The following is a 109,167-nucleotide window of genomic DNA, read 5'->3' on the forward strand; positions in this document are numbered from 1 at the left end:
GAAAGATCACGGATGGAAACGCTATTGGCCATGGGCTCAACCCTTCACTGCGCCGGCGGCGATGCCGCGGACGAATAGTCTGCCGGAGATGAAGTATACGATCAGCGGTACGGCCCCGGTCAGAAGCGTGGCAGCCATGTTGACGTTGTATTCCTTCACGCCCTGGACGGAATTGACGATGTTGTTGAGCTGCACGGTCATCGGATAGGTGTCGGGCCGCGTGAACACGACGCCGAACAGAAAGTCGTTCCAGATGCCCGTCACCTGCAGGATCATCGCGACGACGAAGATCGGCAGCGCCATCGGCAGCATGATGCGGAAGTAGATCTGCCAGAAGCCGGCGCCATCGATGCGGGCTGCCTTGAACAGTTCTTCCGGCAGCGAGGTAAAATAGTTGCGGAACAGCAGCGTCAGGATCGGCATGCCGAAGATGGTGTGGACGATGACGAGGCCGGTCAGCGTGCCGTAGATGCCGAGTTCGCGCAGCAGGATGACGATCGGGTAGATCATCACTTGATAGGGAATGAAGGCGCCGACGATGAGGATCGAGAAGAACACGTCCGATCCGCGGAAGCGCCAGTTGGCAAGCGCATAGCCGCTGACCGAGGCGACGGCGATCGAGACGACCACCGACGGCAGCAGGATGCGCACCGAATTCCAGAAGCCGCGCGACAGGCCGTCGCAGTTGAGGCCGGTGCAGGCGCTGGCCCAGGCCTTGGCCCAGGGTTCGAAGGTGATCTCGACCGGCGGCGAGAAGATGTTGCCGAGCCGGATTTCCGGCATGCCCTTCATCGAGGTGATGACCATCACGTAGAGCGGCAGCAGGTAATAGAGGGCGGCGACGATCAGCAGCCCGTAGAGAACGATATTGCGCCTCGACAGCATCTTGCGCGGCCGACGGCCGTAGGGGCCGTTTGGCCCGGAGCCGACCTTGTCTGACACGGCATCGAAGCCGGCGGCGGTGGAATTGAGGGCGCTGATGTTAGCCACGCTTCTTTCCTCCGAATTCGAGATAGGCCCAGGGGACGACGATGATGGCGACGGTGATCAGCATCATGGTCGAGGCGGCAAAGCCCTGCCCGAGGTTCTGCGCCTGGAACATGTAGTCGTAGACGTATTTTGCCGGCACTTCCGAAGCGATGCCGGGACCGCCGCTGGTCTGCGCCACCACCAGGTCGTAGACCTTGACGATGCCGCTGGCGATCAGCACCAGCGTGGTGATGAACACAGGCCGCATCATCGGGATGACGATGAAGATGTAGGTCCGCCACATGGGAATGCCGTCGACGCGGGCCGCCTTCCAGATGTCTTCGTCGATGCCGCGCAGACCCGCCAGCATCAGGCACATGACAAGCCCGGTGCCCTGCCACAGGCCGGCGATCAGGATGCCGTAGATGACGATGTCGGCGTCGTAGAGGGGATCGAACTGGAACGACGTCCAGCCCAGGCTGCGGACGATCGACTGGATGCCGAATTCCGGATTGAGGATCCACTGCCAGACAAGCCCGGTGACGATGAACGACAGGGCGAAGGGATAGAGGAAGATCGTCCGGAAGGTGTTTTCGAAGCGGATCTTCTGGTCCATCAGCGCGGCGAGCAGAAAGCCGATCAGCAGGCTGAAGATCAGCGACAGGATGCCGTAAATGGCCAGGTTCTGGATCGAGATGATCCAGCGGGGCGCCGCCCACAGCCGCTCGTACTGGTCGAGCCCGACGAAGGACAGGCGCGGCAGCAGACCCGAGCGGGTGAAGGAATAGACGATCGTCCAGACCGTGCCGCCGAGGAAGACCACCAGGGCGACGAGGATCATCGGCAGGCAGGCGATCTTGGAATTGAGGTTGCGAAAGAGCTGGTTCGGACGGCCGGCGGCGGCTTGAGGCGCCATGGGACAGATCCTCCTCGGTTATGCCAGGGTTTGCGACGTCGCACGCGACAAGGCGAGATCCGTCATCGCGGCCGGGACCGGCCGCTCGATCGTGCCTTGCCGCGGCCGGCGGCTAAGGCGGCCGGCTGCATCCGGGATGCAGCCGGCGACCGATCAGTTGGCGCTGCCGATGATGTCGGCAAATCGCTTCTGCGCCGCTTCCGGTGTCGTCGAAGCATTGGCGAAGAATTCCGTCATCAGGTCCTCCTTCTGCTTCTGGGTGTCGGCGGAAAGCAGCTGGTCGGTGCTCGTCAGGGCATTGCCCTTGGCGACGATATCGAGCCCCTTCTTCATGCATTCGTTGGCGGATGCCAGATCGACGTCCCCGCGCACCGGCAGCGACCCCTTTTTCAGATTGAAGGCAACCTGGGTCTTCGGATCGAGGATCGTCTGCGCCAGGACTTCCTGGGCCTTGGACTTCTCCTCATCCTCAAGCAGCGGGAAGTAGAAGGCATCACCGCCCGTGGTGATGTACTGGCTGAGACCGAGACCCGGCAGGCAGCTGTAATCGGTGCCGGCCACCTGGCCCGCCATCTGGAACTCGCCCTGCGCCCAGTCGCCCATGACCTGGCCGCCGGCCTTGCCGGTCAGCACCAGGTTGGTCGCCTGGTTCCAGTCCTGAACATTGCTGCCGGCCGCCATCTGCCGCGCCTGGGCGGCAGCGGCGAAGATCTTTGCCATTTCCGGACCGGCCGCAGCCTCGGCGTCCTTCTCCTGGTAGATCTTTTCGTAGAGATCCTTGCCGCCGATCGACAGAAGAAGCGTGTCGAACAGGCCGTTCGCCTGCCAGGACTGACCGCCAAGCGCCAGCGGCTGGATACCGGCCTCCTTCAGCTTCGGCGCCGCAGCGACGAATTCGTTCCAGTTCTTCGGCACCTCGACGCCGGCCTTCTTGAAAGCGGCGTTCGACAGCCACAGCCACTGCCAGGAATGAATGTTCACCGGCACGCAGTAGATCTTGCCGTCGAGCGTGCAGCTCTTCAGCAGGCTGGCGGGCTTGATGACGTCCAGCCATTTGCCGGCCTCGGCGACATCGGAAAGGTCGCGCATCAGCCCGGACTCGACGAGTTCCTGAGCCTGGCGGCCGTGGTTGAACTGGGTGGCACCCATCGGGTCGCCGCCGGTGATGCGGCTGATCATGATCGGTCGGGCCGTGCTGCCGGAACCGGCGATCGCACCATCTACCCATTTGTTGCCGGTCGCGTCGAAGGCCGTTGCCAGCTCCTTCACCGCTGCCGCCTCTCCGCCCGAGGTCCACCAGTGGGTGACCTCGAGATCCGTCGCACCCGCATGAGCTGCCGGCAGCATGACGCCGGCCACGAGCATGGCTTTCAAAGAACGCATATTCATGAGTCTCCTCCCTCACTGAAACGTTTCCGTAAAAAAGCTATGCCAAGACTTCCGCCATGGCAACAGGTTGTAGACGATTTTTAGTTTCCGAGCTTATTTTCTCTCTCTGGTTGTGTCTGGCGGTTCGGCAAGAAAGATAATGCTTGATGGTGTAAACTCGGATTAACCGGACTATTTTCTGTTTTTCCGGCACCCTTCGGCAGACGGTTGGTTCGCATCTGCAAAATGATTTGTGCGTCTGCGTTGTACAGCCTCTGAGGGAAATTCTCGACAATCGGCTATAAAAACCTCTCGACATTCCTACTGCAACGTTACAGTTTTGGTGGCGGGAAGAGATGCAACGTGGGAGGAGCATCCGTATCCAGGGGCCTTGAAGACGATTATAGTCCGATGCCTCGAGTCGGATGGGAAAGCATGGACGACAGCAATATCTCCAAGCCGCTGCGGCCTCAGGGCAGCAGCGCACGCCCGACCCTGAAGACGATCGCCTACATGACCGGGCTTGGCATCACCACCGTTTCGCGGGCGCTGAAGGATGCGCCCGATATCGGCTCCGACACCAAGGAGCGGGTCCGCCTGGTCGCGGCGCAGCTCGGCTACCAGCCCAATCGGGCAGGCGTTCGCCTGCGCACCGGCAAGACCAATGTCATCGCGCTGGTGCTGAGCATCGAGGAAGAGCTGATGGGCTTCACAAGCCAGATGATGTTCGGCATTTCCGAAGTGCTGGCCGGCACACAGTATCACCTGGTGCTAACCCCGCATGCGCATCAGAAGGATCCGATGGTGCCGATCCGCTACATCCTCGACACCGGATCGGCCGACGGCATGATCATTTCGCGCACCTCGCCGGACGATGCGCGCGTGGCGCTGATGACGGAGCGCAATTTCCCCTTTGCCACCCATGGCCGGACCGACATGGGCATTGGCCATCCGTTCCATGATTTCGACAACGAGACCTACGCTTATCAGGCGGTCGAGCAGCTGGCTGCCAAGGGCCGGCGCCGGATTGCGCTGCTCGCCCCGCCGGCGAGGCTGTCCTACTATCTGCACACGCGAATCGGTTTCGAGCGCGGGCTGGCGGCATTCGGCGCGACGGAAGTCGCCATGGGACGGCTTACCAGCGAGGCGCCGCTCGATACCATCCGCAGCCATACGGAGGCGTTGATGCGCTCGGCGGATCCGCCGGACGGCATCATCTCGATCAGCGGCAGCTCGACGATCGCGCTGGTGGCCGGGCTTGAGGCGGCCGGCAAGCGGCTCGGCAATGAGCTCGATCTTGTGTCGAAGCAGTCGGCGGAATTCCTCAACTGGATCCGCCCGGAAATCCATACGGCCAACGAGGATGTCAGGCAGGCCGGACGGGAGCTTGCCAAGGCGGTCATCGCGCGCATCGACGGAGTGGCACCCGAATTGCTGCAAAGCGTCAGCCTGCCGGTCTGGTCCAAGATGCCGCGCGACCGCAGCTGATCCTTAATCAGGCACGGATCGCCAGCCTCAGCCCACCCCAATGGCGGCCGTTGACGGCGATCGGCGCGGAAATATCCTTCATCAGCACGAACTGTCCGCCGCCCATGTCGCGACGGTAGGTCTGCAGCAGGAAGGGCGCGACGCTGCGACCGGCCGCCAGCCCGACGCGGTCGTTGAAGATCCGGCGGTTGCGGCAGTTGGCGGTGTTCCAGGTGGGATCATCGCGCCGCTGCGGCTGCGCGAACTTCCTGTTGTGCGTGGGGAGATAGCCGTTGTCATCAACCGCTGCGCAGAAGGCGATCCGCTCGTCGCTCTCCGCCAGTTGCTGCTGGAGGTCGAACAGAACCGCGTCGGTGAATTCGGTAAAACGCGTGAGATACTGGACCGGGTCGGTCTCGGCGATCGGCCTATACTGGCGGTCGAACAGGCCACCGAGGTCGATGCGGCCGGTCTCTACCGCCCGCTCGAAGAGCCGGGACACGGTGGACGCGGCACCCTGCACCTGGCGGATGTAAGGTGTATCCGGCGTTTCCACCCCGGCGCTTGCCGTGGCCTGGATCATCCGCTCGGAAATCGTCACCACCTCGGCTACCCGTTTCGAGGTCTCCTGCAGCTTCTCGTTAGACCCCAGAATGCCGTTGGCAGTGACGGCGATGCTGACGGCGAATTCGCTGCAGGTTCGCTCGACGCTGTCGGTGGTGCTGGCCAGAGCTGAGGCGCCGTCGAGAATGCGCGACATGACCGTCTCGACCTCGCGAAACGAGCCCTGGACCTGCATCGCCGTCTGCTTCACGCCTTCGGCCGATGTTCGCGAGCCTTCGCCGGCGGAGATCAGTCGCTCGATCCGTTGGCCAAGCTGAACCAGTGTCTGCTGGATGGAGGAGGTTGTCTGCGAGGTCTGCAGCGACAGGCCACGGACTTCGGCCGCCACGACCGCAAACCCCTTGCCCGCCTCGCCGGCCCGCGCCGCCTCGATCGCGGCGTTCAGCGCCAGCAGGTTGGTCTGCCGGGCGATTGTTCCGATATCGTCGGCGAGCTGGCCGACTGCCGCAAGCGCAGTCGAGAAGGAACGGATTTCGGCGCCGATCTCGTGCGAGGCGGTGACCATATGATCGATCGCAGTAATGGAGCCGTGCATCTGCTGCGCCTGCTCGCCGAGCACGCGGCGGGCGGATGTCGCAAGTTTATCGGTCTCGCCAAGTGCCGCGGCGATCCGGGCATTGCCGTCAGCGATCGTCTGAGCGGAAACGGTGATGCGGGTGAGCAAAGCCGCCTGCTCCGACGACTGCGCCGCGGTGTCCTGGATGGCGCCGGCGATATCGACGAGGTGAAGCCCGAGTGCCGAGGCTTCCTCGGCAAGGCGACCCACGGCCTGATGCAGCGCTGAACCGCCAAGCTCGCCGTCGATGCCATGCGCAGTCGCCAATGCGTTCACGATCGTGTCTCCCACCTTGGAGGATCGTGCACGGACATGGTTAATTTTTGATTTAGGGATGCATGTGCGGTTCTTATGCAACCGCTACGTCCGGACCTTATGTCCGGCATCCGACCCGCAAGATGACGGGTCGGGGATCGGGAGCCAGAGGCTCCAATCAGATCGTGTCGAAAGCCTTCGGATCGATGCCCAGCGTCACGAGATCACGCGCCATGGGCTTACGGCCACCTTCTACGGCTGCGGAAGCAGCGGCGGCAGCACCGAAAACAGCGATGGCACGACCCAGAAAGCCACCGCGCACCCTGTTGTTATTCGTCGACATGTTCATCTCCTTTTTGATGTCCCGAATATGGACGCGTGCAGCCCTCTCGACAACGGACAAGCTTGGATGGGAGCCATGCGGCACCCGCATGCCGCGTGCCCAGACTTTCGCCAGTCGTCATTATCCGGCAAGCTGGGCGGCGATTCTCGCGGCAGCCAGGAGAGGCATGTGGTTACGATCTACGGGATAAAGAACTGCGACACGATGAAGAAGGCGCGCACCTGGCTCGACGACCACGGCATCGCCTACCGCTTCCACGACTACAAGTCGGACGGGATCGACCGTCCGCATCTGGAGGCCTGGACGGATGCAAAGGGGTGGGAGACCATCCTTAACCGCGCCGGCACGACATTCCGCAAGCTCGACGAGGCGGAGCGTGCCGACCTCGACCGCGACAAGGCGATCAGCCTGATGCTGGAACAGCCGTCGCTGATCAAGCGCCCGGTCTTGGAAACAGAGGACGGCGTCACGGTCGGCTTCAAGCCCGAGGTCTACGCAGAGCTGTTCTCCAGCCGCTGAACTCGCATTTTTCGGCAGCCTTCAGAACCACCGAGCCAGCAGGCGGCATCCATGTCCCGAACGACGCGCGCCACCCAGGCGCTGACCAAAGCCAGCATTCCATTCACCGTGCTTGTCTACGATTACGATCCGAATGCCGAGCGCATCGGGCTTCAGGCAGCCGAGGCGATCGGCGCCCATCCGTCACTGGTGTTGAAGACGCTGATGGCGGAGGTCGACCGCAAGCCGGTCTGCATCGTCGTTCCCTCGGATCGCGAAGTATCGATGAAGAAACTGGCCGCGGCCTTCGGAGGCAAGGCGGCGGTGATGATGAAGCCGGCAACGGCGGAGAAGTTCACCGGCTACGTGGTCGGTGGTATAAGCCCCTTCGGCCAGAAGAAGGCCGTGCCGACGGTGTTCGAAGCGACGGCGATGACGGAGCCGCTGGTCTACATCAACGGCGGCCAGCGCGGCCTTCAGGTACAGGTCTCGCCCAGGGACGCGTCCAGGCTGACGTCGGCGATTGTCGCTGCGGTCGTTGCCGACCGCTGATCGAGGGACTATGTCTCTGCCATACTCTTCAACAGGCAGGCATAGCGATGAACATCCATTCCCAGATCAAAACCTCCGTTGACCCGGTGAAACTCGACAAGCTTGGGGAAGTGGCCGTCAAGGTTGGCCTGCGATTGCAGAGAGACCAGGATCTGGTGATCACGGCGCCCATCGCCGCCCTGTCGCTCGTCCGGTCGATCACCCGTCACGCCTATCTGGCAGGGGCCGGGATCGTCACGACCTTCTATTCGGACGAAGAGACCACCCTTGCCCGCTATGCCCATGCGCCTGATGCAAGCTTCGACAAGGCGTCCGGCTGGCTGTACGAAGGCATGGCCAAAGCGTTCGAGCAGGGGGCTGCACGGCTGGCGATCGCCGGCGATAACCCGATGATGCTGGCCAATCAGGCCCCTCAGAAAGTCTCGCGGGCCAACAAGGCCAATTCAATGGCCTACAAGCCGGCGCTCGACAAGATCGCCAACTTCGACATCAACTGGAACATCTGCTCCTATCCGCACCCGGCCTGGGCGCGGCAGGTGTTTCCCGACCTGCCGGAGGACGAGGCCGTTGAAAAGCTTGCCGAGGCAATCTTTGCGGCCTCGCGCATCAACACGCCGGACCCGATCGCCGCTTGGGCGGAGCACAACGCCAACCTCAAGACGCGCTCCAGCTGGCTGAACTCGGAACGCTTCGATGCGCTGCGCTTCACCGGCCCCGGCACCGACCTCACGGTCGGATTGGCCGACGGCCACGAGTGGCACGGTGGCGCCTCGATGGCGAAGAACGGCGTGATCTGCAATCCCAACATTCCGACAGAGGAAGTGTTCACCACGCCGCATGCGCTGAAGGTGGAAGGAACGGTCTCCTCCACCAAGCCGCTTTCCCACCAGGGCACGCTGATTGACGACATCCAGGTGCGCTTCGAGGCGGGCCGGATTGTCGAGGCAAAGGCTGCGCGGGGTGAGGAGGTGCTGAACAAGGTGCTCGATACCGACGAGGGCGCACGACGGCTCGGTGAGGTGGCGCTGGTGCCGCATTCCTCGCCGATCTCGGCGTCGGGCGTGCTGTTCTACAACACTCTGTTCGACGAGAATGCCTCCTGCCACATCGCGCTCGGCCAGTGCTATTCGAAGTGCTTCCTAGACGGCGCGTCGCTGACGCCGGAGCAGATCAAGGCGCAGGGCGGCAATGCCTCGCTCGTCCACATCGACTGGATGATCGGCTCCGACAAGATCGACGTCGACGGAGTGCGCGCCGACGGCTCGACCGCCCCGGTGATGCGCAAGGGTGAGTGGGCCTGAGGCTCGGCTCACCAAACAGCCATTCAACGACGTAACGCAGAGGCCGTGGCAGGCGATCGCCACGACCTCCTCGCAAGCATGCAGAAAAGGATGACCCATGGCCAACCGCAAGCGCAGCCTCTTCGACTTTATCTACGAGGCGAACATGATCAGTGGCACCCTGCGCGCGGTCCTCTTCGTCGCGGCATTCTCCGTTATCGGCGGCACCGTCGCCTATCTGCTAAAGCAGATGTAGACGGGCGGTTCACCCGGTCGCGGAGCGCTCAGCAACGCACCGTCCTTGCCTCGTCCCGCAAGTGCGAAACGCCGTCAAATCCGGCGTCAGAGCTTGAGCTTGGTCTTAAGCGCGTCGATACGCTTGGACGCCTCGGCCTTGCTAAGATCGTCGGCGAACGCCTCCGGCTCGTGGGCCTGTTCGGACAGCGTCTTGAGATAGGAGCCCTGGGCGCCGGTCATTGGTTCGTCGCCCGTAACCCAGTCCTCGGGGTCCTTTTCGGTGTTGGAATTCGGCTCCGGATTGGTCTTCGGGTTGTGCATATCGGCCATCGTTGCTTCCTCTGTTTCGACAAGACAACCCGCTTCACCGGCCTGTCGTTCCGTCTTCAGAAGTTGATCCTGTAGCGAAGATGGCCGTCAGAGGGGACGTAGCGATCATAGAGCCGGCGCGCATTCGCGTTGCCTTCCGCCGTATGCCAGTAGAGGCGCGACCAGCCATTGCGCTTCGACCGCGCCACGAGGTCGTCCATCAGGGCCCGTCCGGCACCCCTGCCCCGCGCCGCGGCCTCGACGAACAGGTCTTCGAGGTAGCAGTCCCTGCCGAGGATCCAGGTGCCTTCATGGGTCAGGCAGAGCGCAAAGCCCACCAGCCGGCCGTCCGCCTCCGCCACCCGCATGAAGATCGCCGAAGCCGGATCGAGCACTTTGCTCCAGGTGGATGCGGTGATCTCGTCAGAGACCGCGACCTGGTAGAAGGCCAGATAGTCCGCCCAGAGTTTCCTCCAGGCGGCTTCGTCACGCGGTTCGGCATCGCGGACAAGGATGTCCGCCGCCATCAGGCGCCGGCCTCGTTCAGCCGCTGCATCTGGTCGTCGGACAGTTCTAGCGAGCCGGCAGCGATCATCGCGTCCAGCTGGCGCAGGCTGGTGGCAGAGGCGATGGGCGCGGTGATGCCGGGGCGGGCGGCAACCCAGGCGATGGCGATCGTTGCCGGCGAGGCGTTGGTCTCGACGGCAATTTCATCGAGCGCTGCGAGGATCCGATAGCCCTTGTCGTTCAGGTAGTCGCCGACCCGGTAGGCGCGTGCAGAGCCCTCGGTATCCTCCTTGCGGCGGTACTTGCCGGTGAGAAAGCCGGCGGCCAGCGCGTAGTAGCTGATGACGCCGATGTCTTCGGCGGCGCAGAGTTCGGCCAGCGGCCCCTCGAACCTTTCTCGGGTGTAGAGATTGTATTCCGGCTGCAGCACATCGAAGCGCGGCAGGCCGTTCTTCGTCGATGCATCGAGCGCTTCGCGCAACTGATCGGCCTCGTAGTTGGAGCAGCCGATGGCGCGCACCTTGCCCTGATCCTTCAGCCGGCCGAAGGCTTCAAGGGTCTCCTCGATCGGCGTATCGGCGTCGGGCTTATGCGCCAGATAGAGGTCGATGTAGTCGGTGCCGAGACGCTTCAGCGACGCCTCGACGGCTTCCGCGATCCAGTGGCCGGACAGGCCTGTCTTGTTGCCGCGGTTGTCGAAGCCGACCTTGGTGACGATGACCGCCTTGTCGCGCGCCACCGTGCCGCGCTTCAGCCATTTGCCTATGACCAATTCGCTCTCGCCGCCCTGATGGCCGTCGACCCAGGCGGAATAGACGTCGGCCGTGTCGATGGTGTTGAAGCCGGCTTCGAAGAACCGGTCGAGCAGGTCGAAGGAGGTGTTTTCATCGGCGGTCCAGCCGAAGACGTTGCCGCCGAAGACGACAGGCGCGGTGGTGAGGCCGGAGCGGCCGAGCGGACGCGATTGCATCTCAAATTCCTCCTGGATGGCGCGTGGATGTTCGTCCCTCAGGGACAGTCAGTGGCATATGGGCCAAGCCTAGCCATCCGGAAACCCACGCACCATTCAATTGCGTTGATGCATCGATCAGGTCCTTGCGCGGAGAGGCATGACCATCCCCTTGCCTTCACAGCCAAGCCAACTCGGCGATTGAAACCGCCGGACCTCCTGCCTAAGGTGCAGCCGCAATCACTCTGGGAGGACTTCATGTTGCGTTTCGGCATTCTCTCCACCGCCAAGATTGGCCGCCAGGCCGTGGTTCCCGCCATCCAGGACGCGGAAAACTGCGTCGTGACGGCGGTGGCCAGCCGCGACCTGTCGCGCGCCCGCGAGATGGCGGACCGGTTCTCGGTGCCGCATGCCTTCGGCTCCTACGAGGAGATGCTGGCCTCCGACATGATCGATGCTGTCTACATTCCCCTGCCGACCAGCCAGCACGTCGAATGGACGATCAAGGCGGCGGCCGCCGGCAAGCACGTGCTGTGCGAAAAGCCGATCTCGCTGAAGGCCGAAGAGGTCGAGCAGCTGATAGCGGCGCGCGACCGGCATGGCGTGCTGATCTGCGAAGCCTTCATGATCACCTACGCGCCGGTCTGGCTGAAGGTGCGCGAACTGCTTGCCGCAGGCGCCATCGGCCCGCTTCGCCACGTGCAGGGATCGTTCACCTACTTCAACCGCGAGCCGGACAACATGCGCAACATTCCGGAGCTTGGCGGCGGCGGACTGCCGGACATCGGCGTCTATCCGACGATGGCGACGCGCTTCACCACGGGCCGGGAGCCGCTGAGGGTGCAGGCGACCACCACGCGCGATCCGCAGTTCGGCACGGACATCTATTCGAGCGTCAAGGCCGATTTCGGCGACTTCGAGATGACCTTCTACATAGCAACCCAGCTGGCGGCGCGCCAATTGATGACCTTCCACGGACCGGACGGCTTCATCGAGGTGAAGTCGCCGTTCAACGCCGATCGCTACGGTGCCGAAGAGGTGGAACTGACGGACCAGAAGCACGGACGCTCGGAGATCTTCCGCTTCCCGGACAGCCGCCAATACAAGCGCCAGGCGGAAGCCTTCGCCCGCGCCGCCAAAGGCGAAGAGGCGGAAGTGGTGACGCTCGAAAGCTCGCTTGCCAACCAGCGCTTCATTGATGCCATCTACCGCGCCAGCGACAAGGACGGCTGGGAGAGCGTCTGAGCCTGCCGCCGGCCTGCGTCAGCTCTTCTCCTCCGCCGGTTCCAGCCGGCGGTGGCGGAAGACGAAGCGGGAATAGCCGAAGAACGAATAGACGGTGGCGGCGAGCGACGACAGGATGACCGCCGCCAGCGGCTGCAGCATCGGAAACCGGTGGATCAGCAGCGAATAGATCCCGTAGTTGAGAAGCGCCGAGGTGACGCCGACCGTCCAGTAGCGCAGGCCCTCCTTGGCCAGCGAATGCGGTGAGCGGCCGAAGGTGAAGGTGCGGTTGTAGATCCAGGTGAAGCTCATCGCCGCCAGGATCGCCGGTATGCGGGCGGCGAACGGACTGGCGCCCGCATCGACGATCAGCAGGTGCGTGAGGCCCGCATCGATGATGAAGCCGAAGCCGCCTCCGACGAGAAAGGAGATGATCCGTCTCACGCGGCGCGGTGCTCCTGCTCATCGCCCGATGGTGCGGTTCTGGAGCGCTCCGGGATCCGCTCCAGCCGGTGCGACTGGTTGAGATAGTTCAGCCGCAGCATCTCGTTTCGGCCGCGCGCGACGGAATCGAGAATGATGCCAGCTGTCAGCGCCACAAAGGACAGGCAGGTGAGCGCCAGCGCCAGCATCCAGGTCGGCATGCGCGGCACGAGGCCGGTCTCGAAATACTCGATCAGCACCGGCACCGACAGCAGGCCGGCAGCGGCAAACAGCAGGCCGGCGACGATGCCGAAGAAGGCGAAGGGCCGGGTTTCCTTCATCAGCATCACGAACATCGACAGGATCCGCCCGCCGTCGCGGACGGTCGAGAGCTTGGAGACCGAGCCCTCCGGACGACGACCGTAATCGAGCTCCAGTTCTGCGACAGGCAGCTTCAGCCGCGAGGCATGCACCGACATCTCGGTCTCGATCTCGAAGCCGCCGGAGACCGCCGGAAAGCTTTTCACATAGCGCCGTGTGAACGCTCGGTAGCCGGAGAAGATGTCGGTAAAGTCGGTGCCGAACATCTGCCGGTAGAGAAGGTTGAACAGCCGGTTGCCGGCGGCGTGGCCCTGCCGTCCGGCATCGGCCTGAACGCCGCGGCGGGTGCCGACGACCATGTCGACCCGCTCGCTCATCAGGATGCGGATCAACTCCTCGCCGTCGGCCGGCGCATAGGTGCCGTCGCCATCGGCCATCAGGTAGATGTCGGCGTCGATGTCGGCGAACATCCGGCGCACCACATGGCCCTTGCCCTGGCGCCGCTCGCGTCGAACCTGAGCACCTGCCAGCATCGCGGCAAGCGCCGTACCGTCGGTGGAATTGTTGTCGTAGACGTAGATTGACGCGTCCGGCAGCAGCTCTCTGAACCCGCGGACGACGGAGGTGATCGTCGCCGCCTCGTTGTAACAGGGCAGAAGGATGGCGATCGAAGGTCTGGGCGCCGAAAGCTCGGCCTGTGCGGCGCTGTCCATGATTTCCACTCGGTACACGGGAACGCGAGCCGCTATCCTCGCCCGCCGCTTTACTATTTCTTGAGAAGGTTAAAGCTAGGTTTCCACGTCACGGGCATGGCTGCCGCGCCCGGCCACGAGGACACCGCCCATGACCAAAGCCTTGACGACATCGATGACCGTGCGTGGGTCCGTCGGCGACGGGCGCCGGCATTCGAAGACCGTCTGGGCACGCTTCCTGCCGTCGCTGTTCGCCTACGCAACCGTCGTCCTGGCAACTCTTCTGGCCCTGCATCTGCCGAACGCCACCGACTATGTCGGGCCGGACAATGACGACGTGACGCGTCTCGTGGAAATTCGCGACTGGCTTTCCGGCCAGGGCTGGTTCGACACAATGCAATACCGGCTCGGGCTCGACGGCGGCACGCTGATGCACTGGTCGCGGCTCGTCGATCTGCCGATCGGTGTGCTGATCCGCCTGTTGTCGCTGGTCGCGGCCTCGCCGGAACAGGCCGAGGCGCTGGCGCTGACTGTCTGGCCGCTGTTCCTCGGCGTGCTGTTCATCGCCGCGGCAGGACTTGGCGGGCGTCGGCTCGGCGGCGTCTCGACCATGCATATCGCCTTCGGCCTTGCCTCGCTGTTCGTCTTCACATCGATCCGCTTCTATCCCGGTGCGATCGACCACCACAATGTCCAGCAGGTGGTGATGATGTTCGTCGCCGCCATGCTGATCGATCGCCGGCGCGGCCAGCAGAGCCACGCCCTGGCCGGCATCGCTGCCGCCCTGGCGATTGCCATCGGTGCCGAGACCGTACCGCTGGTGGCGGTCGTCTGCGCCTGCGTTGCCGTGCAGTGGGCCTGGCACGGCGAGGCCTTCGGCAGCGCGGCGCGGGCCTTCGGCCTGTCGCTGTCGGTGGCCGTTTCGGTGTTCTTCCTCGCGACGGTTCCGCCGGCACACTATGCCCTGGTCACCTGCGACAACCTTTCGCTCGGCTTTTACGCACCGACGGCGATCGGCGGCGCGGGCCTGTTCCTCGTCGCCCGGCTTGTCCGCACCGGCAACCGCACAATCCGCTGGCTGGCGCTTGCCGCACTCGGCATCACCGTACTCTCCTCAGCCGCCCTCATCGCGCCCGCCTGCCTTGGAAGTCCGCTCGGCAATCTCGATCCTATGCTTGCCGACCTGTGGCTTTCCCGCGTGACCGAAGCCCAGTCTGTGTTGTCTCAGATCCGCCACATGCCCGATACCGTTGGCGGCTTTTATGCAGTCGGCCTGTTCGCCATCGCCATCTGCATCTTCCGCATTCTTGATGGCAACCGCGCCGAGATCCACCTGGTTCTCCTGTCGTTGATCGCTGTCGCCTGGGCGATCTCGCTGGTGCAGGTGCGCGGCGCCTATCTCGCCAACGCGCTGTCGATCCTGCCGCTGGCGCTCGTCATCGATGACCTGCGCCGCCAGTCGCATGCGGAACCGGAGAACATGAATGCCGGGCTTGCCTATATCGTGACGGTGCTGTGCGCCGTGCCGGTGGTTTGGGTGTTTGCCGGCGCCGTCGCCACCAAGGGGCTGAGCGACGCGCTGACGATCCCGGCATTGACGCGGGCGGGATCGCCACTGATACAGGCGCAAGCCTGCACCGGTCTCGCCGACATGCGGGCACTCGCCGCCCTGCCGGCCGGCGTCGTGGCTGCACCCTCGGAAAGCGGCGCGTCGATCCTGCGCTACACGCCGCATCGGGTGCTGAGCGCGCCCTACCACCGTAACCAGGCGGGCATGCTGACCGAACTGCATATCGGGCTTGCACAGCCGGGCGAGGCGGAAGCATTCATCAAGGGCGCCGGCGTCACGGTTCTCGCCTTCTGCGCCAGCGATCCGCAGACACGCGAGCTCATCCGGATGAAGCCGGACGGGCTCTATGCGCAGCTGTCGCGCGGCATGGTCCCGGCCTACCTGCAGCCGCTGCCGGTTACCGAACCGGATGGGTTCAGACTGTTTGCGGTGCGAGGCGGCCGAGGCTAACGATCAGCGCGGCAAGGGGCGTGGCTGCTGGATTGCCGCGATCGCGAAGGCTGCCAGTACCGCCGTCATCGCGCCGGCATTGACGCCGAGAAGGGCAAGTCCGAGATCGGCGAACGAGACGTTGCCGGCCGTGACGACCGCGGCAGCCGCGAAGCTTGCCGGAATGAGGAACGCGACGGCGACGAAGGCGCCTACGGAGCGAAGCGAGGCTGCGGCGAGCCCAAGCGTGACGGCGGTCAGAAACAGCATGGCTGCATCCCTGAAGGTGAGCGGTACTTCCTCCTTAGCCCTCTCCTCCTAACAGACCACGTGTACGCCGATGCCGACGCTGAAAAGATGAGCGACAGGTTTAAGGCCTGGTAAATGCCCGACCATTTTCGCCGGTTGCGCACCATTTTGTCGTCGGGCGAGGGTGAAAGCTGCGCCGTAATCGGCTAGAACGGGAGGCATGAACAGGCCGCTCTTCACCCAGTCCCCCACCAATCTCGCCGAACTTTCCGTGTCGGAACTGTCGGGGTCGATCAAGCGGACCGTCGAGACCGCCTTCGACCATGTCCGGGTGCGTGGCGAGATCTCCGGCTATCGCGGACCGCATTCTTCCGGTCATGCCTATTTCTCGCTGAAGGACGACCGGGCGCGCATCGACGCGGTGATCTGGAAGGGCTCGTTCTCGAAGCTGCGCTTCCGCCCCGAGGAGGGGATGGAGGTGATCGCCACCGGCAAAGTCACGACCTTCCCCGGCTCGTCGAAATACCAGATCGTCATCGAAACGCTGGAGCCGGCGGGCGCCGGGGCGCTGATGGCGCTGATCGAGGAACGCAAGCGCAAGCTTGGCGCCGAGGGACTGTTCGATCCCGCAGCCAAGCAGCTTCTGCCGTTCATGCCGAAGGTTATCGGCGTCGTTACCTCTCCGACCGGCGCGGTCATCCGCGACATCCTGCACCGCATTACCGATCGCTTCCCCGTGCATGTCATCGTCTGGCCGGTGAAGGTGCAGGGCGAAGGCTCGGGCGACGAGGTGGCGAATGCCATCCGCGGCTTCAATGCTCTCGGTCCGTCCGGCCCGGTGCAGCGGCCGGACGTGCTGATCGTCGCACGCGGCGGCGGCTCGCTGGAGGATCTCTGGAGCTTCAACGACGAGGCGGTGGTGCGAGCCGCGGCCGAAAGCGACATCCCGCTGATATCGGCCGTCGGTCACGAGACGGACTGGACGCTGATCGACTACGCGGCCGACGTGCGCGCACCGACGCCGACCGGTGCCGCCGAGATGGCGGTACCGGTGAAGGCCGAGCTGGAGGCGCAGCTGGCTGGTCTCGGCGCCCGCCTGAGCGGCTGCGCCTCCCGACAGATGGACAATCGCCGCCAGGGCCTGCGGGCGTTGATGCGGGCGCTACCATCGCTCGACCAGTTGCTGGCGCTCCCGCGGCGCCGCTTCGACGAGGCATCGACCGGCCTCGGGCGTGGCCTCGAGCGCACGGCGATCGTCAAGCGTCGCAGCCTGGAGCGGGCGACCGCCGGACTGAGGCTCGATCTGCTGACCGCACGGCTGGCGGATAGACGACGCCATATCGGCGAGCAGCTGTTGCGCAAGGACCGCTGCCTGGAGCGCCACATGCTGCGCGAGCGCGGCCGTATCGCCAAGGCCGAGGCCTCGTTGGCGACCCTTCCCTCGCGCCTCGCCAACCAGATCCGCCAGGAGCGGATGCATCTGACATCGCTGATGCGGCACGCTGACAGTTCCGTCGGCAACGCCATGGGCCGCCGGCTGGCGGCCGTAGCGGCGCAGGACCGGGTTCTGCAGTCGCTCTCCTACAAGAACGTCCTCAAGCGAGGCTATGCGGTTATTCGAGACGACGGCGACCAGCCTCTGACCCGCGCGGAGGCGGTGGCACAGGGAAGCGCCATCTCGATCGAGTTTGCCGACGGCCGGGTGGCGGCAGTCGCCGGAGAGACGAGCGACGCGCCGGTTGCGCCAGGTTCCGCACCGCCGTCTTCCGTCGTGCCGAAGAAGCGGCAAGCCAAGCCACAGGAAGGGCCGGAAGCGCCGAAGCAGGGCACGCTGTTCTGAGCAACGAGCCCAAGACGTTCATCCTCCTTCCGGCGGATCGCGGCATTTTCACGAAGCAAAGATCTGCAGCCGGACGTTGCGGTCTCTCGGCTGAGAAAACTAAAACTTGACAATTCCTGCCGGCGACCCTAAGTTTGGCTCATCGATATTTGCTTGTTTAGCTTTGGTTGTCGCGCATCGACTTTATGCGCCCTGAACGAACCTTCCTTTCAAAAATCGCTTCCTCATCCGCAGCACGCATGTGCTTCGGTCGCTCAATTGCTATGAAAGGGTTCATCATGACCACTGGCACCGTAAAATGGTTCAACGCCACCAAGGGCTTCGGCTTCATTCAGCCGGATAACGGCGGCCCGGACGCCTTCGTTCACATCTCCGCCGTCGAACGTGCTGGCATGCGCGAAATCGTTGAAGGCCAGAAGCTTGGCTACGATCTCGAGCGCGACAACAAGTCCGGCAAGATGTCCGCCTGCAACCTGCAGGCCGCATAAGTCGAACGGGGTCTGTTTTCCTTTGACCACGGATGTACTGGCACTGTTGAGAACATGATCCCACCCAAGGTCAGGCAGATTGCCTGGCCTTTTTTTTGCCGCTCGCGGCAGATAGCCGCAACGATGGAGGACCCGCATGACCGAGAGCTACAGCAAATCTCGCCAACAGGCGGAGATCGCATTCGGCAAGACCCAGTCGCAGCATCTGGCGCGCGCCCGCGTGGTGGATGAGGTGGATGCGATTGCCGCCGCCCGCGATGAGAAGACCACGCGGCTCAGAGAGGCGCGTCTGGCCAAGGAACAACAGGACGTACCGGCGCCGGCAACGGCCCCCGGAACGAAGCGGACCAAAAAGTCCTGACGCCCTGGAACGAACACACTCAACTGGACTAGAAACTTGAAAAATACACGACAGACTGATCTGAAAGACCGCCGCAGCACTGCGCAGGAAGCAAAGGCAGCGCTTCTCGAAGCCTACAAGGCAGCCAAGCAGGCAGCCAAGCCGAATGAAGAGGCCCGCCAGGCCGAACTCGTGGCGGTTGCCGCAGCTCGCGAGGAACGCCGCGCCGAGCGCGAGCGCCTGAAGAACGAGGAACGCGAACGTCTGGCGGCTGAACAGGCCGCACGCGACGCGGAAATCGAAAAGGCCGCACGTGCCGATGCGGATGCTCGCGAAGAAGCCGAGCGTAGCCGTGTTTCGCGCGTGGTGAACGACGAGGCAGCCCGCAAGGCCGAGCGCGATCGCCGCTACGCCAATCGCAAGGCGCGTCAGCGCTGATCTGCCCTCTACCCGGATCACGTTGCCGAATGGATCAGGCCATCCGCGCGCTCGCAGGAGCGTCCGGCTGGCGGGTCCGTCGGCACTTGCCGGCTCAGCTGCGCCAGCGGAAGAAGTCTACAAAAGCGCGCAACGACGGACGCATCTGTCGTCGCGACGGATAGTAGATGTAGAAGCCGTCGAATGGCGGGCACCAGTCTTCCAGCACCCGCACCAGCCGTCCCTCCCGAATATCCTCCTCCACCCGTCGATCGAAGACGAAGGCCAGTCCCAACCCGTCAAGGGCTGCCTGGCGCATCAGCTGCTGGCTGGACAGGATCAGCGGCCCGCCGACATCGACGATGATCGATTTTCCGTCCTTCTCCAGCTCCCAACGATAGATCGCCCCGCTTGAAAAGCGCCGGCGGATGCAGGAATGACCAATCAATTCGCGCGGATGCTGCGGCGCCGGCCTCTCCGCCAGATAGGCGGGCGACCCGACGATCGCCCCCTGCCACGGGCCGCTCGCCCGCACCGCCACCATGTCCGCCTCCAGGTGTTCACCGAGCCGCAAGCCGGCATCGAAGCCCTTCTCGACAATGTCCTCAAACCGGTCGTCGGTGCGCAGGTCGAGCTCGATCTGCGGAAAGAGCCTGAGGAACTCGGCAAGCCGCGGCATGATGACCTGCTCGGCGGCCAGCATCGGCATGGTCAGCCGCAGCGGTCCCGCCGGCCGATCGCTGTGTTCGGCAAGCGCCTCCAGCGTCGCGGCGATCTCCGCGAGCGCCGGCGATAGGCGCTCGATCAGCATCCGCCCCTCTTCGGTGGGCGATACGCTGCGCGTCGTTCTCTGCAGCAGCCGCCGGCCGAGACTTTCCTCCAGAGCCGCCACCGCGTGACTGACGGCCGAAGGCGCGATCTTCAGTTCAGCTGCCGCCTTGCGGAAGCTTCGATGCTCGGCGACGGCGGCAAGCACTGCCAGTTGGGAAAGCTGCGTCCGGTTCATTGTTCGAACAGATAGAACAGCCCGATGCGGAATGCACCTGTTTTCCTGTCGGCGATCCGGCTCTAGATTACCCGGATCGGCACAAATCTTCGTCTGTCGGCGGAGCAAGGAGAGCAGCATGCAACATCGCAAACTCGGAAGCCTCGACGTCTCGGCACTCGGTCTCGGCTGCATGGGCATGACCCATGCCTACAGTCCGGCCGCAGATGAAAGCGGGTCGCTGGCGACACTGGCGCGCGCCGTCGAGCTTGGCGTAACATTGTTCGATACAGCGGAGGTCTATGGGCCCCACACCAACGAGGTGCTGGTCGGCAAGGGGCTTAAGCCCTGGCGGGACCAGATCCTGATCGCCACCAAGTTCGGCTTCACCATCGGCGACGCGGCAAAAGCCGCCCGCCCCTCCGGCACCGACAGCCGCCCGGAAAACGTCCGCGCCGCAGCCGAGGCCTCGCTGAAGCGTCTCGGCGTCGAGGTCATCGACCTCTTCTACCAGCACCGCGTCGATCCCGACGTGCCGATCGAGGACACTGTCGGGGCCATGGCCGATCTGGTCCAGCAGGGCAAGGTTCGAGCGCTTGGCCTGTCGGAGGCAAGTGCGGCAACGCTGCGGCGCGCCCATGCCGTCCACCCGATCGCCGCTATCCAAAGCGAATATTCGCTGTGGACACGGGATCCGGAAACCAATGGCGTCCTCGATACCTGCCGCGAACTGGGCATTGGCTTCGTGCCGTTCTCACCGCTCGGGCGCGGTGCGCTGACGGGTGCGTTGAAAAACCTCGACGGACTGGCAGAGAACGATTTCCGCCGCGGCCTTCCGCGCTTCCAGGCGGAAAACTTCGATGCCAACCTGGCGCTGGTGTCGGCACTCGAACGGATGGCGGCCGACAAGGGCGTGACCGCCGGCCAGCTGGCGCTGGCCTGGGTGCTGGCGCAGGGGGATTTCATCGTGCCCATCCCCGGCACGACAAAGATCGCCAACCTGGAGAAGAACGTCGCCGCGGCCGACATCGTCCTGTCCGCGGGCGAGGTCAAGGAACTCGGCGACCTGCTGTCACCCGACAAGGTGAAGGGCGAGCGTTATCCCGAATCGATGGCGAAGATGGCCAACAAGTAAGGGCGGCGGCAGGGGCATCGTCTTGCGACGCCCCTGCCCTGACCGCAGTCCTCGCCCTTCAAACGTGGTGGGAGCATGATTGTCGAGATCTGGCGCCCTCAAAGATCCAGTGCGCGCCACCTTGCGAGATGCTCCGTCGCCCGGTTCGGTCCACCAGCAGCGTTGCACGATGTGAATATTTTGCCGCCGAGCTAGTTGCATATGCAATTACCTGCTGCTATGGTCATGTGATGTTCGATCACTGTCTCTACTTCAACACCACCTCCCTTGCCCGCCAGCTGGAACGGATCTGGACCGAGGCCTTCAAGCCGTTCGGACTGACGCCGCCGCAGGCTTTTACGCTGCGTGCGGTGCTGGCGAAGCCCGGTATGCTTCACAGCGAGCTGGCGGACACCTTGAAGATCGCTCGCGCCACCGCGACCCGGTCGGTGGACGGTCTGGTGGCGCGCGGACTTCTGGAACGGCGCGCGACGGAACAGGACGGGCGGGAATCGGAACTGCACCCGACACTTTCGGCGATCGAGATCGGAGATGGCCTCAATGCAGCAAGCGGCGAGGTGACACAACGATTGCAGGCAGAACTCAGCGCCAGTGTCTTTTCAGGCTTCGTCCAGCAGGCGCGCTCCATCAGCAGCCACCTGACCTGAAGCATTCCTACATAGTTGCATAGCTAACCAATGGAGAGAAGCATGCCCATCCTCAATGTGAAAGTCAGCGGCACGCGGTCGGACGCAACGACCCATGCGATATCCGACATGCTGATCGACCTGACGCACCGCATCCTCGGCAAGGATCCCGCGGTCACGGCCATTGCCATCGACTATGTCGATCCGCGGGACTGGACTGCCGGCGGGAAGACGCTGGCTGAGCAGGGCAGATCGAGCATCTACCTCGACATCAAGATCACCGACGAGACCAACACCAAAAGCGAAAAGTCCGCCTTCATCGAGGCGACCTTCCAAGGCTTCGCAGCCCTTCTCGGCAATCTGCACGAGGAGAGCTACATCTATGTCCAGGATGTCCGTGCCGCGGCCTATGGCTACGGAGGGAAAACCCAGGAGTGGCGCTACCAGCGAGCCGGCTAGGCCCGCAGCACGCCGCCGGTGGCCTTTTCGACATTGCCGACGATCTTCTTGGTCAGCGCCTCGAAATCCTCGTCGGTCAGCGTCTTGTCGGTCGGCTGGATCAGCACCTCGATGGCGACCGACTTTCTGCCTTCGCCGACCGATGCGCCCTCGAACACGTCGAACACGTTGACACCGGTGATCAGCTTACGGTCGGCGCTCGTGGCCGCCTTGATCAGCGCGCCGGCCTCGACCGTCTTGTCGACGACGAAGGCAAAATCGCGCTTCACCATCTGGAAGGGTGACAGGTCCAGCGCCGGCTTGGTGCGCGTCGCCTTCTTCTTCGGCTCCGGCATGGCATCGAGATAGACCTCGAAGCCGGCCAGTGCGCCGGAGACATCGAGCGACGCCAAAGTGTTCGGATGGAATTCGCCGAAATGGCCGAGGACGACCTTCGGACCCATCTTGATGGTGCCTGAACGGCCCGGGTGATACCAGGACGGGCCGCCCTGCTCCACCTGGACGTTGCTCATCGGCAGGCCGCAGGCCTCGATCACCGCCAGCGCATCGGCCTTTGCGTCATAGACGTCGACCGGCTTTCCACCACCCTTCTGGGCATTAGACCAGAGACGACCGGCGCCGGCCAGCGAGGCCGTGCCGCGACGAACGCCACCGGCGACGCGCCGCTGCTCGGAAGGCGTATCGCCTTCATAAGTGCCGGAGACCTCGAAGATCGCCACGTCGGCAAGCCCCTTGTCCGCATTGCGCTGCGCGGCCGTCAGCAGGCCGGGCAGCAGCGACGGACGCATGTCGGACATGTCGGCGGCAATCGGATTGGCGAGCTTCAGCTGCGGCTTGCCGCCGCCGAACAGCTTTGCCTGGTCTTCCGGAATGAACGACCAGGTGACGGCCTCGAGCATGCCGCGGGACGCAAGCGCACGCTTGGCGGTGCGCGTGCGCACCTGCAGCGTGGTCAGGATACGGCCGTTGACCGCACCAAGATTTTCGATCGGTTCGGGACGGATCTGGTCGACGCCATGGATGCGCATAACCTCTTCCACCAGATCGGCCTTGCCGTCGACGTCCGGACGCCAGGAAGGCACGGCAACCGTGGAACGCGCGTCGTTGCCGGAGACGATCTCGAAGCCGAGGCTGGTCAGGATCCTGCGGCTTTCCTCGATCGAGACATTGAGCCCGGTGAGGCGCTTAACCTCGGAGAACGGAAAATCCACATGCTTCTTCGTGTGGCCGGAAAAGCCTTCGACCTTCGCCTCTGCAGCGGTGCCGCCGCAGAGATCGAGCACCAGCTGGGTGGTGCGATCGAGACCGGGCATCATGTAATCCGGGTCGACGCCGCGCTCGAAGCGATAGCGGGCATCGGTGATGATGCCGAGCGCGCGGCCGGACTTGGCGATGTTGATCGGGTCCCACAGCGCCGACTCGATGAGCACGTCGGTAGTGTTCTCGTCGCAGCCGGAGTGCTCGCCGCCCATGATGCCGCCGATCGACTCGACGCCATTGTCGTCGGCGATGACGACGGTGTTCGGCGTCAGCCTGTAGGTACGCGCGTCGAGCGCCAGGATTTCCTCACCCTCGACCGCACGGCGCACCGTGAGATTGCCGGCAACCTTGGCCGCGTCGAAGACGTGCATCGGTCGACCCTGGTCGAAGGTCATGTAGTTGGTGATATCGACGAGCGCGTTGATCGGCCGCAGACCGATCGCCTTCAGCCGCGTCTGCATCCAGACGGGGCTTGGGCCGTTCCTGACGCCGCGCACGAGGCGAAGCGCAAAGCCGGGGCAGAGCCTCTGGTCATCCAGGTCGATCGTCACCGAAACCAGCGTCTCGCCGTCGATCTTGAAGTCGGCCGGTTTCGGCTGCTTCAACGTGCCTAGGCCTGAGGCGGCGAGATCGCGGGCGATGCCGAAGACGCTCGTGCAGTCTGGGCGGTTCGGCGTCAGGTTGATCTCGATCATCGGATCGTCGAGGCCGGCATAGGTGGCGAACGGCGTGCCGACAGGTGCATCTTCGGGCAGATCGATGATGCCGTCATGGCTGTCGGAAATGTTGAGCTCCTTTTCCGAGCACATCATCCCGTGGCTTTCGACGCCGCGAATATTGCCAACCGCCAGCGTCACGTCGAGGCCAGGCACGTAGGTGCCAGGGCGAGCCAGGGCACCGATCAGGCCGGCCCGGGCGTTCGGCGCACCGCAGACGACCTGCACCGGCGGAGAACCATTGCCGGTATCGACCATCAGCACCTTCAGCCGGTCGGCGGAAGGGTGCTTTTCGGCCGACAGGACCTTGGCGATGACGAACGGCTTGTAGGCCGCCTTGTCGTCGACATCCTCGACCTCAAGGCCGATCGCCGTCAGCCGCTCGCAGATCTGGTCCAGGGTGGCGTCGGTATCCAGATGATCCTTCAGCCAGGAGAGCGTGAATTTCATGGTGTCTGTTCTCCTATCAGCTGCTCAAGCCGCCAAACAGCGTCGGCATGTCGAGCGGCCGGAACCCGTAATGGCTCATCCAGCGGACATCGGCGTTGAAGAAGTCGCGCAGGTCGGGCATCCCGTATTTCAGCATGGCGATACGGTCGAGGCCCATGCCCCAGGCAAACCCCTGGTACTCATCGGGATCAAGGCCGCCGGCACGCAGGACGTTCGGATGCACCATGCCGCAGCCGAGAATTTCCATCCAGTCGGTGCCTTCGCCGAACTTGACGATCGGGCCCGACGAGCGGTCGCACTGGATGTCGACCTCGAAGCTCGGCTCGGTGAACGGGAAGAACGACGGACGGAAGCGCATCACGACATTGTCGACTTCGAAGAAGCTCTTGCAGAACTCTTCGAGGATCCAGCGCATGTTGCCGACATGGCTTTTCCTGTCGACCACCAGGCCTTCGACCTGGTGGAACATCGGCGAATGGGTTGCGTCGGAATCCTGCCGATACGTCTTGCCCGGAATGACGATGCGGATCGGCGGCTTCTGCGCTTCCATGGTGCGCACCTGCACCGGCGACGTGTGGGTGCGCAGAACCTTGCGCTCGCCCTTCTCGTCGGGCTGGAAGAAGAAGGTGTCGTGCATTTCGCGGGCCGGATGACCTTCCGGGAAATTCAGGGCCGTGAAATTATAGTAGTCGGTCTCGATATCCGGACCTTCGGCGATCGAGAACCCCATGTCGGCGAAGATCGCCGTGATCTCGTCGGTGATCTGGCTGATCGGGTGGATGCGCCCCCGCTCGGCCGGCGAAGAGCGGACCGGCAGCGAGACGTCGACCGTCTCGGCCTTCAGGCGCGCCTCGATCGCGGCATCACGCAGCACCGTCTTGCGGGCAGCGAGCGCGTCGGTCACCTCGGTCTTCAGGGCATTGATCGCCGCGCCGCGGCTCTGGCGCTCCTCCGGGCTCATGCCGCCGAGCGTCTTCAGGAGCTCGGAGACCGAACCCTTCTTGCCGAGCGCCGACAGGCGGACCGCTTCCAGCCCCGCCTCGTCACCAGCCTCGGCGATTTCCGCCAGGAGCGAGATCTTCAGATTTTCCAGATCGGACATGATGTCTTCCGTGTGATGGACGGCAAAATCAGAAGCCGGCCCGGCACTCTCCGAGACGGCCAAAGAAAAACCCGCGCCAGCCGAGACCAGCGCGGGTTTCCCAATTCAACAAAGCACGAAGCCGGGAAGCGCTGGTTAGCGAACCGCGCTTTCAAACTCGTTCGTCGTGCCGGCGTCCTTGAGGTACTCAAGCGCCTTCTTGGCAGCCGATACCAGTGCGCCGAATGCTTCCGGCTCATGGATCGCCATGTCGGAGAGAACCTTGCGGTCGACTTCGATGCCAGCCTTGTTAAGGCCATCGATGAAGCGGCCGTAGGTCAGGCCGGATTCGCGGACGGCAGCATTGATACGCTGGATCCACAGAGCGCGGAAGTTGCGCTTCTTGACGCGACGGTCGCGCGTGGCGAACTGACGCGAACGGTCCACAGCGGCCTTAGCGGCGCGGATGGTGTTCTTGCGGCGGCCGTAGAAGCCCTTGGCTGCCTTGAGGGTCTTGGTGTGCTTGGCGCGGGAAGTTACGCCACGTTTTACGCGTGCCATGTCATGATCTCCTTATCTGATCCAAAAGTGACGAGGGTCTCAGAGACCGTTCGGCAGGTAGTTCTTGATAACCTTCTTGCCATCGGGTTCGGCAAGGACCATCGTTCCGCGTGCATCGCGGATGAACTTGTTGGACCGCTTGATCATGCCGTGGCGCTTGCCGGCGGCAGCCGCAACGACCTTGCCGGAGGCAGTGATCTTGAAGCGCTTCTTGGCGGACGATTTCGTCTTCATCTTGGGCATTTTGCTACTCCGTAGTCTTGTATCGAAGCCTGCAGACGATGCAGACTTCAAGCATTAAGAACGGCCACGGCATGCCCTGCCGGACCGTTCGGACGGGCGCTTATACCGACCAGGCGGTAAAAGCGCAATGGGGAAAGCGCAGGCTCTGCGCCGCCCGTCGCAAATAGCGGGGCGTCGCACCGGGCCTTCGAAGTGCCGGCCTTATCTCGGGGCCAGCACCATCATCATCTGGCGGCCTTCGAGCTTCGGCTCGGCTTCCACCTTGGCGATCGTCGCGGTGTCGTCCTTCACCTGAAGCAGGAGCTTCATGCCAAGTTCCTGGTGCGCCATTTCGCGGCCGCGGAAGCGGAGCGTCACGCGAACCTTGTCGCCATCCTCGAAGAACCTGATGATCGACTTCATCTTCACCTCATAGTCATGGGTGTCGATGTTCGGACGCATCTTGATTTCTTTGATTTCGACGATCTTCTGCTTCTTGCGCGCCTCAGCCGCCTTCTTCTGGTTGGCGTATTTCAGCTTGCCGAGATCGAGGATCTTGCACACCGGCGGATCGTTGTTCGGCGAAATCTCGACGAGATCGAGACCCGCCTCCTCCGCCATCTTGAGCGCCTGGTCCGTCGGCACGGGGCCGAGGTTTTCGCCCTCTGCGTTGATCAGCTGAACGCGAGGGACGCGGATTTCGCGGTTGGAGCGCGGCCCGTCCTTGACAGGAGCGTCGGCTTTGAAGGGTCTGCGAATGGTCGTATTCTCCTTGAATTATTCCGGATCGCAACGGCAATCATCTGCGCACGGCGCAATAGCCGGGCAATGTCGTCAACGCTGCGGCGAAGTCAATAGCACATCCCGGCAGAGAAATCACCTGCTGCCGGCATAACGCGAATCTGTTTTATAGGGCCCCGATCAAGAAGGATGCAGATGATGACAACTTCGGCCAGCGGACCCGGGCTTAGCACGATATCGGTAGGAGAAGGCGACGAAACAAGGGCGATCGCCATCCTTCATCGTCCAGCCACCGGAACCAGGGCGCCGCAGATCGTCTGGCTCGGCGGTTATCGTTCGGACATGACCGGCACCAAGGCGATCGAAATGGATCATCTTGCCGAGGAGCTGGGTTGCGCAGCACTGCGCTTCGATTACTCCGGCCACGGACAGTCCGGCGGCGAATTTCGCCTCGGCACCATCTCGCGCTGGCTGGAAGAGACGCTGGCGGTGATCGACGCCTATGCCGCCGAGGAGGTGGTGCTCGTCGGGTCGTCCATGGGAGGCTGGATCGCCCTGCGGCTGGTTCAGGAACTTCGCCGCCGGGCGGCTGGCCCCCGCGTTCGTGGCATGCTGCTGATCGCACCGGCGCCGGACTTCACCAGCGACCTCATCGAGCCTGCCCTGACGGAGGCGGAACATCGCTCGCTGGAAGAGCGCGGCTATTTCGAGGAAGCATCGGAGTACAGCCCGGAGCCGAACATCTTCACCCGCGCGCTGATTGAGGACGGCCGGAACAACCGCGTGCTGCAGGGCGTGATCGATACCGGATGCCCGGTGCACATCCTGCAGGGCATGCGCGACGAGGATGTTCCCTATCGCCATGCGCTCAAGCTGGTCGAATTCCTTCCGGCGGACGATGTGGTGCTCACCCTGGTGCGGGACGGGGATCACCGGCTGTCTCGGCCGCAGGATATCGAGCGCATGCGAAAAGCCATCCTGGCCCTCATCGGGATGGAACTGCCTCATTAATAGGCTGCGACCAAAAAGCCGCACTATTAACCATAAGACTCGACGGAAGCTGTTAATGCTTTGTTCATAATTGACACCCCGGCCCTTCGCCTCTTAACCTTTCGTTAGGATTTCAAGGGACGGGTCCATGATGAATGCCTCCAAGACACGGTCGGTTGCCGTGAGCTTCTTTGCCTTGTTCGCCACCGCTGCTGCGGCACTTCCGGCGTCTCAGGCAAACGTACACATGGTCACCGGCAACGTGACCTCGCAGCCCATCGGTCACTACGAATTCTGCCAGCGCTATGCGGACGAGTGCAACATTCGCCTCCCGTCATCGCTGCCGGCCAAGGTCACCGAGTTCGGCTGGGACATGATCCATCAGGTTAACGCCTCGGTGAACGGCCGCATCAAGGCAAAGACCGACGCGGAACTCTATGGCCGCGAAGAGTTCTGGGCCTACCCGGTCGATGCCGGCGACTGCGAGGATTATGCGCTGGAGAAGCGCAAGGAGCTCTCAGACAAGGGCTTCTCGCTCGCCGACCTGCTGATCACCGTGGTCCGCAAGCCGGACGGCGAAGGTCACGCCGTTTTGACAGTGCGCACCTCCGACGGTGACTTCGTCCTCGACAACCTCAACAACGACGTGAAGCTGTGGACCGAAACGTCCTACACCTTCCTCAAGCGCCAGGCTTCGTTCAGCACCGGGCGCTGGGTCACCATCGAGGATGGCCGCGAAGTGGTGGTCGGCGCCCTGCGCTGATCCGGCACGCATCCCCCCTGCTTTGAAATGGCCGGCGCATCGCCGGCCATTTTCGTTCGGGCGCCAGGCGTGGCCCGCGCTTACCCGTGACCAATGAGGATCCCGGCGGCCAGCACCAGCGAGCCGCCGAAGACAACCTGGAAGACAGCCCGGAGGAAGGGCGTCTCCATGTACTTGTTCTGGATGAAGGCGATCGCCCACAACTCGAAGAACACGACCACGGCGGCAACGCCGGTCGCCGTCCAGAAATGCGGGATGAGATAGGGAAGCGCGTGTCCCAGGCCACCGACGGCCGTCATGATGCCTGAGGCGAGCCCGCGCTTCAGCGGCGATCCGCGGCCGGAAAGCTTGCCGTCATCGTGCGCCGCCTCAGTGAAGCCCATCGAGATGCCCGCGCCGACGGACGCCGACAGGCCGATCAGGAAGGTCTGCCAGGTATCCTGCGTCGCAAATGCGGCGGCAAAGATCGGTGCCAGTGTGGAAACGGAGCCATCCATCAACCCGGCAAGGCCCGGCTGGACATAGGTGAGGATGAACTGCCGCCGCTCGCTGCGACCTTCTTCTTCGATCACGTCCTCTGGCGTGTGCTTTTCGCCGAGCATGCTGGCAATCTCGCCATGCCCCTGCTCCGCCAGTGCCAGATCGCCCAGCAGTTGCCGGGTAGAGGCGTCAGTCACGCGCCCTGCCGCCTGCGTGTAGAAGCGGAAGGCCTGCGCTTCCATCTGCTCCGCCTGGGCGCGAATGGTATCCAGCGACAGGTTCTTCACCAGCCAGTCCGGACGCCGCTGGTAGAAGCCACGCACATGCTCACGGCGGATCAGCGGGATGGTTTCGCCGAAGCGCTGCCGGAACTGGCCGATCAACATGTTGCGGTGGGATTGCTCGACCTCCGCCATGTCCCGAAAGACCTTGGCGCTATCCGGCGCCCGCTCGGCCAAGGAAGCGGCGTAGGCCTGGTAGATGCGGGCATCTTCCTCCTCTGAGGAGATTGCCAGGGCGAGCATTTCATCTTCGGCCAGCGTATCGAAGGAACGACGGCCGGATCCACGGAACATTGATAACATCACGACACCTTTTAGAATTATTCTAATTCTAATGTGGCGAGGCGGATTTGCAAGAGGCAGACAAGCGGAGCTAGCGGCAATGCGCACTCGAGCCGACCCGCAATGTTCATGCAGTCTCAGCATGTTGCGGCGCAATAATTGATCTTTCTGACTTGCAGCGCTCGCAACAAAATGCTTTTACGCCTCGGTTGTGGGCGCTTGCCCACCGTCAGGCATCATCCAGAGGCATCAGTTCATGAACCGCAGATCCTTCTTCCGCCAGGCGGGTACCGCCGGCATTGGCGCAGCCGCCGCCACGGCACTTGCTTCTCCCGCCCTCGCTCAGGAAAATCCACAGATCACCTGGCGGATGACCTCGTCTTTCCCGAAGAGCCTCGACGTGCTCTTCAACAGCGCAGTCGAGATCGCCAAGAGCGTCAGCGAAGCGACGGACGGCAAGTTCCAGATCCAGACCTATGCTGCGGGCGAGATCGTTCCGCCGCTGCAGGCAGCCGATGCGGTCGCTGCCGGTACGGTCGAGATGGCACACACCTGCGCCTACTATTATGTCGGCAAGGACCCGACCTTCGCTCTCGGCACGGCGGTTCCCTTCGGCCTCAACGCGCGGCTGACGAACTCATGGTTCTCGGTTGGCGGCGGTAACGAGCTGATCAACGAGTTCCTGGCCGGCCACAACCTCTATGCCATGCCGGCCGGCAATACCGGTGCGCAGATGGGCGGCTGGTTCCGCAAGGAGATCAAGACTGTCGAGGACCTCAAGGGTCTGAAGATGCGCATCGCCGGTCTTGCCGGACAGGTGATGAGCAAGGTGGGCGTCACCCCGCAGCAGATCGCCGGCGGCGACGTCTATGCGGCCCTGGAAAAGGGCACGATTGATGCAACCGAATTCGTCGGCCCCTACGACGACCACAAGCTCGGCTTCTACAAGGTCGCCAAGTACTACTACTACCCGGCATGGTGGGAAGGCGGCCCGACGGTCCACGCCTTCTTCAATCTCGACAAGTTCAACAGCCTGCCGAAGGCCTACCAGCGCGTGCTGACCGATGCCTGCGCCCGCGTCAACGCGCTGATGCTGGAGAAGTACGACGCGCTGAACGCCAAGGCACTGCGCGAACTGGTGGCCCAGGGCGCTGTGCTGCGGCCATTCAGCCAGGACATCCTCGAGGTCTGCTACAAGGCAGCCCAGGAGACCTACAGCGAGATCTCGGCGCAGAACGCCAACTTCAAGAAGATCTACGAAAGCCAGCAGGCCTTCAAGAAGGACGGCTATCTGTGGCTGCAGATCGCCGACTACAGCTTTGACACCTTCATGATGATCCAGCAGCGCAACGGCAATCTCTGACATCCGACTTCGGGCGAGCCATCCTGTCGACTGGCTCGCCCGGCACAACGCGATATCACCCTTCACAAGGGCACCAGCATCCGGTGTCCTTTCCTCAAATCCCTGGTATTTCCGTCAGTTGCCGCTACTGTATGGCGAACGCGTTCCTCGCCGAGAGCAGGAGACGGCAGACGGCGAAGGCAATGACGATAGCGATTGCAAGCAGACTGAGGTTGCTGGTCATCGGGCCCCCATCGTTTGTCGACGAGGGGACGCGGACATTCTGGGATCGTTCAGGCGTCGATTTCACAGGTCCACATCCGGCTGACGTCATCGAGGAACTGGATCTCGACTGTACGATAGACGGTGCGGTGATCGACGTAGGCTACGACGCAGACACGCTGCTGCGATGCATTGAATTCCTGGACGAGAAGCTTATTCCGGCGGTGTTCGCGACTCCGGCGTCCCGCAGCATCCAGCTGCGTGGCGGCTTCGTGCTGTCAGGCAACCACGAAGACCGGGATGCAATCCTTGGTCAGTTGATGGGCCAGAAAAATACAACTCTGCACTGAGACGGGCTTGCGCCTCGATCCGGCGTGCCTATGCTGGAGATGGGGAGGACGTCGGCCATGCATCATGTCGATACACATTTTTATCCCAGCATTCTCGCACCCGGCGATCTGACGGCAATGGAAACTGCCATCCGTTCGGTTATCTCGTCTTGCAACTCAGAAGGGTGCAGCCCGGATGCTCATCAGGTGGCGCGCTTCGTCTTGCGCCTCTACCGGATGGGGTTGACAGACGTGGAGAAGCTGTCGACGCTCGGTGCCCAGATGATGCGCAAGCCAGGCAGTATCGGCCAGTCGTGAGACGATTGCCGGTCCTTCGCTTGCCGGAGACATCAAAGAAAAGGGGTCGCGACGCCGACCCCCTTTGCCATAGGCGAGACTATCGCCCTCAGTTGCTGCTGTCGTTCGGGCGAGCCTTCGAGCCAACCCGCTCGACATTATCGACCGTCTTGGCGTCGGCAGCCTGACCGAATTTGGTGCCACCAAGGTGACCACCTGCATTGGTTTGGGCAACCTGCGCCTCGGCGCGCTGCTGCTGTTCTTTGACATCCGTCTTGGACATGTGTGCCTCCTTCGTCTGCTGGTGTCGTGACCGAACCAACGGGTGGCGACGGATGTTCCCTGCCCGTTAGAGAAGGCAGCGACGATCAGGCGATCCGCTTGTAGAACAGGGTTGTCCCGCAGAAGCCGCCCTGCGGCCAGAGGGCATAGTCCGGAATGACACCGACCCGCTGCCAGCCGAACCGCGGATAGATGGCCTCCGCCTCACTTCCCGTTGCAGTGTCGAGGACGAGGAGGCTGCGACCGCGACGGGCGCTCTCCGCCTCCACCGCTTGTAGCAACAATCGCGAAAGACCTCGCCCGCGCACCGAACGGTGGACGATCAGCTTCATGAGGTCTCCGCGATGTGGCTGATTTGGGCGCGAGGCAAACGCGACCTGTACGGTTCCGACCACTCTGCCATCGATTTCGCTCACCACCAGAACAGTCTGGCCGGCCGCGACGCTATCAACGACGCCTTGCCAGTAGTTCCGGGCATCCGCCGGCGAGAACGGCAGCATGAAGCCGAGCGACGCGCCGCCGTTGACACCATCCGACAGCACCTCGCAGAGATCGTCGATGACACGGGCTGCCTCCTCGGCAGTGAGAATGCGAATGACGGGGGAAGCGGTCGCGCTCATGTTTCCAGCTTTTCTCTCGGTTCAGCGGCCGCGGTCGAGGATAACCGCATAGCGGGCGGGTTGGTCTGTCGGGTTGTGGAATTCGAAGGCGTCGCCGATATCCATGAACAGGCAGTCCCCCGGCTGCAGCCGGTATGTCTGCGCGGGCATGACCATCTCCAGGGCGCCTTCGAACAACCAGATGTGCTGCGTCATCGAGCGGCTGCCCTCTCGGGGCGGGAAGGCCACGCGGGCACCCGCGGGAAACTCGACCTCGACGATGTCCACCCGCGACGATACGCCCGGCGGCGATACCGAGCGGCGCAGGTATCCGGTGATCGGATCGCGCCACAGATGCTGGGCGGAGCGGCGGACCAGCGGCGAGCGGTCCGGTTCATCGGGCGCGAAAAAGGCGGAGAGCGACAGGCCCAGCGCCTCGCAAAGCCTCGCCAGCAGCGCTGCAGTCGGACTGGCCTCGCCGCGCTCGATCCGTGAAATCATGGCGCGGCTGACAGCGGACGCCATCGCAAGCTGGTCGAGCGTGTAGTTCTGCCGGATCCGCAGAGACTTTAGCCGTTCGCCCACCATGCCTTCAAAAGCCTGACCGATATCGTCCATGGCTGGATCATGGCGTTCTCTTATAGTGGAGTCAACAGATCATATGCTGGAACCCCTAGGACGGCGCCGGTGAGAATGCGCTCTCGAACGGCGCGATTTCCGCCTCTGCCACCCCCGAAAATCAACGTCCTGCTCGGGAATTCTGGCATTTGAATCGAATTTACCGCTAGTCGGGAAATCGGCTCGCTGCTATACGCGCAAGCCATGAGCACCGATCGCACGCCCCTCGACCACATCCGCAATTTCTCCATCGTCGCGCATATCGACCACGGCAAGTCGACGCTGGCTGACCGTCTGATCCAGACGACCGGAGGGCTGGCCGAGCGCGACATGTCCGAGCAGGTGCTGGATTCGATGGATATCGAGCGCGAGCGCGGCATCACCATCAAGGCCCAGACAGTGCGCCTGCACTACAAGGCCAACAATGGCGAAACCTATATCCTCAACCTGATCGACACGCCCGGCCACGTCGACTTCGCCTATGAGGTGTCGCGTTCGCTGTCGGCCTGCGAGGGTTCGCTGCTGGTCGTCGACGCCTCGCAAGGGGTCGAAGCGCAGACACTCGCCAACGTCTACCAGGCGATCGACAACAATCACGAGATCGTCACGGTTCTCAACAAGGTCGACCTTCCGGCCGCCGAGCCGGAGCGCATCAAGGAACAGATCGAAGAGGTCATCGGCATCGATGCCTCCGAGGCGGTCCTGATCTCGGCCAAGACCGGTCTCGGCATTCCCGACGTGCTGGAAGCGATCGTCCACAAGCTGCCGCCGCCGAAGAGCGAGGCCGGCGAGAAAGGCCCGCTGAAGGCGCTGCTGGTCGACAGCTGGTACGACACCTATCTCGGCGTCATGGTTCTGGTGCGCGTGCTCGACGGCGTGCTGACGAAGGGCCAGGTCATCCGCATGATGGGCACCGACGCTAAATACAACGTCGAGCGCGTCGGCGTTCTGACGCCGAAAATGCTCGCCGTCGACAGCCTCGGCCCAGGCGAAATCGGATTCTTCACCGGTTCGATCAAGGAAGTTGCTGATACCCGCGTCGGTGACACCATCACCGAGGACAAGCGCCCGACCGCCAACATGCTGCCGGGCTTCAAGCCGGCGCAGCCCGTGGTGTTCTGCGGCCTCTTCCCTGTTGACGCTGCGGATTTCGAAGATCTGCGCTCGGCGATGGGCAAGTTGCGCCTCAACGACGCGTCCTTCTCTTTCGAAATGGAAAGCTCCGCGGCACTCGGCTTCGGCTTCCGCTGCGGCTTCCTCGGCCTGCTGCATCTCGAAATCATCCAGGAGCGCCTGGAACGCGAGTTCGACCTCGATCTGATCGCCACCGCACCATCCGTCGTCTACAAGCTGTCGATGACCGACGGCACCGAGCGCGAGCTGCACAACCCGGCCGACATGCCTGACGTCGTGCGCATTTCGGCAATCCAGGAGCCGTGGATCAAGGCGACGATCCTGACGCCGGACGACTATCTCGGAGGCATCCTCAAGCTTTGCCAGGACCGCCGCGGCGTGCAGACGGAGCTCACCTACGTGGGCAAGCGCGCCATGCTGACCTACGAACTGCCGCTCAACGAAGTGGTGTTCGATTTCTACGATCGGCTGAAGTCGATCTCCAAGGGTTACGCTTCGTTCGACTATCACCTTGACGCCTACCGCGAAGGCAATCTGGTGAAGATGTCGATCATGGTGAACGGCGAGCCCGTCGACGCGCTGTCGATGCTGGTCCACCGGTCGGCCGCCGAAAAGCGTGGCCGCGACATGTGCGAAAAGCTTAAGGATCTCATTCCGCGGCACATGTTCAAGATCCCGATCCAGGCGGCGATCGGCGGCAACGTGATCGCCCGCGAAACGATCTCCGCGATGCGCAAGGACGTGACCGCCAAGTGCTACGGCGGCGACGCCAGCCGCAAGCGCAAGCTGCTCGACAAGCAGAAGGCCGGCAAGAAGCGCATGCGCCAGTTCGGCAAGGTGGAAATCCCGCAGGAAGCCTTCATTGCCGCGCTGAAGATGAGCGACGAGTAAGGGCTGGGCTAGCGCTTGCCGCTCGCCCTCAGATATCGGCGAGCGTCCCGGCAGCCGCGGCTATTGGCTGACGTACACTCGATGGCGTCGGCAACCCTCACCTCCGGCTGAAGTGCGGACTGCGGAGGCGCTTGGCGATACGCCGGCTGGCATCCACCTGCGGCTGTGCTATCATCCTGCTCCAGCCGGAGTTCATCGATGTCGGTCAATGCCATCAAATCAGTCGAGCTTCCACTCAGCGAGGCGCTTCTGGCGGAAGCCCGCGACCTGAAGCTCGATGTCGCAGGGGCCGCCGAGGACGGCATCATGCGAGCGGTCAAAGCAGAGAAGGAACGCCTCTGGCGGCTGGAAAATGCCGAGGCCATTCAGGCTGCAAACGACTATGTGGAGAAGTATGGGCTGCCGCTCGCCAAGTTTCGTCTCTTCTGATGGCGCGTTTCACAGTCTATAGGTTGCCGCACAACGATAGCCTTGCCATAGACCTCCAGAGCAAGCTGTTCGACGGCTGCATACGCGCGTTATGGCGCCGATTGTGCCTATTAATGATATTGCCCAGCTCGTCCCCCGCCTCAACCCGCGCATGAGGATCAACGACATTGTCTATGTCATGCTGACGGAGTTCATCGGCACCGTTCCAGTAGTAGACATTGGAATGCCGATTGCCGACCTTTCCGCCCGCGCCGACGACATCACCGCCGCCACCGATTTCCTCTTCCAGGGCTTCTGACGCAAACGCCCCACAGGTCAGCCTGCGGGGCGTTGCGGATCGAACTTGTGGAACAAGCGATCAGCGTGCCGGCGTCATGCCTTCGAAGGCCGGCGCCTGCTGCAACTGCTCGCGCGTCACGTTGAGGACGATCTGGCCAGGCAGGCCGTCGTCGCCGATGCGGGCCGCACTGTTGGCATCGCGGTTTGCCGCAGTCTCGGTGCCGGCTGCACCCGTCGTGCCGGTAGCGTTCGGCGTTGCCGTGCCCATGCCGGTCGCGGCCGTGGTGTCGCCTGCGGTACCGCCGGCCGGTGGCGTGGTTGCCGTGTTGCCGCTGGTGGAAGCCGTGGTTTCGCCCGAAACGGCTGCCGACGAGGCTGCTGCCTGGTCGGCCTCCTGCTGCGTCATGCCCGGGCCGAGCTGCAGCGCGCTCATGTCGACGGCCACATCCTTCTGGCCGATGCCGAGAAAGCCGCCGACTCCAATGATCACGGCGTTGACGCTGCCATCCTGGCTGATCAGCACGTCGCTGATGTCACCGATGCTTTCACCGTCGGTTCCGTAGACGGCCTTGCCCTGCAGGTCGCTGACACGCCAGGCGCCCTGGCCTGGCACGGTGACGAACGGGCCGGCGGTCGTGCTTTCAGCGGTTCTCGGGCTGTCGGCCATGCCGCCCTGGGCATTGTTCTGGTTGGTCATCTGGCCGGTATCCGGCGAGACCGGAGCGGTCGTGGTCTGGGCTACGGCGGCGAAAGGCAGTGCGGTGGAAAGCGCCAGTACGGCGATCAGTTTGCGGATCATGGATGGTCCTCCTGTTCGATTGGAACTGGATCTAGAACACATGCCCCGGAGCCTTGTTCCGGACGGCCATCCAACGTTCCCGTGAGTCACTGGCCACAAACACACACAAAATTGTCAGGCGGCAAGACGGACCTGAGCCGGAGCGCGGATGCCGCCAGGGATCCCTCGGGCACCATATCCCGCGCCACCGGTCGGAGATCCGCACCTTGATCGCCGCAGCCCGCGCCTGTAGCCTCCCGACAGAACCGCCGCATGGAGAGTTGCGGCGCACAATCCCCATGATAGCAGGAGTGTCTAAGGCGATGCACAGGGAGCGGATCGGCGTCGTTGGCCTTGGCCGGATGGGAAGCGCTATCGCCGAACGGCTGGCATCCCAAGGATATCAGGTGACCGGCTGGAGCCGCCGCGGTTTGACAATGGCCGAAGGCACCGCACTGGGCATCGCCGTGGCGGCTGATCTCGGTTATCTGGCTGCGGAAGCCGACATCCTCATCCTGTCGCTGATGGACGAAGAGGCGGTCGCTGCCGTTCTGACGGCGCTCGCCGGCCACGACCTTGCCAACCGTCTGATCGTCGAGACCAGCACGGTCGGCCCGGACATCATCCGACACCATGCGCCGGGCCTTGCCGCGGCAGGTGGCAGCGCCATTGACGCGCCCATCTCCGGCGGCCCCGATCTGCTTCGCCTCGGCCGCGCCGGCTTCTATATCGGCGGCAGCGAGACCGACGTGGCGCGGTTCCGGCCGGTGGCGGAGGCGCTGTCCGACCGCATCCATCACGTCGGTCCGCTCGGCGACGGCGCAACGGCGAAGCTCGTCAACAACATGATGCTGCTCGGCATCTGGCAGACGCTGAAGGAAGCCCTGCAGCTGGGCCAGGCAGCCGGCCTGACGCGCGAGACCATGCTCGCCTTCCTCGAGGGAAGCCCCGCCGCCAGCCCGGCGATGAGATCGCGCCTGCCGGTCATTCTCGGGCAAAGCGACACGGTCGGCTTTTCGCTGTCCGGCGTCGTCAAGGATGCTCGGGTTGTAGAGGCACTTGCAGAAGCTCTGCAGCTTGACTTGCCAGCCACGCAGGCCGCCCGGCAGAGCTTCGAAGCCGTTGAGGCGAAAGGTTACGGAGAAGCGGATCTCGCCATGATGGTGCGGATCGCGACGCAAGGGAAGGACAACGCATGACCGACAGCAAGCCCCGCATCACAATCGAGTACTGCACCCAGTGCAACTGGCTGCTGCGATCCGCATGGATGGCGCAGGAGCTCCTGCAGACCTTTTCCGACAGCCTCGGAGAGGTGTCGCTCATCCCCGGGACGGGCGGGATCTTTCAAATCCGCGCCGATGGCGAGCTTGTCTGGGAACGGGTTCGGGATGCAGGGTTTCCGGGGCCGAAGGAGCTGAAGCAGCGGATCCGTGATCGAATCGATCCGCAGCGGGACCTCGGCCACCTCGACCGATCTTCAAGCGAAATCAAAGACAAATCTGAAAGCGCCGGTTGAGCAACGGGCGCCTTGCGAGCAATCGGCCCACTCTTGCGGGCATAATTCGACACTGACCCAGAAACTTCAAAAACTCCGTTGACAGGCGAAGCGGGGACCAGTACATGGCTCCTCGTCGCCCAGATGGCGGAATTGGTAGACGCGCCAGCTTCAGGTGCTGGTACTCGAAAGGGTGTGGAGGTTCGAGTCCTCTTCTGGGCACCATTTCCATTGTACTAAAACAAAAAAAGACCGGCTCTGCCGGTCTTTTTTTGTTTGGCGCAGGTCTCTCTCTGCCTGCAGGCCGATGCTCAGTCCCGCGGCAGAGAATGCGGATTGAGGCCGGGGACCCACGGACGGTCCGGCAGCTGCGTGCCGGTATAGACGGCTCCGTTCTGCTCGCACCGATACACCTGCACCGGAAAGTCCGGGAACGCCGATCCGCGGCGCCAGCGGCGATACTCGACCTCCGTCGTGCAGTCTGGCTCGGCGGCCTGCGCCTGCCTCAGCCGTTGCTGTTCCGACTGGACGCCCGGGAGATCCTTGAAGGCGGGCGCGGGGTCGCTCCAGCCGGGCTGGCGAGGACGATCAGAAGCAAGGCCGGGCGCGTTCACGGCAAGTGCCAGAAGCATGGCGCCCATGATCGTCGTCCCTGTCTTCATCCCTTGCCTCATCTCGCTTGCTCCTGTGGCGGCCGATGCCTGTCCATAAATGTGGATGTGGGTACGGTGCGAGCCATGATCCATACCGCAGGCAAACGATCGCGTGATCCAGCACGGCGCAACGTTCGACATCCCAGTGGGAGTCGTCAGAATGGCCTGCGGAAGCCGGTCGGCTGGTCGTAGAGCCAGCCGATGCGGGTGATCGCTGCCTTGAGATCCTCGCGCGCCACCGTCATCGTATGGCCGTTGGCGTGCAGCATCGTCTTCTCGTCCTGCATGATGCCGACATGGCCCTTCCAGAAAACCATGTCGCCGCGCCGAAGGTCCTGTCGCCCGATCTCTGACCCGAACCTCGCCTGCATGTCGGAATCGCGAGGCGCCTTGTGGCCGGCCATCATCATCGCCAGCTGCGTCAGCCCGGAGCAGTCGATGCCAAAGCCCGATCGGCCTCCCCAGAGATAGGGTGTCTCGATGAAGCGCTCGGCGATCGACACGTAGTCTTCATCAGGCTTCTCGCCAAGCGCCAGGCAATGGCCGGCGATCACCGCACCACCGTCCTCAAGCAGGAAATAGCGGGTGCCACGGGTTTCCGCCTCACCGATCACGACGATCCGGCTTCCCATCGACAGGGCCCTCAAGGGGACGGAGCGCAGTTCGGCCTGCGGATAAACGAAAGTGCGCGGCACGACGACCCAGTGTGTCACTTCGACGGGAGGCGAAAGATCCGTCTCCGGGAGATAACCGACATAGCCATCCTCGTCGGCCTGTACCCAGGCCCAACCATCGCGGCGATCGAAGACGCGGACGCGCTCGCCGAACAGAAGCTGGGTATCGATCCCACGCTTCAGATCCGGGTAAGGCCGCAGCTGCGCGACGGCGACCGAAATTGCCGCCGGTGCGCCGGGTGCGAAGCGATCGGCGGAAACCTTGCCCGACAGTCTCTCGTCGGCGAGGTCCGCGCGGAAAGCGTTGAGGCGGCGGTCGAGGTGTTCGGTCATGGAAGCCCTCCCTGTGGGGCAGATCGGCGAGCCTCCGAACGGATGAGGTCTCCGAGGTTTTCAAGATAGAGTGCACCGGCGACCGTCCGCTTGATGACGACGTTGCGGCGGTCCTTCTCGTCCCGCGCCCGGTCCACCAGTTGCAGGGCGCCCATGCTGTCCAGCGCCCGGGTGATCACCGGCTTCGTCACCCCCAGCGTCGCCGCCAGGCCGCGCACCGTGTGCGGCGGCGGCACGAGATAGATCTGCAGCAGGATCGCCAGCTGCCGGAGGCTGAGATCCGGTCTTTCCTGACGCACCTGCCCCACCGAGACACGGTGCCAGAGGCCGAGCGCCTCGGTAGCCGTCAAATCAGCAGGCATGAGAACTCCAGAAACTTCCGCCGGACCATTGTCCGACGGAAAGCGGCGGTCGGCAAGCCTCGTCAGGCAAGCGAGGCGATGTGACGGAAGAGCGCGCGGATTGCCTGCGCCTCGCCGCCGACCGGGGTCTGCGGCTTGTCGGTGGCCGACCACGCAAAGATGTCGAAATGGACCCAGCTCCCGGCGCCACCGGCAAACCGCTTGAGGAACAGCGCGGCAGTGATCGACCCGGCCATGCCGCCGCCCGGGGCATTGGTGATGTCGGCTGCCCGCGACCGGATGTCTTTCTCGTAGCCCTTGAACAGCGGCAGGCGCCAGATCGGATCATCTTCCGCCTGGCTAGCCCTCGACAGGGCCAGCGCCAGATCCTCGTCGTCGGTAAAGAAGGGCGGCACCTCCGGCCCCAGCGCGACGCGCGCCGCACCGGTCAGTGTTGCCATGTCGATCATCAGGTCGGGCGTCTCTTCCGCGGCATAGGCCAACGCATCGGCGAGCACCAGGCGGCCTTCGGCATCGGTGTTGTCGATCTGCACGCTGATGCCCTTGCGACTGCGGTAGATATCGCCCGGGCGGAAGGCATCGGCGGAAATCGAATTCTCGACCGCCGGCACCAGTACCCGCAACTCCACATCGAGGCCGGCATCCATGATCATCAGCGCCAGGCCCAGGACATTGGCGGCACCGCCCATGTCCTTCTTCATCAGCAGCATCGAGGGCGCCGGCTTGATGTCGAGCCCGCCAGTGTCGAAGCAGACCCCCTTGCCGACCAGCGTCACCTTGCGGGCGCCCTTGCGCCCCCAGCGCATGTCGAGAAGACGCGGCGCCTGGGCGCTGGCGCGACCGACCGTGTGGATCAGCGGAAAGTTCTGCGCCAGCAGATCCTCGCCAACGATCGACGTTGCTTCGGCGCCGTAATGGGCGGCGAGCGCCCGGAAGACTTCTTCCAGCCGCTGCGGCCCCATGTCATTGGTCGGCGTATTGATGAGGTCCCTGGCAAGGAAGACGGCCGCCAGCCCGCGCTCGAAGGCAGCGGCGTCGGCTCCGTCCGGCAGCGCCAGAGAGGCCTCCAGCGGCTTCGCCGTCTTGTAGGTGTCGAAACTGTAGCCTCCGAGGCCAAAGCCGAGCACCAGGCGCTCCGGCGGCAGCGCGTCGCCCGACAGCATCCAGGTTCCGGCGGGCAGAGACCGGGCGAGCTTGCCGGCGATGAACGGCTGGTCCTGCGGCTCCGCACCAAGACCGAACAGCGCGCCCGAAAGCTTGCCATCCGACCCCTGCAGCAGCAGAAGCGACCCGGCATCGGCCTTGAAGCCGGCCGACCTTGCCCATTCGCACACCTCCGGCGAAGGTTTCTGCGCCTCGAGATCCGCCGGTGTCAGGCAGTGAACGAGGAGCTTTCCATCGGCGGATGGACGGAAGGGGGACGGTCTTTCGATGAACTGGTAGGGGGTCATGGATCAGCTTTCAAAGGGCATGCTTAACGAACTGTTAGGGTTAACAGATTATTGCTTGGACCTGGATAGCGCCACCCCCAGGATCGACCGGCGGACAGCGCGCGAAGCACCGCGAGTAGCCACGATGACTGCATTACAATCCACATCCGCGAAGCGTCGGCAATGGCAAATCGCCGCCTGCATCGCGCTTGCCTGCGCAACGCTTCCCTCCTGCGCCACCCAGAAGGCTGACAGACTGACCACCGGCTCCATTCCGAGCGCCTCGCTGTCGAAACCCGTCGATTTGATGACGGCAGTCGAGCTCGCCGGTGCCGAGAAGTCCATGGGCCTCGCCTACGACCGCAACCCGAAGGACAGGACGGCCGGGCTGAACTACGCCAACATTCTGCGGATGAACGGCAAGAACACGCAGGCGCTGGCGGTCATGCAGCAGGTGGCGATCGCCAATCCGACCGACCGCGACGTGCTGGCAGCCTACGGCAAGGCACAGGCCGCGGCCGGACAGCTGGAGCAGGCGCTGGCGACGATCGGCCGAGCACAGACACCAGATCGCCCCGACTGGCGGCTCTATTCCGCGGAAGGCGCCGTGCTCGACCAGCTGGGCCGCTCCGACGAGGCACGTCAGAAATACCGGCTGGCACTCGACACCCAGCCGAAGGAGCCGAGCGTCATGTCCAATCTCGGCATGTCCTACGTGCTGTCGGGAGACCTGAAGACCGCCGAAACCTACCTGCGCTCGGCATCGGAGCAATCAACTGCCGACAGTCGCGTGCGCCAGAACCTGGCACTGGTCGTCGGCCTGCAGGGCCGGTTTGCCGAGGCGGAGCAGATCGCCCGGCGCGAACTGACGGAAAGCCAGTCGGAAGCCAACGTCACCTACCTGCGCTCGATGCTGTCGCAACAGAATGCCTGGGCCAAGCTGTCCGACAAGGACCGCAAGCCGAGCCAGGCTACCAACTGATCCGGACGGGCGGCACTGTCCGCCAGCTGATCCGCTTTCAGAAGCGATCGGCAACCTGAAGGCCGGCCGGGCCGAGGATCACCGCGATCAGCACCGGCAGGAAAAACAGGATCATCGGCACCGTGAGCTTCGGCGGCAGCGCCGAAGCCTTCTTCTCCGCTTCATTCATCCGTTCGTCGCGACCTTCCTGGGCGAGTACGCGCAGCGCCTGGGACACCGGCGTACCATAGCGCTCCGCCTGGATGAGCGCCGTCGTCACCGCCTTGACGATGTCGAGCTGGGTGCGGATTGCAAGGTTTTCGAGCGCCACGCGACGGTCCGGCAGGAAGGAAAGCTCGGCCGTGGTCAGCACCATCTCTTCTGCCAGCGCCGGCGACTGCGGGGCCATTTCTTCTGCCACCCGCCGCATCGCAGCCTCCAGCGAAACACCAGATTCGACACAGATCAGCATCAGGTCGAGCGCGTCCGGCCAGTTGCGCTTGATCGATGCCTGACGCTTGCCGACACGGTTGCTGATGTAGATGTTCGGCGCATAGAAGCCGATATAGGCGGCAACGATCGTCGCCAGCAGCCGGATCGGCATCGGCCGCGAGGCGAGGTTTCCGAGCCCGAAGATCCAGATGGCGGCAGCCGCCAGAAACAGGAATGGCAGCAGGAAGCGGCAGACGAGGAAGACGTTGAGGGCGTTCTGGGTGCGCAGGCCGGCCGCCTTCAAGCGGTTGACCGTATTGTCGTCGACAAGCGCCTTGCGCAGGTTGAAGCGCTCGACGATCTGGCGAACCGGCTGGTTGTTCTGCGACCGGAGAGAGCCGCGGCTGGCCTCGGCGTTCATCCGGGCCCGCTCGCGGTTGCGCATCTGCTCGCGCTCCGTCGAGACGGCCCGCATGCGCTTGTCGAGGTCCCTCCCCTCGAACATCGGCACGACCAGCGAATACAAGGTGGCGAACACCGCCACCGCCACCAGCAGCGCGAGCAGTGTTGCCGGGTCGGTCAGGCGCGAGGCGAGTTCCGATGACATCGATTGATCCTCAGACGTCGAAGTTGATCATGTTGCGCATGACGAAGATGCCGATCGACATCCAGACGCCGGAGAACAGCAGGATGATGTGGCCGCGCGGATCGGAGAACAGCACTCCGATGTACTGCGGAGAGGTGAGGTAGACGAGCAGCGAGACAACGAACGGCAGAGAGCCGATGATCGCAGCCGAGGCCTTGGCTTCCATCGACAGGGCACTGACCTTGGCCTTCATCTTGCGCCTTTCGCGCAGCACCTTCGACAGGTTGCTGAGCGCCTCGGAAAGGTTGCCGCCCGCCTGGCTCTGAACGGCGATGACGATGGCGAAGAAATTCACCTCCGGCAGCGGCATGGTCATCATCATGCGGGCGCAGGCGTCCGGGATGCTGATGCCGACCTGCTGCGAATCCACGACCCGCCGGAACTCGCTTTTCACCGGCTCCTGTCCGTCACTGGCGATCAGCCGCATTGCGTCGCTGAGCGGAAGTCCGGAGCGGATCGAGCGGACCATGACGTCGAGAGCATTCGGCATTTCGTCGAGAAACTTGTTCTGCCGGCGCTTGATGAGGAAGCCGAGGAACCAGCGCGGCAGGCCGATCGCGCCAACGAAGGCGACGCCGACTGCGCCCAGCAACGGCAGCCCCGCCATCAGACAGAAGAGAAAGGCGAAGATGCCGAAGACGACGCTGAACACGTGGAAGCGAGCAGGCGTCAGCGGCAGGCCGGATCGGACAAGCTTCGCCTTGATGCTCCGGTCGCCGAGCTTCTTGTTGTTCTCCTGCTGCTTGCGCTCCAGGTCCTTCAGCGAGTCCTGCACGGACTTGCGGCGCTTGGACATTTCCTGAACCCGATCGCGGGCTGCCTTGACCTTGACGCGGTCGGTCTCGGCTGAGCTGACGCGGTTCATGCGGCTGGCGGTCTTCTTTTCCACCTCGATCCGCGAGAACAGCAGACCGTAGGCCAGCGACGCCGCGGCGATCGCGACGAGGACGGCAAGCGCCACGACGGTCATGTCCATTCCCTGATCCTCCGACCGCTAGTTGGTCTTGACTTCCATCTGATCGAAAGCGGCGGCGAGCCGTCGTTCCTCGTTATAGTAACGTGCGCGATCCCAGAAATGCGGCTTGACGATGCCGGTCGAGACATGGCGGCCGACCAGCCTACCGGCTGCGTCTTCGCCTTCGATCTCATAGCGCAGCAGGTCCTGGGTGATGATCACGTCACCCTCCATGCCGATGACTTCCGTCACATGGGTGATCCGGCGCGTCCCGTCGCGAAGACGGGCGGCCTGGACGATGACGTCGACCGAACCCGAAATGATCTCCCGCACGGTCTTTGCCGGGAGCGTGAAGCCGCCCATGGCGATCATCGATTCCATACGGCTCAGGCATTCGCGCGGCGTGTTGGCGTGGATGGTGCCCATCGAGCCGTCGTGGCCGGTGTTCATCGCCTGCAGCAGGTCGAAGACCTCCGGTCCGCGCACTTCGCCGACGATGATCCGCTCCGGACGCATGCGCAGGCAGTTCTTGACGAGGTCGCGCATGGTGATCTCGCCCTCGCCCTCGATGTTCGGCGGGCGGGTTTCAAGGCGCACCACATGTGGCTGCTGCAGTTGCAGTTCCGCCGTGTCCTCGCAGGTGATGATGCGTTCGTTCGCGTCGATGTAGCGGGTCAGGCAGTTGAGAAGCGTGGTCTTGCCCGAGCCGGTGCCGCCGGAGATGACAACATTGCAACGGACGCGGCCGATGATCTGCAGCAGGACCGCGCCTTCCGGCGTGATCGAGCCGAACCTGACCAACTGGTCGAGGGTCAGCTTGTCCTTCTTGAACTTGCGGATCGTCAAGGCCGGGCCATCGAGCGACAGCGGCGGCGCGATGACGTTGACGCGCGAGCCGTCCGGCAGGCGGGCGTCGCAGATCGGGCTCGACTCGTCGACGCGGCGGCCGACCTGGCTGACGATGCGCTGGCAGATCGACAGGAGCTGCTGGTTGTCGCGGAAGCGGATCTCCGACTCGATGGTCTTGCCGCCGACTTCGATGAATGTCTGGCCGGCGCCGTTGACCATGATGTCGGCGATGTCGTCGCGCGCCAGCAACGGCTCCAGCGGACCGTAACCCAATACGTCGTTGCAGATGTCCTCGAGCAGTTCCTCCTGCTCGGCGATCGACATCGCAAAATTCTTGATCGTGATGATATCGTTGACGATGTCGCGGATTTCTTCACGCGCGCTGTCGGTATCGAGCTTGGAGAGCTGCGACAGGTCGATCGTGTCGATCAGCGCCGCGAAGACCTGGCTCTTGGTATCGTAGTAGCCCTCGTTGCGCGGCGAGCGGCGACGTGCCGGAGCCGGCTGAGGAGCCAGTGGTGGCGCCGGGACTGCCTGGCGGGGGGCGGTCGCATTCGGCTCCTGGAGGATCTCGGGACCTGTCGACGCGGCAACGGCGGCCACCGCTGCGGCCGGCGGAGGCGCGATCCCCGCGCCTGCCTTTCCAAACCCCTCGTTACCCCGTTTTCCGAACATTCTGCGATCCAGTTCCTGCGAAGCAGCGATTACTTGCGTGACAGGAGGCCGAGCACCTTGCCGAGGCCGCCCTTCCTGTTTTTCTTGATGGACGTGCGTCCGGTAACGATGTGGGCAATTTGCGAGAAGGTCTCGGCCGTCGGCGACTTGGCGTCCATCTCGGTAATCATCCGCCCGCTGTTTGCAGCGCTGCCGAACAGCGGCGCATCGAAGGGAATGATGGCGATCGGCTCGATCTCCAGCGGCTCGACGAAGTCAGAAACGGCGATCTCCGGTCGCTTCGGCAGTCCGACCTGGTTGAGGATCAGGTGCGGGGAGCGGTCGTTGGGGCGAAGTTTCCGCAGCGCATCGAGCATGTTCTTGGCATTACGCAAGTTGGCCAGGTCAGGAACCGCGGTGATTACCACTTCGTCGACTTCGGAAAGCACGCTGCGGGTCCATTCCGACCAGGCATGCGGCACGTCCAGAACGGCAATTGGTGCGCTGCGCTGCAGGACGTCGATGACCGGCTGGAAAGCGCCCTTCTCGAAATCATAGGCGCGATCGAGCAGCGAAGGCGCGGCCAGCAGCGACAGGTGTTCCGAGCATTTGGTGAGCAGGCGGTCGAGGAACACCTCGTCCAGCCGGTCGGGCGCATAGACGGCTTCCGCCATGCCCTGCGCCGGATCCTGGTCGAAATCGATGTTGGCGGTGCCGTAGGCAAGATCGAGATCGGCAAGGATGGTCTCGGTCGAGAACAGCGAGGAAATGCCGAAGGCGCAGTTGTGAGCGATCGTCGAGGACCCGACGCCGCCCTTGGCGCCGATGAAGGCGATGGAACGACCGAGCGGCTCGGCTTCCGGATCGACGAAAATCGTTGCTATGGCGCCGAGCAGGTCCGGCATCTTCACCGGAGCGACAAGATATTCGGAAATGCCGTTGCGGATCAGTTCGCGGTAGAGCGTGATGTCGTTGTGCCGGCCGATCAGGATGACCCGCGTCGAGGCATCGCAGACGGCGGCCAGGGGTGCCAGATCCTGCAGAAGATCGCCGGGAGCCGCATCCGTCTCGAGGATGATGAGGTTGGGGGTGGGGGCCGTTGCGAACATGTTGGCGGCCGCAGCACTGCCGCCGCTCGTCACGCGCAGGTTCACCTTCGACATGCGGCGGTCCTGGCCAAGACGCTCCATCACCCGGTGCAGTGCATCGCTTTCGCAGAACGCGTGCACCGAAATGCGCGGCAGCGGCCGCAGGCTCTCCATGTCGCTCGGCCGTGACGGCTCGGGCGGAGCAAGGTCGTCCTGCATGCGGATTTCGTATTCGACAGCACTCATGGTGTCTGCGCCTCCGCTAGTTGTCGCTGTTGTTGGCTGCGCGATAGTCGCTGATGACGTTGGAGCGCTGCGCTGCATCGATCGGAGTCATGCCGCGCGGTGCGACGAGGTCGGTCGGATTGGCCACCTGTGCTGCAAGGTTGTTCTGCGAGGCGCAGCCGAAATTGTACCAGTTGCGGTTGGCGATGGTGTCGTCGGTCAGATCTTCCGGCCACTCTCCGCAGGCGGAGGTGACAGCCTTGGTTGCGACGTAGGACAGGCGGATGGGCGCCGCATCGCCGCTCGCATCGGCGGCATAGCTGGTCATCACGATCCGCTGCGCACGGATGCCGGCCGTCACCAGCGTGGCGCGGATGTCGCGCGACAGGTGCTGTGCTGCCGGACCGTTGGGCGAACCGTTCGGCACCTGGATCTGTACATGGCCGGCCGAGGAGGAGGCGAATTTCTGCGCAAACCCCTTGATCGTGTCCCGCATGCCGATGGTGAGGCGGGAATCGTTGGGGCTGACCGGAAGGTCGAGATTGCTCTGCGCTTCCGTCAGCACGATCGGGTGACGCTCGCGGTAATCGAGCGGGATGGATCCGGTGGTCAGGTCACGATTGGCGCAACTCGCCAGCAGAGCCGTGGAGAGCACCAGAAGCGCCGCCTGCAGCGGTTTCGTCGTCATTGTCCTTGTGCCTCTCACTTGTAGATGAAGCCGACCGCGCCGTGATATGGACCGGCAGTGGCCTGTTCCTTGCGCCCGTACAGCTTGTTGACCCGGTTGAGGAAATACATCGCGCCGTCGTTCTCCGGATTGAAGTTGTCGTCCGGACGCGCGATCTCGCTGCGCGCCACCGGGCGCACCAGATACGGTGTTGCGATGATGACCATCTCGGTCTCGTTGCGGATGAAGTCCTTGCTGCGGAACAGCGTGCCGAGGATCGGCACCTTCGAGATGCCCGGAAGGCCCGACATCGCCTGGCGGACATTGTCCTGCACCAGACCGGCGATGACGATCGAACCGCCGGAGGGCAGTTCGACGGTGGTCGATGCCTCGCGCTTGCGGATCGACAGGTAGGTCGAGCCGGGAATGGACGGGGAGGTGCCGTTACCGGTGGCGATCGAGCCCTCATAGGTGGGCTCGGAGACGTTGGTCTCGATGTTGAGACTGATGCGGCCGGCCGATAGGACCACCGGCTTGAAGTTCAGCTCGACGCCGTAATCGACGGTATCCACCGTGCGGGAGACGGTCGTCTTGTTCGAATTGTCGACTGCAACCTCCTGCTGGCCGGCCAGCCGGTACTGGCCGCCGACGTAGAACTTTGCCTGCTGGCCGGAAATGGCCGTCAGGCTGGGCTCGGCGAGCGTGCGCATGACGCCGGCCTGTTCCATGGCGTTGACATAGGTGGCAAGGCTGGTGGTGCCGATCGTTCCGCCGGCCCGACCGAGACCGCCGACGGCGATTGCGTTGCCGAGATTGGCAGGATTGGCAAACGAGATGCCGCCGCTGGCAGCGCTGCCGATCGTCGAGATCGTGCCGTTGAAACCAAGCTGCTTCAGGACCTGCCGGCTGACTTCCGCGACGGTGACCTTGAGCGTCACCTGATCCTCGCCTTCGATCGTCAGGAGGTTGACGATCTGCGACTGCTGCCGGTCTTCCGCATAGATGGCAACGGCGCCGTCACCGCTGCTGTTGCTGGTGGCGGTCTGGTTACGGGTCGTCGCCTCGCCGCCCTTCAGGAAGGCGCGTGCCAGCTTCTCGGCCTGTGCGGCATCCTGCGGCGTGCGCACCGAACCGGTCAGCACGATGTTGTCGGAAATGATCTCAACCTTGATGTCGGATTCCGGCAGGAACCGGCGCAGATTGCTCTGCAGGCCGACGATATCGCGCTCGACTTCGAGATCGAGGCTGACGATTTCCTCGCCGCCGGGGCCGAAGATGAAGATGTTCGTCTGGCCGACCGACTTGCCGAACAGATAGATTCGACGCGACGTGCGGGTGATGGCGTCGGCAACGCTCGGATCGGCGACCAGGATGTCGTGGGCGTCGGCAGGAAGATCCACGACCAGCGCCTTGTTCAGGCCAAGCTGCAGGCGCTTACGCACGCCGCGGCCGGCATCGGCGATGCGGATCAGGCTCGGCTGCTCGGCATGGGCCGCGGACGTCCAGAGACCGCCGGTGGCAAGCGGCATGCCGGTAAAGGCGACGCAGAAGCAGAGGCTGGCCGTTGCCGAGGCGCGAAGTTTGTCGATCCAGTGGGTCACGTTGCCTGTCCGTCCTTAATTCTGCGCCGGCTTGGCACTGTTGCCGGTGACGATGGCGCCGGATTTGATCACCTGCACCTCCGCCTTGCCGTCGCCGCCTGCAAGCAGGTAGTCGGCCGCCTTGTTGTCCGGCTCCTGGGCATCGGAGATCGACCGGAGCGACAGCGTCAGCCTGTCGGCCATCTGTTGCGCCACGGCCATCACCTTGGCCTGGTCGGGCGTCAGCTCAAGCGTTGCCGTCGTTCCGACGACGGCCTTGGAGCCATCGTCCTTCTCCTCGATATGCTGGTCGATCGCCAGGACGCGGATGTTGTTGAGGACGGTCTCGGTAAGGTAGCGACCTTCAGCTTCCTTGCGCACCATGATCACGTCGACCCGATCGTTGGGCAGGACGAAGCCGCCGGCGCCGGTGGCAACCGAGATCTCGGTGGCAACGGCCCGTTTGCCGGACGGCAGCAGCGACGACATGATACGATTGGAAGAGTCCGCTACCTTCTCCGCCCTCACCGGCTCGCCGGCGAACATCGGCAGACGGACGACCGCGCCCGTCAGTTCAGCGATCGCCGCCGGTCGCGCCTTTTCGGTAATGAAGCCTTCCGTCACGCCGCCTTCCGGCCACGCGGTCCAGCGGATGGAACTGTCCGTGAGACGACTTCCGACGGGAAGGCTTTCCGCCGAGACGAGGACGTTGACGGTTGGCTCGGGGCGGATGATTTCCTTGGCCTGCTGCACCACCGTCTGCCCGCCGCTGAGGCGCATGGCCAGCACGCCGGCAAGCCCCGCCGCGACGACGGCGACAGCAAGTATGATAACGCGAGCGGGTTTCATGACCATTCCTCGGGGGAGTCTCAATTTCCCGCGCAGAATGGTCTGCAAATGGTGTAGTTATGGTTAATGCAACGCTTAGCCGTATGGTTAATCGCCGGGTAAGCCTTCGTCTTAGCAGCTGCCTGCCGCGTCAGTGGGCGAGCGACGCCAGTCGAAGCAGCGGCGCCTGCGGCCAGCTGAGGATGCCGCCGGCGGCAATGGCGATGGCATAGGGGATCTTCTTGGCCGACACGAGAGAGTGCGGCAGGCGCAGGCCGATGGCCATCACCGTCGTGGCGTTGGCGCGCAGCACCAGGATGGCCAGCGTCAGGATCCCGCCGGCGAAGGCGACGGTGACCATGAACGAAATGAGCGAGATGTTGTAGCCGAACCAGAGCGCCGCAGCACTCAGCAGCTTGGCATCGCCGCCACCCATGACGTTGGCGGCAAACAGGCCGAAGCAGAGGGCAAAGACGGCTAGCCCTGCCAGGATCGAAAGACCGACCTCGGGCAGGCTCATGCCGACGATCCAGCAGGCCGGGAAAAACAGCAGCACCAGCAGGACGGAAATCCAGTTCGGGATCTTCATCGTCAGCAGATCGGTGACTGCGGCTGCGCAGAGAGCTGCCTGAAACATGAGAGGCAAGAAATGTGCGATCATGCTCGTCCCTCAGGCGCCTAAAGCCGCCAGATCGGCGGCTTTAGCGATGGGCTGACATTAGTACTTGGTAGATGCCGTCGTCATCTTGCCAGAGATATTGTTGAATGTGCTGCTCAGGCTGTTGCCGAGCGTGGTGGCGCCAGCGATCAGGGCAACGGAAATCAGGGCAGCGATCAGACCGTACTCGATGGCCGTTGCACCCGATTCATCTTTCATAAAACGTGCGAAAATCTTGGACATTCTACTCTCCTACTCCGGGTTCTACTTCAGCAAGGCCGACAACTGTTGTCCGCTGTTCGGTGGTCCCAAGGTACGGCGAGGCGATTTCCATCCACTTAATAAAGCCGGTTACGAAAGTGTTAATCCCTGACAACGAACTGCAAGGTAAATGAGAAGTCTCACCGACCATTCAAATGCAAGATATGCGTCGCGCTTTCTGAGGAAATCTGAATGTAGCCCGGTTCGCAGTGGTTTCGCGATGACCAGCGGCTGCCGGAGACGCTCAGGATGGAACAGTTTGCAACCGTGAAGCCTGTGCCAAAATGGAAACATGAATAGTTTCAGGACGGTAAGGCTTCATTCACCATTCCGCTTCATGCTCTGTTTCAGAACACCCCTGCTGGAAGGTTGATCACCCATGCCCTGGACCTTGCTTGCGCGCCTGATGGCGGTCGCGACCTTGCTCCTTTCCGGGATCGCTCACGCGAACGAAGCCGGCGGTGATCTGCTGCGCGTCTACATGAACCAGGCCCGCGTACTGCGCCTGGACCGTCCCGTCAGCAAGGTGATCGTCGGAAATTCGGAAGTCGCCGACGCGACGGTCGCCGACCCGATGACAATCGTGCTGACCGGCCGCAGTTTCGGGACGACCAATCTCGTGCTTCTGGATGCGGACGGAAACGCGATCGCCGACGAGCGCATCGTCGTTTCCATCGACGAGGGAAATACCGTTCGCGTGTTCCGCCAGACGGACAGGACGGTGCTGTCGTGCACGCCGAATTGCGAGCAGCACGCTCAAACCCGTGGCGCTCCGGCCGGCAACTGACAAGTCCGGTTCACATGCCAAACTGTGCCATACAGGTGCGAATGTAACGACCCCGGAAACGGATTCTCAATACAATCGGCCTAGCGTCCGGATCTTCAAGGAGAACCGGCCCAACGATGCGCGTGGATGAGCACCATCTTGCCCCGAAGCCCGACGGCGTTGCCAGGCACGCAGCATGGCGACGGATCTGGCGTTCGCCGGACGGCGCAGCGGCGATCGAGTTCGCCATCCTGGCGATCCCCTATTTCATGATCATCTTCGCGATCATCGAGACCTTCGTCGCGTTCACCGCCGAACAGCTCGTCTCGAACGCGGTCGAGACTCTGTCCCGCCAGCTGCGAACCGGTCAGATCACCTACGCGCTGGGAAGGACGACCGATAAGACCGAGCCGCAGTTCCGCAAGATCTTCTGCGACGAGGTGTCGATCCTCATTCGCTGCTCCGAGCAGGAACTGACGACCCCGAAACTGCTCTACCTGGACGTCCGTTCCTTCGCTACCTTCGCGCAGATCCCGACCACTATCCCGCGGATGTCGACCGACACATACGCCGATCTCAACCCGGCCTCGTTCAAATACGCACCCGGCGGCCCGAAGACGATCAACATGGTGCGCGCCTACTACCGCTGGCAGATCATCACCGATCTTGTTCGGCCGTACATCACCAACATCCGCCCGAACAACGGATCGCTACCGAGCGACTTCCTGATCATCGGCACCGCCGCCTTCCAGAACGAGGATTATCCGTGATGGCGAAGGCTCCGCTCCCCCCGCCGCCGAAGCCTTCGCATCGCGGGGCAATGCTGGCCTTTCGCCGGATGCTTGACGATCGCCGCGGCATGGGCGGCGTCGAGTTTGCCATCCTGGCGCCGATCCTGATCTCGCTCTACATCACCTGCTTCGAGCTGACCATCGGCATCAGCGTCTCCAAGCGCGTGACGCGTGCCTCCGCCACCATCGCCGATCTGGTGACCCAGCAGGGCAGCGTGACGAAGGCGAGCCTGGCGACGACGGTGGATGTGGCGAAGGCGATCTTCGTCCCCTACAACAGCAGTGCCGACAAGATCTCCCTGAAGATCACCGGCATCCAGGTGGATGCCAACGGCATACCGCGGGTCGCATGGTCCTGGGACCAGGGCAATGCCCGCCCCTACCCTGCAGGCACCGTGGTCAGCGATGTGCCGGCAGAGCTGAAGGCGAACGATTCTTTCCTCGTCCGCTCGGAACTTGCCGTGCCGCATGAACTGCTGATGTTCCTTCCTGGCATCGTATCGGCGGAAACGCGGTCGATCACCATCAGCCGCAACTATTTCTATCGCCAGCGGGGGGGATCCTCCGTCGCCTGCAACGACTGTTGAGGCGAAGCCTTTGCCAAGCAGGCAAGTGGCCTATATGAGAAGCGGCTCAGCGTTCGGCTTTTCATGCTGCGGATAGCAGCTTTCTCACTCTGGGTGATCGATGGCACGCGCCTTTCTCTTCGTACTCGATTCCTTCGGCATCGGCGGTGCCCGCGATGCGGCGCGCTATGACGACCTCGGTGCCAACACGCTCGGCCATATCGCGCAGTTTTGTGCGGCGGGAGCGGCCGACCGGGCCGGTCTCAGAAGCGGCCCGTTAAAGCTGCCCAACATGTCGGCGCTCGGCCTTGTGCATGCGGCACAGATGGCCTGCGGCGAATATCCCGCCGGAATGCCCGTACCAGAACGCGTGTTCGGCCTCCACGGTGCGGCAAGCGAAGTCTCGAAAGGCAAGGACACACCGTCCGGCCATTGGGAAATTGCCGGCACGCCTGTGATGTTCGACTGGGGCTACTTTCCGAGTGAGGGCGATGCGTTTCCGCCGGACCTGATAGAGGCGATCTGTAGGGAGGCGGATCTGCCCGGCATCCTCGGCAACTGCCATGCATCCGGCACCGACATCATCGCCAGCCTCGGCGAGGAACACATCCGGAGCGGCAGGCCGATCTGCTACACCTCGACCGATTCCGTCTTTCAGATCGCCGCCCACGAGCAGCACTTCGGCCTCGACCGGCTGATTGCGCTCTGCCAGACCGTCCGCCAACTGATCGACCCGCTGAACATCGGCCGGGTGATCGCCCGGCCGTTCGTCGGCGAAACGGCCGCAACCTTCCAGCGCACCGGAAACCGTCGCGATTTTTCGGTCCTGCCGCCCGAAGCCACGCTTCTCGACCGCCTGGTCGAGGCTGGGCGCACTGTGCACGCGGTTGGCAAGATCGGCGATATCTTCGCGCACCAGGGCGTTTCGCGGGTGATCAAGGCGAATGGTAACGATGCCCTGATGGATGCCACGCTGTCAGTGCTCGACGACGCCGGCGACGGCGACCTGGTGTTCACCAACTTCGTCGATTTCGACATGCTCTATGGCCACCGGCGCGACGTGCCGGGCTATGCGGCGGCGCTTGAGACGTTCGACCGACGGCTTGCCGAGGTGCATCGCAAGATGCAGCCCGGCGACCTGATGCTGCTCACCGCCGACCATGGCTGCGATCCGACCTGGCGCGGCACGGACCACACGCGCGAGCGCGTACCGATCATGGGGTACGGGCCGGGCATTGCGCCGCGCAGCATCGGCGTCCGCGACAGCTATGCCGACATCGGCGAAACAGTCGCCGCGCATCTCCGCATTGCTCGCGGCAAGCATGGACGGAGCTTCCTGTGACACATCGCTTCCTCAAGACGGAAATCCACTGCCATATCGAAGGGGCCGCTCCACCGGCGCTCAGCCATCGGCAGGCCCTCAAGTACGGCGTGGACACCTCGTCCTTCATCGCCGACGGCGGCTATGTCTGGCGCGACTTCGCCGAGTTCATCGCCTGCTACGACAAGGTCGCTTCACTCTTCCGGACGCCGGATGATTACGCGCTGCTGACGGAAAGCTACCTGAGCGAACTTGCGGGGATCGGCACGATCTACAGCGAGATCATCGTCTCGCCCGATCACGGCGACCGCATCGGCGTCGGTGCCGACGGCTATCTTGCCGGCATCACCGATGGCATCCACGCCGCGCGCGAAAAGACCGGCATCGAGACGCGCATCATCGTCACCGGAGAGCGGCATTTTGGGCCCGATAGCGTCATCGGCGCGGCGCGCTACGCCGCACGCTGTGGAAATTCGCTCGTCACCGGCTTCAACATGGCCGGCGAGGAGCGGATGGGGCGAGTTGCCGATTATGCGCCCGCCTTCGATATCGCCCGCGATGCCGGGCTCGGCCTGACAATCCATGCGGGCGAGGTGTGCGGCGCCTTCAGCGTTGCCGACGCGCTGGACCTGGTGCGCCCGTCGCGCATCGGCCACGGGGTGCGGGCAATCGAGGATCCGGCTCTCGTCCAGCGGCTGGTGGAGACCGGTGTCGTGCTGGAGGTCTGTCCCGGCTCCAACATCGCCCTCGACGTCTTTCCCGACTTCGAGAGCCACCCCTTGCGCCAGTTGATCGAGGCCGGCGTGCGCGTCTGCATCAACTCGGACGATCCGCCTTTCTTCAGCACCTCGCTGGCGCGCGAGTACGAGATCGCCTCAGAGATCATCGGTCTTTCCGATGCGCAGATCAACGCAATGACGCGCACGGCCCTCGAGGCCGCCTTCGTCGACGAGACCACCCGCTCGGCACTGCTGTCTCGGCTGGATCGGCGCCAGGCGGCTGGGGATGATGCGTGAAAGCACCGGTTGCGGGTTGCGATGAGGCGAATTTTCCCTGAAGAAGGTAGGGAAGGCAAAGAAGAAGGCAGTTTCCCATGGACGGCGTCACAGTCATCGATCATCCGCTGGTGCAGCACAAACTCACCATCATGCGTCGCAAGGAGACCTCGACCTCGAGCTTCCGCCGGCTGCTGCGGGAAATCTCCACCCTTCTCTGCTATGAGGTGACACGCGACCTCGAGCTGACCATGGAGACGATCGAGACGCCGCTCACCGAGATGCAGTCGCCGATCCTCGAAGGCAAGAAGCTCGTCTTCGCCTCCATTTTGCGCGCCGGCAACGGCCTCCTGGAAGGCATGCTGGAGCTTGTTCCGGCGGCCCGCGTCGCGCATGTCGGCGTCTACCGGGATCACGAAACGCTGCAGGCGGTCGAATACTATTTCAAGGCGCCTGACGCACTGTCCGAGCGGCTCATCATTGTCGTCGATCCGATGCTGGCCACCGGCAATTCCTCGATCGCGGCGATCGACAAGCTGAAGGAGCGCGGCGCAAAGAACATCCGCTTCGTCTGCCTTCTCGCCGCACCGGAAGGCATCAAGAACTTCTGCGAGGCGCACCCGGACGTGCCCGTCTTCACCGCAGCGATCGACAGCCACCTCAACGAGAAGGGCTACATCATGCCCGGCCTCGGCGACGCCGGCGACCGGATGTACGGTACCAAGTAAGGCGTCGGCCGCCCGACTAAGCGACCGTTAACGACGTTCGACGGAAGCGCCCGCGCAAGGCCCGCGCGGGCGTTTTCGTTCAGGCCCCGGCGCTATGGTGGGCTCAGACCCGCCGGAGCGCCCTCATGCTGCGAATTTTCCTGATGTTCCTCGTTGCTGCGGCAGTTGCTTCGCAGATCCCGCACCTGTTCGGCCTGACGGAGATCGCCGCGGAAAGCCGGTCGTCGGGCGACCTGCCGGTGCAGGAGACGTCAATTTCCTCCGACCCCGGTCCGACCGCGAAAACCTCCGCACCCGGAAGCGTCGTTCTCGCTTCAGACGGCCGCGGCCACTTCCTCGCCGACTTCCGCCTTAACGGCAAATCCGTGGAAGGCCTCGTCGACACCGGCGCGACGTCCGTGGCGATCAACGAGAGCACAGCGCGGCGGCTGGGCTTCAGCGCCGGCACACTCGACTTCCGCTACCGCGTCAACACGGCGAACGGCGTCGCAAGGGCAGCTTCCGTGCGGCTGGAACGGGTCGAGATTGCCGGCATCCGCATTCGCGACGTAGACGCCGTGGTGCTGGAAGACAAGGCGCTTTCGGGCACCCTGATCGGCATGAGCTTCCTGAAGCGCCTATCGTCTTTCCAGGTGCAGAACGGTTCGCTGCGGCTGGTGCAATAGCTCTCAGCCGATCCTCTTCAGCACGACCGGCCGCGTTTCCGGCGGCACGTCGCTGATCGTGTAGAGCCCGGCGACGTAGCCGGCGATATGTTCCGCCAGCGCCTGGTCGGCGCCGTGCACGACAGCGATCGGCTCACCCTTCTGCACATAGGTGCCGAGCGGCAGCAGGCGATCCAGCCCGACGCGCGGATCGATCTCGTCGCTGACCTGGCGGCGACCGCCGCCGAGTTCGACAACAGCCATTCCCACGAGCCGCGTGTCGCAGCCGGCGAGGTATCCGGTCGCCAGTGCCGCGACGGCGACCGTGACTGGCGCAGCCGCCAGATGATGCCGCGGGCGCTCGACGAAATCGGCGGGGCCGCCCAGCGCATGCACCATGCGCCCGAAGGTTTCGAGCGCCCGGCCGGAGGTGATGGCACCTCGCGCCATCGACGCCCCCTCCTCCAGGGACGGTACGATCCCGGCCTGGAGCAGCATCTCGCTGGCGAAGGCGAGCGTTACGGTCTCGCTGCGCGTGCCGGCCTTGTTGCCCGACAGCACGTCGAGGCAGTGCAGTACTTCCAGAGCGTTGCCCGCTGCATCCGCCAACGGTTCGTTCATATCGGTAAGCAGGGCCGTGGTACCGAGGCCCGCGCCATTTGCCACCTCGACCAGCGATTTTGCCAATGCTTCGGCATCCTCGACACCCTGCATGAAGGCGCCGTTGCCGAACTTGACGTCGAGAACAAGGTGTTGAAGCCCTGCCGCCAGCTTCTTGGAAAGAATGGAGGCGGTGATCAGCGGGATGGCTTCGACCGTCGCGGTGACGTCACGCACGGCATAGAGCCGCTTGTCGGCCGGCGCCAGGTCGCCCGTCTGGCCAATGATTGCACATCCTACTTCGTTGACGGCCCGCCGGAACATAGCTTCGCTCGGCATCACGTCGTAGCCGGGAATGGCGCCGAGCTTGTCGAGCGTGCCGCCCGTGTGGCCAAGACCGCGGCCGGAGATCATGGGGACGGCCAGACCGCAGGCGGCAGCGATCGGCGCCAGCATCAGCGAGACATTGTCGCCGACGCCGCCGGTCGAATGCTTGTCGGAGATCGGCTTTCCGACATCCGCCCAGGACAGGACATCGCCGGAATCCCGCATGGCGAGGGTCAGCGCGATCACTTCGTCGCGCGTCATGCCACGAAAGAAGGTGGCCATGGCGAAGGCTGCGATCTGCCCCTCGGAGACGCTTCCCGCGGTCATCGCCTCGATGAAGGCGCCGATCTCGGCGGCAGGCAACTCCTCCCCGTCACGTTTGCGGCGGATGGTTTCCTGCGGGATCACGATCTCAGTATCCGGTCGATACGCGGGCCGACGGGCTGCCGCTGATCACCGCAAGGATGTCGTCCAGGAGGCTCGATGCGCCGAACCGGAAGGTCGACGGCATCAACCAGTCCCGTCCCATGATCGTTTCGGCAAGCCGCAGGTAGAGATCGGCATCCGCTACCGTCGAGATACCGCCTGCCGGCTTGAAACCCACTTTCTTGCGGCTGTCACGGATTGCCTGCAGCATGATATCGGCTGCTTCCAGCGTTGCATTGACCTGCACCTTGCCGGTCGAGGTCTTGATGAAGTCCGCACCGGCGGCGATGGCAAGGCCCGAGGCTTGGCGGATCCTGCCGCTGTCCTTCAACTCACCCGTCTCCAGGATCACCTTCAGGCACGCGTGCGGGCAGGCCGCGCGAACCGCCTCGACCATGGTCGTCACCGCGGCATCATCGCCGGCCAGGAAGGCGCGGTAGGGGATGACCAGATCGATCTCGTCGGCACCATCGGCGATAGCCGCGGTGGTTTCCGCAACGACCTGTTCCACCGGCAGATCGCCGGACGGGAAGTTGACGACCGTGGCGATGCGCACCTGATTGCCTGGACCGAGCAGGCCACGCGCCTGCGCGACGAAACGCGGCCAGATGCAGATCGCAGCGGTTGCACCCGACGGCGACTGGGCCTTGCGGCACAGCTGCTCGATCGCGGTTGCATCGCAGTCATCGCGAAGATTGGTCAGGTCCAGCAGCGACAGCGCGAACGTCGCCACTTCTCGCGGGCTCAGCAGTTCCATGGCCTTCACTCCCGGCTTGCTCGAAGTCATCATATGTAGCTCTCGATGGATAAGGCGCAACCCGCATGGCCAGACGGATACCGGCAGACGCCGAGGGTCTCGCGTCGTCGGGCCGCTCAGGCCAGTCCGGACTGGCTGAAAAGATCGCTGAGGATGGCCGCAAGACGTGCACCACCCTTAGGTGCCATCTCCTTAGTTTCCTCATGGCTCAGTTCAGCACCGGTCATGCCGGCACCGTAATTGGTGATGACCGAACAGGCGGCGACCTTGAGCCCGACATAGCGGGCCAGAATTACCTCCGGCACCGTCGACATGCCGACGGCATCGGCGCCGAGTGTGCGGGCCATGCGGATCTCCGCCGGTGTTTCGAAGCTCGGGCCGGAGAACCACATGTAGGTGCCGGTAAACAGCGGCGTGCCGGTGCGGATCGCTGCATTGCGGACGGCGACCGCCAGTTCGGCATCGTAAGCATTCGTCATCCCAACGAAACGCCGATCGCCGCCTTCGCCGATCAGCGGGTTCATGCCGGAATAATTGATGTGATCGGTGATCTGCATCACCGAGCCCGGTGGCATGTCCTGGCGCACCGAGCCTGCCGAATTGGTGAGGATCAGCGCCTGCACGCCGATGCCCTGCAGCACCTCGAGGGGAAAGCGCATCGCCGATGCGTCACCGTGCTCATAGTAATGGGCGCGGCCGGAGAGCATGATCACCGGATGTTGGCCGAGCCGCCCCGCCACCAGTTCCCCTGCATGGCCGGTCACTCCGCTCACCGGAAAGCCCGGGAGGCCGCCGTAGGAGATGCGAACGGGATCCTGCACCTGTTCGACCAGCGAGCCGAGACCGGATCCGAGCACGATCGCGTGCCGCGGCATCAGTCCGTCCAGCCGGTCCACCAGAAGATCGATGACGGTCCTCATCCGAGGATCTCGGTCTTGAAGGAGAACGGCAGCAGTTCCTCCATCGTCATGGTCTTCTGCACACCCTGGTCATCGCAGAGAAAGACCCGCGTCTGCGCATCGGCAAACTCGGCAATCTTCTGACGGCAGCCGCCGCAGGGCGGGCACAGCGCCAGCTTCTCGGCAATGACCGCCATCTCGACGATCTTCCGGCCGCCGCCCATGATCATGGCGCCGATCGCCGTCGGCTCGGCGCACCATCCTTGCGGAAACGAGAGGTTCTCGATGTTGGCGCCGGCATAGACCTTGCCGTCATCGGCGAGAATGGCCGCCCCGACCGGGAACTTCGAATAGGGCGCATAGGCCTTTTCCATCGCGGTACGGGCTGCTTCGAACAGAGTTTGCGACATCGGGTCAACGCTCCTTCGTATAGGGCACGCCGCCGGCCTTCGGCGGATGGGCAATGCCGATGAAGCCGGCAAGCAGGACGCAGGTAAGGATGTAGGGCAGCGCCTGGAAGATCTGCACCGGAACCTCGCCGATGCCGGGCACCGGCCGCCCCTGCATGAAGTTGGCAAACGCATCGAGGAAGCCGAACAACAGGCAGGCGAACATTACAGGCACCGGCTTCCACTTGGCAAAAATGAGGGCCGCGAGTGCAATGTAGCCCTTGCCCGCCGACATATCCTTGATGAAGGCCGCCGACTGGGCGATCGACAGATAGGCGCCGGCAAAGCCGCAGAGGAAGCCGGCCACAATGACGGCGCGATACCGCAGCCATGCGACCGAGATGCCGGCCGTATCGACGGCGCCCGGATTCTCACCGACAGCGCGCAGGCGCAGACCAAAGCGGGTGCGAAACAGCACCCACCAGGAGAGCGGCACGGCGGCGAAAGCCAGGTAGGTCAGAATATTGTTGCCGGAGATGACATTGGCATAGAGCGGGCCGATGAACGGCACCTCGCGCATCTGATCGGCAAACGGCAGGATGATCGGCTGGAAACGTGCCTCGCCGCCAAGCTGCGGCGTGCGGCCGCCCTGGCCGAACCACGCCTGGCCAAGCACGATCGTCAGGCCGGCGGCGATGAAGTTGAGGGCGACGCCGGAGACGATCTGGTTGCCGCGATTGGTGATCGAGGCGAAGCCGTGGATGAGCGAGAAGATGATTGAGACGGCAATGCCGCCGAGCAGGCCGAGCCACGGATTGCCGGTGATGTAGGCAAGGCAGGCGGAGGCGAAGGCGGCAGCCAGCATCTTGCCTTCCAGGCCGATGTCGAAGATGCCGGCGCGTTCGGAGAACAGGCCGGCAAGCGCTGTGAACAGAAGCGGGATCGACAGACGGATGGTCGATCCCAGAATGCTGACGAGGATGTCGAAGAAATCCATGCCGTCCTCCCTTATGCCCGCTTCAAGCGCTGGTAGAGCTGAACCATGGCCGGCCGGAACATGTATTCCAGCGCACCGGCGAACAGGATCACCAGACCCTGGATGACGACGATCATTTCACGGGTGATGTTGGGCATCTCGAAGGAGAGGTCGGCGCCGCCCTGGTAGAGGATGCCGAACAGCAGCGCCGAAAAGATGATGCCGAGCGGGTGGCTGCGACCCATGAGCGAGACGGCGATACCGACGAAGCCGGCGCCGCCAACGAATTCCACCTGCAGGCGCGCCGAGGCGCCCATCACCGGGTTGAGCGCCATCATGCCCGCCAGACCGCCGGAGATCAGCATGGCGATGATGACCGTGCGGGCATAGGGAATGCCGGCATAGATGGCCGCGGGCGGGCTGATGCCCAGCGTGCGCATCTCGAAGCCGAACTTGGTGCGCCAGATGAGCAGCCAGACGAGGAAGCACATCACCAGCGCGATCAGAAATGAGACGTTGAACGGCGCCGGGCCTAGCCTCAAGCCGAACAACGCCATCAGCCAGTCCAGCTTCGGCAATTGCCCGCCGGGCAGGAATGTCCGCGTCTCCGGCGCCATCTTGCCGGGCACGATGAAGACGTTCACCAGAAGGTAGACCATCAGCGCCGCGCCGATAAAGTTGAACATGATGGTGGTGATGACGATGTGGCTGCCGCGCTTTGCCTGCAGCCAGGCCGGGATCAGCGCCCAGCCGGCCCCGAAGACGGCCGCGCCGATCACCGCGAACGGCATCGTCACGTACCACGGCACGTAGCGATCGAGCGACAGCGCCACCAGCGCCGCACCGAGCCCGCCGACATAGGCCTGGCCTTCGGAGCCGATGTTGAACAGGCCGGCATGAAAGGCGACAGCGACCGACAGGCCGGTGAAGATGAAGCTTGTCGTGTAGAACAGCGTGAAGCCGATCGCATCGCCGCGGCCGAGCGCGCCCTCGATCAGCAGCCGCAGTGCCGCCAGCGGATCCTCGCCGATCCACCAGACGACCAGGCCCGAGATCAGGAATGCCATGACCAGGTTCAGCAACGGCAGCAGCCCGTAGCTGATCCAGTTGGGCAAGGGTACGGAAGTACTCATGAACGGTGGGTCCTCATGCGGCGATCCCCGCCATCATCAATCCGAGCGTCTGCTCGCCGGCATCGGGTGTCTTCTCACCGACGATCTTGCCGGCGAACATCACCAGGATGCGGTCGGACAGCGAGCGGATCTCGTCGAGTTCGACGGAGACCACCAGGATCGCCTTGGCGGCATCGCGCATTTCGACGATCCGGCGGTGGATGAATTCGATGGCGCCGATATCGACGCCGCGCGTGGGCTGGCCGATGATCAGCGCCTTGGGATCGCGCTCGATCTCGCGGGCGACGACGATCTTCTGCTGGTTGCCGCCGGAAAAGTTGGCGGTCTTCAACCGCGGGTTCGGCGGCCGGATGTCGTATTTGCGGATCTTCTCCTCGGCGTCGGCCTGGATCGCCTTCAGATCGAGGAATGTGCGGCCGTAGCGGGCATTGCGGTGATAGCCAAGAACCGAGTTCTCGTATTCCTCGAACTTCAGCACCAGTCCCATGTGGTGTCGGTCTTCGGGAATATGCGCAAGGCCGAGCTCGCGCAGCCGGGCCGGGTCGGCGCTGCCGATCGGCTGGCCGTCGAGCAGGATCTCGCCTGATGTCGGCTTGCGGATGCCGGCAATCGCTTCCAGCAGTTCCGACTGGCCGTTGCCGGCAACGCCTGCGATGCCGACGATCTCGCCCTCGCGCACGTCGAACGAGACGTTGTCGACCATGGTCACGCCGCGGCTGTCGCGAACCGTGAGGTTCTTGACCGAGAGCAGCACCTTGCCGGGCTTCGGCTCGCCCTTTTCGACCCGCAGCAGCACCCGCCGGCCGACCATCAGTTCGGCGAGTTCCTCGACCGTCGTTTCAGCCGTCTTGCGGGTGGCGACCATCTCGCCGCGGCGCATGACCGACACCTCGTCGGTGATGGCCATGATCTCGCGCAGCTTGTGGGTGATGAGGATGACGGTCTTGCCCTGGTCTCGCAGAACCCGCAGCACCTTGAACAGGTGATCCGCTTCGGCCGGGGTCAGAACACCGGTCGGTTCATCGAGGATCAGGATGTCGGCATTGCGGTACAGTGCCTTGAGGATTTCGACGCGCTGCTGGCGGCCGACCGGCAGTTCCTCGACGACCGCGTCCGGATCGACGTCCAGGCCATACTCGGATTCGAGCCGCTTCAGCTCGGTGCGCGCGCCGGCAACGCCCTTGGCGAGCAGCTGTCCGCCTTCGGCGCCGAGCATGATGTTTTCAAGCACGGTGAAGTTCTCAACCAGCATGAAGTGCTGATGCACCATGCCGATGCCTGCAGCGATCGCCGCCTGGCTGTCGCGGATGGCGATCTGCCTGCCGTCGACGCGGATCTCGCCGCGGTCGGCCTGGTAAAAGCCGTAGAGAATGGACATCAGGGTCGACTTGCCGGCACCGTTCTCGCCGATGATGCCGTGGATCGTCCCTTTCTCAACCTTGAGATTGATGTTCCTGTTGGCGTGGACCGTACCGAAGCTCTTGTCGATACCCACCAGTTCGATCGCGGGATGCTGGCTCACACGCTGGCCTTTCGTTTCCGGAAGCCGGACATGGAAAGGGCGTATGGCGAACCCGCCATACGCCCTCCATCGGTCTTACATCGGGCAGCTGTTGTCCGACATGTAGTCATGGACCTTGACGGTGCCGGCAATGATGTCGGCCTTGGCCTTCTCGACGGCCGCCTTCATCTCCGGGGTGATCAGCTTGGCATTGTTGTCGTCGAGCGCGTAGCTGACGCCATCCTGCGCCACGCCGTTGGCCTGCACGCCGGCGGTGAACTTGTCGGCGGCAGTATCCTTATAGGCGTTGTACACGGCGAGATCGACGCGCTTGACCATCGAGGTCAGCACCGAACCCGGGTGCAGGTGGTTCTGGTTGGAATCGACGCCGATCGACATCTTCTTGTTGTCGGCTGCCGTCTGGAGCACGCCGAGGCCGGTAGCGCCGGCTGCTGCGTAAACGACGTCGGCACCCTGGTCGATCTGGTTCTTCGTCAGCTCACCGCCGCGCACCGGATCGTTCCAGGCGGCACCGGTGGTGCCGGTCATGTTCTGCAGTACCTGGATCTTGCCGTTGGCAGCCTTGGCGCCCTGGGCATAGCCGCAGGCGAACTTGCGGATGAGCGGGATGTCCATGCCGCCGATGAAGCCGACCTTGGCGGACTTGGAGGCCATGCCGGCGAGAACGCCAACGAGGTAGGAGCCTTCCTCTTCCTTGTAGACGACCGAACGGACGTTCGGCAGATCGACGACGGAATCAACGATGACGAACTTGGTGTCGGGGAATTCGCCGGCGACCTTTTCCATGGCCGACGTCCAGGCGAAGGAGACGGCGACGACGGGGTTGAAACCCTTGGAGGCGAAATTGCGGATCGCCTGCTCGCCCTGGGTATCGCTGGTCGGCTCGAAATCGCGGTACTCGGTACCGGTTTCCTTCTTGAACTGCTCGGCGCCCTGATAGGCGGCCTCATTGAAGGATTTGTCGAACTTGCCACCGGTGCCATAGACCAGCGCCGGCTTGATATCAGCCGCCAGCGCCGTGGTCGAAAGCGCCGCCATGGCAATGAGAGTCAAAACGGATTTCTTCATCGTGCAGCCCTGTTCTTGCTATTCATCGTGGGTCCCCCCGCACGCCCGCTGGGCATGTCTGCGGTTGCCAGTATCCTATCTTTATGCCTGGCTGGAGGCCATCCTTGCATGGCTTGGCCGGAAATTCACCAGAAATTTTTCGGCCGGTGCGAAAGCGGACGGTCGCCCGGAAACCTGCACAAAAAGAGCCGCGGATCTGCACAAATCCGCGGCTCTTCGAACTCGCTTTGAACGGTCAGCCGCCGATCGGGCAGCTGACGCCGGTTCCCCGCAGCCCGCAATAGCCGCCGGGGTTCTTGGCCAAATACTGCTGATGGTAATCCTCGGCGTAGAAGAACTCTTCCGCCGGGGCAATTTCGGTGGTGATCTCGGTCTTCCGGCCAGCGCCCGCAAGCGCCTGCTGGAACGCGTCACGCGCAGCTTGCGCCGCCTTCAACTGTTCCGGCGTCGTCGTGTAGATGGCCGAGCGATAGGTGGTGCCGACGTCGTTCCCCTGGCGCATCCCCTGCGTCGGATCGTGCTCCTCGAAGAACACCTTCAGCAGCGCCTCATAGCTGACGATGGCGGGATCGAAGACCACCTTGACGATCTCGGCATGGCCGGTCATGCCGGTGGTCGTCTCGTGATAGGTCGGGTTCGGCGTCAGGCCCCCCTGGTAACCGACGGCCGTGACCCAGACGCCGGGAATGGTCCAGAACAGCCGCTCGGCGCCCCAGAAGCACCCCATGCCGAGATAGGCGACATGCATGTTGTCGGGATAGGGTCCCTTCAGCGGGTTGCCGTTGACGAAGTGAAGCTCGGATGTCGGCAGCGGCTCGGCGCGCCCTGGAAGCGCCGTATCCGGCTTCGGCATCACGGTCTTCTTGTTGAACATGTCGATCAGGAACATCTGCGTCTCCTCGGTTGGGCCGGCGGCAATCGGTATGGTCGATCAGGCGAGCACGCCGTACGGCCTTGGACGCCGATATCCCATCATCCAGAACAGCAGGGAAAATCCCAGCAGAACGGCGAAGGCAGGCTGTGCAAGGATGACGGCAGCGCCGCTGCGCCAGGCTTCCGGGTGAATATAGTGTTCGACCCAGGCTTTCACCAGATCCAGGCTGGCGGGACTGATCGCCGCCCAGTCGTCGCCGAAGCTGGTAAAGGCGACCGACGAAGAGGAGACCGAGACGATCGAATCGACCGTGCCCGCGGCAATCGCGGACATCAGGGACAGGAGACTGAGGAACCGCAACAAGAATGCCATGGACGCCGCCCTATCTCCACGCGGATTAACAAAGTCTGAACCAGCTGTGAGCCGATCCGGCAATCTTGATCGGCGGCGCGGCCTGCGCAAGGGGGTCTAAGGCCGCCGGCCAGGAATCTTTCAGATTCCGGTTGATCCGTTCAAGTTCATCGGTATATACCCGCCCCGATCCCTGCTTCGCGGCAATCAGCGGCGCGGTGGTTTCAAGGACAGGTGGCCGAGTGGTTGAAGGCGCACGCCTGGAAAGTGTGTATACGTGAGAGCGTATCGCGGGTTCGAATCCCGCTCTGTCCGCCATATTCCTCCCTAAGCCACTGATTAATAGTTAGATTTTTGGGACGCGCGTTCTCGGCCCATCACGCAGCCCATCAGCTCATTTTTCTGTTACCTGTGGAAATTGATGATGGCCCCTGTTGCCACATGAGTGCTCTTTGATACTCATGTGGCACATCTGGTGGGCATCACCGAGATGGAATCAATCTGAAGTCTGCGCAGGAGTGCTAGCTTCCCAAGTTCCGCCAATGGCGGAGAAAGGGAACAGCATGCGCAAGCGTCCGGCTGCACACCCCCCCGAGAACATCCAAACGCCGCCCGGTCCTCAGACCGGTCCGGTAGTAAATGATTACGCCATTCGCTCAGGAAAGGTTGATCCTCGCATCGATGAAGCGTGGCTGGCTGATCTTGTCGTTCAGGCCGTATCGCAGGTATTGCGAGGCCACGTTTCCGCTCAAAGCCCGCTCCGCCACCTCGTCGACACTGCAATTACTCCAGCAAAGCCGGAGCAGCTTCTTACCGACAAAAAATTGGCAGAGCTTTTCAGCGTCACCAAGCAGACCATCTGGCGCTGGAACAAAACGTCCGAGGAATTCCCCAAGCCTTTGAAGATCGAGAAGGGGTCGACCCGCTGGCTGGCCAGCGAAATTGTTGCCTATCAGACCCGTCTGGCGGACGCGCGCGATGAGCCGTAAGTCGCGCCGCCGTAATCTTCACAGCGATCGCCTCGCAAAGATCAACCGCTTCTACTCTCCTGACGAGGTGCAAGAGCTATACGGCATTTGTCGCAACACGTTGGGAAACTGGGTCCGGACCGGTCTGAAGCACTTCGAGAAGGACAAGCGTCGGTTGTTTCGTGGCGATCAGCTGAACCATTTCCATCGAGACCGTCGTCAACGACGTAAGTCTCCGTGTGGTGCATATGAAATCTATTGCGTCTCATGTGGCAACAAGCACTCGCTCTTGGTGGGAGGGGTGACCGCCGAACATGGTCGACAGCGAGTCCGCGTTGAGATGGCGTGCCCGGAGGGCAGTGGCCGTGCCAGCAAGTGGATCAAGTCTGATGCGTGGGCCGATATCCAAGCCGAAGCAATGCACAATCCCGATAGCGAGTAGCAAGGCTAATATGATTGTCCGGTTCCTATTGGGATTGGGCAAAAACGCTTGATTGCAGGCTTCGGGCAAATCCTGCCGTCTACCGCTGCGGGTGACACCTCTTTTGTACCGAAATTAGCACCCGAAACCCCTTCTTCCACCGTTTGCGGTGCAGATAACCTTCATACAATCAGTAACCAGAAGCCATCCGAGACCAAATGACATCTCATCAAAACGCATTCGCTATCTACGACTATCAGAAATACCTCAATGAAGCCCGCGGACTGCACGAGGCGACAATTGACGCGGCCTCACGGTATATTCGTCAATTCGAAGACTTCACAGGTGGCATCGACTTCGCGCGCGTCAGCCGAACGCAGATCATCTCATTTAAGGAGTCCATTCGGCAGAAGGCCGAAGACGAGAACTGCTTGTCTCCCTCAACCGTTGTTCATAGCCTGCGCGCTCTTGGAGCTTTTTTCAGCTGGCTTGTGACGCGGCCGGAGTATGGCAAGCTGGCGCGCGACTTGCCCGACTATTTCACACCTTCCAAACGTCTAGTCAAAATCGCTAATGCGCCAACTGACAAATACGTACCGTCGGTGGACGAGATACGGAAGCTAATTGCCGCATCTCCTCGGGATACGCTTCTGCAGCGGCGCGACCGAGCCATTATCGCCTTTCTGTATCTGACAGGCGTTCGCAACGGAGCGCTCGTCACGCTCAGGTTGAAACATGTCGATACAGCGCAGAAGCTGGTTTTCCAGGACGCGCGGGAGGTGGCAACTAAAGCCAGTAAAACGATGAGAACCGCATGGTTTCCTGTTGGAGAGGATTTCGAAGAAATTGTCATCAACTGGGTGGCGGAACTTCGTGGCATAGCTGCAAAGGAAGATGTCCCTCTGTTCCCCCGAGGCTTCCGCAAGGAGTGGGGTGCATCGAAAGATGAGTGTTTCGAGTTCTTGAGCTCAACAGACCCCGTGCGGAAGATCATAAAGGCGGCTGCCGCTGTTGCAGAAACCGTTTACTTCCGTCCCCATGCGATCCGGGCGACCATTGGTCGGAATATCGAACGTTGGGGTGCGACCGCCGAGGAGCGGAAAGCACTCAGCCAGAACCTCGGGCACGAACGGTATGTTACGACGCGCGAGTTCTACGGTGCCCTGCCTGAGGATCAACAACATGCACTAATCGCAAACATTCGCGATCGTGGCGAAGTGGATCCCCAACATGACATTCTGCAACCCTTCGCGAGAGCTCCAGAAAATATCCGAACGGCTCTGATTGAAATATTGAAGCCGTACCGTTGATCGCCATCGATGCCACCGCGATGGCATGAGGCCAGCCAGCGGTGGCAGCTTATCTATAGTGGAGCGCCGCAGTTGCTCTCGTCAGCAGCTGCGGCGTCCGTTGAGCGGCACGCCAGCCCGCAGAACACCACTTGTGAGATAAAGGATCCAAGCCTCTGTCAGGTTCGATGCCCCGCGCCGAAGAGTATGACCGCAAGAGCCGGATTGCCTCGGCCGGCTATGACGCCTGCCATGAACTATCGCCTGAATGTTGTCGGCTGCTCTTGCACGGGAAAGCGCCAAATTTCTGGTGGGAGGACCGGGGGAACCGCTGGCGAGATCATCTCCGCCACACGGCTTGAGCCTCGATAGACATCGTTGCTCTCGATTCTTCGGAGCGGATGCTGGAGGTGGAGCGAACCCACCTTGTGGACGAGGGATCGTCGATCGTGTGGAGATAATTCTCGATACCCTCCGTGATCTGACTTCCTCCGCATCCTTTGACGCCGCCATCATGATTGGCGTGTTGCACCCCCTGTCTGGAGGCGCCGCGACTACGGGTTCCACCCCCCAGCTCATGGCGGCCTGGGCGGCACGCTGGCGAATGCCGGTCCTAAACCTGAAGAGGTTCGGGCGAAGATGGCCAAGACCCTCCAAGGGGCGGAGCCGCCCCGTTCGGAGCAGAAGTCATTTCGCTGCTTAGCGCTGCCAGATTTGACGAGCCACTCCCGTTCTTCGCAAGCCTGGTCTGGGCGGCGTGGCTGACCCGCCGCGCTTAGATAACTCCCAACACGATCATTGCCCGTCTGCCTCCGGTTGCGATCCAATCGACAGTGATGTTCCCTTACCATCGGTGGCGCTGAACCCGCGCGAGATGTCATATATGGTGCAAAGCTGCTCTATTGAATTGTCAGAGGGGGGCCATTCGCCTATACGTCTCCGTGTTGTCCCAGGGAGAAGGGATCTCGCTCAGGCGAGAGGAGTGCTGGGCCCGGCACGGCCCGACAACCTTCCGTTAGTTATTCAGCTAACCGGATTATGGAGCTGTTCAACTTCGGCCCGCTGACCAGTCATGTAGCGGTGCAGAGGAACGGTGTCTGTCCTGGCGTTCCTGCCGATGATCCCCATCGGCGCCGATGGGGATCACCCCGGCCCGTTTCCAGGTTCTCTTTACAGGGAAAAGGCGGAATCCGAAATGGCGCTACCGCTGGCCGAGGCCGCTGGTAGCTTTAAGGTGTTGAGCTTGCTGATCGGCTACCGGTGAGGGAGGCCGCGGTGGTTATCGGTTGCGGATTTCGGCGTCTGGTTGTTTCGCTTTCGCCTTCCGCGTCCTCCACGGCACTGATGAAGAGCGCTCAGTGCCTCATCGGAACTCCGGCAGAGTCTATTCGGCTTCCGACTGAACCTCGGCAGGCTCGCCCAGCTGATCCCGTCGCATGAACGCCCAGTCGATCAACTCTGCCATGGCAGGACCTAGCGCGACGCCCATTTCACTCAGCTCATATTCCACTCTCGGAGGCACCTGCGGATACACTGTCCGCGTGATGATCCCGTCCTTCTCCAGTTCCTTGAGCTGCTGAATGAGCATCTTCTGATTTACGCCCTCGACCCGTCTCTCCAACTCGGAGAAGCGCAGCGGCCCCTTTGCGCCAAACAGCTGGCAGATGATGACGATCTTCCACTTTCCTTCCAGCACCCTCAGGGCATCCCTGGTAGCGGCTGCCCATATGAGCTGCTGCTTTGGATCATGACAACGCCAGTCTCGTTCAGTGGCCATCCTTACCTCGACGTGGGTAACCCACCTTCTGGTAGGTTCTTGCTGGAACCTCTAGCTACACCTATTCTTCGCAGTGAGACAGCAGTCGGAGAGTAAAATTTGAAAATCGGTATCATAGGGGCGGGAAACATTGGCTCAACCCTCGCGAGGAAGCTGGTGGCCAGCGGCCACGCCGTCAAGCTGGCGAACTCGAAAGGCTCGGAGACAATCGCCAAACTGGCACACGACATCGGCGCAACGGCGGTCCGTGCCGAGGATGTCGTGAAGGATGTCGAGGTGCTCATTCTCTCGATTCCGTTTGCGGCTTATCCGACGCTGGCAGACTTGGTGAAGGAGGTTGCAGCCGGGGTTCTGGTCATCGACACCTCGAACTACTACCCCTTCCGCGACGGCTCGATCGCGGACGTGGACGCTGGCATGCCGGAAAGCGTGTGGGTGAGCGAGCAGATCAAGCGGCCCGTTATCAAGGCGTGGAATGCGGCTCTTGCCGCCACTCTCGCCGATAGAGGACGGCCAGCAGGCGAGGCAGGACGTATCGCGCTCCCCGTGGCCGGTGACGACGCGGGTGCCAAGGCGATCGCGATGCGACTAGTCGAGGAGACGGGCTTCGACGCACTCGATGCGGACTCGCTTGCTACGTCCTGGCGTCAGCAGCCCGGCACGCCCGCCTACTGCACGGAACTCGGCACCGCAGAGCTGACGGCCGCCTTGCAAGCGGCAGATCAGTCGCGCGCCGCCGACAATCGAGACAGGTTGATCAAGCAGTTTTCTGAGACAGGAAAGATGCCGGATCATGACGAGGCCATCGCCCTCAATCGTAAGGTCACAGCGTAAGGAGCTTCACCATGAAGATAGGTATTCTAGGCACCGGCCACATTGGAAAAACCCTGGTCCATAGGTTGAGCGCAGCCGGACATGAGGTGAAGGTCGCAAACTCGCGCGGACCCGAGACGATTGGCCAGGACGTGCTCTCGTCAGGTGGCCGCGCGGTCGCTGCAAGCGACGCCGTGCGCTACGTTGATGCGCTGATCCTGTCGATCCCGTTGAATCGCATCGCCGGGATTGCGCCTCTGTTGGCGGGGCTTCCAGAGGATATGGTGGTGATCGACACCTCCAACTATTACCCTCTGCGCGATGAGAAGATCACGGCCATCGAAAACGGCGCGGTCGAAAGTCTGTGGGTTGTTGAGCAAATCGGTCGTCCGATCGCCAAAGCGTGGAATGCCATCGGTTCAGACAGTTTCGCTCGCCTGAACACGCTGCCGGGAAGCCCGAATCGGATTGCGATACCCGTTGCTGCCGACCGCGAGCGTGACCGTCGCGTGGCCATGGCCCTGGTCGAGGATACAGGCTTCGACGCCGTGGATGCGGGACCGCTGGAGCAGTCGTGGCGGCAGCAGCCTGGTGCGCCCGCCTACTGTACTGACCTGACGAAGGGCGAGATGCCGCGGGCCTTGGAAGCGGCGGAGAAAGAGCGTTTGCCCAAGCGCCGCGACCTCGCGGTGGCCGCCATCATGGAGCGCATCGGCGGTGGAGGGAAGAACCCTACTGCAGACGTTCTCGTCCAAATCAACCGGGCACTGTTCATGTGACCCCCTTCCTCGAGGCCACTCCTTCGGCGTGGTGGCCTCTCTTCCGCGCAGCAGCAACCACGCTGAGCGTTGGCCGACATGTTGAATTCCAATCAGATCATCAGCCTCTGAAACAATGATCCAGGCTGAAGCCCGATCGAGGATAGCGCGAATACCTTCCACTTCTAGCTCAAGTTATGGGTAGGTAGGAGCGGAGCCACAGTGCGTGTCTTTGCATGGAAGAAGAGAGACCTCGCCAGCTAAGCGCCAACAGCGGTCATTGGCATTTACGGTCGCATAGTACACGAGCATGCAGAGCTTCAGCCGACGAGTTGATTACCTACTGCGCGACCGAAACCGTCTCACGAACCTGCCTGACAGCATTGAAGACCTCTCCAGGCATGCCGAACCCTGGAGCGCCATAGAGTAAACCGACCCCTTCCCTATGACGGTCGGGGTCCAGTATGACCTCCGCCAAATGATCGAAGCGTCGCAGTTCCTCGGTGCTGATCACCGCGTCTGGGGATGGCATCGCACCCCAGTCGTCCCACGGCAGCATCTCGACCTTGTTCAGGCTGGCGAGGTCACGGATCATATTTGAGGCAATGAACCAGAAGCCGCCTTCATCGAAGATGCCATAGCGATTGGGGTCGTCCTCGCCACGTCGGCAGAGTTGCCAAGCCTGGGCGGCCGGCAAGAATTCACCCGACGGCAAGTCGAGAGGGTCGAAGACCAACCCCAGTTCTGCTCGCTGAATGTCATCGATCTGAAAATCGACCATCCGCCAGCGATCACCATTCCAGACCTCCACCACCCAATGGTCGATCGCCTTTTCGGGAGCGAAATAAGTGCCGAAACCGCACCGCGACCTGGCCGCACGGCCGTTCGCTCGCAAGGCCGACACCGCTAGCAGTGAGAAATGGCTGCAGACACCAATTGCGCGACCAGCAGGAGGACGTGGTGAAGTGCCCCCAGCCAGGAGGCCGTCCAGTACGGCGTCCACCGATCTCCTTTGCGAGAGTTCACGGCGCTCCGGGGTCGGCTATTCGCCATATCTCGACGCCCAGTGTTCGTGAAGCATTCTTTCCTGAATCCAGTCAGCCAGGTCGGCGATGTCCGTTGGAGCGCCTGCCAGCCCGACCTTATTCTTCTTGCCGTGGTATGCGGGCCCGGTTCTCGGAAGTAATCCAGCGTGACCTTGTCCATGCGTACCTCCAAGGCCGGATGATCCAGCGCGGGCGCATTGGTGTCAAGCGCACGGCGTACGCGCTTCGAGCTGAAGGCTGTCATAGTCTCCTCGGGCCGATCGCCATTGTCCCGACCACAGCTTCTCCGTTCGATCAGAAAGAGTGCTTTTTCACACCAGGCATGTAAGCTCTTACTATCCAGGCCCGATGGAGGGAGCGCGGGTGGCTCGATTTCTTGCTGTTTACACAATGAGACCCGGAAACGTCGCGTCGTTTCGTGCTTTGCCCAAGACCGAGCAGGATGCGATCGATGCCGAGGGTGTCGCGCAATGGGCTGCGTGGGAGGCGCACAACTCAGCGTTCATCCTCGATCGCGGTGGCATGGTGGGCAAGACGATGCGGGTGACGAAGGACGGCGTGGCCAAAGCCGTGAACCACATCTGCGGCTACTTGGTCGTCGAGGCGGAATCGGCTGAAGCAGCCGCGCTGCGATTTCAGGATCATCCGCATATTACCGTGTTTCCCGGCGATGCCGTGGATATCACGCAGTTCGTGACTTGAAGCAACAACGATAGCCCGTTTCGGGCCAACGGCTGATTTGAGGCCGATCTGCGCCATTAGCGGCGGCCTCATAGCTTGTTTGTTTAACGCTGCTTGCAAGCATTGCGCCATGCTCTGAAGACGCGGCAAGGATCGCCGTCACCCTCCTGTAAGCCTTCATCCGTCATGCCGATCTTCAGAGCGACCTGGATCGATCCCAGGTTCTCATGATCAATGTTTGCGACGACACCATCGAGATCAAGGGTTTCCATTGCGTAATCCAGTATGGCCTTGGCGGCTTCAGTTGCATATCCCTTTCCCCATGCATTTCGAGTAAATCTCCAGCCGATTTCAACTTGGGATTTTGTCTTATCGGTGGGAGTAAGCAAAATCCACCCGAGAAAGAGTTCAGGGTGATCGTGCTGGAAAACCGACCAGTAACCGAGCCCGTGTCCGAAGTCAGTGCCGATCCGCTCTCTAACGAATGCGTCATGGCGCTCCGGGTCTGACCAGGGGCCGGGAATGAACTTCGTCACTGCCGGGTCACGATCCATTGCCAAGCAGGCTGGAAGGTCTACCAGGTTACGCGGCTTGAGCATGAGACGAGTGGTTGTGAATGTAGGAAGTATCGACATATCTCTGACATTCGCTGTTAAAAACACCCAGTCTCACTAGCAACATGCGCATCATTCTGACAGCCCTCCGATGCCCACTTCAGGCCCAACGCAGCAGTGCCGCGGAGGCGCCACCTCCCTATGGATACGCGTTTGCCGTTTTGCGATGCCGGTTCGATCAACTACTGCAGGATGTCGGTTGCGCGGTGGGCTTCGTCGACACCCTGGATCAAGAAGACATCCCCTTCGGCTCCCTGGCTCCTCAAGCCAATCAGCGCCTGATAAGCGGATGAGGCATACCACGAACGCGCGGCCTCCATAGTCGGGAAGCCGATGACGATCAGGTCATCGGATGGCGCTCCTTCCAGCACTTCCTTTCTGCCACCGTGGATGATGAAGCACCCGCCAAACGGTTCCAGTGTTGCGTCTATACCGCACAGGTAAGCCACGATCCCATCGTTCAGGCGAACGTTACGGAGTAATCCGACGGCATAGGCGGTCATCGAAGTCGATCCGCGTAAGGCGGTATTTGGCACAATGGCCGTGACACACGGTTTGACTTGGGGGGACGGAGTCACTTCTCCAATCGATTCTGTAGTCAAGTTCGTTATTGTCATCCCAATGTCTCCAGTTTCTTGCAATGCCGAGTATCGGAGACGGACACAGCCGGGTCGATTACCAATGAGGTAATCAAACTGATCTATACGAGAGGTCATTTGGATATGGACGCTCATTCTCCCTCGATCGGTGATCTGCTTCGGATGTGGCGCAAACGTCGCCGCCTCAGCCAACTGGAGCTTTCGCTGGATGCTGGGGTCTCGCAGCGTCACCTCAGCTTCATCGAGTCAGGACGCTCGCGGCCGAGCCGGGAGACCATTCTGCGGCTCGCCGAACCGTTGAAAATGCCGCTTCGCGAGCGAAACGCAATGCTGGTAGCGTCGGGCCTCGCGCCAGAATTTTCCAAAAGGCCCCTGACTTCTCCTGACATGAAGCACATTCAGGAGATGGTCGACCAGATACTGTGTGCACATCAACCTCATCCAGCTCTGGCATTGGACCGCGGCTGGAATATTTTGGCGCGGAACCGCACTGTCGGCGTGCTGACAGAGGGCGTCGACCCATCGCTGCTGGAGGGTGAGGTCAACGCTCTGCGGCTAACGTTTCATCCAGTCGGCCTAGCGTCGCGCATCGTCAACTTCCATGATTGGCGCGACCAGGTTCTGTGCAGGCTTTCGCACGACATCGATATAACTGGCGATAAACGACTGACAGAGCTTTTTGAAGAACTGAAGTCTTACCCTGTTCCTTTTCGAAGAACTACGTCGTCGACCCCTGAGGTGCCCGCCATTGCAATCCCTCTCATTCTCAACAGTCGGTATGGACAACTGACCTTCATTAGCGCGACGACCGTTTTCGGTACGGCCGTTGACGTCACCGTGTCCGATCTTGCGATAGAAACCTTTCTACCTGCCGATGAGCAGACCAGATCTGCATTGTTGCGGTACGCCAGCTCAACAAGTGACGGCCAGATGCGGCGTTAATAGCTCGTGTTGCCTAGACAGTGCTCGAGAGCTTCGCGCCGTAAGCAGACCTCCTTGACGATGGAAGCCTTGGAAGCTAGCTTCCTAAGGTCTAAAACAGGTTAGGTTCGGGAAGGTTGTCCCGACCCCCACTAAGGTGGGTCCTTCCGCTGGCATCTAGCGGCCCAAGACTACGATGGCATGTGCATGGTGCGCGTGCCGACTGTAGGAGCATGGGCATGAAGGCTAGAATATCCGTTTTGACGCTGGGCGTTGTTGATCTTGAAAGAGCTGTCTCTTTTTACCGCGATGGACTTGGCTTACCGACAGACGGCATCATAGGCCGAGAGTTTGAACATGGCGCGGTCGCATTCTTCGATTTAGCTGGAGGTCTGAAGCTTGCACTCTGGTCGCAGAGAGACATTGCTCACGACACTGGCTTGCCCTTACAGCCTCGAAGCCCCACGTCTTTTACAATTGGCCACAATGTCTCGACGATGGAAGAGGTCGACGCCGTCATAGACGCCGCAGCGCAAGCCGGAGCTGAGATCATTAAAATTCCGATGACTACATTCTACGGCGGCTACGCTGGCTATTTCCGTGATCCGGATGGACATCTATGGGACGTGGTCTGGAACCCTCATTTGCTTCCTCCTGCCGACTAAGCTTGCAGAGCATCCCCAAGGCTCTCGGCTGATGCGATGTAGGTCATCCTTGTTGAACTGGAGGCTGAATGGAAAATTTACCTTGGGAACCGGGCGGACCTAAGCTGACTTGTGTAGTTCCTGGCAAGCGGGAGCATATCGGCGAAAGCGTCAAGCTGGTACCGCTCGATGAGCAACATACTGAGGACCTATGGAATGCAGCTCAGAATGCTGATGAAAGCTGGACCTACCTGGGATACGGTCCGTTCGCGACCCTTCAGGATTTCCGACGCCACATAGCAAAGCTAGCAGCTCTCGCCGATCAACCTTTCTTCGCCGTGATCCCGAAAGCCGGGACGGCTAGCGGCTGGCTATCATACTGCGATATCGAACCTCATAATGCTGCCATCGAGATCGGCAGCATCTGGTTTGCTCCCAGTCTACAGCGGACACGCGCTGCCACGGAAGCCGTTTACATTCTGCTCGATCATGCCTTTGGACAGGGGTTCAACCGCGTGGCGTGGCGCTGCAATGCTCTGAACCTCCGCTCACAGCGGGCCGCCGAAAGATTTGGATTTTTATACGAGGGAACGTGGCGGAGGGCTCACCTTGTCAAGGGACGGCGGCGGGACACAAGCTGGTATTCGCAGTTGGCAGACGAATGGCCTGCAAACAAAGCAGCTTTCGTTCATTGGCTAGGACACACCAATTTTGACGAGAGCGGTTATCAGCGTGCCCCGCTGCGGCGGTAAGCATACCGTCACCTTGGTTTCTTGTCACTGCAGCGGACCGCTATACGCTGGTAGCCGTCATGGCTCAAATGCGCCAGAAGCAGACATTCACTGCCAATGTCACGACAGCTCTGCTAGGGTGTTGAGGAAGGCGCGGACGGCGGGGTTCGACCGTCGGCTCTCAGGCCACAGCGCTGTTATATTGTGCCGGTCCACCGCATAGTCGGCCAGAACCGGCACGAGCGCTCCACGCCTCACCCAGGCGCTGGCCATGAAACTCGTTGCCATTCCAATGCCGGCACCCGCCGAGATCGTCGCAAGCACGGCTTCGCTCGCGTCAACGATAACGCCGGAGGTCGGCACGATCTCCACCTCCCTGTCGCCGACACGGAAAGGCCAACGGAATAGCTGGCCACTACTCTGATAGCGCAGAGTGACAGTCTCGTGCTCTTCCAATTGGTCCGGATGGGTCGGCGGGCTGCGCCCGGTCAGATATCCGGGTGAGGCATAGCAGCATAGCCGATGCGGTAGAAGGCGGCGGGAAAGCAGGCGCGAGTCTGACAGATCGCCGATGCGGACCGCTACATCGATACCGCCTTCAATAAGATCAACCATGTGATCGCTCAGACGCAGATCTATGTTAACCTTCGGATGGAGCCTGCGAAACTGAGGAAGCACGGGCGCTATTACGTGCAGGCCGATCGGCAAAGATGCGGCGATCCGTAATGTGCCGGCTGGCTCGGTGCGCGCTGCTTTTGCCGCCTGCTCGATCTCTTCGGCGTCGTTCAGCAGCCTGAGCGCACGCTCATGCAGATCGCGTCCTTCGGCCGTCAGGGTCAGGGAACGTGTCGTGCGCGCAAAAAGCGAAACGCCGAGCTGCTTTTCCAGCCGCTGAATGCTTTTACTGACCGCCGAGGGTGAGATGGACAAGGAGCGGGCGGCGGCGGTGTAGCTTCCGAGCGAGCCGGCGCGAGCGAATGCAATCAGCCCCGTCAGCCTATCAATTCCGATTTGTTCCTTCATGGCACTATTAAAGCGAATTGTCTGATGATTATCAATCGAAGGAGTTGATCGTATCTTCAGTCATCGAAACCAATATCCAAGCGAGGCCATGATGACTGACATGATGAAAGCCGTGCGATTGCACGAATTCGGTGGACCGGATGTCCTCCTCTATGAGGACGCACCCCGACCGGAAATCTCGGCGGACGATGTGCTTGTTCGCGTCCATGCCACGAGCCTCAACCCGCCGGATCTCTATCTGCGCGATGGTTATCGGGCTCTCCCGCCGGAATGGCAGCCCAATCCAAGCTTTCCGCTGATCCTTGGCACGGACGTTTCCGGCACGGTTGCGGCCGTCGGAGAAGACGTGACGCAGTTCAAGGTCGGCGACGAGGTCCATGCGATGGTCCGGTTCCCGCATGATCTCATGACGGGAAGCAGCGCCTATGCCGAATATGTTCGTGTTCCCGCATCGGACTTGGCGCTGAAGCCCGCCGGGATCGACCACATCCAGGCTGCCGGCGCGCCGATGTCGCTTCTGACCGCCTGGCAATTTTTGGTCGATCTGGGACACGATGCGCCGAACCCTTTCCAGACCTTCCCGCATGCCCCGGCTCCGCTCGACGGCAAGACAGTGCTGGTGAACGGTGCCGCCGGCGGCGTCGGCCATCTCGCAGTCCAGATCGCGAAATGGCAAGGCGCGAAGGTGGTGGCCGTTGCTTCCGGCAAATACGAGGCGCTTCTCAATGATCTCGGTGCCGATATCTTCATCGACTACACGAAGACGTTTGCCGAAACCGTGGCCAAGGATGTTGATTTGGTGCTCGATGCCGTCGGCGGCGCGAATATGGAACGCTTTCTCCGCAGCATTAAGCCGTATGGCGCCCTGTTTCTCGTCAACCCGCTGGGTTTCTCAGGTCATGACGAAGCCGCCCGGCGGAAGATAACAGTCTCGACGACGCAGGTGCGCTCGAACGGCGCGCAATTGGCAGAGGCCGGCCGTCTGCTTGAGGACGGCTCCGTAAGGGTGGTGATCGACAGGACTTATCCGCTGGCCGAGGCATCGGCAGCGCATCGTCGTGCTTCCGAAGGAAGCATCCAGGGCAAGATCGTGCTGGTCGCCGTCTGATCACCACTTGACCAGTCAAGGCCCAGGCCGCCGCGAACAGGTGGTCGGGGCCTAATGGAGGGGGCTATCCCATGCTGATTATCACCGGCTACATGCACGTCGATCCAGCCGATCTGGCGCAATTAATGACAGAACTGAATGCGCTGGCATCCACAACACGAAAGGGTCCGGGAAGCATCACGTATGATGCTGCCGTGGACGATCCACAATCAGGTCGATTGCTGATATCGGAACGTTGGGTCGATCAGGCTGCGCTTAGCGCTCATTTGCAGGCAGCCGACACGATCGCGTTTGTCAGCCGCTGGAGCGGTAAAATGCGAGGCGAACTCAGGAAATACGACGCATCGAATGAACGCGACATCCTGGATTGCTGATGCTGCTACCTGGTTGGAGCTCTATGTCCGCTTTGGGCCGAATGCGGTCGACTGCTTCACGCTCGAAGCCGTCCCAGGAGTGAGAGTCTCGCATAGGCGAGGGCGTGCTCAGCCTGCACGATCCGAAAGCCTTTGGTAAACTAGATTAGCCGGCTAATGAAAATCCGATAATATAGGTTATGGAACATACTAACCTTCCGCTAGGAGAAACGGCTGACAGAATCACTTTCGGGATCCGTAATGCGTTCCAGGCCAAATCGAGAGTTTCAGACGAGCATCGACAGGCACTGTCGCCGGAGCTCGATCAGGCGACTTGCAGCGCGGTCTCGAGGCCGGGGCAGATCGACCTCGATGATGTCGCGAATCCTCCCCGGGTTCGGCTCCATGACAATTATCCGGTCGCCAAGGTAGAGGGCTTCCTCCACATCGTGGGTGACGATGACGATCGCCACGCGGTTACTCTCCCAGATCGTCAGGAGCTCTTCCTGCAGTCGCATGCGAAGGATGGAATCGAGGGCGCCGAACGGTTCATCCATCAATAAGATCTCCGGTTCCTGGGCGAGAGCCCGAGCGATCGCCGCACGCTGCGCCATGCCACCCGAAAGCTGGCGTGGATAGGCCTTGGCAAACTCGGTGAGGCCGACGAGATCGATGTAGTGTCTAACCTTCTCCCGGCGCTGCGCTTGAGAGAGCGCGCTGTTATCGAGCGCCAGGCCGACATTGGCTTCGACCGTCAGCCACGGGTACAGCCTGTGATCCTGGAATACCATGCCGATCCGCCTGTCGCTGGCGTTGGCATCATGCTTGGTGATCGATCCACGGTAGTCCGTGTCAAGGCCGACGATCAACCTCAGCAGTGTCGACTTGCCGCAGCCCGACGCGCCGACGATTGAGACGATCTCGTTGTGTCCGACGACAAAGCTGACGTCTCGCAGAACGGGGCGGTGGACGCCGTCAAGCGGATATGTCTTCGTCACGTGTTCGACAGAGAGAGCCGATGCTGGTGCGTTCATGCGATGCCACCCGTCCATGGAAAGAGTTTTCTAATTGCTGTCGTCACCAGGCTGTTGAGTAGGATCCCGCCTGCCGCGAGCGCCACGACCCCGACGATGACGATGTCCATCCGGAACTGGTCCCGGGCGCTCGCGATGTAGCTGCCCAGCCCGCGCCCGTTGCCGATCGCATATTCTGCACCGATCGTTCCGATCCAGGCCGATAGCACGGCGATCTGGAGCCCGACATAGATAGCCGGCAGCGCGGCGGGCAAATAGAGCTTCCAGAGCCTAGTGCGATATCTCAGGCCGAGGACGTTAGCGGTCTCGATAAGCGAACGGGGTACCTGACGTATGCCCTGTTCAGCCGACAGGAACAGCGGGAAGAAAGCAGAGAGCGCGGTGAACGTGAGCTTCGTGCCTTCGCCGTTGCCGAACCATGCGGTCAGCAACGGGATCCAAGCAAACAGCGCCACCTGCCGGACCGTGTGAATGGTCGGCGACAGCCCGAGCCCAGCGAGCCGGTAGAGGCCGGCGACGTAACCGAGGGAGAGACCGAGCAGGCTGCCGGTCACGCCTCCCGCCGCGACGCGGGCAAGGCTGGTGGCGAGCGCTCCCCACAGCTCTCGGCCGGACTGATCGAGAAACGGCGCTTCGATGACCTGCCGTGGTGTCACGACCAGCGGACCAGAGAGGAGGCTGGTCGAGGTCGCTCCGCACCAGAGCAGCAACACCGCCAAGGGCAGGATCGCCCCACGGGGAAGGTTGCGCGAGACGATGCCGGACTTAGCCATTGGCCCCGCTTTCCGCGCGGATGAAGGCTTCGCCCCTCTTCAGGAGAAGATCAAGCAGAAAGCCCACCGACCCGACGACCAGCATGCCGACGATGACGATATCGAGCTGGAAGAGCGTCCGACCCCAGACCATCATGTAACCGAGGCCGTTCGTGCCTGCGAGCATCTCGACAACGATCAGCGACACGAAGGCCTGGCTGAGCGCGAGCCTGACGCCGCTGGCGAGAAACGGGGCCATGGCCGGAATTACGAGCTTGAAGAAGCGGGTCGTCCTGCTGACGCCCAGCACGTGGGCGACTTCCGACAGGTGCCTGGGGATGTTGCGAGCACCTTCGGTCGTGCAGATCACCATCGGCACGAAGCAGGCTTTGGCGAGGATGACCATCTTCAGCGCCTCCTCGATGCCCAAGAGCAGGATAAGGATCGGAAGCCATCCTAGTGACGGAACCGCCGCCAGCGCCCTGAATGTTGGCCCCAGATAGGCCTCGGCAGATTTGGAGTGACCGATCAGCAGGCCGAACAGGAAGCCCAACGTCGCACCGATCAGAAACCCTTGCGCGATGCGCCTGAAGCTGATCATCGCCGCTGATACGATTTCGCCGCTACTCGAAAGATCCACGAATGTCGAGAATACCCAGATCGGCGGCGGCAGGACCTGCGGCGACACCCAGGCCCGGGTTGCACTCACCCACCACAGCAGCAGGATGAGTGCTGGCACGAAGAGGATGACGGCAGCGCTTCCGAGCCTCCCGATCAGAGAGGTGCCGGACGCGCGCGCGCCGGTGCGAGCTTTCCGGTCGGAGATGTCAATGTTCGCGTCGAGCGCTGCCATCGATCCGCTCCGATCAGTTCTGCAGGGTGCCGTTGGCACCACGGTCGGGCCAGAGGGCCCGCAGCTTCAGCGAAGACACGGCGTTCTCGACATAGGACCGGTCCACCCATGCATCGAGATCGACCTCGCGGCGGATCAGTTTCTGCTCGGCGTCGAAGGCGATACCGCTCCGGTAGCGGGCGGTGAAGAAGGCGTCGAGGCGCGGATTGTACTTGTCCCTGAGCTGGCTGCCTACATTGGCCTTGCGGATGACCTCGATCGGCGTCCCGGCACGTGACCAGATCTGGTAGGCCTCCTCGCGGTTCTTCTCGTCGGCCAGCCACTGGGCCGCCTTCACGAAGCCGTTCACCACTTTCTGCGTCGCCTCCGGATATGCCTTGCGGAACGTGTCGGTGGTGAGGAAGGCACCGAAACCATCCCCGGCAGCGCCCTGTTCGGATGATTTGTAGAAGACCTTCGCGACGCCCTTCTCCTCGAGCGGAAGCAGGAAGTCGGCACCGAAGGCTGCGTCGACGCTCTTGGCGGCTAGGGCTGCCAGTTGGTCGGCGTTCTTCAGGTCGACTATCGTCACGTCCTTCTCGGACAGCCCGGCGTTCTTGAGCGCTGAGATAAATGCCCAGTGAATGATCGTCGCCTTCTGGATCGCAACTTTCCGGCCTTTGAGATCGCTCACGGACTTGATAGTCAGGTCGGGCCGTGCGGCACCGAAGACCGTCGTTCCGCCGTAGGAGGCGAGAATGACCGTGTCCAGCCCGTTTGCCTTACCGATGATGTTGGGAACGGCGCCGTAGGAGGCGAAGTCGAGCTGCTTGTTCGACAGAGCCTCGTTGATGGCCGGCCCCGTGCCGGTGAAATAGGTGAACTGCAGCTTGGTCGGAGTTCCGTCGAATTCCTCGGCGATGAAGCCCTTGGCGTCTGCGATCGCCAGAAGGCCGACACCGAAGGGCGTGCCGAAACCGAAGCCGACATCACCGAAGCGGATCGTCTGCGGTGCATCTTCGGCGCGTGAGGGAGCGGCGGTGACAGCCACCGTGGCGGCGAGGATTAAGGAGGATATTAGTCTGCGCATGGTGCTCTCCAATCAGGGAATGATCGTGCCGGTTTCAAAGATGCGGTAGCTAAGGTCGCCAGCGGTTCCCCGCGGCTTGGCGTTCTTCCAGCCCATCTCGCGACGGAAGCTGCCGAGCACGCCGCGCTCGACCAGATCCCGTTCGCTCGTGCCCTCGATGGCTTCCGAGAGTGGCGAGACGTAAAGTGCGTCGGTCGGACAGAACAGCTCGCAGAGAAAGCAGGTCTGGCAATCCGCCTGTCGTGCGATGACCGGAACGCCGTCCGGCACCGCATCGAAGACGTTGTCGGGGCAGGCATCGACGCAAAGGTCGCACTGGACGCACCTGTCGGCGCTGACGATCTCGATCATGATGCTTCGCTCCTTGCCTGATGATCAGCGGTGACAGCGGACCACAGCGTGTCGGTGCCGCCGGTTTCAATGCTGCGGACAAGTGCGGGGTTCTGACCGGGGTGATCCAGCCGCCGCTGCAGGCCGCGGCTTTCCGGGCGCAGCAGTGCGCTTTCGGTTGCCCATCGGGCCGTGGCGATGAGAGCCTCGGCCTCGCGAAACTTCGCAGCGGGCAGTTCCCGCCATGTCCGATCGTGCCAGAGGTCGCGCAACGCCGAAGACGTCTCGTCCAGCGACCGTGCGGTGCGGAAGAAGCCGCGCTCCAGGGGCAGCATCCGGCTTTTTACAAGCTCGGTGACGGCGGTGACGTCCGGCCGGTTCCTGGCCGCCATCAGGAGCGGCGACGTGTTGACGCGCGCGACGGATCGCGACCGCCATTGCGAGCCCAGGCTTTGCACATATCTCGCGGCGTCTTCTCCTGCCCACGATCCGGTCGCCATCGCCCAGCTGGAGTTCGGACCGCCGCCGCCAGTGGTCGCGCCCGACATCGCTTCGCGCGTTGCTGCGTCGCCAGCTGCGAACAGGCCCGGAACCGTCGTCGAGGCGCGATGGTCTATCTTCAGCCCACCTGTTCCGCGAACCGTTCCCTCGTGCCGGAGGGTGATCGGAAAGCGCTCCCGGAACGGGTCGATCCCCATCCGGTCGAACGGCATGAAGATGTTCGGTTGCCCGCGCCGGAGCCCTTCCTGAAGCCGCGGAGGTGCCTTGTCCAGCACTGCATAGACTGGCCCCTTGATCAGCTGGTTGGCGACGGCTGTCTGACGATCTCCCGCAGCGCCGAGCACATTGCCGTCCTCGTCGGTGAACGTTCCCCAGAAGTAGACGACGCCCTTGGTGACACTCGAATAGGCCGGTGAAATGCCGTATTGGGCCGAAAACTCCATCCCTGACAGCACGGCCCCTGCCTCTGCGGCGATCAGGTAGCCGTCGCCGGTGAGGTTATTGGTGCCAAGCGCGCCGCTGAGGAAAGCGCAGCCACCCGTCGCGATAACGACCGCCCCGGCACGGATTCCGGCAGCCTCGCCGGTGCGACGATCCCGCGCGATGGCGCCGGCGACGCCGGTGTCGGAGACGAGCAGTTCTTCGGCCGGGAAATGATCAAGGATTTTGACGCGCGCCTTGATGAGCTTCTGGCGCATGAAACGGAGGTAGTCGGGTCCGCGCAGCATGCCTCGGTAGGGACGACCGTCCTCGTAGGACGGGAAAGGATATCCCCACTCCGCCAGCAGGTTGAGGTTCTGGTGGGTCCGGTCGAGCACCCGCTCGACACGATCCGGTTCAGTGAACCCGTGGCCGAGCCTGACCCGTTGCGCGATCGTCGCTGCACGTTCGGCGCTGCCATGCTTCGTATAGATCGTAGTGGTGTTGCCGGCCGCGGTCGCGCCGCTCGTTCCGACATAGCCTTTGTCGAGAAGTACGACATCCAGACCCCGCGATACCGCGTTCCACGCAGCCCAGCATCCCGCCGGACCGCCGCCGATTACCAGGACGTCCGCTTCGATAGTGTCAGTCAATCCACTCATCCGTCACCCTCTTTCCTCCGAAAGACTACCGGTTTAGTAGAGTTAAGCGAGGACGGGGGATTGCGGCTGATCTTGATGATGCGGAAATTAATTCTAAAGTTGCGCAGCAACCGGCAGGAGATGACCTGCCGCCCTCCGAAAGACGACGGTTACCACTTCCGGCGAAATCCCTGATGCCATCATCTGGTTGACTTTAGTGGTGGGAGGAGCAGAGGCCCATCGCGATGCCAAACTTTGTTGCTATCGAAGCGATGCTTCAACATACCGTTTGCTACTCTTCAAACCTCAAGCTCGGACGATCGCATGACGCGGTACCTCAAAAGTCACCACTGCTTCTGCGGCAAGGTGATGCCGCTGTCAGCGAGGAACCACTCGATGTGGATCATCTCGCCCGTCTCGATGGAGGCGTTTGCCGCGACGCCTGTGAGGACTGGCCAGGCGTCATCGATATGGCTCGAACCGCGGCCGTACCGGTTACCGGTCACCGAGGGATCGAAAAGGTGCGAGAGCATCACCGGGTCGGCACCGCCGTGATCGCCTTCGCCTGACCACACGTCTAGGCTTTGCGGTTCCTGGCCAGCCAGGTGCAGGATCGTCGTCATCGATCCGAATCCGTGCGACTTATTCTGATTGCCGCCGAACACTCCATGGATGGCGGGAGGCTGTGGGGGTTCCCGGCAAAGCCTAATCCTTAAATTTTCAAACGTCGTCCGCTGAACCTTCCGATGGCCCGACTGTGATGTTCTTCCGTCGGCAGCCAACTTTGGGAGCAGAAATTTTGTCATCCACGTTCACCTAGAAGTCGGCAGCCGCACAAACTGAATGCCATCTTCATCTAGTCAGATAGCTCACCTTCAGCTCGTAGACGAGCATCTGAACACCGATTAATGTCTGGTCGCGTATACGCTTCCACCCTCGAAAGATGACCAACTTCAGACCTGATTGGACGAAGCCGAATAGGACGTCGCCCTGGTTCCCAGTCGTGGGCCGGAGCCATTTCTGTCGGACTAGGCAAGCGTCGAATACCGACGCTAAGCTGGCAGACCGCGAAGGCCCCCGACCGTTTGGGGAATGCTCGAAATCGCCGTCTGCTAACTGAGAGCGAACGCGCCGACTGAGTGATAGGGCGGCCCTAGTCAATCGCTCGTGCGACGCTCAGCCCGTATCGGTCCTGACGGTTGTGTCTGAGGCTGACCGAAGTGCTGTAATAGGAGCGTCGCAGCAGTGATGTCTACCGCCTTTGAGAACAGGTAACCCTGGCCCAAGCTGCAACCGAAACTCAGAAGCCTTTCTAGCTGCTCCTCCGTCTCGATGCCTTCTGCAACGACTTTGATGCCGAGCCTGTTGGCGATATTGATAACGCCTTCCACGATAACGCCGGCGCCCTCCTCGAGCGCCAGCCGGTCCACGAAAGACTTGTCGATCTTGATGATGTCGATCGGCACCGTCAGCAGATGGGTCAAAGATGCAAACCCTGTTCCGAAGTCATCAAGAGCGACACGCATGCCGAGAGATCTCAGGCCCCTTATTTCGTCCGCCACGACATGCTCGCCGTGTCCCAGATAGACCGACTCCGTCACCTCCAGGATGACATGCCTGAGCGGAACACCTGTCTCTCCGAAGATGCGTGAAAGCCGTTCCTTGAGATTTCTGGCATGAAAGTCTGCAGCTGCGAGATTGATACCTACATGCTGAAGGGGCAATCCGCTGTCGATCCAGTCGCGCATGTCCCGGGCAACCTTGAGGAGCATGCACTCGGTCAGGTCGGATGCGACGTTCGCATCCCTTGTTGCCTCGTGAAAATTGGCCGCTGAAATGATCGTGCCATTCTTTGTCATCATCCGGCAGAGTGCTTCGAATCCGACCACCTCGCCGGTGTCGAGGCGAACGATTGGTTGATAATGCGCGGTTATGCGGCCTTCAGCGAGAGCCAGGCCGACATCACGTATCGCGCGGAAACGCCTCGTAAAAGCCGTTCCCATGCCGGAATTGTAATGGACGTAGTTCCCCTTCGAACGCTCCTTCGCGTGGTAGAGCGCTATGTCAGCAGACTGTCTCACCTGGTCAGGGGTGTCGCCCTGCTTAGCTATCGCTCCACCGATCGTCACACTCGGCACGACAACGTGGCCATGGCAACTTGCAGGCTCCTTGATGGTGGCGAGTATCTTCGAAGCTTCCGCCTCGAGATCTATCGCAGTTTCACCATCTATAACGATAGCGAACTCGTCCCCGCCAATCCGGAATGTCTTGCCTTCTGGGATTGCTGCAGCCAACCTCTCGCCAGCTATGCGGATAAGATCATCACCGCTAGAGTGGCCGAAAGTGTCATTGACCAGCTTGAGATTATCAAGATCCGCGATCAGAACACCCCACCATCGTCCTTGTCTGGCCGCTTGCTCAGCTAGAACAACGTTGAACCGTGCACGGTTCGGTAACCCAGTCAGGGCGTCGATGTAGGTCAGGCGCTGACGCTCTCGAACACGCTCTTCCCGTTCGATCGCAATGGCGCAAAGGTTAACGCAGGCAGCTACAATCTGCTGCTCGACGGTGGTCGGCCCTCTCAGTTCACGAAAGTAGAACGCGAAAGTTGCCACGACGCGACCATTGCTGAAGATTGGCGTCGACCAGCAGGACTTTGCGTTAAGCTGCAAAGCGAGATGCTTGAAATCAGCCCATCGCGGATCGTGTTCCAGATCGATGACTGTGACCGCTTCACCTAAAAAGGCTGCAGTGCCGCACGATCCTACCGAAGGACCAATGGGGATACCCTCGAGGGCAGCCGAGTAAGCGGCGGGAAGAGAAGGTCCTGCAAGCGGACGCAAACGATCGCCAACGACAGCGAGGACAGAACAGATGACGTCGTCAGCGATAAGCTCGACATCGCGACAGAGTTTATCCAGCGTCTTTGGCAAAGGCTCGCCGCGGGCTATCATCTCCAGAACGACGTTTTGCAGCTCGAGCAGCATGACGCATATCTCCTTGGCTGGTGGCCTGAATATCATGCGAGCATTAGGTAATGTTGAGATAACTAGTTAAATGGCAAGTTACATTGCGAAGAGCTAGACGCCCGGAATTTGAGATACCAGGGCGGCTTTCGTCGCTTATTAAAAAAGTTCCTGGAGTTTTAGCGCTCCGATCACTAGACGTGCACCCACTTTTTCGTCCGCGGTCGCACCGCCGAGATTCTCATACGATCCAGCAGCGTGCTTGGATGCGTGATGATTCCTTCGTGGAAAGGTTTTCACGGGCGCCTGAACAGCTCTCTACAAGCTAAAGGAGCATGGCCGGTTCCGGACCCAAGCCGGAAGGAGCAGTCTGCGACGCGGCTACTTGCGCAGCTACAATCGTGGCCGTGTGAGCCAGATGCCATCATCCGGCGTTAAGCTGCCGTGATCCAAGGGGCAGCATCGAGCAGTCCTAGTATATCTTTTGAGGTCTGAGGCTTTCCGAAGTAGTACCCTTGCCCCAATTCGCAGCCCATGGCAGCCAGCAGCTGAGCCTCAACTTGTGTTTCAACACCCTCCGCGACAACGCGCAAACACAACCCCTCTGCCATGGACTTGACGGTCTGGACAATTGCCAGGCTGCGTGGATCGTCAGCCAGCTTTCGGACAAAAGACTGATCGATCTTGAGTTTGTCGAGTGGGAACTCCGCGAGATGGGCCAGATTAGAGTAACCGGTTCCAAAATCATCAAGGGCGATCTCAATACCCATTTCCCGTAATGCTTTGATCGTGCCGAAGACTTGGCTGCTTCGTTCTACGAACGCAGATTCGGTGATTTCGAGCTGAAGCCTGCGCGACGTGATGCCGTGCCTCTGCAAAGCGAGCCCGACGTCGGCGACCAAGTCGCTCCGGATTAGCTGGACAGGGGCGACGTTGACGGCAACGCTTAGCTCGTCCGGCCACAGAGCGGCCTGACGGCATGCCTCGTTGATCGCCCAACGGCCCAGCTCACACACGAACCCGTTCGCCTCCGCAACGGGGATGAAAGTGGCTGGCGATACAAGTCCGAATGTCGGGTGGTTCCAGCGCAGCAACGCCTCGGCACCGCGGAGACGTCCCGTCCGAAGGTCGACCTGTGGCTGGTATGCGAGAAAGAACTCGCCGCGCGTGAGGCTGTCGCGCATCGCCCGTTCCAGTTCACGCGCATGTTGCTGTTGAAAGGCGGCAGCCGGATCATATGCGCGCCAGCCACTTCCCGCGACCCTCGCTGCATCGTCAAGCGCATGCTCGGCGCGCTCTACCCATACGTCGCCTGCTTCACCCGGCAGCATGTCGGCACATAGTCCGACGCGCACGCTGAGCTGGTTGCTGCTGAGACCAACCTTCATCGGTGCAGCGAAAAGATCCATGACGATCTCAATCATCTCTTCTTGTCGCTCGACACCACGTTTAGGGATCACGATGGCGAAGACGTCGCCGCCCAGCCTCGCCACGGCGGTTATTCGAGGCTCAGCCGTCAACAGAGCTGCGACACCTCGCAGCACATCATCTCCGGTGTCTCGCCCCATGGTCGCATTGATGACGCTTAAGCGGTGCAGCCCGATAGCTAGGACGAAGAACTGCCCTTCGTATTCCTTAAGATGGGTCGAGAAGGTTCTGCGGTTCATCAAGCCGGTTAGGTCGTCGAACTGCGAAAGGTATCTCAGACGCTCTTCATAATGTCTGCGCGCCGTCATATCCCTGATCATCAGGCTGCCGATAAAGGAGGTAGTGACGCTACGGCCCGTTTCATCGGGACGTTCCAAGGGAGACAGTGTCACGGTTGCATCCAGATGTCGGAGTGATCCATCGACCTCCACAGCCACCTCGTGGGTACACCCATGGACAGCAAGCGGCTCACGCACATGCTCTGCTACGAGGCTGAGCACCTGACAATAGAGGGAGCTTGGCAACACATCTTCAAGTGATGCCCCGCGCTGACTTGAGGTGCTGGCGGCCAGCATCGGGCCGGCCGACGCGCTGACTTCGAAGATATTCATGTTGTGGTCGAACGCGATGACGGCATCCGTGCTGTCCGTCACGACCTTGCGCAACAACCGGCGAATGTTTCGCTGTTCGGCATTGGCAATCTCCATCAGGAACCGACTGAAATTCACCTTCTCGGTCAACGCTAGCAGTATGCCCAGCAGCAGGACGGCCCAGCAGCTCGCGGTAGAGAGGAGTATCCCGTAGTTCTTTTGCAGGAAGAAAGCCAAGCCTTCGATAGCTATCAACATCGCGGTGGCAAGCCAAGCCACAAGGAAGGTAGGCCGGGCGCGCAAGCTCAAGACAACGGAGATGACCAGAGCCGCGAATCCCAAATCCAGCGGCAGTCGAGGCACAGATCTCAGCAATCGGTCTTGTTTAAGGGTTTCCGCGCCAAGAATGTGCAGCAATGGCCCGGGAAGCTGTCGGTAGACTGGAACCGGGAAGATATCCTTGAGCTCGCTTGCATAAGCTCCAACGACGACCGAACGGGCTGCCAGCCGGTTGTCGTCGAACGCAGGATCGAACACGTCGGCCAAGGAAATCATGGGCACTGTCTTCGGATCGATCGAGTAGTCAATCAGCACGCTGCCGTCAGCATCATCAGATCGGCCCAAAACAGCCGCAACTGATTGTGTCTTCTGACCGTCCAACATATCGCCGCCTCGGATCGACCGCACGATGCTGTCGTCATCTGCAACGACGTTTGCAAATGCCATCCAAGCGTTTGCACCGAGCATCGGTATTGGCCGGGTAACGGCCAGCAATCCAGGATCTCCCGCCGAAAGACGTTGACTGAAGACGGGAAGAATGACCCCGCCACCGACTTTGGCAAGGCCTTCTGCCAATGCGGTGTCCTCTGTCGGAGAGGATGGAGTGCTGAAATCGATGTCGATGAAAATGTCGTTGACGCCTGCCCCGGATAGCTTCTCCAGCAACTTCGCGTAAACGCTGCGCGGCCACGGCCAGGTGCCCACGGTATCGAGGGTCTTCTTGTCGATTGCCAGGTAGACGATCTCTCCCGATGCCGGGCGAGGAGCTGCCGCGAAGCGTCGGGCAACAAGTTCATTATCAAGATACTTAAGGAGCGGAACTGCCGCTCCTGCCAAGACTACCGCAAAGATCAGTCCGATAACGACCAACCGGACTGCGCGCGAAGCAGACGGTACTGTTCTAGACCAGATGGCTGAACAACGTCCCATCGCTCAATCCTTTTTCCCGTTCCCGTTCCCGTTCCCGGTCCCGCTGGTCGCACCGCGGCCATTGCCTTCATTTCCAGTACCGTTTCCTCCGCCGTTACCCTTGCCGTTACCCTTGTTTCCGTTGCCGCTATTTCCGCCGCTACCAAAGCCCTCGCCGTTTCCTACTCCGTTTCCGTTATCCGCCTTCCCGGTTCTAGTTCCATCGGTATTCCCGTTTCCGACGCCGGCGTTACCTTCCCCCGGACCTCTCCCAAGGCCGTCAGTTTTTCCGTTCCCGTTGCCGTTGCCGTTTCCTGCGCCGTCCTCGCCGCCCTTAGAACCTCCGTCACCTATGCCGCCGCTGTCTTTCCTGCTTTGACCGCCGGAAGAGCCGCGAATACCGCCACGACCCTTCTGGTCGCCGTCCGTTCTGCTGGTATTTGATTGATCGCTGTCGGGGTTGCGACTGCCGCCCTTCGCAGAACTGGCGCCGATAGAAGGGGCAGAAGGCGCTCTGCCTGGGGAACTGGAGCCAACTGCCGGACCGACTGGAGCGACTGCTCCCACAGCATTAACAGGAGCTGTCGACGGAGAAACAGAGGTGATGGACGGAGCCGACCGCACGCCGGAAACCGTCATACCATTTGAAGTGTCTACCGATGCGCGCTGACCAGGCCCTACATTTGCACGCTGGCCTGTTTGATAGGAGGTGACCTCAACCAGCCCCCGATTGACGGCCACTTTGGCACTGCCGTTGGCCACGGATACGCTAAAGTTGGTACCCTTCACCACAGCCGCCAAGTATGGAGTCACCACGGTCGTGTGCGGTTGATTGCGCTTCTCTATCTCCAAATCCAAGACCCCAATCTGCTGAATGACCTTGGTCTTTCTCTCGATGTCACCTCTGGTGAAAATTCCTGCCATGGAGTTTGGCTGTATGATTATGCTTTCGGTGCCGCGGACCAGTTGCGCACGGCCCCTTGGGCCGGTCTGAATCCAGGACTTGTTGGCGACGACATCGCCCACCTTTACCGCATGCCAAGGACGATCGGTGACCTTGACCGTCACCTGTTCGGTTGCCTTGACTACCTGCCAATCGCCCTCATCAGCTAAAGTGAAGGTCGTAATAGCAAAATACACGAATACTATAGCGAGAATTCTCAGCATCATTGCCCCCATGCGACAAAGAAGGGTAGCTTCTTCCTCTTAACACCGGTTGAATCGTCGGTAATCAACCTGCGAAACCAGAGAACTACACAATGCTGCGCGTCAGGAATTGCTGACGAACATGCGGGCTAAATGTGACTGCTGCAGAGGGAGCTTTCGCGGCGGGCCCTGCCATTCTTGGCCGGAAGGGATCTGTTTAAGCGGCCGCTCTCATAGCTGCGTCGCTCTTGTACCTGGCGATAGCGGTGATTGTGCGGGTCAACGGCATGTCCAGTCCTCGAATGTCACCTAACTCTATTACTGCGTCGCAGATTGCTCCGAGTTCAAGGGGGTGCCCACTTTCGTAGTCCTGGAGCATCGACGTCTTGACCTCGCCCATTCCGGCAGCGAACTTCATCAGTGACTCAGGATCAAGTTCGAGGCGCGCGCCATAGCTGGCCGCTACAAGGAGCGCTTCGTTCAGGAGCTGCTTCACGACCCTGGACAAAGGTTCGAGCCCGCACAGGTCTCTCAGGTGAGTTTCGGCGACTACAGAAAGTGGATTGGACATCAGATTCGCAATTACTTTGGTCCAGAGCGGATCACGGATCCGTTCGCTGACGCGGGTCTCGATCCCGCATGCGTTCAAAAGGGCTCCAAGCTCGTGGCTACGGGGTTTATCCTGGTTATCAATTTCTCCCAGCACTAGCTTCACACCATTCATGGCCACCGCTTCCGATCGTGATATCCTGGCGGCGGTAAACATTGTGACGCAGCCAATAACGCAGGCGGAGGGCAGTAGCGCCTTCAGCTCGCGACCAGGATCCACAGCATGGATGTCGTGTGGCCGATGGCTAGCACCGGCGCCTTCGAAGTACCACCAGGGGATACCATTCACCACGGGAACGATGAGCGTTCCTTCGTGTAGAAGCGGCTGAATGTCCTTTGCCAGCTGGGGTAGATCCTGCGCTTTGGGGCACAGAAACACCACATCTTGGATCCCCAGCCCTTCAGCTGACGCCACGGGCACTTCCAGTGCGCGATGACCGTCTCGATCCGTTAATGCGATGCCCTTTTCACGAATGTCAGCTAAAGTTCGACCACGAGCCAAGATGCTTACGTTGGGGTACTGGGCTGCAAGCTTTGTGGCGAGCGTTATGCCTATAGCGCCTGCTCCAGCCACACATAGACGCAGCTGGTGCTGCTGCTCGGCAATGTTGTCTTCGACATCTTTCATTTTGGCACTCCGACGTTGCTGCGAGCGCTTATGGCTGGGCGTCGCCAACCTTCTATTGCAGGCGACCGCCGGATGGTTTCAACCTTAATGGGTAGAGCTTCGCTTGGGCTCCAGTGACTGTAACATGGGAAGTCGCTACAGCGCGCGACGCGGCGGCCACCGAGCTACTCCTACCAACTGGCTCCACCGTGGCATGCACCGGTTGGGAGCAGTGATCTGCTGCGGCGCCTCGGAGCGCACTCCAAATCTTCACACTCGATTGCCGTCGTCAAAACGGCGTCTTTGGCTGCCACAAAGAGTTGTGTCGCCCTTTGATCCCGGCGCTGGCGACTGAGAGAGTGACTGGCTCTTGCCCGATGTGGAGCACGAGCGTGGCCCTCTATTTCTTCAATATCTACAATGGCGAACAGATCCGCGACGAGATCGGAACCGAATGTGCCGACGCAGCTGCAGTGCGGCTTGAAGCGGCAGAAACCATGAGGCACACCTTCAAGTGGCGCAAGCTTGAAGAGGAAAACGCGGTCGCCATGACGATCAATGTCGTGGATGCAGACGGCAAGACGGTCATGATCGTGACCTGTGCGGCGACACTTGAGCCCGTCATCGGCTCTTCACTTGCAGCCTGACCTCGCGGACCTCACCTGGGGTGGCGGAGCTCCGGAAGCTGCTACTCGATCAGCGCGTCAATGAACCCTTACTGAGCACTGGCTGTTCACGAACGCGGCGTCAGCAGGCGAGCCTCGCCCTGAGCAAGGCGATGCATAAGGGAGAACAGCGCCTGGCTCAAATCACCGTTGCCGAGAGCGTCAGGATCGCCGAAAGCAGAAGCCAGGGTACGATCAACGAGCTGTCGCTGTGTTTTTTCGATGTGGCTGTACCGGCCGGCTCGCACCATGAGGAATTCGCGCAGTTGCCAAGGTTCTCTCAGGTCGATTGGCGGATACATGTCGGCCACTCCGGATTGAAACAAGTCGTGCCGCGGGAAGATTGAACCGTAAGCAGGGATTATAGCCGTGGAACTAAAAGTAGTTGGAAGTACGGGATTGCGGGCTAACGCCGCCGACTAATTATGCCTATGCTACGACAGTCTGAACCGATCGGATTGCCGGGTCGGCAAACAAGCTCTGTATCCTGTACCGCGACAGCCTCACCTCGTACGAATGACATGCGTCGTTGCGCAGCGACAGCGAAGGGACGCACGACTATTCGGAAGAGAGCGGCTCAGGCGCATCATCTTCATCGTAAAGCGGGAAGTTGCGCTCGATCATGCCCCAGAGCGGACTTGCTGGGCAGCTTTTCGCGCCAGAGCGGTGCGGCTTAAGAGGACCTCAGGAAGCAACTGTCTCAGCACCTGGATGATCACTGGTGGCGACACTACAGCCGGATGACAGAGTGAAACGGCACGCTAGTAATCAGACCGCGGCCGTGTACCCAGATCTCGAAACGCCGTCCGTCGATCAGAACGTTGTTGAGAACGGCCTCTGCGACCATCTCTCGCGCGGCCCCGACAGCCTCGTCCAGAGCCGCCTCGTCAGAATCCAAAAGCACCCCCTCCGGATCCTCTTCGAAGACGTCGCCCTGGCGAAGATGGAAAAAGTACCTTTGCATCGCACCAAAACGATAGCTGCGGGAAGAGGTTCCTCTTCAGCAGACTGGTGGATTGTGACCCACAGTCGCAACCGGCCGGCTTGACTCCCATCAACCCATGGAACATATAGGGAACATCTGCCGCATGATCAGCGGCCATTTCCGACTTGATGACGAACCAAGCGTGCTTTCCGCGCGAAGGAGAACGTGTGTCTGCTGAACCGATCGCTGTTGAGCACGAGCAAGCAAGTCTCGCTGAGGAGATCGAGGCCGCCCTCGCCTATCATGGCGGCGACGCGCGTGCTGCTGTCGCGACGCTGCTCGATGACTGCCGGCATCTGCGGCTGCAGCTGGCATTAGCGGAGCGTGCCATAAGCCGCGGTATGACGCGCGGGTGGCGGCCGAGCTTCGAGCGCTCCTGATGCCTGCGGGATACTATGCGGGGAGGTCTCACCCGTACCGCGACAACAAGATCCCTCGCCTGTCGAAGGCTCATGAGATTGGACAGTTCGTGCGGGTGAACTGTCCGATCTGCAGGATCACCCGTCACTATCAACCGTCCGACATCCAGCAGCTGTGTGGCGACCTCAACGTCTTCCAGCTGCGCGGCCAGTTCCGCTGCGACCGCTGCAACGATCGAGACAGCGTGTCGATCGCCTTCGTCAGTCTGCTTGCAACGGAAATGCCGGGGCTCGTCGTGCGGCAACTGGAGCGCATCGAGATGCGCCGGGTTCCCATCTGGCGAGACGTGACGCTATGATCTGCATCCAGGAGATGGACTGTGGCGATGGGGGTCGCAGCAGGAACGGAGGATCCGACATGACGAGCAACCTGCTGTTGAACGCGATGTTACTCCTTGCGGTCCTTGCCGCAACCGTCTCTTCCGGCTTGCACGCCGCCGTCAGGCAAGCGCAAAGGCCCGAGCGTTCGCAGACTTTGTCGAGACCGTGATGGAGTAAAGAGTGCCGCTTAGGTCGGACAGCCATTGTTGGTAATCGGACGTGGATGCACACTGAATTCCGACCGATGACGAGCATCGGCGCGAGAAGTCTGGCGCACAAGCCGAGCCGGGGAATGGCCAAGATCGACACTTGGCCATTCCTGCTCATACAGATTGGGAAGCCATCAACTAATCGACCGTACCACGCCGCCATCGACACGCAGCGCCGCCCCGCTGGTCGCCGACGCCTGCTGGGAGCAAATATAGACGACCATGTTGGCGATCTCCTCTGTCGTAGAGAAGCGTCCAAGGAGTGAGGTCGGGCGGTTGGTTGCAAGAAATTCTTGCTCGACTTGTTCGATCGTCTGTCCCGACTGCTGAGCGATATCCTCCAGGACGTTACCAAATCCTTCCGAACGGGTTGGGCCGGGAAGGATAGAGTTCACAGTGACGCCTGTGCGTCCTGCAAGTTCGGCCACGCCGCGGGAAACGGCGAGTTGGGCAGCTTTGGTCATGCCGTAGTCGATCATCTCCTTCGGTGGGTTCAAGGCCGACTCGCTGCTGATGAAGACAATGCGCCCCCACGCCCGTTTGGTCATTCCCTGCAGGTAATGCTTGGTCAGGCGGACCCCGCTCATGACGTTAAGCTGGTACATGAAGAGCCAGTCCTCGTCTGTCAGATCGTCGAAAGACTTGAACAGAGCAGCACCGACGCTGTTGACGAGAATATCGGCTTCGGGAACCGCCCTTGCTAGAGTCGCTGCGCCTGCCGCGGTCGCCATGTCGGACGCGACGCCTGAGAGGATCGCAGTCGGCGCTACCTCACGGATGGTCGCGATGGCCTGCTGAACGCGCTCTTCGGTACGACCGTTGACCACAACCTCGGCCCCTGCCCCGGCGAGACCCGTTGCGATGGCAAGTCCAATGCCTGCCGTCGATCCGCTGACCACTGCGCGCTTTCCACTGAGATCGATCTTCATGTATGGCTCCTGTGTTTCAATGTTCGATGACAAGAAGGTAGCCGCCCCCTGACGTAATCAGTAGACGTGTCAGGCTCCTTGCACTCGTTCCCGGAAGTCACTAATGAGGGGTAGGAGATCAGGATTTGGCAACGGATCGGCTTGGTAGCATCACGGCATTTATCAAGGTGGCAGAGCTGGGCGGCTTCGCGGCGGCGGGCAGAGCTCTTGCCATTTCTCCCTCGGCGGTGAGCAAGAGCGTCTCCAGACTGGAGGAAAGGCTGCAACTCCGACTGTTCCAGCGCACGACCCGGTCGCTTGCCATGACGGAGGATGGCAAACTGTTCTTCGAGCGGTGCAGCGCTATCCTCAAGGACCTCGATCAGGCTGAGGAGGACATGCGCCAGCGTTCGGCACGACCGAACGGTCTTCTCCGCATCGAAATGCCAACAGCCCTTGGCCGGCTGCGGGTCGTCCCCGAACTCGGCCGCCTCACCTCTCGATTTCCGGAACTGCGCATTGCAGCGACCTTCGCTGATACCGTGACAGACCCGATTTCAGCGGGCATCGATGCGGTTTTGCGCATCGGGCATCCTCGTGACCCGCGGCTGATGGTAAAGCGGGTCGGGACTGTGAGGTATATCGTCTGTGCCGCTCCGTCCTACCTTGCCGCTCACGGCGAACCTGGAACAGTCGATGATCTCGAACAGCATGACTGCGTAAGGCGCGTTTCCCATGACCCGGCTGGCTTCGCACCGTGGCGCTTTCTGCAGCCGGAAACCGGAAAGCCTTTCGAGCGGCATGTCGAGGGCACGTTGAGCTGCGACAGTCCTGATGCCATGGTCGATATGGGGCTCTCCGGAGCCGGCCTCGTTCAGCTCCACACCTACATGGCCGAGCCTCACATAAAATCTGGTAAGTTAGTGGAGGTCCTTCGCCCCTTTACTGTCGATGGACCGCCGATCTCGGTACTGTTTCCGTCAGCCAAGCACCTTGCACCGAAGGTCCGAGCCTTCATCGATTTCGTTTCTGAGGTCCTCAACGATCGGCCATAAGTGATGGTGCCGGCGAAACGGTCACTCTTGCGAGCCTCTGAAATTTACAAGAGTTTGTCTCGGTAGAAAAGCAAGACCATAGTGAGAGTGATGACCCCGATCGCTGTTAGGACAAGCGCTTGCCTTGACGAAGTTCGGTCTCGATACGCGAAGGCGGCCGTGATGGCGCAGAGCGACCAGACAACTGTGACAATGATCAACAGCCACGAATACAAAAACGGACCAAGATCGTAGCCTCCTCCGCCTATCGAAGGTCCGGATGTCGTATCGATTTGAGCGCCAATCAAGATAACTACCGGTATGGCGAGCGCCAACAACCATACCGCTATCGTTCTGCTTTTCATTACCAGTTACCTTATTCTGCCGCGGACCGTTCCGTCACGTCCGATATTCCTCAAGCTTGGCAGCAAAAAATAGATCACCTTCGCGACTTCGGCGCCTAAGCATGAAAAAGGGCCGGAGACAATGTCTCACGGCCAAGCGGCCAAGCCGTTATGCTCCTCTAGCCGCTGCAGCCACTGTTGCGTAGGTAAGTTCCCGCATCGGCCCACTGTTGAGCTGCTTCCACTGCTCAGGGTCATGCCCAAATACAAGGAGAACACCGTAATTCTGATACTTTTGCAGACGACGGAAGCACTCCAGCATTGCAGTCTCATCACGGACGAAGGCAGGCTCCGGGAGCACCATTTTCTCAAGAGCCTGCCGCAGGTAACAGGCGTCGGCCGAAAGTATAATCTCGCCATCCTGGAGCTTGACTTTGAGCGACTGGTGGCCAGGAGTATGGCCATGGGTTGGAATGAGGATGACGCTGCCATCGCCGAAGAGATCGTGTTCCCCGTCAACAAGAAGCTTGTCGTGACCGAGATCATATTGGCGGGTCAGATAGCTGTTTTCTTCAATAGTTTCAGGCGTGGTTGCCGCTATCCACTCTCGTTTCTGGAGAACCAGCCGAGCGTTTTTGATCAATTCATTGCCGCCGCAATGATCGAAATGCAGGTGAGAATTTATCAGGAAATCGATCTTCTCAGGATCGACGCCAAAAGCCTTGAGACGCTCGGCCACGTCCTCACCGGCCTTGTATTCCGGTTTCACCAGAGGTTCAAATTTCCCCAGCGTCCGTTTGACTTCCTCCGGGTCAAGGCTCTGAAGGCCTGTTTCAAGTCCGGTATCGAATAACGCGGTGCCCTTCGGATGGACGATCAGGTAGCTCGGAACCGGGATAACCAACCAGCCTGCGCTGCCGCTCAGGAAAAGCCTGTATGGCATTGTTAGCCACCCGCATGTCATCGCATAAAGACGTGGGCACATGTTCTGCTCCATAGTTTTAGCCGGATGACAGTTGGAATCCGGTTGCTCATCCTTGGTTTTCGTTTCACAACCCATTCCGGTGCGCAGATCTATCTTCGACATTACAGCGGGAAGATTCCCCACTATGCTGGATCGCGGCGTCTGGACGATTGCGACGCTGGAATACGCCGCCTCCCCTCCAATCATCTGAACGTCTGTCCCCGGCTCCAAGTCCAAGAACGGGGTTTTCTCGATCGGCTTTTACAGGGTGGACACCTGGTTTTCCGGTTTATTCCGTCCTGCCAAAAATATGTTTCCCGCCGGCGTAGGTTTCGCAGCGCCATCCGGCGATGACCCATGAAGAAATCAGACAGTCTGCTCCGGCTGGCGGAACACCAGCACAAAATGAGCTGACGGAAGGGGAGCCTCACACAAATTCGCCGTGAGATGGAATAGAGCCTTGAACTGAATGTCTACGGTCTCTGACGCAGCTGTCAGCAAGGATCAGAGACATGATTTCGAAATTTGCATTGCCTGGTTTTGTACTTCTAAGTGGACTGGCGCAGGCTGGGCCGGTGTGGGCTCATGCTCACCTGAAAACCGCAACGCCTCCTGATCGGATACTGGTGAGTTCCTCAACCATGCCGATCTCGCTGACTTTCACCGAAGGACTGGAGGCTGGATATTCAACGATCGCGGTGACGGATCAAGCCGGGCAGCTGGTCCCAACTACAACCGCGATGGTCGATGCTGAGGATGCCAGCAAACTTTATATCGTGCCGACCAAGCCGCTTGCGCCCGGCATCTACGCGGTCGATTGGCATGTCCTGGCAAAGGACGGCCATTCGACCTCGGGATCCTATCGCTTTACCGTGACGCCATGACCCCACTGGGTGCCCTCGCACTTGAGCGGTGTTTCAATGAAACCGCTTTGGCCTATTGCTGGGGCGCGGGCGGTTTTGTAACCGCGATTGCACGTGGAGGCGCCCGTGTCCGCCTGCAATCTGTGCTACGGCGATCACTTCTCCTCAGCAGCGGGATCGCCGTCGTGACGAGCCTTGTGGCAATCCCTTTTCAAACGTCCGTAATTACCTCCGAATGGGCATTGTCAAGCTTGCCGCAAACGGTACTGAAGGTAGCAGTCGACACCAGTTCCGGTCGCGCCATGCTCCTGCATGCAATAATCTGCGCCGCAATGTTCGCTGCCACCTTCGCTCGCACCGAAAAAGTGTTTTTGGTTGCGGCAGCGCTGGCTGTTGGCAGCGTCGCTATGTCCGGACATGCAGGAGACACTGTCGTCGCTTCTATTGTGGATGCCGTCCACGTCCTCTCTGCAACCGCGTGGGTCGGCGCTCTCATACCGTTCCTGCTGCTTTTGAACATGGCCAACCGTCCGGGCCTCCGCTCTGATGCAGTGTGCTCGATGCAGAGGTTCTCTGCGGTTGGCCACGTCGCCGTTGGTCTCGTCCTGGCGTCAGGACTAGCGAACACGCTCTTGATCCTCGGGCATCCTCGAACGGACCTGACGTCGCCCTTTCAATTCAAGCTCGTCATCAAGATCGCCGTGGCGCTGGCAATGACCTGCCTCGCATTGGTCAACCGTTACCTGATCGTGCCTCGCTGCCGATCGTATCCCCGGTCATCTCAAAGGCTTTTGATCTTGGGCACGTCGGCAGAGATCATGCTTGGCCTTTCGGCTTTTGCGCTGGTCGCCTCACTCGGCCTCGACGACCCCGCCTGACAAAAATTTCCAAGTCGATGGAATAAGTCGACCTCCTGGATGTCTACCCACTTAGTACAACACAGGAAGACAGCAATGTTCGCACGATCCTTGCCTACCTTAGACGCCTTTGCTGCTGTGATATTGGCCGCAGGCATAGGCTCCGCAGTTCTCGCCGATGACGGCGCGTCGAATGCCCATCCCCTTGCTCAGGCAGTCGGTACCGAAGCGGACTATCTCGCCGAGAACGATGCTGCCATGGACAAGATGATGGCGGACATGGAGGCGAAGCCGACCGGCGACGTCGACCGTGACTTCGTGTTGATGATGACGCCCCACCACCAGGGCGCAATCGACATGGCCCGCGCAGTTCTCAAATACGGAAAGAACGAGCAGCTCAGGCGTATCGCGCAGGAGATCATCGTTGACCAGCAACAGGAGATTGCAGCGATGAAGCTTGCGATCGGCGACACCCTCCCTCCTTCCGGTCCCGCCCCGACGCAAGTCGCCCCGGAAACCGCTCCCGCCAGATCCTTGCCCAGCCAAGTGATGCCGGGGATGGATCCGAACATGAAGATGTAACTTCAAAGGACATCACAATGAACATCCGCAAGTCTTTTGCCGCCAGCCTTCTGGCGGGCAGCATGCTATTACCTTTCTCCGCACTTGCAGGGCAGGTGCCCGTCGCCGCATCTGATCCCGACATCGCGATCAGCAGCAAGGACCGCATCTACGCAGCTGAACAGTTTTCGAACACCGTCTCCGTCACCGACCCTTCTACCAACAAGCTTCTCGGCGTCATCAAGCTCGGTGATCCCCAGCCGGGCAATCTTTCGCCACTATACAGAGGTCAGGTGCTCGTCCACGGCATGGGCTTCTCGCCCGATCACAAGACGCTGGCTGTGGTCTCGATCGGCTCCAACTCGATAAGTTTCATCGATACTGCCACCAATGCCGTCGAGCACACGACCTATATCGGCCGCTCGCCCCACGAGGCGTTCTTCACGCCGGATGGGAGGGACGTCTGGGTCACCGTTCGCGGCGAGGACTATATCTCGGTCATCGACGCCCGCACGTTCGAGGAGAAGGCGCAGATCAAGGTGCCCGGCGGGCCTGGCATGCAGATCTTCTCGCCGGACGGCAAGCTCGGCTACATCTGCTCGTCCTTCAATCCGGAAACAGTGGTCGTGAATGTCGCCGATCACCAGATCGTCGGCCATGTGAAGCAGGCAAGCCCGTTCTGCCCGAACATCGCCGCATCGCCGGATGGCCGCCAGGTTTGGTTTACGCTAAAGGATGTCGGCAAGACGCAGGTCTTCAATGCGCAGGCACCTTTCGATCTGATCAAGACCATCGACACCGGCCCGATCACCAACCACGTCAATCTCGTGACCAACAAGAACGGCAGCTTCGCCTATGTCACCGTCGGTGGCCTCAACGAGGTGAAAGTCTTCCGGACGGATGACTTCGAGCAGGTCGCGACGATCCCGGTCGGCAACCTGCCGCACGGCATTTGGCCGTCGGGTGACGGCACCCGCGTCTATGTCGGACTGGAGAATGCGGACGAGTTCGCCGTCATCGACACGCTGACCAACAAGGTCATCGCTAACATCCCGATCGGCCAGGCACCGCAGGCGGTCGCCTATGTGCCGAACGCGGTACCGGAAGGAGATGGCCTGGCGAACCTGGTGCCGCTGGGCAAGGCGGGCGAAGCCGCACACCTGACGCTGTCGGCAAAGAGCGGAAAGGACAACACGCCCTCCACGGTCACTCTGTTCGAGCAGGGACTGACCCAGGTCCTACAGGCCTCTGTTACGGGACTGGAGCCGAAGAAGATGTACGTGCTGGCGCTGTCCGACAAGGCTGACGGCAGCGGTTCATTGGAAGGTTTGTCGAACTTCATGACGAACCCGGCAGGCTCGGCTCTTGTGAACGCGGTGGGTCCTATCCGGCAGATTGTGCAGGCAAAGCACAAGGACGAGCGTCGCTATCTCGTGGTAGCCTCGGTCGAAGACGGCAAGCCGGGCCGGATCCTGCAGGTGCAGTCAGCAAATTGATCCTTTAGGACAGCCCGTATCACAACGGGCTGTCCTCCCAGGAGTTCTTGAAATGGATGATCTGCTTGCTCAGGTAGAACCGATGATCCCCGCACTGCGGCGTTACGCTCGTGGCCTGATCAGGGATCAGGAAGGGGCAGATGATATCGTTCAGGACTGCCTCGAACGGGTCGTTCTCAACTGGAGCCGGCGCCGCGATGAAAATCCGCGACCCTGGGTGTTCTCCATCCTGCACAATCTGGCTGTCAACAGACTGCGCCAGGAGGCCAGGCGTGGTAATTCCGTGCCCATCGAGGACGCGCCCGAAGCCTTGGGCGCCGGGGCTGCAACGCAGGAGGAAACCGTGTACGGGCACGAGGTGATGGCGGCGATCGACCGCCTGCCCCCGGATCATCGCAGCATTCTGCTGCTTATCTCGGTCGAAGATCTCTCCTACGCCGAGGCTGCGAAGGTGCTGGAAATACCGCTAGGCACCGTCATGTCGCGACTGTCGCGGGCGCGGGAACAGTTGAGGACCATCCTTGAGGGGAGACCGACGGAAACGTCAGCCGGCGGCGCGTATATCAGGAGGGTGAAATGACCATGAAGCCGATCACCGAAGACGACATTCAGGCCTATGTTGACGACGTTCTCGATGCCCAGCGACACCGTGACGTTTCCGATTATCTTCTGACGAATTCCGAGGCTGCAGCACGCGTATCATCCGACCGGACCCATGCGAAGGCGTTGCGCGCCGCGTTGGATCCTGTGGCTCGAGAGCCCGTGCCGTCGAGGCTCAACCTCCAGACCATCGTCGCGGCGCGCCTGCCGGCCCGCCGGCCACACGCGTTTCGCCTCGCTGCGGCTGCCGTCTTGCTGCTGGCGGTTGGCGCCACGGGCGGCTGGATGATGAAGGGTTACGCACTTCCTCCCACGGAAGGCGTTGCAGCACTGGCGCAAGAAGCCTCCGCCAGCTACGGAGCTTTCGCCGGCGACCGCCTGCGTCCCGTCGAGGTGAGAGCCGATGGAAGCGACACGCTTCAGCAGTTTGCTGCGATGACGCTCGGACGCGTTGCCGCCATCCCCGACCTGACCAAGGCTGGCTACCGCCTGATGGGCGGTCGTGTGATTCCGACGGCGCATGGTAACGGCTTCATGCTGATGTATGACGACGACAGGGGCAGCCGGCTTGTCATGCTGACCCGTCGAATGGCAGTCGACCAGAACAAGCCGATGGTCGCCAGCAAGAATGGCGATGTGCAGGGCTGGAGTTGGGCGAAGAACGGCATGGGCTTCAGCCTCGTCGGATCGATCCCTCACGAGGACCTCCACCCGATCGCCGACGTGGCGCGCGCGCAGATTTGACCGAAGCGGCAACTTTCCATCGCGGCGCTGGGAACTGAAGTCTATCGCTTTGAAAGGAATCGAACCTTCGACCCCGCTAACTTGCCCAACCCGTGGCGCGATCAGTTAGCATTTGCAGGCAGCAACTCGCTGCCTCCAGGTGATGGAGATCGATCAGCGCGACGTCTGCGCTAGCCGTCCACGTCCACTGACAACGTGAGGTCTTTTCGAGCTTCGAGTTCGGCAAGCCGTGCTTCCAGAGCGGATCGTATCCCGGTGTAGGCGGTGGATCCCATGGCTAGCCGCAGCGGCGGGTGCTCTTCATCTGCACAAGCCAGCATAGCGTCGGCCATCTTTGCTGCATCGCCGGTAAGAGCGAAATCACCGCTGGCGAGGGCGCGGCGAACATCCCCGACCGCCGTTGCCTCGTAGACGCTGAGCTCGGGCGCTCGCACTAGACCCGCGCCGAAATTGGTTCCTGTTGGGCCAGGCTCGAAGATTGTGAAGGTGATGCCGAAGTTCGCGACTTCCTTGGCGACCGTCTCAACGAAGCCTTCGATACCCCACTTCGTTGCGTGGTAGAGCGAGAAGTTCGGGTAGGTGACCTGCCCGCCTTCGGACGAGACTTGCAGCACGCGCCCACCTCCCTGCGCGCGGAGATGAGGAAGTGCTGCGCGGACGACCTGGATGGACCCGAGAAGGTTGGTATCAATTTGATGGCGGATCTGCTCGTCGTTCAACTCCTCCGCGGCGCCGAACAGCCCGTATCCCGCATTGTTGACGACGACGTCGATGCGGCCGAGCTCGTCAAAGGCACGATCGATCGTCCGGCGAATGGCGTCTCCGTCGGTCAGATCGAGCGAAGCTATCCAGAGGCTGTCGCCGTAGCGTGCTTTGAGATCGTCCAGCGCATCCATGCGCCGCAGCGTGGCAGCGACGCGATCGCCGCGAGCCAGTAGTTTTTCGGTAAGCAGCCGACCGAAGCCGGAGGATGTGCCGGTGATGAACCAGGTGCTAGTCATGATCTGTCCTCTCGTGAAACGGAGCGGGTGCCCCGGTTGTTGCAGGGAAACATAAGCCGGACTAAGAAAGATGATAATCCGACTAATCCCGCATAGGCTGGTGAAAATCTGCCATGAACAGACCTGCTCTGGGAGATCTCGACGCCTTCATGGCGATCGTTGCGCATCGCAGCTTCCGCAAGGCCGCGGATGAGCTTGGGCTTGCGCCGTCGACCCTGAGCCACATGATGCGGACAATGGAGAAGAAGATGGGCGTGCGGCTTCTTCACCGAACGACCCGCAGCGTCGCACCCACAGAGGCTGGCCAACGATTGGCGGCTCGACTTGGCCCTGCGCTTAAGGACGTGGATGCCGCACTCGAAGCAGTGGATACGTTTCGCAGCGGCCCCAGAGGAAGCTTACGCATCAACTCCAACATCTCCGCGTCGCGCCTGCTCCTGAAATCAATCGTTCCGACCTTTCTCGCCCGCTATCCAGAGATGACTGTTGATCTGGTAAGCGAAGGACGGTTGATCGACATTGTCGCGGAGGGTTTCGACGCAGGCGTGCGACTGCGAGAAGCGGTGCCGCAGGACATGATCGCCATTCCGTTCGGAGGAGCCGCGCAGTTCGTGGCGGTCGTTTCTCCTGCCTATGTGAAGAAGCAAGGTCGTCCGCAGGTGCCGGACGACCTTGCGGAACACAGTTGCATCAGGTTGCGCCTGCCGAGCGGCAAGCTATACCGATGGGAGTTCGAGAAGAACGCGGAAGAAATCGCTGTCGAGGTGCCGGGCTCCCTGATCCTAGACAACATCGACTTGATGGTAGAGGTTGCGGCTGCCGGGCTCGGTATCGCCTATGTGCCACGGCTGGCGGCGGACGACTGCCTAGAGAGCGGGCGCCTTCTTTCAGTTCTGGACGACTGGTGCCCGAAAATCGACGGTCTCTGCCTCTACTATTCCGGTCGTCGTCATGTGCCTGCCGGACTGCGGGCATTCATCGATCTGATCCACGAAGACACTTTGTAGACGGCAAGGAAGTTGCGCCAGATCTTACCTTATCGATCGCGTTCTTCGCGAGCCGTGTTCCGAATGCGTTTCAGCAGCATTGCGCCAGACGGTATTACCTGCGGAAGACGTAGCTCTGCAGCTTGATTTTTTGGACGACGAGGTTGGTGCCCCCAGCGGGTCCAACTTCAACGGAAGCGGTGGTGCAGACCGATCTCACGGCCTGGCTCGACGTCAGCCTTGCCTGTGGAAGAAGAGTGGTAGGCACGCTCTTGACCAAGTCCTCTCCCACAAGCGCGTTTGCGACACCGTAACTGTCCACTCGCCGGAGACGGTGCCTTGCCTTCACGATCTAAGTATATCTGGATACCGTATGGTCCACGAGGTCTATTGATAGTGTCTCTCGTTGATACGATCACCCGCAGGTCATCAATCGAGTTTCTCCAAGAAGGTATCCCAGCCCAACATTGCTGTCTTAACTACCGCTTCAAGCTCCTCACGGGTCGCTCCATCCCGGGCCAGGATAGACATCCCACTTAGTACAGCTTGCACAAATCGCGAGAGCGTGTGGACGTCGGTCGTCGCCCGCAACTCCCCGACCTCGACAGCGTCCTCCAATCTCGCCTTCAAACTGTTTAAGAACGAGGCTCTTTCGGCGCGTACTAGCTCGCCAAGCTGTTCGTAGCCTTCGGTGGCGACCGATGATAAGGTAACCATACATCCGCGTGGGGTATCGCAGGTCGAACCTGATAACGCCGCAGCGGTAATGCCAAGGTATGTTTCTACGGCGGCGCGTACGGTTGGTGCGGACCGGAAACTAGCCCAAGCGTCGCTGCCTACGGTGTCCACGTAATAGCGTATTGCTTCCGCGAATAAAGCCTCTTTAGAGCCGAAGGCTGCGTAGAGACTTGGCGAACTGATCCCCATTGCTTCTTTGAGATCAGAAATCGATGTGGCTTCAAATCCTTTCGACCAGAAGGCTCTCATAGCCTGGGCAAGGGCCTTCTCACGATCAAATGCGCGCGGCCTTCCGCGCGCAGGTGCCTGGTTAACCTTGGGTGCAACATCATCGTGATCATCATTTTGCATCGAACGTTACATAACGGTTTCCGTACTCTTCTGCAAATTTTTCAGTCCCTTCGGTAAGCGCCGCGCCCGTACGATGAGACATATAAATGTATCGATCGACACATATTTATTGACGGCAAAGCAGGAGACCGGTAGCTATTTTGTGTCGTTCATTACAGAAAGCGAAAACATGGCCGAACTAACAGGAACACGGGCATTAGTGACAGGAGCCTCTCGCGGAATAGGCGCAGCTATCGCGTTCGCTCTTGCTGAGAAGGGCGCTGACGTCGCCATCACCTATGCCGGCTCTGCCGAGCGAGCGG

At 61.6% G+C, this 109,167-nt stretch carries 124 protein-coding genes and 2 tRNA genes (2 of these 126 cut by a window edge); 58 read left to right on the top strand and 68 right to left on the bottom strand.

The genetic code is table 11. The features are described 5' to 3' along the window. From AAIH46_RS12625 to AAIH46_RS12640, 4 genes are all read right to left on the bottom strand, one after another. A protein-coding gene (locus AAIH46_RS12625) for an ABC transporter ATP-binding protein (RefSeq protein WP_430306207.1) crosses the window boundary here: on the bottom strand, positions 1-32 show its 5' end (the start). The gene continues 1,057 nt to the left of window position 1, outside the view; the window shows 32 of its 1,089 coding nt (coding positions 1-32); it begins with the start codon at positions 30-32; its stop codon lies beyond the left edge, outside the window. A 4-nt stretch (positions 33-36) separates the two neighbouring features. After that, a complete protein-coding gene (locus AAIH46_RS12630; RefSeq protein WP_430306208.1) occupies positions 37-990 on the bottom strand; it encodes a carbohydrate ABC transporter permease in 954 nt (317 codons plus the stop codon). Next, complete coding sequence (locus AAIH46_RS12635) at positions 983-1,885, bottom strand: carbohydrate ABC transporter permease (RefSeq protein ID WP_430306209.1); 903 nt, start codon at positions 1,883-1,885, stop codon at positions 983-985. The genes AAIH46_RS12630 and AAIH46_RS12635 overlap by 8 nt, the downstream gene beginning before the upstream one ends. Before the next feature lie 153 nt (positions 1,886-2,038). Further along, positions 2,039-3,274 carry an ABC transporter substrate-binding protein gene (locus tag AAIH46_RS12640; RefSeq protein ID WP_430306210.1) on the bottom strand — a complete coding sequence of 412 codons (1,236 nt, stop codon included), beginning with the start codon at positions 3,272-3,274 and terminating at the stop codon, positions 2,039-2,041. Positions 3,275-3,688: 414 nt separating this feature from the next. On the opposite strand from AAIH46_RS12640, the gene AAIH46_RS12645 reads away from it, so the two are divergent. After that, on the top strand, positions 3,689-4,741 hold the full coding sequence (locus AAIH46_RS12645; RefSeq protein ID WP_430306211.1) for a LacI family transcriptional regulator: 1,053 nt from the start codon (positions 3,689-3,691) through the stop codon (positions 4,739-4,741). 7 nt (positions 4,742-4,748) lie between these two features. Here AAIH46_RS12645 and AAIH46_RS12650 read toward each other — a convergent pair whose 3' ends face one another. Next, positions 4,749-6,176, bottom strand: a complete 1,428-nt coding sequence (locus tag AAIH46_RS12650) for a methyl-accepting chemotaxis protein (RefSeq protein WP_430306212.1) — start codon at positions 6,174-6,176, stop codon at positions 4,749-4,751. Positions 6,177-6,333: 157 nt separating this feature from the next. Further along, positions 6,334-6,498, bottom strand: a complete 165-nt coding sequence (locus AAIH46_RS12655) for a hypothetical protein (RefSeq protein WP_430306213.1) — start codon at positions 6,496-6,498, stop codon at positions 6,334-6,336. A 168-nt stretch (positions 6,499-6,666) separates the two neighbouring features. On the opposite strand from AAIH46_RS12655, the gene AAIH46_RS12660 reads away from it, so the two are divergent. From AAIH46_RS12660 to AAIH46_RS12675, 4 genes are all read left to right on the top strand, one after another. Then, complete coding sequence (locus AAIH46_RS12660) at positions 6,667-7,017, top strand: ArsC family reductase (RefSeq protein WP_430306214.1); 351 nt, start codon at positions 6,667-6,669, stop codon at positions 7,015-7,017. A 51-nt stretch (positions 7,018-7,068) separates the two neighbouring features. Then, positions 7,069-7,548 carry a Cys-tRNA(Pro) deacylase gene (gene ybaK / locus AAIH46_RS12665; protein ID WP_430306215.1) on the top strand — a complete coding sequence of 160 codons (480 nt, stop codon included), beginning with the start codon at positions 7,069-7,071 and terminating at the stop codon, positions 7,546-7,548. A 47-nt stretch (positions 7,549-7,595) separates the two neighbouring features. Beyond that, the gene (locus tag AAIH46_RS12670; protein ID WP_430306216.1) at positions 7,596-8,849 is read left to right on the top strand and encodes an aminopeptidase; all 1,254 of its coding nucleotides are present in this window, start codon (positions 7,596-7,598) and stop codon (positions 8,847-8,849) included. A gap of 97 nt (positions 8,850-8,946) precedes the next feature. After that, positions 8,947-9,084 (top strand): hypothetical protein, encoded by a 138-nt coding sequence (locus AAIH46_RS12675; protein WP_430306217.1) that lies wholly within the window; start codon positions 8,947-8,949, stop codon positions 9,082-9,084. An 86-nt stretch (positions 9,085-9,170) separates the two neighbouring features. On the opposite strand, the gene AAIH46_RS12680 is transcribed toward AAIH46_RS12675, so the two are convergent. Genes AAIH46_RS12680 through AAIH46_RS12690 form a run of 3 tightly spaced genes read right to left on the bottom strand, consistent with a single transcriptional unit; the run spans position 9,171 to position 10,851 of the window. Continuing rightward, positions 9,171-9,395 carry a DUF3072 domain-containing protein gene (locus AAIH46_RS12680; RefSeq protein WP_430306218.1) on the bottom strand — a complete coding sequence of 75 codons (225 nt, stop codon included), beginning with the start codon at positions 9,393-9,395 and terminating at the stop codon, positions 9,171-9,173. Positions 9,396-9,451: 56 nt separating this feature from the next. Continuing rightward, positions 9,452-9,901 (bottom strand): N-acetyltransferase family protein, encoded by a 450-nt coding sequence (locus AAIH46_RS12685; RefSeq protein ID WP_430306219.1) that lies wholly within the window; start codon positions 9,899-9,901, stop codon positions 9,452-9,454. After that, a complete protein-coding gene (locus AAIH46_RS12690) occupies positions 9,901-10,851 on the bottom strand; it encodes an aldo/keto reductase (protein WP_430306220.1) in 951 nt (316 codons plus the stop codon). The genes AAIH46_RS12685 and AAIH46_RS12690 overlap by 1 nt, the downstream gene beginning before the upstream one ends. Before the next feature lie 237 nt (positions 10,852-11,088). Here AAIH46_RS12690 and AAIH46_RS12695 point away from each other — a divergent pair, with 237 nt between their 5' ends. Further along, the gene (locus AAIH46_RS12695; protein WP_430306221.1) at positions 11,089-12,075 is read left to right on the top strand and encodes a Gfo/Idh/MocA family protein; all 987 of its coding nucleotides are present in this window, start codon (positions 11,089-11,091) and stop codon (positions 12,073-12,075) included. A gap of 18 nt (positions 12,076-12,093) precedes the next feature. On the opposite strand, the gene AAIH46_RS12700 is transcribed toward AAIH46_RS12695, so the two are convergent. Both AAIH46_RS12700 and AAIH46_RS12705 read right to left on the bottom strand, forming a co-directional pair. Continuing rightward, complete coding sequence (locus tag AAIH46_RS12700) at positions 12,094-12,498, bottom strand: GtrA family protein (RefSeq protein WP_430306222.1); 405 nt, start codon at positions 12,496-12,498, stop codon at positions 12,094-12,096. Next, positions 12,495-13,511: a glycosyltransferase gene (locus AAIH46_RS12705; RefSeq protein ID WP_430306223.1), complete on the bottom strand. Its 1,017-nt coding sequence runs from the start codon at positions 13,509-13,511 to the stop codon at positions 12,495-12,497. Before AAIH46_RS12705 ends, AAIH46_RS12700 begins: the two co-directional genes overlap by 4 nt. A 130-nt stretch (positions 13,512-13,641) precedes the next feature. Between AAIH46_RS12705 and AAIH46_RS12710 the strand changes: the two genes are divergently transcribed. Beyond that, positions 13,642-15,510, top strand: coding sequence for a hypothetical protein (locus tag AAIH46_RS12710; protein ID WP_430306224.1), 1,869 nt, complete (start codon positions 13,642-13,644; stop codon positions 15,508-15,510). 3 nt (positions 15,511-15,513) lie between these two features. Here the strand turns inward: AAIH46_RS12710 and AAIH46_RS12715 are convergent, their stop codons facing one another. Beyond that, on the bottom strand, positions 15,514-15,759 hold the full coding sequence (locus AAIH46_RS12715; protein ID WP_430306225.1) for a hypothetical protein: 246 nt from the start codon (positions 15,757-15,759) through the stop codon (positions 15,514-15,516). A 199-nt stretch (positions 15,760-15,958) separates the two neighbouring features. Here AAIH46_RS12715 and xseA point away from each other — a divergent pair, with 199 nt between their 5' ends. The 4 genes from xseA to AAIH46_RS12735 all read left to right on the top strand — a co-directional run bounded on the left by xseA (position 15,959) and on the right by AAIH46_RS12735 (position 18,844). Next, complete coding sequence (xseA, locus tag AAIH46_RS12720; RefSeq protein ID WP_430306227.1) at positions 15,959-17,578, top strand: exodeoxyribonuclease VII large subunit; 1,620 nt, start codon at positions 15,959-15,961, stop codon at positions 17,576-17,578. A 278-nt stretch (positions 17,579-17,856) separates the two neighbouring features. Beyond that, positions 17,857-18,066: a cold-shock protein gene (locus AAIH46_RS12725; protein ID WP_430306229.1), complete on the top strand. Its 210-nt coding sequence runs from the start codon at positions 17,857-17,859 to the stop codon at positions 18,064-18,066. Positions 18,067-18,202: 136 nt separating this feature from the next. Next, positions 18,203-18,427 (top strand): hypothetical protein, encoded by a 225-nt coding sequence (locus tag AAIH46_RS12730; protein ID WP_430306230.1) that lies wholly within the window; start codon positions 18,203-18,205, stop codon positions 18,425-18,427. Positions 18,428-18,463: 36 nt separating this feature from the next. Next, a complete protein-coding gene (locus AAIH46_RS12735) occupies positions 18,464-18,844 on the top strand; it encodes a DUF6481 family protein (protein WP_430306231.1) in 381 nt (126 codons plus the stop codon). A gap of 94 nt (positions 18,845-18,938) precedes the next feature. Here AAIH46_RS12735 and AAIH46_RS12740 read toward each other — a convergent pair whose 3' ends face one another. After that, positions 18,939-19,829 (bottom strand): LysR substrate-binding domain-containing protein, encoded by an 891-nt coding sequence (locus AAIH46_RS12740; protein WP_430306232.1) that lies wholly within the window; start codon positions 19,827-19,829, stop codon positions 18,939-18,941. Between the two features lie 118 nt (positions 19,830-19,947). Between AAIH46_RS12740 and AAIH46_RS12745 the strand changes: the two genes are divergently transcribed. The 3 genes from AAIH46_RS12745 (at position 19,948) to AAIH46_RS12755 (ending at position 22,028) form a co-directional block, all read left to right on the top strand. Further along, positions 19,948-20,943, top strand: coding sequence for an aldo/keto reductase (locus AAIH46_RS12745; protein WP_430306233.1), 996 nt, complete (start codon positions 19,948-19,950; stop codon positions 20,941-20,943). Between the two features lie 230 nt (positions 20,944-21,173). After that, positions 21,174-21,590 carry a MarR family winged helix-turn-helix transcriptional regulator gene (locus tag AAIH46_RS12750; RefSeq protein ID WP_430306234.1) on the top strand — a complete coding sequence of 139 codons (417 nt, stop codon included), beginning with the start codon at positions 21,174-21,176 and terminating at the stop codon, positions 21,588-21,590. 42 nt (positions 21,591-21,632) lie between these two features. Next, positions 21,633-22,028 carry a tautomerase family protein gene (locus AAIH46_RS12755; protein ID WP_430306236.1) on the top strand — a complete coding sequence of 132 codons (396 nt, stop codon included), beginning with the start codon at positions 21,633-21,635 and terminating at the stop codon, positions 22,026-22,028. Here AAIH46_RS12755 and pheT read toward each other — a convergent pair. The 5 genes from pheT to infC all read right to left on the bottom strand — a co-directional run bounded on the left by pheT (position 22,025) and on the right by infC (position 27,077). Then, positions 22,025-24,454, bottom strand: coding sequence for a phenylalanine--tRNA ligase subunit beta (gene pheT / locus AAIH46_RS12760; protein ID WP_430306237.1), 2,430 nt, complete (start codon positions 24,452-24,454; stop codon positions 22,025-22,027). The two genes, AAIH46_RS12755 and pheT, sit on opposite strands and share 4 nt — an antisense overlap. Before the next feature lie 16 nt (positions 24,455-24,470). Then, the gene (gene pheS / locus AAIH46_RS12765; protein WP_430306238.1) at positions 24,471-25,556 is read right to left on the bottom strand and encodes a phenylalanine--tRNA ligase subunit alpha; all 1,086 of its coding nucleotides are present in this window, start codon (positions 25,554-25,556) and stop codon (positions 24,471-24,473) included. A 135-nt stretch (positions 25,557-25,691) separates the two neighbouring features. Beyond that, a complete protein-coding gene (gene rplT / locus AAIH46_RS12770; RefSeq protein WP_430306239.1) occupies positions 25,692-26,096 on the bottom strand; it encodes a 50S ribosomal protein L20 in 405 nt (134 codons plus the stop codon). A 39-nt stretch (positions 26,097-26,135) separates the two neighbouring features. After that, positions 26,136-26,339, bottom strand: coding sequence for a 50S ribosomal protein L35 (rpmI, locus tag AAIH46_RS12775; protein WP_430306240.1), 204 nt, complete (start codon positions 26,337-26,339; stop codon positions 26,136-26,138). 201 nt (positions 26,340-26,540) lie between these two features. After that, entirely contained in the window at positions 26,541-27,077 is a 537-nt protein-coding gene (infC, locus tag AAIH46_RS12780; protein WP_430306561.1) for a translation initiation factor IF-3, read from the bottom strand. A gap of 180 nt (positions 27,078-27,257) precedes the next feature. Here infC and AAIH46_RS12785 point away from each other — a divergent pair, with 180 nt between their 5' ends. Both AAIH46_RS12785 and AAIH46_RS12790 read left to right on the top strand, forming a co-directional pair. Next, positions 27,258-28,070, top strand: coding sequence for an alpha/beta hydrolase (locus AAIH46_RS12785; protein ID WP_430306562.1), 813 nt, complete (start codon positions 27,258-27,260; stop codon positions 28,068-28,070). A 127-nt stretch (positions 28,071-28,197) separates the two neighbouring features. Next, complete coding sequence (locus AAIH46_RS12790; protein WP_430306241.1) at positions 28,198-28,812, top strand: transglutaminase-like cysteine peptidase; 615 nt, start codon at positions 28,198-28,200, stop codon at positions 28,810-28,812. A gap of 80 nt (positions 28,813-28,892) precedes the next feature. Here AAIH46_RS12790 and mbfA read toward each other — a convergent pair whose 3' ends face one another. After that, positions 28,893-29,876 carry an iron exporter MbfA gene (gene mbfA, locus AAIH46_RS12795; protein ID WP_430306242.1) on the bottom strand — a complete coding sequence of 328 codons (984 nt, stop codon included), beginning with the start codon at positions 29,874-29,876 and terminating at the stop codon, positions 28,893-28,895. Positions 29,877-30,111: 235 nt separating this feature from the next. Between mbfA and AAIH46_RS12800 the strand changes: the two genes are divergently transcribed. The 3 genes from AAIH46_RS12800 to AAIH46_RS12810 all read left to right on the top strand — a co-directional run bounded on the left by AAIH46_RS12800 (position 30,112) and on the right by AAIH46_RS12810 (position 32,066). Then, positions 30,112-31,218, top strand: a complete 1,107-nt coding sequence (locus tag AAIH46_RS12800; RefSeq protein WP_430306243.1) for a TRAP transporter substrate-binding protein — start codon at positions 30,112-30,114, stop codon at positions 31,216-31,218. A gap of 182 nt (positions 31,219-31,400) precedes the next feature. After that, positions 31,401-31,769, top strand: coding sequence for a hypothetical protein (locus tag AAIH46_RS12805; RefSeq protein WP_430306244.1), 369 nt, complete (start codon positions 31,401-31,403; stop codon positions 31,767-31,769). Between the two features lie 57 nt (positions 31,770-31,826). After that, positions 31,827-32,066, top strand: a complete 240-nt coding sequence (locus tag AAIH46_RS12810; protein WP_430306245.1) for a hypothetical protein — start codon at positions 31,827-31,829, stop codon at positions 32,064-32,066. 88 nt (positions 32,067-32,154) lie between these two features. Here the strand turns inward: AAIH46_RS12810 and AAIH46_RS12815 are convergent, their stop codons facing one another. From AAIH46_RS12815 to AAIH46_RS12825, 3 genes are all read right to left on the bottom strand, one after another. Next, positions 32,155-32,328, bottom strand: a complete 174-nt coding sequence (locus tag AAIH46_RS12815; protein ID WP_430306246.1) for a hypothetical protein — start codon at positions 32,326-32,328, stop codon at positions 32,155-32,157. An 85-nt stretch (positions 32,329-32,413) separates the two neighbouring features. Continuing rightward, entirely contained in the window at positions 32,414-32,947 is a 534-nt protein-coding gene (locus tag AAIH46_RS12820) for an N-acetyltransferase family protein (RefSeq protein ID WP_430306248.1), read from the bottom strand. 21 nt (positions 32,948-32,968) lie between these two features. Continuing rightward, entirely contained in the window at positions 32,969-33,544 is a 576-nt protein-coding gene (locus AAIH46_RS12825; protein WP_430306249.1) for a helix-turn-helix domain-containing protein, read from the bottom strand. A 204-nt stretch (positions 33,545-33,748) separates the two neighbouring features. Between AAIH46_RS12825 and lepA the strand changes: the two genes are divergently transcribed. The 3 genes from lepA (at position 33,749) to AAIH46_RS12840 (ending at position 36,296) form a co-directional block, all read left to right on the top strand. Continuing rightward, entirely contained in the window at positions 33,749-35,569 is a 1,821-nt protein-coding gene (lepA, locus tag AAIH46_RS12830) for a translation elongation factor 4 (RefSeq protein WP_430306251.1), read from the top strand. 198 nt (positions 35,570-35,767) lie between these two features. Beyond that, complete coding sequence (locus AAIH46_RS12835) at positions 35,768-35,998, top strand: type II toxin-antitoxin system CcdA family antitoxin (RefSeq protein WP_430306253.1); 231 nt, start codon at positions 35,768-35,770, stop codon at positions 35,996-35,998. A 91-nt stretch (positions 35,999-36,089) separates the two neighbouring features. Next, a complete protein-coding gene (locus AAIH46_RS12840; protein WP_430306254.1) occupies positions 36,090-36,296 on the top strand; it encodes a CcdB family protein in 207 nt (68 codons plus the stop codon). Positions 36,297-36,356: 60 nt separating this feature from the next. Here the strand turns inward: AAIH46_RS12840 and AAIH46_RS12845 are convergent, their stop codons facing one another. Further along, positions 36,357-37,076 (bottom strand): PRC-barrel domain-containing protein, encoded by a 720-nt coding sequence (locus AAIH46_RS12845; protein WP_430306256.1) that lies wholly within the window; start codon positions 37,074-37,076, stop codon positions 36,357-36,359. 302 nt (positions 37,077-37,378) lie between these two features. Here AAIH46_RS12845 and AAIH46_RS12850 point away from each other — a divergent pair, with 302 nt between their 5' ends. The 3 genes from AAIH46_RS12850 (at position 37,379) to AAIH46_RS12860 (ending at position 38,775) form a co-directional block, all read left to right on the top strand. Further along, positions 37,379-38,254 (top strand): NAD(P)-dependent oxidoreductase, encoded by an 876-nt coding sequence (locus AAIH46_RS12850; RefSeq protein ID WP_430306257.1) that lies wholly within the window; start codon positions 37,379-37,381, stop codon positions 38,252-38,254. Next, a complete protein-coding gene (locus AAIH46_RS12855; RefSeq protein WP_430306258.1) occupies positions 38,251-38,571 on the top strand; it encodes a SelT/SelW/SelH family protein in 321 nt (106 codons plus the stop codon). Before AAIH46_RS12850 ends, AAIH46_RS12855 begins: the two co-directional genes overlap by 4 nt. A gap of 117 nt (positions 38,572-38,688) precedes the next feature. Beyond that, positions 38,689-38,775 (top strand) — tRNA-Leu (locus tag AAIH46_RS12860). Positions 38,776-38,861: 86 nt separating this feature from the next. Here the strand turns inward: AAIH46_RS12860 and AAIH46_RS12865 are convergent. The 4 genes from AAIH46_RS12865 to AAIH46_RS12880 form a co-directional block, all read right to left on the bottom strand. After that, a complete protein-coding gene (locus AAIH46_RS12865) occupies positions 38,862-39,212 on the bottom strand; it encodes a hypothetical protein (protein ID WP_430306259.1) in 351 nt (116 codons plus the stop codon). A gap of 146 nt (positions 39,213-39,358) precedes the next feature. Then, positions 39,359-40,210, bottom strand: a complete 852-nt coding sequence (locus tag AAIH46_RS12870) for a C40 family peptidase (protein ID WP_430306261.1) — start codon at positions 40,208-40,210, stop codon at positions 39,359-39,361. Beyond that, the gene (locus AAIH46_RS12875) at positions 40,207-40,572 is read right to left on the bottom strand and encodes a MarR family winged helix-turn-helix transcriptional regulator (RefSeq protein WP_430306262.1); all 366 of its coding nucleotides are present in this window, start codon (positions 40,570-40,572) and stop codon (positions 40,207-40,209) included. Before AAIH46_RS12875 ends, AAIH46_RS12870 begins: the two co-directional genes overlap by 4 nt. Positions 40,573-40,634: 62 nt before the next feature. After that, the gene (locus AAIH46_RS12880) at positions 40,635-42,023 is read right to left on the bottom strand and encodes a leucyl aminopeptidase family protein (protein ID WP_430306263.1); all 1,389 of its coding nucleotides are present in this window, start codon (positions 42,021-42,023) and stop codon (positions 40,635-40,637) included. 124 nt (positions 42,024-42,147) lie between these two features. On the opposite strand from AAIH46_RS12880, the gene AAIH46_RS12885 reads away from it, so the two are divergent. Continuing rightward, positions 42,148-42,984: a tetratricopeptide repeat protein gene (locus AAIH46_RS12885; RefSeq protein ID WP_430306264.1), complete on the top strand. Its 837-nt coding sequence runs from the start codon at positions 42,148-42,150 to the stop codon at positions 42,982-42,984. A 37-nt stretch (positions 42,985-43,021) separates the two neighbouring features. On the opposite strand, the gene AAIH46_RS12890 is transcribed toward AAIH46_RS12885, so the two are convergent. The 9 genes from AAIH46_RS12890 to AAIH46_RS12930 all read right to left on the bottom strand — a co-directional run bounded on the left by AAIH46_RS12890 (position 43,022) and on the right by AAIH46_RS12930 (position 51,788). Then, entirely contained in the window at positions 43,022-44,002 is a 981-nt protein-coding gene (locus AAIH46_RS12890; RefSeq protein WP_430306265.1) for a type II secretion system F family protein, read from the bottom strand. Positions 44,003-44,012: 10 nt separating this feature from the next. Then, the gene (locus tag AAIH46_RS12895; protein ID WP_430306266.1) at positions 44,013-45,017 is read right to left on the bottom strand and encodes a type II secretion system F family protein; all 1,005 of its coding nucleotides are present in this window, start codon (positions 45,015-45,017) and stop codon (positions 44,013-44,015) included. A gap of 18 nt (positions 45,018-45,035) precedes the next feature. Next, the gene (locus AAIH46_RS12900; RefSeq protein WP_430306267.1) at positions 45,036-46,520 is read right to left on the bottom strand and encodes a CpaF family protein; all 1,485 of its coding nucleotides are present in this window, start codon (positions 46,518-46,520) and stop codon (positions 45,036-45,038) included. 29 nt (positions 46,521-46,549) lie between these two features. Continuing rightward, positions 46,550-47,833 (bottom strand): AAA family ATPase, encoded by a 1,284-nt coding sequence (locus tag AAIH46_RS12905; protein ID WP_430306268.1) that lies wholly within the window; start codon positions 47,831-47,833, stop codon positions 46,550-46,552. Positions 47,834-47,849: 16 nt separating this feature from the next. Next, positions 47,850-48,500 carry a CpaD family pilus assembly protein gene (locus AAIH46_RS12910; protein ID WP_430306269.1) on the bottom strand — a complete coding sequence of 217 codons (651 nt, stop codon included), beginning with the start codon at positions 48,498-48,500 and terminating at the stop codon, positions 47,850-47,852. A 14-nt stretch (positions 48,501-48,514) separates the two neighbouring features. Then, complete coding sequence (locus AAIH46_RS12915) at positions 48,515-50,080, bottom strand: type II and III secretion system protein family protein (protein ID WP_430306270.1); 1,566 nt, start codon at positions 50,078-50,080, stop codon at positions 48,515-48,517. Between the two features lie 15 nt (positions 50,081-50,095). Then, on the bottom strand, positions 50,096-50,908 hold the full coding sequence (gene cpaB / locus AAIH46_RS12920; protein WP_430306271.1) for a Flp pilus assembly protein CpaB: 813 nt from the start codon (positions 50,906-50,908) through the stop codon (positions 50,096-50,098). 130 nt (positions 50,909-51,038) lie between these two features. Further along, positions 51,039-51,548 carry an A24 family peptidase gene (locus AAIH46_RS12925; RefSeq protein WP_430306273.1) on the bottom strand — a complete coding sequence of 170 codons (510 nt, stop codon included), beginning with the start codon at positions 51,546-51,548 and terminating at the stop codon, positions 51,039-51,041. A 57-nt stretch (positions 51,549-51,605) separates the two neighbouring features. Beyond that, a complete protein-coding gene (locus AAIH46_RS12930; protein WP_430306274.1) occupies positions 51,606-51,788 on the bottom strand; it encodes a Flp family type IVb pilin in 183 nt (60 codons plus the stop codon). A gap of 424 nt (positions 51,789-52,212) precedes the next feature. On the opposite strand from AAIH46_RS12930, the gene AAIH46_RS12935 reads away from it, so the two are divergent. The 7 genes from AAIH46_RS12935 (at position 52,213) to AAIH46_RS12965 (ending at position 57,638) form a co-directional block, all read left to right on the top strand. Then, a complete protein-coding gene (locus AAIH46_RS12935; protein ID WP_430306563.1) occupies positions 52,213-52,593 on the top strand; it encodes a pilus assembly protein N-terminal domain-containing protein in 381 nt (126 codons plus the stop codon). A gap of 116 nt (positions 52,594-52,709) precedes the next feature. Further along, positions 52,710-53,342 carry a TadE/TadG family type IV pilus assembly protein gene (locus tag AAIH46_RS12940; RefSeq protein WP_430306276.1) on the top strand — a complete coding sequence of 211 codons (633 nt, stop codon included), beginning with the start codon at positions 52,710-52,712 and terminating at the stop codon, positions 53,340-53,342. Continuing rightward, positions 53,342-53,950, top strand: a complete 609-nt coding sequence (locus AAIH46_RS12945) for a TadE/TadG family type IV pilus assembly protein (protein ID WP_430306277.1) — start codon at positions 53,342-53,344, stop codon at positions 53,948-53,950. The genes AAIH46_RS12940 and AAIH46_RS12945 overlap by 1 nt, the downstream gene beginning before the upstream one ends. 100 nt (positions 53,951-54,050) lie before the next feature. Next, positions 54,051-55,271 carry a phosphopentomutase gene (locus tag AAIH46_RS12950; protein WP_430306278.1) on the top strand — a complete coding sequence of 407 codons (1,221 nt, stop codon included), beginning with the start codon at positions 54,051-54,053 and terminating at the stop codon, positions 55,269-55,271. Then, on the top strand, positions 55,268-56,266 hold the full coding sequence (locus tag AAIH46_RS12955) for an adenosine deaminase (RefSeq protein ID WP_430306279.1): 999 nt from the start codon (positions 55,268-55,270) through the stop codon (positions 56,264-56,266). The genes AAIH46_RS12950 and AAIH46_RS12955 overlap by 4 nt, the downstream gene beginning before the upstream one ends. A gap of 77 nt (positions 56,267-56,343) precedes the next feature. Further along, positions 56,344-56,973: a uracil phosphoribosyltransferase gene (upp, locus tag AAIH46_RS12960; RefSeq protein WP_430306280.1), complete on the top strand. Its 630-nt coding sequence runs from the start codon at positions 56,344-56,346 to the stop codon at positions 56,971-56,973. Between the two features lie 125 nt (positions 56,974-57,098). After that, positions 57,099-57,638 (top strand): TIGR02281 family clan AA aspartic protease, encoded by a 540-nt coding sequence (locus AAIH46_RS12965; RefSeq protein WP_430306281.1) that lies wholly within the window; start codon positions 57,099-57,101, stop codon positions 57,636-57,638. A 3-nt stretch (positions 57,639-57,641) separates the two neighbouring features. On the opposite strand, the gene deoA is transcribed toward AAIH46_RS12965, so the two are convergent. The 10 genes from deoA to AAIH46_RS13015 all read right to left on the bottom strand — a co-directional run bounded on the left by deoA (position 57,642) and on the right by AAIH46_RS13015 (position 66,960). Continuing rightward, entirely contained in the window at positions 57,642-58,952 is a 1,311-nt protein-coding gene (gene deoA / locus AAIH46_RS12970; protein ID WP_430306282.1) for a thymidine phosphorylase, read from the bottom strand. Between the two features lie 4 nt (positions 58,953-58,956). After that, positions 58,957-59,727 (bottom strand): deoxyribose-phosphate aldolase, encoded by a 771-nt coding sequence (gene deoC, locus AAIH46_RS12975; RefSeq protein WP_430306564.1) that lies wholly within the window; start codon positions 59,725-59,727, stop codon positions 58,957-58,959. 116 nt (positions 59,728-59,843) lie between these two features. After that, complete coding sequence (locus tag AAIH46_RS12980) at positions 59,844-60,647, bottom strand: purine-nucleoside phosphorylase (RefSeq protein ID WP_430306283.1); 804 nt, start codon at positions 60,645-60,647, stop codon at positions 59,844-59,846. Next, positions 60,644-61,036 (bottom strand): cytidine deaminase, encoded by a 393-nt coding sequence (locus AAIH46_RS12985; protein WP_430306285.1) that lies wholly within the window; start codon positions 61,034-61,036, stop codon positions 60,644-60,646. Before AAIH46_RS12985 ends, AAIH46_RS12980 begins: the two co-directional genes overlap by 4 nt. 4 nt (positions 61,037-61,040) lie before the next feature. Then, positions 61,041-62,012, bottom strand: coding sequence for an ABC transporter permease (locus AAIH46_RS12990; protein WP_430306286.1), 972 nt, complete (start codon positions 62,010-62,012; stop codon positions 61,041-61,043). 11 nt (positions 62,013-62,023) lie between these two features. Beyond that, positions 62,024-63,124 (bottom strand): ABC transporter permease, encoded by a 1,101-nt coding sequence (locus AAIH46_RS12995; protein ID WP_430306287.1) that lies wholly within the window; start codon positions 63,122-63,124, stop codon positions 62,024-62,026. A 13-nt stretch (positions 63,125-63,137) separates the two neighbouring features. Further along, positions 63,138-64,646 (bottom strand): ABC transporter ATP-binding protein, encoded by a 1,509-nt coding sequence (locus AAIH46_RS13000; RefSeq protein ID WP_430306288.1) that lies wholly within the window; start codon positions 64,644-64,646, stop codon positions 63,138-63,140. A 75-nt stretch (positions 64,647-64,721) separates the two neighbouring features. Further along, positions 64,722-65,714: a BMP family lipoprotein gene (locus AAIH46_RS13005; RefSeq protein ID WP_430306289.1), complete on the bottom strand. Its 993-nt coding sequence runs from the start codon at positions 65,712-65,714 to the stop codon at positions 64,722-64,724. Positions 65,715-65,949: 235 nt separating this feature from the next. After that, the gene (gene msrA, locus AAIH46_RS13010; protein WP_430306290.1) at positions 65,950-66,603 is read right to left on the bottom strand and encodes a peptide-methionine (S)-S-oxide reductase MsrA; all 654 of its coding nucleotides are present in this window, start codon (positions 66,601-66,603) and stop codon (positions 65,950-65,952) included. Between the two features lie 42 nt (positions 66,604-66,645). Beyond that, positions 66,646-66,960 (bottom strand): hypothetical protein, encoded by a 315-nt coding sequence (locus AAIH46_RS13015; RefSeq protein WP_430306291.1) that lies wholly within the window; start codon positions 66,958-66,960, stop codon positions 66,646-66,648. A gap of 207 nt (positions 66,961-67,167) precedes the next feature. Between AAIH46_RS13015 and AAIH46_RS13020 the strand changes: the two genes are divergently transcribed. The 5 genes from AAIH46_RS13020 (at position 67,168) to AAIH46_RS13040 (ending at position 70,881) form a co-directional block, all read left to right on the top strand. Further along, positions 67,168-67,257: transfer RNA gene (locus AAIH46_RS13020), tRNA-Ser, on the top strand. 245 nt (positions 67,258-67,502) lie between these two features. After that, positions 67,503-67,928 (top strand): helix-turn-helix transcriptional regulator, encoded by a 426-nt coding sequence (locus AAIH46_RS13025; protein WP_430306292.1) that lies wholly within the window; start codon positions 67,503-67,505, stop codon positions 67,926-67,928. Continuing rightward, positions 67,918-68,349: a helix-turn-helix domain-containing protein gene (locus AAIH46_RS13030; RefSeq protein ID WP_430306293.1), complete on the top strand. Its 432-nt coding sequence runs from the start codon at positions 67,918-67,920 to the stop codon at positions 68,347-68,349. The genes AAIH46_RS13025 and AAIH46_RS13030 overlap by 11 nt, the downstream gene beginning before the upstream one ends. Positions 68,350-68,546: 197 nt before the next feature. Beyond that, a complete protein-coding gene (locus AAIH46_RS13035) occupies positions 68,547-69,638 on the top strand; it encodes a tyrosine-type recombinase/integrase (protein WP_430306294.1) in 1,092 nt (363 codons plus the stop codon). Between the two features lie 1,072 nt (positions 69,639-70,710). Then, the gene (locus AAIH46_RS13040; RefSeq protein ID WP_430306295.1) at positions 70,711-70,881 is read left to right on the top strand and encodes a hypothetical protein; all 171 of its coding nucleotides are present in this window, start codon (positions 70,711-70,713) and stop codon (positions 70,879-70,881) included. Positions 70,882-71,001: 120 nt separating this feature from the next. Here the strand turns inward: AAIH46_RS13040 and AAIH46_RS13045 are convergent, their stop codons facing one another. After that, positions 71,002-71,394 (bottom strand): winged helix-turn-helix transcriptional regulator, encoded by a 393-nt coding sequence (locus AAIH46_RS13045; RefSeq protein ID WP_430306296.1) that lies wholly within the window; start codon positions 71,392-71,394, stop codon positions 71,002-71,004. Positions 71,395-71,493: 99 nt separating this feature from the next. Between AAIH46_RS13045 and AAIH46_RS13050 the strand changes: the two genes are divergently transcribed. Both AAIH46_RS13050 and AAIH46_RS13055 read left to right on the top strand, forming a co-directional pair. Beyond that, positions 71,494-72,228, top strand: a complete 735-nt coding sequence (locus tag AAIH46_RS13050; protein WP_430306297.1) for an NADPH-dependent F420 reductase — start codon at positions 71,494-71,496, stop codon at positions 72,226-72,228. 11 nt (positions 72,229-72,239) lie between these two features. Continuing rightward, complete coding sequence (locus tag AAIH46_RS13055; RefSeq protein WP_430306298.1) at positions 72,240-72,986, top strand: NADPH-dependent F420 reductase; 747 nt, start codon at positions 72,240-72,242, stop codon at positions 72,984-72,986. A 319-nt stretch (positions 72,987-73,305) separates the two neighbouring features. Here AAIH46_RS13055 and AAIH46_RS13060 read toward each other — a convergent pair whose 3' ends face one another. After that, positions 73,306-73,968, bottom strand: coding sequence for a transglutaminase domain-containing protein (locus AAIH46_RS13060; RefSeq protein WP_430306299.1), 663 nt, complete (start codon positions 73,966-73,968; stop codon positions 73,306-73,308). Positions 73,969-74,374: 406 nt separating this feature from the next. Between AAIH46_RS13060 and AAIH46_RS13065 the strand changes: the two genes are divergently transcribed. Next, positions 74,375-74,713, top strand: coding sequence for a hypothetical protein (locus AAIH46_RS13065; RefSeq protein WP_430306300.1), 339 nt, complete (start codon positions 74,375-74,377; stop codon positions 74,711-74,713). Positions 74,714-74,796: 83 nt separating this feature from the next. Here the strand turns inward: AAIH46_RS13065 and AAIH46_RS13070 are convergent, their stop codons facing one another. Next, positions 74,797-75,327, bottom strand: a complete 531-nt coding sequence (locus AAIH46_RS13070; protein WP_430306301.1) for a GNAT family N-acetyltransferase — start codon at positions 75,325-75,327, stop codon at positions 74,797-74,799. 161 nt (positions 75,328-75,488) lie between these two features. Continuing rightward, positions 75,489-75,809, bottom strand: a complete 321-nt coding sequence (locus AAIH46_RS13075) for a DUF1330 domain-containing protein (RefSeq protein ID WP_430306302.1) — start codon at positions 75,807-75,809, stop codon at positions 75,489-75,491. A gap of 219 nt (positions 75,810-76,028) precedes the next feature. Here AAIH46_RS13075 and AAIH46_RS13080 point away from each other — a divergent pair, with 219 nt between their 5' ends. The 3 genes from AAIH46_RS13080 (at position 76,029) to AAIH46_RS13090 (ending at position 78,222) form a co-directional block, all read left to right on the top strand. Beyond that, positions 76,029-76,847, top strand: coding sequence for a helix-turn-helix domain-containing protein (locus AAIH46_RS13080; RefSeq protein ID WP_430306303.1), 819 nt, complete (start codon positions 76,029-76,031; stop codon positions 76,845-76,847). Between the two features lie 218 nt (positions 76,848-77,065). After that, positions 77,066-77,491 (top strand): VOC family protein, encoded by a 426-nt coding sequence (locus tag AAIH46_RS13085; protein ID WP_430306304.1) that lies wholly within the window; start codon positions 77,066-77,068, stop codon positions 77,489-77,491. Between the two features lie 68 nt (positions 77,492-77,559). Beyond that, positions 77,560-78,222 (top strand): GNAT family N-acetyltransferase, encoded by a 663-nt coding sequence (locus AAIH46_RS13090; protein WP_430306305.1) that lies wholly within the window; start codon positions 77,560-77,562, stop codon positions 78,220-78,222. Between the two features lie 99 nt (positions 78,223-78,321). Here AAIH46_RS13090 and AAIH46_RS13095 read toward each other — a convergent pair whose 3' ends face one another. After that, positions 78,322-79,224, bottom strand: a complete 903-nt coding sequence (locus tag AAIH46_RS13095) for a LysR substrate-binding domain-containing protein (protein ID WP_430306306.1) — start codon at positions 79,222-79,224, stop codon at positions 78,322-78,324. Positions 79,225-79,315: 91 nt separating this feature from the next. On the opposite strand from AAIH46_RS13095, the gene AAIH46_RS13100 reads away from it, so the two are divergent. Together AAIH46_RS13100 and AAIH46_RS13105 are read left to right on the top strand one after the other, a co-directional pair. Further along, positions 79,316-80,332 (top strand): NADP-dependent oxidoreductase, encoded by a 1,017-nt coding sequence (locus AAIH46_RS13100; protein WP_430306307.1) that lies wholly within the window; start codon positions 79,316-79,318, stop codon positions 80,330-80,332. A gap of 71 nt (positions 80,333-80,403) precedes the next feature. Further along, entirely contained in the window at positions 80,404-80,706 is a 303-nt protein-coding gene (locus tag AAIH46_RS13105) for a putative quinol monooxygenase (RefSeq protein ID WP_430306308.1), read from the top strand. Positions 80,707-80,972: 266 nt separating this feature from the next. On the opposite strand, the gene AAIH46_RS13110 is transcribed toward AAIH46_RS13105, so the two are convergent. The 11 genes from AAIH46_RS13110 to AAIH46_RS13160 form a co-directional block, all read right to left on the bottom strand. Continuing rightward, complete coding sequence (locus tag AAIH46_RS13110; protein ID WP_430306309.1) at positions 80,973-81,719, bottom strand: ABC transporter ATP-binding protein; 747 nt, start codon at positions 81,717-81,719, stop codon at positions 80,973-80,975. Further along, on the bottom strand, positions 81,716-82,492 hold the full coding sequence (locus tag AAIH46_RS13115) for an ABC transporter permease (protein ID WP_430306310.1): 777 nt from the start codon (positions 82,490-82,492) through the stop codon (positions 81,716-81,718). The genes AAIH46_RS13110 and AAIH46_RS13115 overlap by 4 nt, the downstream gene beginning before the upstream one ends. Further along, positions 82,485-83,324: an ABC transporter permease gene (locus tag AAIH46_RS13120; RefSeq protein WP_430306311.1), complete on the bottom strand. Its 840-nt coding sequence runs from the start codon at positions 83,322-83,324 to the stop codon at positions 82,485-82,487. Before AAIH46_RS13120 ends, AAIH46_RS13115 begins: the two co-directional genes overlap by 8 nt. A gap of 13 nt (positions 83,325-83,337) precedes the next feature. Beyond that, on the bottom strand, positions 83,338-84,393 hold the full coding sequence (locus tag AAIH46_RS13125; RefSeq protein WP_430306312.1) for an ABC transporter substrate-binding protein: 1,056 nt from the start codon (positions 84,391-84,393) through the stop codon (positions 83,338-83,340). Between the two features lie 12 nt (positions 84,394-84,405). Continuing rightward, entirely contained in the window at positions 84,406-84,744 is a 339-nt protein-coding gene (locus tag AAIH46_RS13130; protein ID WP_430306313.1) for a 4Fe-4S binding protein, read from the bottom strand. Then, entirely contained in the window at positions 84,741-86,306 is a 1,566-nt protein-coding gene (locus tag AAIH46_RS13135; protein ID WP_430306314.1) for an FAD-dependent oxidoreductase, read from the bottom strand. The genes AAIH46_RS13130 and AAIH46_RS13135 overlap by 4 nt, the downstream gene beginning before the upstream one ends. Positions 86,307-86,629: 323 nt before the next feature. Continuing rightward, the gene (locus AAIH46_RS13140; protein ID WP_430306315.1) at positions 86,630-86,908 is read right to left on the bottom strand and encodes a hypothetical protein; all 279 of its coding nucleotides are present in this window, start codon (positions 86,906-86,908) and stop codon (positions 86,630-86,632) included. A 534-nt stretch (positions 86,909-87,442) separates the two neighbouring features. Then, a complete protein-coding gene (locus AAIH46_RS13145; RefSeq protein ID WP_430306316.1) occupies positions 87,443-89,272 on the bottom strand; it encodes a sensor domain-containing phosphodiesterase in 1,830 nt (609 codons plus the stop codon). A gap of 413 nt (positions 89,273-89,685) precedes the next feature. Next, entirely contained in the window at positions 89,686-92,418 is a 2,733-nt protein-coding gene (locus AAIH46_RS13150) for an EAL domain-containing protein (protein ID WP_430306317.1), read from the bottom strand. A 63-nt stretch (positions 92,419-92,481) separates the two neighbouring features. Further along, entirely contained in the window at positions 92,482-93,624 is a 1,143-nt protein-coding gene (locus tag AAIH46_RS13155) for a FecR domain-containing protein (RefSeq protein WP_430306318.1), read from the bottom strand. A gap of 196 nt (positions 93,625-93,820) precedes the next feature. Beyond that, on the bottom strand, positions 93,821-94,840 hold the full coding sequence (locus AAIH46_RS13160; protein WP_430306319.1) for a ketopantoate reductase family protein: 1,020 nt from the start codon (positions 94,838-94,840) through the stop codon (positions 93,821-93,823). A 371-nt stretch (positions 94,841-95,211) separates the two neighbouring features. Here AAIH46_RS13160 and AAIH46_RS13165 point away from each other — a divergent pair, with 371 nt between their 5' ends. Next, positions 95,212-95,466, top strand: a complete 255-nt coding sequence (locus AAIH46_RS13165) for a DUF6894 family protein (protein ID WP_430306320.1) — start codon at positions 95,212-95,214, stop codon at positions 95,464-95,466. An 86-nt stretch (positions 95,467-95,552) separates the two neighbouring features. Here the strand turns inward: AAIH46_RS13165 and AAIH46_RS13170 are convergent, their stop codons facing one another. Both AAIH46_RS13170 and AAIH46_RS13175 read right to left on the bottom strand, forming a co-directional pair. Continuing rightward, positions 95,553-95,786 carry a hypothetical protein gene (locus AAIH46_RS13170; RefSeq protein ID WP_430306321.1) on the bottom strand — a complete coding sequence of 78 codons (234 nt, stop codon included), beginning with the start codon at positions 95,784-95,786 and terminating at the stop codon, positions 95,553-95,555. A gap of 428 nt (positions 95,787-96,214) precedes the next feature. Beyond that, entirely contained in the window at positions 96,215-96,448 is a 234-nt protein-coding gene (locus AAIH46_RS13175) for a DUF6894 family protein (RefSeq protein ID WP_430306322.1), read from the bottom strand. A 188-nt stretch (positions 96,449-96,636) separates the two neighbouring features. Here AAIH46_RS13175 and AAIH46_RS13180 point away from each other — a divergent pair, with 188 nt between their 5' ends. Further along, on the top strand, positions 96,637-96,849 hold the full coding sequence (locus tag AAIH46_RS13180) for a hypothetical protein (protein WP_430306323.1): 213 nt from the start codon (positions 96,637-96,639) through the stop codon (positions 96,847-96,849). Beyond that, a complete protein-coding gene (locus tag AAIH46_RS13185) occupies positions 96,849-97,187 on the top strand; it encodes a hypothetical protein (RefSeq protein WP_430306324.1) in 339 nt (112 codons plus the stop codon). Before AAIH46_RS13180 ends, AAIH46_RS13185 begins: the two co-directional genes overlap by 1 nt. Positions 97,188-97,552: 365 nt before the next feature. Here the strand turns inward: AAIH46_RS13185 and AAIH46_RS13190 are convergent, their stop codons facing one another. After that, the gene (locus AAIH46_RS13190) at positions 97,553-98,347 is read right to left on the bottom strand and encodes an SDR family NAD(P)-dependent oxidoreductase (RefSeq protein ID WP_430306325.1); all 795 of its coding nucleotides are present in this window, start codon (positions 98,345-98,347) and stop codon (positions 97,553-97,555) included. Between the two features lie 125 nt (positions 98,348-98,472). Here AAIH46_RS13190 and AAIH46_RS13195 point away from each other — a divergent pair, with 125 nt between their 5' ends. Next, positions 98,473-99,381 carry a LysR family transcriptional regulator gene (locus AAIH46_RS13195; RefSeq protein ID WP_430306326.1) on the top strand — a complete coding sequence of 303 codons (909 nt, stop codon included), beginning with the start codon at positions 98,473-98,475 and terminating at the stop codon, positions 99,379-99,381. A 492-nt stretch (positions 99,382-99,873) separates the two neighbouring features. Here AAIH46_RS13195 and AAIH46_RS13200 read toward each other — a convergent pair whose 3' ends face one another. Further along, complete coding sequence (locus AAIH46_RS13200; RefSeq protein WP_430306327.1) at positions 99,874-100,791, bottom strand: N-acyl homoserine lactonase family protein; 918 nt, start codon at positions 100,789-100,791, stop codon at positions 99,874-99,876. Positions 100,792-101,180: 389 nt separating this feature from the next. On the opposite strand from AAIH46_RS13200, the gene copC reads away from it, so the two are divergent. The 6 genes from copC (at position 101,181) to AAIH46_RS13230 (ending at position 105,789) form a co-directional block, all read left to right on the top strand. Beyond that, positions 101,181-101,552, top strand: coding sequence for a copper homeostasis periplasmic binding protein CopC (gene copC / locus AAIH46_RS13205; RefSeq protein ID WP_430306328.1), 372 nt, complete (start codon positions 101,181-101,183; stop codon positions 101,550-101,552). After that, entirely contained in the window at positions 101,549-102,409 is an 861-nt protein-coding gene (locus AAIH46_RS13210; RefSeq protein ID WP_430306329.1) for a CopD family protein, read from the top strand. The genes copC and AAIH46_RS13210 overlap by 4 nt, the downstream gene beginning before the upstream one ends. 75 nt (positions 102,410-102,484) lie before the next feature. Then, on the top strand, positions 102,485-102,970 hold the full coding sequence (locus AAIH46_RS13215) for a DUF305 domain-containing protein (RefSeq protein WP_430306330.1): 486 nt from the start codon (positions 102,485-102,487) through the stop codon (positions 102,968-102,970). Positions 102,971-102,987: 17 nt separating this feature from the next. Then, entirely contained in the window at positions 102,988-104,445 is a 1,458-nt protein-coding gene (locus AAIH46_RS13220; RefSeq protein WP_430306331.1) for a YncE family protein, read from the top strand. A gap of 52 nt (positions 104,446-104,497) precedes the next feature. After that, positions 104,498-105,025 carry an RNA polymerase sigma factor gene (locus tag AAIH46_RS13225; protein ID WP_430306332.1) on the top strand — a complete coding sequence of 176 codons (528 nt, stop codon included), beginning with the start codon at positions 104,498-104,500 and terminating at the stop codon, positions 105,023-105,025. Continuing rightward, positions 105,022-105,789 (top strand): anti-sigma factor family protein, encoded by a 768-nt coding sequence (locus AAIH46_RS13230; RefSeq protein ID WP_430306333.1) that lies wholly within the window; start codon positions 105,022-105,024, stop codon positions 105,787-105,789. Before AAIH46_RS13225 ends, AAIH46_RS13230 begins: the two co-directional genes overlap by 4 nt. A gap of 170 nt (positions 105,790-105,959) precedes the next feature. Here the strand turns inward: AAIH46_RS13230 and AAIH46_RS13235 are convergent, their stop codons facing one another. Next, the gene (locus AAIH46_RS13235) at positions 105,960-106,790 is read right to left on the bottom strand and encodes an SDR family oxidoreductase (RefSeq protein WP_430306334.1); all 831 of its coding nucleotides are present in this window, start codon (positions 106,788-106,790) and stop codon (positions 105,960-105,962) included. Between the two features lie 113 nt (positions 106,791-106,903). On the opposite strand from AAIH46_RS13235, the gene AAIH46_RS13240 reads away from it, so the two are divergent. Then, positions 106,904-107,797, top strand: a complete 894-nt coding sequence (locus AAIH46_RS13240) for a LysR family transcriptional regulator (RefSeq protein WP_430306335.1) — start codon at positions 106,904-106,906, stop codon at positions 107,795-107,797. Between the two features lie 408 nt (positions 107,798-108,205). Here AAIH46_RS13240 and AAIH46_RS13245 read toward each other — a convergent pair whose 3' ends face one another. After that, entirely contained in the window at positions 108,206-108,865 is a 660-nt protein-coding gene (locus AAIH46_RS13245; protein ID WP_430306336.1) for a TetR/AcrR family transcriptional regulator, read from the bottom strand. A gap of 169 nt (positions 108,866-109,034) precedes the next feature. On the opposite strand from AAIH46_RS13245, the gene AAIH46_RS13250 reads away from it, so the two are divergent. Next, positions 109,035-109,167 carry the 5' portion of an SDR family NAD(P)-dependent oxidoreductase gene (locus AAIH46_RS13250; protein WP_430306565.1) on the top strand. 608 nt of this gene lie beyond the right edge of the window, so 133 of the gene's 741 nt are visible here — the first part of the coding sequence; it begins with the start codon at positions 109,035-109,037; the stop codon falls past the right edge of the window.

Origin of the sequence: Rhizobium sp. 0TCS1.26, from assembly GCF_050455525.1 — a bacterium.
Classification (GTDB): domain Bacteria; phylum Pseudomonadota; class Alphaproteobacteria; order Rhizobiales; family Rhizobiaceae; genus Neorhizobium.

Excerpts from the sequence above, each read along its gene's own strand:
- AAIH46_RS12635 (WP_430306209.1), bottom strand. The coding sequence starts at position 1,885 with ATGGCGCCTCAAGCCGCCGCCGGCCGTCCGAACCAGCTCTTTCGCAAC.
- AAIH46_RS12640 (WP_430306210.1), bottom strand. The coding sequence starts at position 3,274 with ATGAATATGCGTTCTTTGAAAGCCATGCTCGTGGCCGGCGTCATGCTG.
- AAIH46_RS12645 (WP_430306211.1), top strand. The coding sequence starts at position 3,689 with ATGGACGACAGCAATATCTCCAAGCCGCTGCGGCCTCAGGGCAGCAGC.
- AAIH46_RS12655 (WP_430306213.1), bottom strand. The coding sequence starts at position 6,498 with ATGTCGACGAATAACAACAGGGTGCGCGGTGGCTTTCTGGGTCGTGCC.
- ybaK (WP_430306215.1), top strand. The coding sequence starts at position 7,069 with ATGTCCCGAACGACGCGCGCCACCCAGGCGCTGACCAAAGCCAGCATT.
- AAIH46_RS12670 (WP_430306216.1), top strand. The coding sequence starts at position 7,596 with ATGAACATCCATTCCCAGATCAAAACCTCCGTTGACCCGGTGAAACTC.
- AAIH46_RS12675 (WP_430306217.1), top strand. The coding sequence starts at position 8,947 with ATGGCCAACCGCAAGCGCAGCCTCTTCGACTTTATCTACGAGGCGAAC.
- AAIH46_RS12680 (WP_430306218.1), bottom strand. The coding sequence starts at position 9,395 with ATGGCCGATATGCACAACCCGAAGACCAATCCGGAGCCGAATTCCAAC.
- AAIH46_RS12685 (WP_430306219.1), bottom strand. The coding sequence starts at position 9,901 with ATGGCGGCGGACATCCTTGTCCGCGATGCCGAACCGCGTGACGAAGCC.
- AAIH46_RS12690 (WP_430306220.1), bottom strand. The coding sequence starts at position 10,851 with ATGCAATCGCGTCCGCTCGGCCGCTCCGGCCTCACCACCGCGCCTGTC.
- AAIH46_RS12695 (WP_430306221.1), top strand. The coding sequence starts at position 11,089 with ATGTTGCGTTTCGGCATTCTCTCCACCGCCAAGATTGGCCGCCAGGCC.
- AAIH46_RS12705 (WP_430306223.1), bottom strand. The coding sequence starts at position 13,511 with ATGGACAGCGCCGCACAGGCCGAGCTTTCGGCGCCCAGACCTTCGATC.
- AAIH46_RS12710 (WP_430306224.1), top strand. The coding sequence starts at position 13,642 with ATGACCAAAGCCTTGACGACATCGATGACCGTGCGTGGGTCCGTCGGC.
- AAIH46_RS12715 (WP_430306225.1), bottom strand. The coding sequence starts at position 15,759 with ATGCTGTTTCTGACCGCCGTCACGCTTGGGCTCGCCGCAGCCTCGCTT.
- xseA (WP_430306227.1), top strand. The coding sequence starts at position 15,959 with ATGAACAGGCCGCTCTTCACCCAGTCCCCCACCAATCTCGCCGAACTT.
- AAIH46_RS12725 (WP_430306229.1), top strand. The coding sequence starts at position 17,857 with ATGACCACTGGCACCGTAAAATGGTTCAACGCCACCAAGGGCTTCGGC.
- AAIH46_RS12730 (WP_430306230.1), top strand. The coding sequence starts at position 18,203 with ATGACCGAGAGCTACAGCAAATCTCGCCAACAGGCGGAGATCGCATTC.
- AAIH46_RS12740 (WP_430306232.1), bottom strand. The coding sequence starts at position 19,829 with ATGAACCGGACGCAGCTTTCCCAACTGGCAGTGCTTGCCGCCGTCGCC.
- AAIH46_RS12745 (WP_430306233.1), top strand. The coding sequence starts at position 19,948 with ATGCAACATCGCAAACTCGGAAGCCTCGACGTCTCGGCACTCGGTCTC.
- AAIH46_RS12750 (WP_430306234.1), top strand. The coding sequence starts at position 21,174 with ATGTTCGATCACTGTCTCTACTTCAACACCACCTCCCTTGCCCGCCAG.
- AAIH46_RS12755 (WP_430306236.1), top strand. The coding sequence starts at position 21,633 with ATGCCCATCCTCAATGTGAAAGTCAGCGGCACGCGGTCGGACGCAACG.
- pheT (WP_430306237.1), bottom strand. The coding sequence starts at position 24,454 with ATGAAATTCACGCTCTCCTGGCTGAAGGATCATCTGGATACCGACGCC.
- pheS (WP_430306238.1), bottom strand. The coding sequence starts at position 25,556 with ATGTCCGATCTGGAAAATCTGAAGATCTCGCTCCTGGCGGAAATCGCC.
- rplT (WP_430306239.1), bottom strand. The coding sequence starts at position 26,096 with ATGGCACGCGTAAAACGTGGCGTAACTTCCCGCGCCAAGCACACCAAG.
- rpmI (WP_430306240.1), bottom strand. The coding sequence starts at position 26,339 with ATGCCCAAGATGAAGACGAAATCGTCCGCCAAGAAGCGCTTCAAGATC.
- AAIH46_RS12785 (WP_430306562.1), top strand. The coding sequence starts at position 27,258 with ATGACAACTTCGGCCAGCGGACCCGGGCTTAGCACGATATCGGTAGGA.
- AAIH46_RS12790 (WP_430306241.1), top strand. The coding sequence starts at position 28,198 with ATGATGAATGCCTCCAAGACACGGTCGGTTGCCGTGAGCTTCTTTGCC.
- mbfA (WP_430306242.1), bottom strand. The coding sequence starts at position 29,876 with ATGTTATCAATGTTCCGTGGATCCGGCCGTCGTTCCTTCGATACGCTG.
- AAIH46_RS12800 (WP_430306243.1), top strand. The coding sequence starts at position 30,112 with ATGAACCGCAGATCCTTCTTCCGCCAGGCGGGTACCGCCGGCATTGGC.
- AAIH46_RS12805 (WP_430306244.1), top strand. The coding sequence starts at position 31,401 with ATGACGATAGCGATTGCAAGCAGACTGAGGTTGCTGGTCATCGGGCCC.
- AAIH46_RS12810 (WP_430306245.1), top strand. The coding sequence starts at position 31,827 with ATGCATCATGTCGATACACATTTTTATCCCAGCATTCTCGCACCCGGC.
- AAIH46_RS12815 (WP_430306246.1), bottom strand. The coding sequence starts at position 32,328 with ATGTCCAAGACGGATGTCAAAGAACAGCAGCAGCGCGCCGAGGCGCAG.
- AAIH46_RS12820 (WP_430306248.1), bottom strand. The coding sequence starts at position 32,947 with ATGAGCGCGACCGCTTCCCCCGTCATTCGCATTCTCACTGCCGAGGAG.
- AAIH46_RS12825 (WP_430306249.1), bottom strand. The coding sequence starts at position 33,544 with ATGGACGATATCGGTCAGGCTTTTGAAGGCATGGTGGGCGAACGGCTA.
- lepA (WP_430306251.1), top strand. The coding sequence starts at position 33,749 with ATGAGCACCGATCGCACGCCCCTCGACCACATCCGCAATTTCTCCATC.
- AAIH46_RS12835 (WP_430306253.1), top strand. The coding sequence starts at position 35,768 with ATGTCGGTCAATGCCATCAAATCAGTCGAGCTTCCACTCAGCGAGGCG.
- AAIH46_RS12840 (WP_430306254.1), top strand. The coding sequence starts at position 36,090 with ATGGCGCCGATTGTGCCTATTAATGATATTGCCCAGCTCGTCCCCCGC.
- AAIH46_RS12845 (WP_430306256.1), bottom strand. The coding sequence starts at position 37,076 with ATGATCCGCAAACTGATCGCCGTACTGGCGCTTTCCACCGCACTGCCT.
- AAIH46_RS12850 (WP_430306257.1), top strand. The coding sequence starts at position 37,379 with ATGCACAGGGAGCGGATCGGCGTCGTTGGCCTTGGCCGGATGGGAAGC.
- AAIH46_RS12855 (WP_430306258.1), top strand. The coding sequence starts at position 38,251 with ATGACCGACAGCAAGCCCCGCATCACAATCGAGTACTGCACCCAGTGC.
- AAIH46_RS12865 (WP_430306259.1), bottom strand. The coding sequence starts at position 39,212 with ATGAAGACAGGGACGACGATCATGGGCGCCATGCTTCTGGCACTTGCC.
- AAIH46_RS12870 (WP_430306261.1), bottom strand. The coding sequence starts at position 40,210 with ATGACCGAACACCTCGACCGCCGCCTCAACGCTTTCCGCGCGGACCTC.
- AAIH46_RS12875 (WP_430306262.1), bottom strand. The coding sequence starts at position 40,572 with ATGCCTGCTGATTTGACGGCTACCGAGGCGCTCGGCCTCTGGCACCGT.
- AAIH46_RS12880 (WP_430306263.1), bottom strand. The coding sequence starts at position 42,023 with ATGACCCCCTACCAGTTCATCGAAAGACCGTCCCCCTTCCGTCCATCC.
- AAIH46_RS12885 (WP_430306264.1), top strand. The coding sequence starts at position 42,148 with ATGACTGCATTACAATCCACATCCGCGAAGCGTCGGCAATGGCAAATC.
- AAIH46_RS12890 (WP_430306265.1), bottom strand. The coding sequence starts at position 44,002 with ATGTCATCGGAACTCGCCTCGCGCCTGACCGACCCGGCAACACTGCTC.
- AAIH46_RS12895 (WP_430306266.1), bottom strand. The coding sequence starts at position 45,017 with ATGGACATGACCGTCGTGGCGCTTGCCGTCCTCGTCGCGATCGCCGCG.
- AAIH46_RS12900 (WP_430306267.1), bottom strand. The coding sequence starts at position 46,520 with ATGTTCGGAAAACGGGGTAACGAGGGGTTTGGAAAGGCAGGCGCGGGG.
- AAIH46_RS12905 (WP_430306268.1), bottom strand. The coding sequence starts at position 47,833 with ATGAGTGCTGTCGAATACGAAATCCGCATGCAGGACGACCTTGCTCCG.
- AAIH46_RS12910 (WP_430306269.1), bottom strand. The coding sequence starts at position 48,500 with ATGACGACGAAACCGCTGCAGGCGGCGCTTCTGGTGCTCTCCACGGCT.
- cpaB (WP_430306271.1), bottom strand. The coding sequence starts at position 50,908 with ATGAAACCCGCTCGCGTTATCATACTTGCTGTCGCCGTCGTCGCGGCG.
- AAIH46_RS12925 (WP_430306273.1), bottom strand. The coding sequence starts at position 51,548 with ATGATCGCACATTTCTTGCCTCTCATGTTTCAGGCAGCTCTCTGCGCA.
- AAIH46_RS12930 (WP_430306274.1), bottom strand. The coding sequence starts at position 51,788 with ATGTCCAAGATTTTCGCACGTTTTATGAAAGATGAATCGGGTGCAACG.
- AAIH46_RS12935 (WP_430306563.1), top strand. The coding sequence starts at position 52,213 with ATGGCGGTCGCGACCTTGCTCCTTTCCGGGATCGCTCACGCGAACGAA.
- AAIH46_RS12940 (WP_430306276.1), top strand. The coding sequence starts at position 52,710 with ATGCGCGTGGATGAGCACCATCTTGCCCCGAAGCCCGACGGCGTTGCC.
- AAIH46_RS12945 (WP_430306277.1), top strand. The coding sequence starts at position 53,342 with ATGGCGAAGGCTCCGCTCCCCCCGCCGCCGAAGCCTTCGCATCGCGGG.
- AAIH46_RS12950 (WP_430306278.1), top strand. The coding sequence starts at position 54,051 with ATGGCACGCGCCTTTCTCTTCGTACTCGATTCCTTCGGCATCGGCGGT.
- upp (WP_430306280.1), top strand. The coding sequence starts at position 56,344 with ATGGACGGCGTCACAGTCATCGATCATCCGCTGGTGCAGCACAAACTC.
- AAIH46_RS12965 (WP_430306281.1), top strand. The coding sequence starts at position 57,099 with ATGCTGCGAATTTTCCTGATGTTCCTCGTTGCTGCGGCAGTTGCTTCG.
- deoC (WP_430306564.1), bottom strand. The coding sequence starts at position 59,727 with ATGGAACTGCTGAGCCCGCGAGAAGTGGCGACGTTCGCGCTGTCGCTG.
- AAIH46_RS12980 (WP_430306283.1), bottom strand. The coding sequence starts at position 60,647 with ATGAGGACCGTCATCGATCTTCTGGTGGACCGGCTGGACGGACTGATG.
- AAIH46_RS12985 (WP_430306285.1), bottom strand. The coding sequence starts at position 61,036 with ATGTCGCAAACTCTGTTCGAAGCAGCCCGTACCGCGATGGAAAAGGCC.
- AAIH46_RS12990 (WP_430306286.1), bottom strand. The coding sequence starts at position 62,012 with ATGGATTTCTTCGACATCCTCGTCAGCATTCTGGGATCGACCATCCGT.
- AAIH46_RS12995 (WP_430306287.1), bottom strand. The coding sequence starts at position 63,124 with ATGAGTACTTCCGTACCCTTGCCCAACTGGATCAGCTACGGGCTGCTG.
- AAIH46_RS13005 (WP_430306289.1), bottom strand. The coding sequence starts at position 65,714 with ATGAAGAAATCCGTTTTGACTCTCATTGCCATGGCGGCGCTTTCGACC.
- msrA (WP_430306290.1), bottom strand. The coding sequence starts at position 66,603 with ATGTTCCTGATCGACATGTTCAACAAGAAGACCGTGATGCCGAAGCCG.
- AAIH46_RS13015 (WP_430306291.1), bottom strand. The coding sequence starts at position 66,960 with ATGGCATTCTTGTTGCGGTTCCTCAGTCTCCTGTCCCTGATGTCCGCG.
- AAIH46_RS13025 (WP_430306292.1), top strand. The coding sequence starts at position 67,503 with ATGCGCAAGCGTCCGGCTGCACACCCCCCCGAGAACATCCAAACGCCG.
- AAIH46_RS13030 (WP_430306293.1), top strand. The coding sequence starts at position 67,918 with ATGAGCCGTAAGTCGCGCCGCCGTAATCTTCACAGCGATCGCCTCGCA.
- AAIH46_RS13035 (WP_430306294.1), top strand. The coding sequence starts at position 68,547 with ATGACATCTCATCAAAACGCATTCGCTATCTACGACTATCAGAAATAC.
- AAIH46_RS13045 (WP_430306296.1), bottom strand. The coding sequence starts at position 71,394 with ATGGCCACTGAACGAGACTGGCGTTGTCATGATCCAAAGCAGCAGCTC.
- AAIH46_RS13055 (WP_430306298.1), top strand. The coding sequence starts at position 72,240 with ATGAAGATAGGTATTCTAGGCACCGGCCACATTGGAAAAACCCTGGTC.
- AAIH46_RS13070 (WP_430306301.1), bottom strand. The coding sequence starts at position 75,327 with ATGTCGATACTTCCTACATTCACAACCACTCGTCTCATGCTCAAGCCG.
- AAIH46_RS13075 (WP_430306302.1), bottom strand. The coding sequence starts at position 75,809 with ATGACCGCCTATGCCGTCGGATTACTCCGTAACGTTCGCCTGAACGAT.
- AAIH46_RS13080 (WP_430306303.1), top strand. The coding sequence starts at position 76,029 with ATGGACGCTCATTCTCCCTCGATCGGTGATCTGCTTCGGATGTGGCGC.
- AAIH46_RS13085 (WP_430306304.1), top strand. The coding sequence starts at position 77,066 with ATGAAGGCTAGAATATCCGTTTTGACGCTGGGCGTTGTTGATCTTGAA.
- AAIH46_RS13090 (WP_430306305.1), top strand. The coding sequence starts at position 77,560 with ATGGAAAATTTACCTTGGGAACCGGGCGGACCTAAGCTGACTTGTGTA.
- AAIH46_RS13095 (WP_430306306.1), bottom strand. The coding sequence starts at position 79,224 with ATGAAGGAACAAATCGGAATTGATAGGCTGACGGGGCTGATTGCATTC.
- AAIH46_RS13100 (WP_430306307.1), top strand. The coding sequence starts at position 79,316 with ATGACTGACATGATGAAAGCCGTGCGATTGCACGAATTCGGTGGACCG.
- AAIH46_RS13105 (WP_430306308.1), top strand. The coding sequence starts at position 80,404 with ATGCTGATTATCACCGGCTACATGCACGTCGATCCAGCCGATCTGGCG.
- AAIH46_RS13110 (WP_430306309.1), bottom strand. The coding sequence starts at position 81,719 with ATGAACGCACCAGCATCGGCTCTCTCTGTCGAACACGTGACGAAGACA.
- AAIH46_RS13115 (WP_430306310.1), bottom strand. The coding sequence starts at position 82,492 with ATGGCTAAGTCCGGCATCGTCTCGCGCAACCTTCCCCGTGGGGCGATC.
- AAIH46_RS13120 (WP_430306311.1), bottom strand. The coding sequence starts at position 83,324 with ATGGCAGCGCTCGACGCGAACATTGACATCTCCGACCGGAAAGCTCGC.
- AAIH46_RS13125 (WP_430306312.1), bottom strand. The coding sequence starts at position 84,393 with ATGCGCAGACTAATATCCTCCTTAATCCTCGCCGCCACGGTGGCTGTC.
- AAIH46_RS13130 (WP_430306313.1), bottom strand. The coding sequence starts at position 84,744 with ATGATCGAGATCGTCAGCGCCGACAGGTGCGTCCAGTGCGACCTTTGC.
- AAIH46_RS13135 (WP_430306314.1), bottom strand. The coding sequence starts at position 86,306 with ATGAGTGGATTGACTGACACTATCGAAGCGGACGTCCTGGTAATCGGC.
- AAIH46_RS13140 (WP_430306315.1), bottom strand. The coding sequence starts at position 86,908 with ATGACGACGATCCTGCACCTGGCTGGCCAGGAACCGCAAAGCCTAGAC.
- AAIH46_RS13145 (WP_430306316.1), bottom strand. The coding sequence starts at position 89,272 with ATGCTGCTCGAGCTGCAAAACGTCGTTCTGGAGATGATAGCCCGCGGC.
- AAIH46_RS13155 (WP_430306318.1), bottom strand. The coding sequence starts at position 93,624 with ATGCTGAGAATTCTCGCTATAGTATTCGTGTATTTTGCTATTACGACC.
- AAIH46_RS13160 (WP_430306319.1), bottom strand. The coding sequence starts at position 94,840 with ATGAAAGATGTCGAAGACAACATTGCCGAGCAGCAGCACCAGCTGCGT.
- AAIH46_RS13170 (WP_430306321.1), bottom strand. The coding sequence starts at position 95,786 with ATGTATCCGCCAATCGACCTGAGAGAACCTTGGCAACTGCGCGAATTC.
- AAIH46_RS13175 (WP_430306322.1), bottom strand. The coding sequence starts at position 96,448 with ATGCAAAGGTACTTTTTCCATCTTCGCCAGGGCGACGTCTTCGAAGAG.
- AAIH46_RS13185 (WP_430306324.1), top strand. The coding sequence starts at position 96,849 with ATGCCTGCGGGATACTATGCGGGGAGGTCTCACCCGTACCGCGACAAC.
- AAIH46_RS13190 (WP_430306325.1), bottom strand. The coding sequence starts at position 98,347 with ATGAAGATCGATCTCAGTGGAAAGCGCGCAGTGGTCAGCGGATCGACG.
- AAIH46_RS13200 (WP_430306327.1), bottom strand. The coding sequence starts at position 100,791 with ATGTCGAAGATAGATCTGCGCACCGGAATGGGTTGTGAAACGAAAACC.
- copC (WP_430306328.1), top strand. The coding sequence starts at position 101,181 with ATGATTTCGAAATTTGCATTGCCTGGTTTTGTACTTCTAAGTGGACTG.
- AAIH46_RS13210 (WP_430306329.1), top strand. The coding sequence starts at position 101,549 with ATGACCCCACTGGGTGCCCTCGCACTTGAGCGGTGTTTCAATGAAACC.
- AAIH46_RS13215 (WP_430306330.1), top strand. The coding sequence starts at position 102,485 with ATGTTCGCACGATCCTTGCCTACCTTAGACGCCTTTGCTGCTGTGATA.
- AAIH46_RS13220 (WP_430306331.1), top strand. The coding sequence starts at position 102,988 with ATGAACATCCGCAAGTCTTTTGCCGCCAGCCTTCTGGCGGGCAGCATG.
- AAIH46_RS13225 (WP_430306332.1), top strand. The coding sequence starts at position 104,498 with ATGGATGATCTGCTTGCTCAGGTAGAACCGATGATCCCCGCACTGCGG.
- AAIH46_RS13230 (WP_430306333.1), top strand. The coding sequence starts at position 105,022 with ATGACCATGAAGCCGATCACCGAAGACGACATTCAGGCCTATGTTGAC.
- AAIH46_RS13235 (WP_430306334.1), bottom strand. The coding sequence starts at position 106,790 with ATGACTAGCACCTGGTTCATCACCGGCACATCCTCCGGCTTCGGTCGG.
- AAIH46_RS13240 (WP_430306335.1), top strand. The coding sequence starts at position 106,904 with ATGAACAGACCTGCTCTGGGAGATCTCGACGCCTTCATGGCGATCGTT.
- AAIH46_RS13245 (WP_430306336.1), bottom strand. The coding sequence starts at position 108,865 with ATGCAAAATGATGATCACGATGATGTTGCACCCAAGGTTAACCAGGCA.